Origin of the sequence: Mycobacterium sp. 050128, from assembly GCF_036409155.1 — a bacterium.
Lineage (GTDB): Bacteria > Actinomycetota > Actinomycetes > Mycobacteriales > Mycobacteriaceae > Mycobacterium.
The window spans coordinates 56,609-161,868 of the sequence record NZ_JAZGLW010000007.1 but is presented as its reverse complement, the minus strand read 5'-3'; the positions used below and the strand labels follow the sequence as shown (position 1 = coordinate 161,868).

Below are 105,260 nucleotides of genomic sequence, written 5' to 3'. Positions count from 1 at the left end.
TCAACTACCATCGACCACACTCTGCCGCCGACGGCCAACCACCAGCATCACGACTCACCACCGGCGTCACCAACGTGCTGTCCTCCTACAGCTAGCTGGCTCGCGACGACCTCGGTGCCGCGCGCCTTGAAGCTGCGGACTGGGTTCGCGGTTTCGAGCTTGATGCTCACCGTGCACCTGAGGTCGGGTTCCAGCGCCTCGCAGCGGTACAGCGGCGTGTCGAGAAAAATCGGGTCGATCGCCCGACGAGCCGCACGGATCCGGGCGGTGTCGAGGCGCGTCTCCTGCATAAAACAGCAGCGTAGCGGCGCCGGCCTGAGTTCGGCCTAGAGTCTTTCTTGTGCGATTGGACCGCGAGCGTGTCTTCACCGCGGTCGCGAACGAGCGGCGCCAGATCGCGACACTGATCGAGGGCTTAGACGCGGCACAGTTGGCAACGCCCAGCCTGTGTTCAGGCTGGGATGTCAAGACCGTGGCCGCGCATCTCGCCGGCTCTGTGGCCGATGGTTTGTCGGGGGCCATGTCGATGGCTTTGCGTCGCGGCAGCCTGGCCCGCGCGATCGATGAGCTCGCATGCCGTCGTGCGCAGTTGCCGGCCGCCGACATCGTTACCATGCTGCGTCAGCGCGCCAATTACCGCTTAAGTCCGCCGGTGTTCGGGCCGGTGGCCCCCTTCGCCGATATCTTGATCCATGGCGGCGACATCCGGATTCCCCTCAGCCTCCCATTTGCGCCCGACCTCGAACAGGTGGGGATTGCGCTGGATTTCCTGACCGGGCTATGGCCGTTTGGCTTCGTGCCCCTGGGCCGACTGCGGGGCATCTCATTGCGCGGCACCGACATTGATCGGTCCTGGGGTAAGGGGGCAGAAATCCGTGGGCCCGTGTCAGCCTTGATGATGGCCGTTAGCGGCCGCACCGCACTGCTGGACAACCTCGACGGGCCTGGACTGCCTGCGTTGCGCCAACGGCTGCAGTCTGCCTGACCGCTCTCCCCTCGCCCATCATGCGGGAGGAATACGGCGGGATCGAATATGGCGGGTTACCGGTAACCGGCTCACTATTCGTTATTGTGTTGTGCACCAATATATTTCGCGTCCGATCCGTTCGCCGATAACTCGGCGGTACGTACCGCCACCCAACAGCTTCTGGCCGCATCGTTCGGGTACCCGGTACCGGTCGGTAACGCCGCACGCTGGGGCGCGACGCTCCCCGGTCTATCGCGGACCGACAATGGCGCCCGGACCCGGCGCGATGTTGTCCATGGTCGTCCTTAGGGGACGCAGGAGCGTTCATGGCTATAGCCATAGCGACTACCCTCGTAGCCGGGATAGTCAACGCCAGCAATGAGATTGACAACCAGTGAAACTCGAGACCAAACGCACCCTCGCGTTCGCAAGTTGTCGCAACACCCGTCGCCAACACCAAGCAGGTGATTGCGGCGGGCCACTTCTCCCGGCTGGGAATACGGCCGATTCGAATAGGGCGGGTTACCGGCAATCCGCTGCACGAAACTAGGAATTCGCTTCAATATCCTGCCTGGCGTATTTCACGAAGAGATTTATGCTCGCGGTAAGTCTGTCCGTGTACTCAAGTGTAGGTTGGTCCACATCCTTCGAGTTTTTAAGTTTCAAACTTTATGACAAAGCATGGTTGTAGACATTTGTCCCGCCGTTCACTACGTCGATCGAGGCGCTGACTGTCAGCGACGAACCGACTAGCCTGATGGCAGCTAGCTTGGTACGTAAGGTGTTCAACTGGCTTTCAGCAGCTTTCCTCAGTGGCTCCGCGGCATTGTCATCAATTTTTTGATTGACGACACTGAAGGCTATTGCTCCCTGATATTTGAATCCTGCGTCCTGCAAGGCTGAGGCTGCGTTAATGAAATCCACAAACTGAGTCTGCTGCTGATTACGGCGAAATTCCTTTGCTGATTGGATGCTCGCATTGGTCTGCCCGTTGAATGCGACGACGAGCGTCGTTACGTTGGCTGCAGCCGCTACGCCGACCGCCACGACTAATCCAGCAATAGAAGTCCATCGATGCGGCTGTTTTTCGGTCTCGGCGCGCTCGGCTTCGGCCTGCTGCCGTGCCGCTTCGTGCGCTTCGTCGTCCAAATCGACCGCCTCACCGCGCGTGCTGGAATGTAACCGCAATCGTGCAGTTGAACGAATAGAGCGCTTGGCAGGTGGCTGTGTCATTCGCGGAAGCTATCGCAAGGCTTGTCCAAAGTCATGACGTTCCACCAAGTTGGCTTCTCATGGCCGTTGGTCGACAAGTTGGCGCCCATCGAGAGCCGCTCACGATTGCAACGCAGCAACCCGGTTGTGGGCGTTGAGCGAACGGCTGGGTTCGGCATGGCAGCTTTTCCTTTCGGCTCGAGGCGAACGCGTGATTGAGCTCGCCGCTGCTTAACGTAGAGAAAAGGGGTGCAGGAGAGCCTGCCCGGCGGCACGTTCCAGCATCGCCGCACATCGTTGTTTGACGTACTTCGCTGCCTCGATCGCCATCACGGCCGCGGTCGCCTTCGTCAAAGCGCCCGCAATTTAGCAGGCAGTGACCTATGGTCGGCGTGTGGCGCCAGTCGAGACGCGCGTGGTCGAGGGCTACTACGAGTGCCCGGTCCAGTTCACCGTCGACATCGCGGCTCTCGAGGTGGAGTACTCAGCGGTCGTTGCAGGTGAAGCCTTGATTCTGAGGCTGCCATCCGCCGACGGAGTCAGTCGGTCCCACGATGAGCTGTCGGGGCCCCCGTGGCACTATTCAGAACGCGAGGACTTGCTTAGCAGCCGACCTGAGATGGCGCCGTTCTGGGGTCGCATCGTGAAATGGACGGAAGACTTCAGCACGCCGAAAGCGGCTAACATCCGCCGGATCGGGATCTCACTGGCGGTCGACGGAGACGACGACTCCGTGCGCGACACTGGCCGCAGAATCGCTGAAGCCATGTCTGCATGGTGGGTCGCGGTAAGCGCCTGGGTCGAAGTGCTGCACGGTCAAGATTTGTCCCGACTGGGGCCCGTCGAACCAGGAATAAAATTCAGCGGTACCACGCTGTGGTCGCGGCTCTACACTCTGCATTCCCACCCGGTCCGCGACGGCGCAATCCTTCCGGTCGGGTCAAGTTCCTTCGGCGTGGTGTGGCCGAACTACACATCAATTGACGCCCGACAACTGCAGCTCTGCATCGACCACGCGCAGCTCCACGGACCGCCACCCGCTGAATGGCTGCTCATTCGCGATGCGAATTCCTTGTGTATGGGGCAGGATTACCGGCGGGCAGTGCTCGATGCTGGCTTGGCCGCCGAACTTGCTGTCACTATCCTTATCCGAACCCACCTCGCCGCGGCCAGCCACCCCGATATTGACGGCGAGCTGCGCGCCCATTCGATGCTCGGCCGACTGTGTGGTTACTGGACACGCGAGTGCGGCGGAACCCTACCTCTGGATTATCGGACTCGGCTCATTGAGCGACGAAACGCGGCCACCCATGCAGGTTCTCACTTGCCGGAAGCCGACGTTCGCGACGCGATCACCGTCGCCCGAGAAATTCTCGTCCAAGCAACGCCGCTGCCAGCATAAGGGCCTCGGAAGTCGAATCTCCACCGATATCCCTCGGTCTCGCAGCTTGCTACCACGCCCGAAAGCGTTGCCCTCATGAATAACTGCTTCGGCGGATGCACCGCTGACCGCGTTTGCCACTCATGATGATCCCCCTGACCGCGGCCGCTCAAGCAGTAGGGAATTTCGGTCGCTGGACCGGGTCGCCGTTGACGTAGCGCGGTCAGCTGTTCTCGGGAAATCTTTGAAGAAAAGGAGGCAAGCAAGGCACGAACACCCAACCGACGAAGGTCGATTCGGCTAACGCTGCTCCCTAGCCCACCGGCGGGCACTTTCGGCGGACTTCTGGAAGGCCTCGTCCAGGGTCCTCCCTCTGGCTTTGTGGGGTCCGGTAATAGCATCGTCGTGCAACCGCTCTGACCCGTCACCCTTAGTGCGGTCGTAATAGCGAGTTACGAAAACTTCGAACTGATCACCTCCTGGACCACCGATAGGCGGGTACTCCTCATAGTCGAAGTAAAAGTCGAAGCCATTCTCGCTGACCTCTGCGTTCATCATCGAATCAGTCTATCGAGCCGCCCCTGGCGAGAGTGGTTTGCGACCGCTGTATCACACCGCACAGCAAAAGAGCGGGACACTCAAGTTGGTCGGAATTCCGTATGAAACGAGCCGGTCAGATCTTGTCCCTTGAATCCATCAGCTGCCGCTGGGTCCGTCAAGATCCGAAGCGATGAGACGCCGACGCCGATCCGCCAACTCAAATGAGACTGGCCAGCCCCATCGTGTCTCGATCAGGCCGGCGCTCCCCACCACGCGACCGCCAGATCCTCTGAGACCGGGCAGTGACCCTCACCCGTCGCCGCGATTAGTCTTGGTCAAAATGCCTTGATGCTTGCATCCCACGGGGATACCGCGCACCATTGCGCACCCGGCACAAACCATCGGGGCACAGTCACCGGCCCCCAGCGCGGCGCCGTGCCAGACACACGCAGTGCAATGATGATCTCGTGACCGACCAGGACGGCTCAGAACCCGAACCGGCAACCGCCCCTATCTATCCCGTTGCTGCAGTGATCGACACATGCTTCTTCGGCGCCGGCAACTTCAAGCCCGATCACGTCGAGAAACTCGCCGACCGCCTGGCACGCCGGGACGTGAAGCTGTGGATTCCCCAGCAGGTCATCGACGAGTGGGCCGTCCACGCCTTCGAAGCGTTCAAGGAGCTGCAGGCCGCGTACACGAAACTGGGCGATCTGACCATCGCCGGGGAGCCACCTGCACCCCTGGCAGCCCGTGACGTCGCGGCACACATCGACCAACTGTGCCGCGCAATGCCCAATGTCGAGGTCCTGGACCTCGACGGGCAGTGCGCTGTCGACGCTATCCGCGACCAGGTCCTCGGCGAAGGCGCCGGCGGACGCAGCAAGGATGGCACTCGCACCGGCGCGGTCGACGCGTCGATCGTCCGCGATGCGCTACGCCGCGTCGACAACGATCCCGACCAGATTGTATTTCTCACCAAAAACTACAAAGACTTCCGGCCAGCGGTAAATGCGTTGGGTCACAGTGACTTTCCTTCTGCAAATACCACCCACCAGTTGTTCGGCAAGCTCTCGCCTCCCGTGCACCCGCAGCACTCCGTCGACACCGCTCGCCGACTGATCATTGATGAGCTCCTTGAAAGCATCACCGAGGCCGCTGCGGCAGATGACCGCCACGGCCCGCCGCCAGCCTGGATCGACGTCGACGACATCGCAGTTGACACAGTGGACACCGACGACCGGCGAAAGTTCGACGAGATCATCGACCCCACTTTCGAACTCGAGCCGGCCGCCGCACTCGTCGATGTTGCCGGCGTCTCGCTGCAGGTCATGGACGAGGGCACCGACCTGGTCTCCTACACCGTCGTGCTCCTCGCCGACGTCCGCGCCGAAGGCTACGTGATCAACAACGACGGCAACACCGTCCACGAATGGATGACGCTGTACGACAGCATCGTCACAGTGCCGTTCGACGCCGACATCGTCGACGGCAAACTTCTTCAGCCGCGCCAGTCCGACACCGCCACCGCCCGAGGCGGGCACCAAAGGTTCGCCGATGAATGGGATGCTTACCAGGATGTGTGGGAGACAATCACAGACTGGGCAGGCATCACTGCTACGCCAGCGAATGGCGAAGCCCTGCCGACATCATTCGAACTTCGCGGACCCGATGGCCAACGCATCGACGCAGAGGTCTCCGGAGGATCGATCGCCAGCGAATGGACGCTCGAATTCACCAGTCCCGAAATGGAATTCAGCACCGAGATTTCCAGCGTGTACGACCCCAATAGCCGCGCATGGCTCGGCCGTGAGGACTCGTTTGACGTGTACCCGCCGATCTCATTGGTCTCCGGCGCCCACCGCTCCAGGCCGGGACCGTACCCCGCCCTGGCACTCGTGTGGCAGTACCTCGTCGACAGGAAGAACCAACCCGTCCCGGAGGACAAGGAGACGCGTGAACCGTAGCCGGATCGCATTTTCCTCTTGCGCTGCGATCATCAATGACGCCACCGCAATCCCGCGGCGGACCCCAAGAGGATGGCGTAATTCTCATGGTCTGTCCGGCGCGGCGCAATATGCAGGAGTTGAATATGCAGAGTTGTCAGTAGAGCACTGCATATTTGTGTTGCGGCCCAGTGTATTTGAAGAAGTAGTGGTAGTGCAGTGCTCAGATGGTGCCCCGCTCGAGAACCCATTGGTGTCGAAACGGTAGTACTTCTGCAGCAATCTCAAAGTCGGTGTCATAGTGGATCAGCGTCACGTCATGGGCATCGGCGAGGGTGGCAATCAGGAGGTCGGCCATGCCGACAGCACGGTGGCGGCCAGTGCTTGCCAACTGTCGTTGCGCGCCGAGCGCCGTCTGCCAGTGTTCGTCATTGGTTGGCAGATATTCGTACGCCGCACGGCGGTCTGACCAGAGTTGTTCATAGTCAGCAGGATTGCGGGCACTGTAGAGCGCCTCGGCGTCGAGTTGAGCCGTGGTCGCGACCAATCCGGCCTCAATGAGTGGGGCAAGTCGAGCGGCGACCTCGGGGTGCGTCATCCGTGCTGCTGCACTGGTATCGATGAGGTGCCGAGCGATCAACGCCACACGTCACCACGTTGATCGGGATCAGCCATCTCCCCTAGACCGCCGGCCCGCAACCATGCAACCTGGCGTGCGCGAGCAGAAGATGCTGCCGCTTGCTGCAATGCAATGCGCACCGTGTCCGATACGCCGGACGTCTTAAGCTCTTTCTGAGCGGCAGCCAGTAGGTCGTCGTCCAGATCGATCAGGCGCTTTGTCACCTATCAAGCCTCCACCCGTATATATCGAATGTTGACTCAGTATATACCCACGTTTGAGTGGGTGCGAGAACGGAAGTTGCCATACTGTCAAGTAGCACTTGGTAGTATGGCAAAGCACTACTTGACTGGTTGCGGCGGTCGGAGAATACTGGTCGGTGTGGCAAGCCCCCGCCTCATCGAGCTGATCGACCAGTACAAGAACACGCACGGCGTCAGCGACGCCGAACTGGCCCGGCGTATCGGCATCACGCGCGAAAACCTGCGCCTGTGGCGAGTCAACGGCGTGCGGGGCCTACCTGAGCGTGACAATCTCGCCGCGGTCGCACGCACCATCGGCCAACCCTATCGCCAGGTCCTCTCGGCGGCGCTGTTCGACATCGGTTACCTGACCGCGCCAGAGACGACGGATCCCCGCCCGTACAACGAAGTGCTCTACGACGCCATCGCCGCCTTGACCGAAGCTGCCCATCTGACGAATCAACCTGTGCGCCAAACCAGTTCGGGCCAATGGGAACCCGATCCGAACCCCCGCGCGGCGCTGCCGATCGACTGGGCCGAGTTCGTCACCCACGCCCTAGCGGGCGCCGCGGCGAACATCGGAAGCACAGAGCAGATCCTGGCGGGCCGGCCCGGGTCCTGGGAGGCCGAGAGGGTACGCGAAACACTGCAGTCCACGGTCGGTGGTGACGACGAACACTTGCTGCAACACCGCACCGAACCCGTCAGCATCGACTTCTGGGTGGAAAGCATCCTGCCCTACACCAATGACACCTCTTACGACGACTACCGCGACGCGGAACTGGAACTTGCCTCGCGCGGAGAAGCCATCCCCGAACCCGATGACCTGCCCCCTGGCCCCTTCACCCCCGAGGACCCGCGCATCGCCGCCGTGGACTGGATCAGCGTCGACGACAACGGCTATCTGTGCGTCGAAGCCAAAGCGGGCTGGGGCGACGATCCCGCCGACATCGCGCTACTGACCGAACTAACGACCGAGGCCCAGAACAGCCGACCTCCCACTCCGGGAGAAATCGCTTACGACGAAGCCCACGAAGCCATCGCGGACCTCAGCGACGCGCTCACGGCACAAGAACGCCGCGAGCACAGTGACTACGCCGAACACCTCACGAACGCTGTTAAGGCTCGCCTCGAGGTGCTGAACCTCCCCACGCCGGTCATCGTCAACATCACCGTCGCCCCCGAGGGCGTCCACTCCTCCTACGACTTCGACGACCACGCACCCGCCGCATATCCGCGCAACGCCATCGCGGCGGCGATCGACGACGCGATCGCCCACACCCCTACTCCATCGGCCCTGCCTGGCACTCCCCTAGATCGCCTCGGTGCGGCTCAGCCATAGCGCGGCCATGGGTCACGGGTCTTCGCCCGCCCGGTTCGTCGCCGGCCCGTAATCGACGATCTGATTTCAGCCGTTCAGGATCGGTCAGTCGGTGCGGACGTTTTGCGTGAACCACTCGCCGCGCGCGGAGCGCCAGCTGACTCGCACAGCGAATCCAGGTCGATCGGAATCAACAGATCTGACCTCCGCATTCCGCGTTCCTCGGTGGGCGCCGACCAAGATTTGACGTTTGAGTCGGTCGTCGGCGCAGAGATTCACGTAGCACGGATGTCCCGACGATGACGACAGGCGATTGGTGCTATAGGGCGGAACGCTCTGGGCTGTCCCGATAACTCGGTCCCGCGCCGTCACGCTGACTTCGTAGGCGGTGTCCTCCCCCATGTTGGCGACGTAGGCATGGCGAGGGTCGGTGTCCCACCGACCGACCTGCCAGCTCACCCTCGGCCGACGTGCATTGTCGGTCGAATGAGGTTGCCGTTTAGACCGTCGTTGGTAGACGACGAAGAAGACGAGCAGGACGGCCCACACGGCGGTGATCACCGCTAAGACCAGGAACGGGACCATCATCGGATCCGCCATAAACGAATCGTAATCCGCTAGCCAAGGTTGGGTAACACCCTTACAGACGTCAGACCTTGCTACGAGTCAAGTCGAGGGCGCAGCTTCTGCGCATTGACTATGTGTCGTCAAGCTATGTTCGGCAGATGCGCATCGACCTCATGGCGATCGTTGTCAAGGAGTACGACCCCGCCATCGCATTCTTCGTCGACTTGCTTGGGTTCGAGCTGGTCGAGGACTCACCGGCTTTGACCAATGACGGCCGCCCGAAACGCTGGGTCGTGGTGCGTCCGCCCAGGGCCCAAACTGGCATCCTGCTCGCCCGTGCAGACGGTGATACACAAGCGGCTGCGATCGGGCAGCAATTCGCGGGCCGCGTCGGGCTCTTCCTCCGGGTCGATGATTTTCAGGTCGCATATGACCGGATGGTCTGCGGCGGAGTTGAATTCGTGACCGAGCCCCGCGCAGAGCCGTATGGACGTGTGGCGGTCTTCCTCGACATTGCTGGGAACCGATGGGACCTCCTTGGACCGGAGGGCTCGTAGCCAAACGGTGGCGTCCCGCTACGAGCAGGACTCAATCATGGTCACCAGCAACTTGCTTTTCGGCAAAGCGCACACGTTCAGGTGAACCTGTGCGTAGCGCGGTCGAAATGCGGCTTTATCGCGTGCGAGGATCGGGTGGTGAAGCAGAGGTCCTATGTGTTGCTCTGGTGTCATCCGGGTATGGAGGAGGCCTTGATCGCCTACGAAGATTCGGTGCTGAGGTGGGTGAGCGAACATGGCGGCACGGTCCTGCAGCGGGCACGCAGTGACGGTGCCGAGGGTCGGCCGCTGGAGATTCAGTTGTTCGAGTGGGCATCTCAGTCCGCGATGGACGGCTTTATGGCCGATCCACGCAGAACAGCGCTGGTAGCGGATCGCGATCGCGCTATCGCCCGAACCGAAATTGTTCCCGTGCAGTTCGTTTGATCTATCAGTAGCTATCAGTGCTGATACTGGGGCATTAATTGAGTATTGAGGTACGAGTGCCGCTCCCCCGCCGGGGCACTGATGCCTCAAAGTCTTTCGGGTCGCATGCTGTTCAGTTCGTGGGTAGTGGTTTCTGTCGTTGCCGAGAGGAAATCCGGGCAGCCATCGACGACGCCACATCGACCTAGGTCGAATGCCGCTCTGCGGCGCGATTTGCAATGATGGAGTAGGCGATATCGCTTCCTCGGGGGGAGGTTCACGTGAGTGCGGTACAGAGCCTGCCGAACGCGCCAGTTCTGCTGTACGACGGTGTGTGCGGGGTCTGCAACAGCGCGGTGCGCACCCTTCTTCGCTATGACCGTCATGGAACGCTGCGATTCGCCTCTCTGGGCAGTGACTTCGCTCGCGACATCAGGTCCCGCCACCATCAGCTGGAGGGCGTGGATTCCGCTGTCTACGTCCGCAACGCGGGACAGCCTGACGAGACCGTGGATATCCGGTCTGCAGCGCTGCTGCAGGTCGCTGCCTACCTCGGAGGGTGGTGGAAATTGGCGCTGGCGGCATACGTGATTCCGCCGGCGGTGCGCGATTGGCTTTATGAGCGCTTCGCGGCTTTCCGTTACCGCATCGGCGGCCAGCATCACACCTGTCCGATCCCGACGGCCGAGGCGCGCACTCGTTTCCTCGATGCGACTTACCAGCTGGAAGCGCTGATCAGCACTGGCACAGTTCTCTCTGACTATCGTGGCAAGCTCGGTTAGGTATCTCGATGCGCCTGCCCGCCTTGCCGTTACCGCTGTGGGTCGCGCGCGCCGCCCTGGGTGCTCGACGTCGTGTCTTTGATCTCGCTGATGCCGCGGTGCCCGAAGAATTCGCGCTGTTCTTCGATGTGACGATGGGGCTGCACAAACTGAAGATCGCGGGCGTGCTGGTCTCCTCCGGGCTCGCCGATGCCCTCGGCAAGAGTTCGCGTGATCCCGTCGACCTCGCACACCAACTGGACCTGGACCCTGACGTAACGGTCAGAATCATCAACGCCGCGATCGCCTCCCGGCTGATGCAACTGAACCGTCAGGGACGTGTGCGCCTGACGAAGGTCGGCGCACCGCTGCGCCGAGAACACCCCAAATCCATCGCCTCCTGGGCTGCCTACTTCGCGCACCCTGACACCGCAGCCGCATATGCACACCTCGACGACCAGCTGCGCGAGGGAGCCCAAACCTCCGGATATCAAAAGGCATTCGGCAAGTCGCTGTGGGATTACTTAGACGATCGCCCCGATATGAGAGCCACATTCGCCAACGCAATGCGCCAGCTCTCCGAGTTCGACCTCGCCGGAATCGTGCGGACCTATCCATGGCCAAGACGCGGAACCATCTGCGACATCGGCGGCGGAGTCGGGCACATGCTTGCAGCCATCCTCGACCATCGGCCTGACGCTCGCGGCATCTTGCTCGACTCAGCCGAGATCATCGAACACGCAGACGCATTCCTGCGCGAACGAGGATTGACCGACCGGATCGAGCGCCGCGTCGGCGACCTCTTCGGTCAGCTCGACGCCCACGCTGACGTCTACACGATGAAATGGATCCTGCACGACTGGGACGATGATGCCTGTCGCGAAATCCTCAAGCGCGTCCGCGCCACCATGCCGCCAGGTTCGAGGCTGGTCACGATCGATATGCACCACGGACCAGGCCAGCTGAACACCGTGTCAGCGATGAGCGATCTGCTGATGCTTGTTTCCTGCCAAGGCGGACGGCAACGCTCGCCCCAGCAAGTGCACACCCTGATGGGCGACGTCGGGCTCATACCCGGCCGAGTCCGCCACTACGGGCCGACGATGCTGGTCGAAGCCCTCGCTCCATGACGGATAGCGCCGGCCCGGCGCAGCATCAACGCAGTGGCCGCATGATCTTGGTCGTAGTCCTGCCCGCAGCCATCACAGTGCACCGTCGCGGACTGGTACCGCGCATCAGCGGGATTCTCGTAGCCGCAGCCGTCCCCGTGGATGCGGGAGAGCCCAAAGCGACCGACCTCCCTGACGGCGCAGCCCTCGCGCTTAGCGGCGGTGGTCACGAGCGTACGCAGCCGTCCGGGTGCCACCACGCTTCGCGCGGCGGCGATGCCTTTGTGAGCTGCACGTGGTCGCGGGACGGATGCGGCGGTAAGTTCAGGCAGCAACAAATCATCCAGCACAAGGGTTTTGGCCTGGCTGGCGAGCATGGCGGCGAACCGACGATAGAGATCGTCGCGGGCAGCGATGGCGTGACGCCTCTGGCCGAGGTCTGGACCGCGCCGCAGTTTGAGATCGCGGCGCTGCCAGCGCAGAAGTAGAGCCGCGATCGACTCGGCATCCGCCGGCGGGGCCATCGCCCAAGCCCGAGCCAACGCGTGGAATTTCGCTGCGCCGCGCCAATGTTCGACGGTCGCGGCATCGAGGACACCGCCGGGCGTGCGCGGATCGTCGATCGGCCCGTGTTCGGCCAGCCAGGTCACAAGGGATAGCTGTAGTGCGCGAGTAGCTTGCCCGCGCTGGGCCCGGATTTGATCCGCACGGGCGAACGCATCGTTGAGTGTCGCGGGCACGACGAGTCGACCGGTCCGCGTGGTCTCGGCGACTACGACGGCGCAAAGATCCTCTGGAATGTTCAGTGCCCGAGTCGATCTCCACGTGGCCGCGATGATCCCGTCGGCGCCGCGGCGCCAACCCAGATGCACTGCCACCGCCGGGCCGGTGCGCCGCGTGTCGGGATCGGGCACAGTGGCTGAGACATTGAGAGTGGCGCGCAGCCCGGCCGGCGTGTGGCGGATGGTCAGTCGCGCACCGGTGATGTCGGCGTCAGCGGGCAGTTGGCGATGCTGCTGGACGGGCAGCTCCACCAGCAGCATCGGCCCGTCCGCGCTGCGGCCGTAACGGAACCGGGCGACGACTCGCCCGGCACGCCGTTGTTGGCTCGCTGACATCTGGTTCCACACCTCGGGATCGATCCACGGAAGCTGAAAGTAGTTGTGGTACTTGCCATCCAGGGATGCGACTATCGCTGGGGAGCGTGGCGGGTCGCCGCGGCGGCGAATCAGTTGAACCGCAATCGTTCCCGAGCCGTCAAAGGGGTGGTGGCGTAGTGTGGCGTCGGGTCGGGTGATGCGTTGCTGACGAAGGCGTTTCACCGCACCGGCGTGTTGGGCCACCACATCGTTAAAGGTGCACCAGAACAGCCCCCGCTCCTGGACGTAGGGTCGGTAGAGGGCTCGTTGCGCGGCGTTGAACGCGGCAGTTCGCACCGCGCGTGGGCCTGCGGCTTGGGCGCGAACCTCGGTGATCGCTGCGCGGCGCTGCTGGCGTGCCTCACGAAGTGCCGACATCGCTGAAGTTTCGGCGGGACTGCGCCGGACACCGCGTTCCGACTGCCCCCGTGAGGCTTTCACGCTTTCCGACGCCGCGGTCCACGCCGCCTGGGCGTGTGCGATGCGCTCTTCGGTCGCGGCCACTGCGGGAAAACTAGACCAGATTGCTTGAAGATCGGCCTCGTAGGCCAACCGAATAGCCACCAGCTCTTCGCGCAGCTCATGCGCGAGACGCAATTGCTCGCGGATCGGCTCGGACAGACGCCAGGTGTAGTGCACACTCAAGGTCACACCACTGAACGCCACAAATCGAACTGTAAGCGACGCCAACGGTGGTATGTATAAGAGTCGACGCAAGTACGACGCCCTCGCGCTGGCGTTGCCAAACTCCGCTCAGTATGGCACAGGCCAGCCGCGCTCAGACTGCCACGACGTCGACCAGTTGGCCCAAACCGCCAAAGTCAGCGGCGTTGCGGGTATAAAGGCGCGCGGCGTGAGCATGAGCGGTGGCCGCGATCAGCAAGTCCATCGACCGGGCCCGCGGCTGGCGCCCCGAATCCACCACAGCCGCAGCGATTTGGCCGTAGCTCGCCGCCACGGCGTCGTCCACAGGCAGCGCGTCGAACTTACGCTCAACGACCAGCAACCGCCGCAACCTCTCGGCCCGCACCTGTTGATCTTTGGCGACCAGGACCCCGAAGTGCAGTTCTGCCAACGTGATTGCGCTAACAGCCAACTCTCCGACTAGGGGCTCGACATCGGAGGCGATCACCACGCTGGTATCGAGGATCGCCCTCATTGCTTGGCCCACGGATCATGTATTTCGTGGTCGATGGCCTCACGATCGGCGTCCCAGGCAGGATCGGCGGGCCCGGCGAACAGGTCGGCCACGTCCGTCCACCGCCGCCAGGTACGAGGCGCCGCAGGAACGAGTCGGGCCCCCGGGCGACCCGCCACAGTGATCGTGATCTCCTCGCCCTCCTCGGCCCGGCGGACGAGCTCGGACGCGTTCTGCCGCAGCTCACGCAAGCCAACTACTTCCACACAATCTACTGTAGCACATGTGCTACACCGGTGGCATGTTGGAGACGAGGGCCCGCGATCAGCAGTCACTAGCTCGCACCAGCTCCAAAATCGCTGCAACGGAATCGCTCTCGCGTCGGCTCCCTATCTCCCGTCCAGCTCCGTGAGGGAGCAGTTGGTTGCCAGCGGTGGTGTGAAGATCGTCGTTTCACACTCCTGACACGTATGGGTGCGGTGCATCCCGCAGACGCAGTGAGCGACGCCGACGAGGACCTCGCGCGGGCCGAGGCGCGCGCCGCAGCCCGGACAATCCGATGGGCGAGGCTCCTCCCACCCACGTCGCGTCAGGTGTAAACCCATCCCGGGATGGTACCGCTGCACACCGCTGCCTTAGGGAATTGACCGTGGCGTCGGTGCCCATGGTGGATCGGCACAACGTGCGGGTCCGAGCGCTACCCGCGTCTTGAGATTCCGATCGCGTTCAAGACGGGTTGAAGCGCCTGCGGCGCTACGCAATGGCTTGGCCTGACGGCCCAAGCCCATGTTGGTTTGCCTTCTGGCTTTCGATTGTGGCCGGCGGTCCTCTGCGCGCAAGGCCACGGCCTTCGCTTCGCTTCGGGCACAAGGCTCGTCGAGATAGCGCCGATTGCTCGCCAGCTCGCCGGCGCCATCTCTCCGCCCGGACCTTGCACTCCGCGTCCCTATGCCGGCCCAAATCGTCATTGCCAGAAGGCAAACAGAACAGGCGGCCACGTGCACGCCTCCCTAGAAAGGTTCAGTCATGACCGACACAACCACCAACACCGACAGCGCAGCCACTGCCGCCGACCAGCCCATCGGGACGCTGGAACACCTTGACCCGATGCTGCTCGACATCGGTGACAATGTCCGCGACGACGCAGCGCTGAGTAAGGCGTTCATCGCCAGCATCGCTGAAAATGGAGTTCTGGTGCCGATCACGGGTGTGCGTGACGCCGAGCGGCCGGAAGTCATCCGGGTCCGGAACGGGCAACGGCGCACCCTGGCCGCCTGTGATGCTGGCTTGTCCAGCGTTCCGGTCTACGTGCTGCCGTCCACCGCTGCGGATGCCAGCCAGGAGACCATCGACCGCATCGTGCACCAGATCGTGACGAACGATCAGACGCTCGATCTGACTGACGCACAGCGGGCACGCGGCATTCAGCAGATGATCGACGCGGGGCTGTCGGTGACCAAGGTGGCCAAGCGGTTATCTGTCGGCAAGGATGCCGTGAAAGCCGCTCACACGGCAGCACAGTCGGCCACCGCCATGGACGCCCTGGCCAGCGGCCAACTCAGCTTGACCGAAGCCGCCGCGATCACCGAATTCGAGGACGTGCCCGGCGCGGTGGACCGGCTGATGAGGTCGGCGGGCGGTACTTGGTTCGAGCACACGGTCGCCCAGCTGCGCCAGGAACGCGACACCGCCCAGGCCCGAGCCCACGCCGCCCAGCCTTTCGCCGATAAGGGGTTCACTGTCCTTGAGCAGCGCCCGGATTCGTGGGACCCGACCTGCATACCGCTGCATCACCTGGTGACCGCCGAAGGGGACGAAGCCGACGACACCGCTGTCAGCGACCCCGCCCACTGGGCCGTGTATCTCGTTGACGACACCGCTCTGTGCGACGTGGAAACCGGCGAGGTAGTGGACGAACAGAGCGTGGACTGGGAGACCGAGGACTTGCCAGACGCGACGCCCGCAGAGGGCTTGCGTCACGCGAACACGGTCACCGACAAGGAGGTGTTCACCCCCGATTACTACTGCCTCGATTACCGTTCCGCAGAACTGACCCCGCAGAGCTGGTTCGCCCGGCAGGCCGGACTGGTGGACACCGACACCGGCGAAGTGGTCGACTTGGACGACGAGGCCCGCGAGGCCGCACGCCAGCAGGCCACGCTCGAAAAGGCCGAGACCGAGAAGCGGGAGCGCCGGAAAGTGTTGGCGCTCAACAGACTCGGGGACGCCGCCCTCGGCGTGCGGCGCGAGTTCGTCAAGAAGCTTTTGGCGCGTAAGGCTCCACCTAAGGGTGCCGGTCTCTTCGTGGCGGAGTGCTTGGCTCGCGACAGCGCGTTGCTCACCAACAACAACGCGCTGGACACCACCGCCGAATTGCTCGGAGTCGATAGCGGCCAGGCCGTGGCCAAGCTCGTGGCCGATCTGCCCGCCCACGGCGACGGGCGCGCTCAGGTGATCACGCTGGCCCTGGTGCTCGGCGCCCTCGAATCGCGGACCCCCAAGGACGCCTGGCGCAACAACACGGGCTGGTGGGGACACCATGTCGGCAGCAGCGAGTACCTGGGCTGGCTCGCCGACAACTCCTATCCCCTGGCGCCAGTCGAGGAGGTCGTGACCAAGGCCAAGGACGCCGAGGACGTCTACGAGCAGTATTTGACCGATGCAGTGAAGGAATAGCGACGGTAAAGGGCCGGGGCCGCAAGCCCCGGCCCTCCCCGGGGCAGGCCGCCTATCCCCGTTAGCCGCGATAGGTGCCGTCGCGCTCGGTGGCCCCGCCGGGGGAAACGCCTACGGCGTTGCTGAATATTTATTCTTCACCCTCATCGCTTTCTCATTATGGCCGGTTGCGGTCTTTGCGCAAGGCCGCGGATAAAGGCCCAAAGGCCCGAAACGTTTTCGCAACAAACCCTCGCTTCGCTCGGCGAAAACGTTTCGTCCGGACCATTGCGCTCCGTCCGCACCACCGGCCGCATTAATGATCGCGATGAGGCGCAAGAGAAAAGGGTGCACACCGACAGTAGTCAAGCGTAGAGCCATGGCTAGCAACATGACTGGGTCAGTAGAAAGCGTCACGAGCGAGTCGTGGTGGACCCCATTCCACGCCATAAAACAATTCCATAAAGCCAGAATTAGTGTTGTTGCAAGCCTCTAAATGGCGGTAAAATCAATACAACGAACAGTCCGCGAAAGGACACTCCAACAATGAACACTCTCACCGTTTACACAAAGCCCGGATGCGTGCAATGCAACGCCGTTTTCCGGGCCCTCGACAAGCTCGGAATCGAATACCTCCCGGTCGATATTTCCACCGACCCGGAGGCGCGCGAATACGTCATGGCGCTGGGCTATCTGCAGGCCCCAGTCGTTCATGCCGGACCCGAAGCCCACCACGGCGGATTCAGGCCAGACCGGCTACGCGAACTCGCCGAACGCGCCGCCTAAGCACACCCATCACTACCTCGAGGAGCCCACCATGCACCAGCTCACCATCGACCACGACACCCAGCCCGGCAGCGTCAGCGACCACACAGACTTCACCGACGCTCACCAAGCCCTGCTGAAGTACGTCGTCGGGGCCGACTACTATCTGCGGCCGGTCCAAAACACCGCCGCCCACACGAGCTACGAGCTGCTGCGGCTGGCCGACCTCGACGACCCCGCACCCTCCCGCGAACCACAGGTGGCCGGCGTCGCCACCATCGAGGTGATTTCCGACAACCAACTACCGGTCGCTTCACCCTATTTCGCCGCCTGCGACGCCCAAACCTGGATCAACGACCACGCCAGCAAGTGGTTACACGGATCCAGCACCGACCCCGGCTATCACTACCCCATGTCAGTGCTGACCACGGCTCGCGGCGAAGCCCGCTTCTACCTGCGCGCCGGTGCACTGCTGAACGAAGCCGCGGCGCTGGCCGCAGTGGACAACACCGCCAGGCCCGACCAAACCACCCTGGAAACGCTGCGCCACAACGCCGTACACAACAGCGGCTCCCTGGACAACCCCGCCGCGATCGCCGCCGCCGTCCAGCAGCTCCTGCCCGCCGAAACCACCACCCACCAGACCGCCACGCTCATCTGGTACTACACGCTGCTGCTGTGGGGAGTGAGCGCGCCATGACCACCGCCCACAAGTCGCGCACACCACTGACGGTCGTCACCGATACCACCGATGAGACGGCAGATCTCGACGTCGAATGGCGATCACAGACCGTCATCGACCAGTACAGCCCCGAGCATCAGTTCGTCGGATCGCTGATGTGGCTTACCGCCACGCAAGCCAAGCCATTGCTGGAACTGGTGCCCGACAACGCAATATGGAGTCCCCAGACCCGCTGGGCATATGAACTCATCCGCGCCCTGGTCGACGCCGGCACGGATCCGACGCCGGTATCCGTGTTGGCCGCCGGCCGCCGCCAGCCCGCCCGCGAGGCACTCGAACCCAACGAGCCGCCCAACGCCAACAAGCACAAGCAGCTGGCCCTCTACCTGTTCGACGCCTACTCCCAAGCGATCGCGCCGGCCGCGTCGATCGAAAGCTACGCCCGCGAAGTTCTCGACGAGGCCTACCGGCGTGCCTTCGACACGTTCGGCATCAGGATGCAGCAACTGGCCGCCTGCGGCGCCGACCGCGACGACCTGACCGAGCAGTTCGCGATGATCCGCGACGAACTCGCCGAGCTGTGGCGCCGCACAGAGACCGCGACCAAACCCCAACGGGCCCAACGATGAAAACCGCACAGCCCAGCCCGGATCTTCTCATCGCCGACCGCGCCAGCGCCGCCATCGCTGACTATCCCCAACCGGTGGGACGCGCGGCACGCACCGCGCACGCCTGGTTGGACCTCCTACACAGCCGCGCCCAAATCCGTGCAGAACGCCACAGCCGCAGCGTCAGACAATAGAACAAGCACCAGCGTCGGCCACCGCAGCAGGCGCCCACGAAAGGACCCGCCATGATCAAGCCCGCCCGCCGATGCGGCTCCCTCCCCCGGCGAGGCACGTTAAGTGTCTGGCTGGCAAGCATTCTGGCAGCACTCGCCCTGGCCGCGCTCGCCGTAGGCAGCCCTGCCCGCGCTCATGCGCGCGGTGCCACCATATCCCCCGGTGATGAAATCGACGCCATGCAAGCGCACGGCGTCACACGCTGCACCCTGGGTTACACCTTCGCCGACCCCGGCACCAACATCAACTACGGCATCACCGCCGGCCACTGCAATGAGGGCGACAGCGACTACGTCGTTGACCGCACCACCGGCGCGATCGGACATTTCATCCTCACCGTCGCCACCCCCGGCGACAACCTCCAAGAAGACTACGGGCTAGTCGATTTCGGTTCCAACCACTCGGTCCGCATCATGTACGGCATGCCCATAAGCGGCATCTCAATGCCAGACCCCCACAATGCCGTCTGCCATGACGGAATCCGCACCGGCATCGCCTGCGGATCACTAGACACCCCACTCATCGCCGACCAATACCTCACCACCGGAATGGCGCAAAGCATCCCCGGCGACTCTGGTGGCCCTGTCTGGCAGCTCGCCCGCGACAACGCCGGCACCGCCAACGTCATCGGTATCTGGCTCGGCGAGCACATCGAACCCAACGGCACCCACTACGGACGATTCATCAACCTCACCGACGTTCTGGTCAACATCGCCGCCAAAACCCATATCCTGTAGCCACCGTTGAGGTGAGACCGCGCACCTAGTGGTCACCAAATCCGCAGCCCCTCACCTTCTTTAGCCGTCAGCGGGTGCCAAGCGTGACCGACAGGGCCCCCGTCGCCGTCAACCCACGCCCGGCGGGCTCGCCCGTTCTTCGCTCCCGCCGCCCCAGCGGGCGGCTCCCACTACGCCCGGGCGCCACCGGCGGCATTTGCGGCCCTACCCAGCTCGCTCCCGCTCGCGGCCGCAAATCCGCCTCCTGCTCAACCGCCGGCCTCTTCGGGGTTGACACCGACACCCCGCCGGCCCCCCGCACCCCAGCGCTGACCAGCGCCCTGAAATCACAAACCAGAAACGGAGAACCACTATGACCATCTCGGCGGCCGCCACCCACGTCATCCCGGCAGGCCTGATCACTCACAGCACCGTAGTGATCAAAGGCCAGCACCACGACCACGACATCAGCGTCCATCACGCCCGCACACCCGATGCCCGCATGAGCATCACCCTAGGCGGAATGCACATGGTGATCTACAACTGCCAAGCCGCCCAAGGACTACTCGAGGCATTCATCGCCGCCCGCGGCCACATGCTCCACCTGCCCGCCCAAATCCCCTCTGCTCGAGCGGAGTCCGAAAACGAGGCCGCCGGCCGAGTCATGCTCTCGATCGAATGGACCCGCCGGCCAGTCTATGCCGTCGCCACACAGTCCAGGATCAACCGACTCAAGACCGCCCAGATCCACTGGGTCGAGCTCTACACAGGCCCGCTCACGTGGCAGATCCGCGATCGCGCCGGGCTGCTGTCCCTCATCGAGGTCCTCACCTGCGTCCACCAGACTGCCGTCACAGTGTTCGTCGACGGCGAGCAGTACAAGGGCGACCCCAACGATCCCGACTACCACGCCGCCTAACCGAACAGAAGCGCCTGGGCCCGGCCAGCTCCCAGCATTCGGGGTTGGCCGGGCCCCCCTTTTTTCTTCCGGACTCCGGGTGCCGGCGCGCCCCGCGCGACCGGACTGGCCACCTGCCGGCGGCCACCAAATCCGTAGCCACTCACCTTTAAGCCGTCAGCAGGGTGCTCATGGTAAGCGGGCGGGGGCCCGAGCGCTCAACCCACGCCCACACCGAACTACACAGGCCGAGTGACCTTTTCGGCCCAATGCCAGCTCGCCCCAGGGCGCTGCGCGCCGGCGAGCGCGGGCCGAAAACCCTGCTCCGTGCGGCGCGGCCTCTTCGGGGTTGACCGCCCACCCTCACCCGCTTCCCCGCACCCCAGCGCCGACCGGCGCACTCCATCACCGCAAGAAACGGAGCAACACCCATGACTATCGATATCATTCACAGCGCTGTTGAAGGCACCCTCGTCCACGGCACCACTCGCGGAGACGGCACCAACACCATCCTCAAGGCCGCCGGATTCCGCTGGTTTCCCTCCCTGGGCTTATGGGGCATCGCCGGTAGCCGCGATCGCCAACCCAACCGGTACAAAATCGATCAGGCCGCCGGCGCGCTGCGCGCCGCCGGGCATGACGTCAATGTCGATATCGACGACAGTCACCGCCCCGCCGCCGAGGCCGAGGCCGACAGGGCGCAGCGCCAAGAGCACCGCGCCGAAGCGCTCAACGCCAAAGCGGACCGCAAGGGGGCCGCGGCCGACGCGGCCCGGGAGGCCGAACAACGCGCCGTAGCTGCGCTGCCTCCCGGTGGAGAGCCCATCAAGATCGGGCATCACAGCGAACGCCGGCACCGCAAAGCGATCGCCCGCGCCCACGATGCAACCCGACGCGCCATCGACGCTACCGAGCTCGCGCGCCAGGCCAGCGGACGAGCCGAGGCCGCCGCATCCACCACTGCCCACCGGTACAGCCCGGTGACCGTGAAGAACCGCATCGAGAAGTTAGAAGCCGAGCAACGCGGCGATCAACGCACCCTCGACGGTCACCGCCGTGTCGTTGCACGCAGCGCCACCCACGAATACGTTGACGAATTCGGCCCGGCCACCGGGTCCTACCGCGACCAAGTCATCGCCCGCATGGCCCAGCGCGGCGACGAAATCACCTACTGGACCGCGATTTACGCCGACCTGCAGGCCGCCGGTGTCGCCAGCACCCACAACCGCGACACCATCTCGCCGGGGGACTTCGTACTGCGCCGGGGCCACTGGTACCCGGTTGTTCGGGTCAACGCGAAAAGCGTTTCAGTCCGCATGCACGAGGGAGCCTCCTGGACGAACACGATCGGCTACCACGAGATCTCCGGCCATCGACCAGCGTCAGCCGACGACAGCACGGCGGCTGACGGCTAACCACCAGCGCACCACAGGGCCCGGCCAGCTCCCAGCACTCGGGGTTGGCCGGGCCCCCCTTTTCTTCCAGCCGCGAGGTGGCCGCGATCGGTAGCCCCTCACCTTCTAGCCGTCAGCAAGGGTCGCAGCCTAATCGGCCGGGGGCCCGACCGCGCAACCCACGCCCGCACCGAACTACACAGGCCGAGTGACCTTTTCGGCCCAATGGAAGTCAATCCCCAAGGCGCTACCGCGCCGGTGATTGACCCGGGCCGAAAACCCTGCTCCGTTCGGCGCGGACTCTTCGGGGTTGCGCGCCCACCCTCACCCGATTGACCGCTCCCCAGCGCTGACGAGCGCCGTGAAATCACTCAACCGAAACGGAGAACCGCCATGACTGCACAACTGGACCACTGGGCCACCACCGACCACGACCCCACCAGCCACCTCGAAGCCATCCGGCATCTCACCATCAGCGACACGCGACAGACGTCAGCGGCAACCCCAGACATCGACGAGCTCGCCATCCTCCAGGTGGCCCACGACGGCCAGCGCATGCGACTGCGCGGAGCAGACCGCGACGAAGCGATCCGACGTATGCACGGACGCCTCGACATCGACCTCATCGCCTGGCGCCTCTACACAACCTCGCGGACCGCGCACCGCGTCGCGGCCCGACTGGGCCTAACCACCCACAAGCCCACCCGCACCGACGAAGTCGCCGCTCTCCGTAGCGAAACGACCCCAGCATCGCCGAGGGCACGTGCCATCGCCTAACCGACCGACTCCGGGCCCGGCCAGCTCCCAGCACTCGGGGTTGGCCGGGCCCCGCCTTTTTCTTCCAGCCTCCGGGTGCCGGCGCGCCCCGCGCGACCGGACTGGCCACCTGCCGGCGGCCACCAAAATCCGTAGCCCCTCACCTTCTAGCCGTCAGCAAGGGTCGCAGCCTAATCGGCCGGGGGCCCGACCGCGCAACCCACGCCCGCACCGAACTACACAGGCCGAGTGACCTTTTCGGCCCAATGGAAGTCAATCCCCAAGGCGCTACCGCGCCGGTGATTGACCCGGGCCGAAAACCCTGCTCCGTTCGGCGCGGACTCTTCGGGGTTGCGCGCCCACCCTCACCCGATTGACCGCTCCCCAGCGCTGACCGGCGCACCACTCAGCACACAGAACGGAGCAACACATCATGGACCACGAATTCGAACTCGCCTTCAACCTTCTCGACGAAGCAGCCGGACGAATCCAGCAACAGCAGTACGGAATCACCAGCATCCTGTTCCACAACCACGGCGACATCCAACTCACCACCGTGCACGACTACACCCCCCAAACCGGGCACCACCTCGTACTACTCGCCACCGACGACCACGGACAGATGGTCGCCATCGAAGCCACCGCACCCGACCTCAACGCCGAACCCGACACCCGAATCCTCAAAGTCCGCGCCGGCGACCTCACCTTCCACGCCACCGCCGACACCTGGACCTACCGCGCCCACCGCCGCGGCCACACCTACACCCTGACCGCCGGAATCGCCGACCAACCGGCCTGGACCATCACCGTCGACGCCGGCGCACCACAACACCACGACGACCTCAACACCGCAATCGACACCCTGCTGGATCACCACGTGAGCGTGGCGGCCTAATCACCCGCGGGTTGGCCGGGTCCGCACCCGCACGGGCCCGGCCAGCACCCCCGCCCCTTCTCAGGACTCTCCGGGGATTGCGCACCCACCCTCACCCGCTTCCCCGCACCCCAGCGCCGACCGGCGCACTCCATCACCGCAAGAAACGGAGAAAACATCATGTGCTACAACCGCATCGCGATCCTGGCCGACCTTCGCACCGAACTGGTCACCGGCACCTGCAACCCGACCCGAGGTCTCGCCGAACTCAGCGCTCCCCTCCTACTCGACGACACCTTTAAGACCGTGCTCTACAAAATCGCCGACCGCTGCCCCCTGCGGGCCGCCCTACTGTGGAGCCGCATCGGCGCCCATCTCAGCGGACAAGCCCGCATCGAATCCCTCACCCTCGCCGCCGTATTCGCCCTCAAAGGCGGCAATCCCGGCATCAGCGCCACTCTAATCACCCGCGTCGACGTCGCCGTCCGCCGCGAACACACCGAACCTCCGGAGGCCATCGCCACTCTCAAACTCGACCACCGCATCCGCGAGAACCTTCCCCACACCGTGATCTGAACCCCAATCCGACATCCACAGAGGAGCCATCGTGAGCAACCACACCGAGTGGGGCCACGCCGCGCCCAGCCTCTACACCCTCCACCCACGCCAGAGGGCCATCGAAGAACTGCACCCTGCCGACGAAGACGAACTCACCGCCCCATTTGTCCTGGGCCTGTGGAACGAAAACGGCGACGGGCTTGCGTTGCAAGGAAACCGCCGCGAAATCCTCAGCTACCTCAGCTTCGCCGCCGCCGAAGTCAACGACCACCTCTAACTCGCACTGCGGGCCCGGCCAGTTCCCAGCATTCGGGGTTGGCCGGGCCCCCCTTTTCTTCCGGCCTCCGGGTGCTGGCGCGCCCCGCGCGACCGGACTGGCCACCTGCCGGCGGCCACCAAATCCGTAGCCACTCACCTTTAAGCCGTCAGCAGGGTGCTCATGGTAAGCGGGCGGGGGCCCGAGCGCTCAACCCACGCCCACACCGAACTACGCAGGCCGAGTGACCTTTTCGGCCCTATGCCAGCTCGCCCCAGGGCGCTGCGCGCCGGCGAGCGCGGGCCGAAAACCCTGCTCCGTGCGGCGCGGTCTCTTCGGGGTTGACCGCCCACCCTCACCCGCTTCCCCGCACCCCAGCGCCGACCGGCGCATTCAATCACCATCCGAAACGGAGCAACACATCATGAGCGCGTACGTCGTCGAGGCCGAACACGTCAATGTCCTGCTATGGGCCGGCCGCCACGGATTCCGCCGGCCCTGCGGCAACCTCACCTGGATCTACGACAACCCGACCCGCGTCAACCAGCTCACCGAGGACAACCTCGACCAGGTTGGGCAGATGCTCGTCGACGCCAACACGACCTCGGTCAACTACTGCTACTTCAACAACCCCGTTCACGAGCCCTACGAGTACCGCTACACCCGCCCGCTGCACACCAGCTGGTCGATCGTCGAAGTCCTCAAGGCGTTGCAGTGCTACGAATACCAGTCCTGCGAACCCAAAGACTGGCAGCACACCGAGGCCTACGCGTTCTGCCGTGAGCTGCAAACCATGCTGGGCCAGGCGCTGCCGGGCTACGACCCCGCTCCATGGGGCATCACCCGCATCAGCCTGCCGGCCGCCTACCGGCGCAGCGCCTAACCACCCACCCAGCCCGAAAGGAGCCGTCTCATGATCATCGAAGGCACCGTGAACCGCAGCATCGACAACCGCACGGTCGAGATCCCGTTTTTCATCGATACCCTCACCGGCACCTACGCCCAGTGGGGACACGACACGATGACGCTCGGTGAGAACGTCGAGCTGCTCGAGGCGCTGCGCGACGCCGCCTGCGAGATCACCTAAGCGGCCACATATCTCGGGGCCCGGCCACCTCTCCCACCAACGGAGGGTTGGCCGGGCCCCCCTTTTTCTTCCAGTTGCGTCGGGTGCCGGCGCGCCCCGCGCGCCCGGACTGGCCACCTGCCGGCGGCCGAAATCGGCAACCCCACACCTTTATTAGCCGTCAGCGGGTGCCAAGTGTGACCGACAGGGACCCCGTCGCGCTCAACCCACGCCCGGCGGGCTCGCCCGTTCTGCGCTCCCGCCGGCCTGCCCGGCCGGCTCCCGCTGCGCCCGGGCGCCACCGGCGGCATTTGTCGGCCCTACCAGAGCTCGCCCCCCGGGCGCTACGCGCCGGGCTCGCCGGGCCGAAAATCCGCCTCTTGCTTTCCGCCGGCCTCTTCGGGGTTGACCCCGCCACCCCGCCGGTCCCCCCAACACCCCAGCGCCGACCGGCGCCCCGAAATCACAAATCCGAAACGGAGAACCACCATGACCACAGACTTGCGCTCCCCAGCCGACATCGTCGCCGCGGCCGCCGGCCTCCTCGGCTTCGCCCCCACCAACAGCATCGTGGCCTACATGCTGCGCCGAGACTCCCACGGCGGCTTCCGGATCCGCTGCGCCATCCGCTTCGATATCACCATCACCACCGGGCAAGCCGCCAACCTCCCCGCCACCTGCAATCTGCACTCGGCCGACAACCACGCGGCGATCCTGCTCGCCGTCTGCGACGAACCGCACAATCCACACGCCCTGGCGCTGCTCGACGCCCTGCGCGACGCGCTCACCGACGCCGCAATTCCCGTCCTCAACCGCATCATGACCCACGACGTCACCGCCGAAGGACAGTGGTATGAGCCCGACACCGGGCAACACGGCCCCACCTACCCCTACACCGACTCCCTGATCACCGCCCAGCGCGTCCTCAGCGGTGAACGAGTCAGCCGCCGGCGCAGCGACATTGAAGCCGAATTCGCCCCCATCGCCCCCGCACCCCCAGTGCCCCTCGGCGACCACGGCGAGCTCGTCATCACCACCGCCGAAGAAATCTCCGATGCCCTCAACGGGCATCCGATCAACCGCACCCTGCCCACCCGCGCCGGCCACATCATCACCGCCGACGTGAGCGTGCGCGACGCCATGATCTGGGCGGCCATCCAGCACACCCAATCCGCGGCCGAACTATGGACTCACATCGCGCGGCGTCTGCGCGGACAACCGCGTGCCGAAGCGCTCACCATCGCCGCCGTCGCCTACTGCCTCCTCGGCGACACCATCCGCGCCGGCATCGCAATCGACACCGCACTCGATGAAGCCCAAGCCGCCCACACCCCTGCCCCACGCCTCGCGATGCTGCTCCTGGCCGCGCTACGCGCCGGCCTACCGCCCGAACAGATCCAGCGCGCAATCATCGACAGCACACCCCAACCCGGGCACAACTAACCACACGTCCACCGGGCCCGGCCGGCTCCCAGCACTCGGGGTTGGCCGGGCCCCCCTTTTTCTTCCGGACCGCGTAGCTATTCGTTATCCAACTATCGGACGCGCACCGCGGCTACCACCGCAGCGCGCCCTCAGCGTCGCCCGGGCGCGCCCAGCCGACGTCAATCGCGGGCAACCGCGGCGCATCCCCGGTAACCAGCCAGCGCACCAACTCGCCGCCGACCACATCACCTGTCTGCGTCACCCAGTTCAAAAGCGCGGTTTCCACACCAAATCTCCTTCAACGCATCGCCGCCGGCGTTGCGTTCATTCTCGCTTCCCCGGCCACCATTCGCGGCCCAAGCCACACCTCAATGCGGCAGCCCCGTCGACAGCAACCAATCCACGCTGTGACTGACCAGCAGCCACAACATCAGCGCCACCAGGGCCCCCACCGTGGCCGAACCGACCTTGATTTTCACGTTCCCTGACTCCTTCTCATCATTTGCTAGCTCCGCGGGGCATGCGCATCGCAGACTCTCGCCCGCCGCCGCGCTCAACCTTCACCGCTTCCAGCTCCACCCAACCCACGCTGCGCCCTTTCGATGAGCGCTTCGCGCGTTCTTCCCCCGTCGGCAGAAGCTCCACCATCACAGCCAATCTCCCCCGCACCCCGCAGCCAACCTCCCTCAACCCTAAATCCCCCGCACCCCACCTCCTGGCACCATTCCCACCCCGACCCCTCCCCCAGTTCACAACCCCGCTCGCCCCGCCACGCTCCCTCCAGAGACTTCTGGCACATTGGCACAAGGATGTGCAAGACTGGTTGTGGCCGCGCGCTGCGTGCGGCCACAACCGTTCGTCCCCCAGTCGGGTGCGAGCCGTCGCGGGCGGGAGGTGGTCGCCGGTGTTGACGATTTCTCGGCTCTCCCGCTGGAGCATCGCCTACTACGAGAAGACGGCCAACGAGGCCAAACAGGCCGCGATGGACCGTCAAGCGGCCGGGGGTGGGCTCGGTGAGTACTACTCCGAAGGTGACACTCGGGTGCCGACCTGGGTGGTGGCCGGCGACGCGGTGAAGGTTGCTGAGCTGACCGGGCTCACCGGCGCAGCGCTCGCGAGCGGGTTTGCTGATGGGGATGTGGCCACCACCTGGCTCGACGAGGGAATCGCCCCCAACGGCGCCAGTGGGCGTGCCTTCACCAAAGAGTCGGTGCACGGTTTCGATCTGACGTTCGCCGCACCCAAAAGTGTGTCGCTGGTGCGGGCCCTGACCAGCGAGATCAACGAGAAAGTGATCGCCGAAGCGCACTCGCGGGCGGTCAAGGCCGCAATGGACTACCTGCACACTCACGCCGGCTACACCCGGGTGCACAACCCGGTGACCGGCAAAAAAGACCTGCAGTGCCTGCCAGGGTTGGTGGCGATCGCCTACCAACACGAAACGTCGCGGTGCGGGGACCCGCACATGCACACCCACGTCATCGTGCCCAACCGGCAAGCCCGCGGCGACGGCGTCCTGGTGTCGATCGACTCCAAATCGCTGCACCACGAAGCCAAAGCCGCCGGCGTCATCTACCAAGCGGTGCTGCGCCACGAACTGCACGCCGAGCGCGGCTTTGAGTGGCGCGACGTCGACGAGCGCTCCGGCATGGCCGACATCGCCGGCGTCACCAAGAAATGCCTCAAAGCGTGGTCGCGGCGCTCCACGCGGCTGCGCGAATGGGCGCGCAACAACCTCGTCGTCATCGACGGCGAGCCCAGCGCGCAACAGCTCGCTACCGCGCAAAAAGCCACGCGCCCCGCCAAACCCGAATCCCAGCCGTGGGCCGAACTCAAAGCCGAATGGCGCGCCGATACGCGCGGTCTCGAAATGGACCGCGCCGCGCACGCCGAAGCGCGCTGGGCGCGCCGCGCCGCTCCGCGCACCCTGACCGACCGCACACGGCTGGCGCGCATGGTGGGCGCGATCGACAAGAGCGCGTTCACCCGCGCCGACCTCGTGGAACTAGTCGGTGCGCTGCTGCCCGTCGACGTGCCCGAAGATCCGCGCACCACCATCGAAAAGATCGTCGACACCGTCGCCGTGCGGGTCAGCGCGCCACGCGAGGTGCACCACCGCGAAGGACACGAGCTGTACACGGTGGACGTGGTGATGGCCGAAGAGGAACGCATCTTCGCCATGGTCGACGACCAGGACCCGCGCACGCGCCTCGATGTGCGCCCCGCCGACCTCGGTGACCTCTCGCCTGACCAAGCGCGCGCCATCGCCAACATCGCGCACTCCCCCTACCTGGTGCAGCCCCTGCAGGCGCCGGCCGGCGCCGGCAAAACGCACTCGCTCAAAGCGCTGCGCGGCGCCGCGCACCGCGCCCACAAAGAAGTCCTCGTGCTCGCGCCCACCGGCAAAGCGGTCGACGAGGCGATGCGCGATGGCGCCGGGGACCGCGGCCTAACCGTGGCCAAAGCGCTCAAACTCATCGAAGACAATCAGCTCGATATCGACCGGCGCAGCGTGATCGTGGTCGACGAAGCCTCCATGCTCGGCACCCCCGAGCTCAAGAAACTGCTGGCGTGCGCGGTCGTCGGGCGCGCCAAAATGGTCCTCGTCGGCGACGCCTACCAACTCTCGCCGGTCAAAGCGCGCGGCGGCATGTTCGAGAACCTGTGCGACGAGCTGCCCTGGTCACAGCGCCTCGGCGAAGTGTGGCGAATGCGCGACCCCGCCGAACGTGACATGTCGCTGGCGCTGCGCTCCGCGCACGGCAACCGGCTACGCAAAGCGGTGGGCTGGTATCGCAACAACGGGCGCCTGCACTCCGGTGACCCGATCGCCATGGCCGATGACGCCACCAACGCCTACCTGCAAGCCCGCGCTGACGGGAAAGACGCCGCGATCATCTGCGACCGCTGGGAAATCGCCGACGCCATCAACCGCAAGCTGCACGGCGCGCTCACCGCGGCCGCCGCACACGCCGGTGACGTCGCCCCCGAGCAGGCCAAGGTTTTCACCGACACCGTGCGCGTCGCGCGCGACCAAGACGCGCGCGCCGGCGACATCATCATCAGCCGCAACAACGACGCCAGCCTGACCGTGGAACCCGGCGCCGACCAGCGGGCCGGCGAGCAGATCGACCAAGTCCGCAACGGCAACCGCTGGCACGTCGTCGGCGTCGACGCCCAGCGCGGTCGCATCGCCGCCGAACGGCTCACCGACGGTGCGCGGACCATCTTCGAAGGCGACTACCTCCGCGAACACATCACCTTGGGCTACGCCACCACCTTGCACGCCGCCCAAGGCATCACCGTCGGCAACTCCAACACCCCGGGAGCCTGCTTCACCGTGCTCAGCGACAACGCCTCACGCGCAATGGCCTACGTCGGCATGACCCGAGGAAAAGACGAAAACCACGCCTACATCTACCAACCCATCACCGGCGAAGCCGACCACGAACACAGCCGGGTCGCCTCCGGCGCGGAAATCCACACCCTGCGCCGCGGCAACAAATACGCCGCCGCGCACTTCTTCCGCATGATTCTGGCCAACGATGACCGGCCCCGCACCATGCACGCCGAAGCCGAACGCACCGACCGTGACCTACTCCCCCCAGTTGTCGGGGCACTACTCGACCGCCACGACCAAAGGCGCGCAGATCGCCGCGCCAGCTGGCATGCGCACAGCGCCCAAGCCCGCGCCCGCGAAGCCGCCTACGACCGGCTACGCCACGCCACCCAGCGCAGCAGCGAACGCGGCGAAGAACGCGACCGCGCCGACGGGCTCGAACTGTGACCACATCGCGGTGACGCGGACCGACCGGCCGACGCGATCGATCGCCCGCTGTGAGGTGGCCGATTCGGCGGTCGCGCCCCGCCCTGCGATCGGCGATCCGCGACTACGCCAACGCACTGGTCGCCGCTGGCCGGTGGGATCGATCCGACGACCTCAACATCCTGCCGACGGGCCACAAGCTTCGGGCCGGCGACCTCGTCGGCTACACCCGCGTAATCAAGCCCGGCTGATCCGAACACCACCGCCCTCACCGGCACGGTGATTTGGTTCGACGACATATCGCCCCCTCGTTGTGGGGACCGGGGAACGAAACTAGGCGAAACTGTCGTAACCAAGACATGACGACGACTTCGACGACGGACTCCTCAAGCACTATGCCCGACCCAGGCGGCAGCGACCTCCCACACGATCACGATGATGATCGCTACGACGTGCTGCTTCATCCCGACGACGAGATGGCCGGCCCGGACTGGTACCCGCGACTGGGCAACATGTCGGCGGCGTTCATGTTCCGCGCCGTGATCCGACCGGATACACCGATGCGGCCCGAGTACGTCACCATCCCGATGCGAGCAGCCAACAGTGACGCCAGGCTCACTAAGCAACTTGCCGTCTCGAAATGGAACATGCTTTGGGAAGCTGCCCAGTACCGCCGGCGGTTCTTCACCGAAGACGAGTGCCCACCGGAAATGCTGAAGATCATCGACCAAGGCGACGTCAACGTCGTGTTCGTCCCTCGCACTCGGACTCGTTACTTTGAGTACGCCCCACTGTTTCACCTCCTGCCACGCCGAACCTTGGAACGGTTTGGGTTGCCGCTCTGCCGAGGAGGTCAATGGCCGTTTATCTCTGATGTCTGGCGCCCGGACCGCTATCTCCCCGCCGACTTCGAGCGACGGTTGTCCCAAGCCTGGGCCGCCACGGTGTGGCGGCATCTCATGCCCGGCTCCCCTCTTGTCGGGTTCACCGGCAATGACCCCATCCGTCTGCTGGCCCACGACCTCGACTTCTGGATCCCGCCAGTGACCGAGGTGATGGAAGCCGAGTTGCGCACCTGGCCCGAGGTCGACAACGGCGTCGAGCCACAATTGGCCCCGCTCGACGACGGTTCGGTGCTGAGCACGGCGACCGCAGCGAACCCGCGTATGGGAGGCGACATCTGGACCGGTGAGGACGCCGCCGCGGAGTTCATCCGCGATACCGTCGAAGCCGCGGACAACACCGGGCGGTTGCGCGCCATCCTCGAGACTGTGCGTTGCCACCGAGTCGAAGACGACTTCTCCAACCACTGGACTTACGCCCGTGAGGACTTCGAACGCAAGCTGTACCGCAAGCGCTCTAAGGTTAAAGTCCGGTTCGTCGAACTCACCGACACCATCCCCGTCCAAGGTCCGGAGACCGAGATCGTCGACCGCCTCGTTCTCAGCGACTTTCTCGCTCTTCTCGATCCCCAACAGCGGGAAGTCGTCGTACTCCTGCGCAGCGGGACCACCAACCTCACCGAAATCGCCGACATCATGGGTTACCGCAACCACAGCCCGATCTCTAAGCGCCTGAGGGCAATTCGCGATACTGCTGCCCGCTACTTCGAAGCGGAATAAGTCGCTTGTCGCGTTCGCAGAAAATTCACCGAGAACGTCCTCCTGCAGCGGCGAGTGCGCGTGCCCCTTGGAGCTAACGGTGCCTATCCGGTGGCCGGGCGGGATTCAGCGAGCGCGCGCTGCATATCCTCGACGCTGACCTTTAGTGCAGAAGGGTCTGCCCGTACGAGCTGGTCGAGGTCTTGGGGGTTCGACGCCAGTCTGTGCAGGCGGCGGGCCCGTTCCCGCCGGCAGGCCACCGCCACTTTACGGGCGTAGCGGCCATTGCCGGCGACGTCGAGCATGGTGCCGCTCTCGTAGGGCACGGAACGCAGATGTGTTGCTTCCGCGCGCAGCATGTCCCAGGCGGGGTCCTCGACGACGAGGCGTTCCTTGCCCGCCAGGTGGCGCCCGATCGCCACGATCTCCTCGGGGGTGTAGCTGTTGAACGTGAGGGTGAAATGGAATCGTCCGGCCAGGCCCTTGTTGGCTTTGAGGAAGTCCTGCATCTCCTTGGGATATCCGGCGACGATCACCACCAGTTCGTCGCGGTAGTCCTCCATGTACTTCAGCAGGGTGTTGATCGCGTCAACGCCGAAGGAGTGGCCCTCGGTTTTGGGGACGAGCCGGTAGGCTTCGTCGATGAAAAGCACGCCGCCGCGCGCTTCTTCGCATACCTCTTTCATCTTGGCCGCGGTCTGTGAGACGTAGCCGATCACGATGTCTTCTTCGGTCACCTCTTTGACGTCGGGGCGGGCTATCTTGCCCAGTCCGAAGAGCACTTCACCGACCACCCGGGCGAACGTGGTCTTGGCGGTGCCGGGGGGGCCGAGAAAGACCATGTGGTTTTCGTTGCTCGTGGTGCCGCCGTCGCCCTGCTCGGCGAGCAGCTGGTCGATCTGAATCTCGGTGCGCCACACCGCTATTTGTTCCTTAGCGTCTTCGAGACCGATCAGTTCGTCGACGCGGGTCTGGGCGCGGTTGAGGACTTCTTGGCGCTCGCTCGCTAACGCGGCGGCCGCGCGGGCGTCACGGCTGGTTTCAGTTCGTGGGTCCCATTTGTCGGTTCTGGTGGCGATGGTGTCGGCGTCGGTGGTGACGATCCGAAAATCGGGCTGCTCGAGTGCCACGCGGGCTGGTGGGATCACGACGCCGTCGATAGTGGCGCTGCGGAACGCCTCGTTGGCCGCCTCGAATTCGCCTAGTTCACGCAGGCACCACCCTTTGGTGAGCGCCAAATCCGCTGCAATGTAGGCGTTTTGCGTCGTAACTTCGGCTATTAAGTCCCATGCTGACTGTGCTTGTCCCAGCGAGGCCAACGCCATGGCGCGTAGTGTTTGAGCGCCTGCCAGGACATCGTTGGGAACATAGGTGGCGTTGGCGGGTGGGCACACCTCGGTGGCCGCACATAGATCCGGCCAGCGCTGAGTGGCGTGATACACAGTGGCGGTGAGGAATTGGCGCCACAACGCCGTTTGGCTATCGTCGGCGAGGTCGCGGTCGTTGAGAACCGTCATCGCTTCATCGAACTCGCCCGCGCTAATCAGTACGCTGGCAAAGGCCAGAGCGATCGTGCCTCGTGACCACACTTGCAGCTGCAGATACAGCGGCGCGGACACCACGGCCTGCAGCGCGCCATCTTGTTGGCCAATGCGGCGGGTTTCGCGGTAGAGCGCCCGGGAGTTGAGGTACGCCCCGGCCAGGGCGTCGCGGCTGTGATCGCCGCAGGCCAGCCGGCCCAGCCACGCATCGGTCATCGCCGGGTTTTGGTCGGTGATCGCGGTGAACGCCTGCTGTGCTGACGCGGGGTCGCCAGAGCTGAAGCGGTTGATCGCCTCGTCGAAGGCGCGGCGCTGTTCGGTGGCTGAGGTCGTGGTCATCGGGGCCCCCGATCGGCCTCTTTCGTTGTGCTCACCGCTCCCCCTTCCACCCGTGTCATCGTAAACGCTCGGACGTACTGACCGTCTCCCCTTGCGTTGCTCCGTTAGTGGCCCGAGATCGGGGCGACCGAGGGCTCGTCTTCTGGTGGTGGCGGCCCGGCGGCATCCTCAGGTGGGGGCGCCGGCGGAAGCGGCACATCAGCGGAGGTGTGATCGGCATATGCCGACAGCGGTGGCGGGCTGTCCCATCCTGCGTCTGACGCGGCAGAGGAAGCCGTATTGATGGGCGCGACCTCCCCGGCAGCGCCCGGCTCTGCGGTGGCCGCCCCGTTGGCGTCGAGGACTGCATGCCCGGCGGCGTTCGCCTGGCCGGCGGCCCGGCCACGCGGTTCGCGTCGGGGGCGGCGGCGCGGATCTAACCCCGTGCCCGCCTTGGCGATCAGTTGGTCGATCTCCCCGCCGGCCGTGGCCGCAGCGACGATGGGATGGGCGCCGGCGGACGCCGCCGTCGGCGCTGACGTCGCGGCGCCGGCGGCTGACTGTGCGGAGTCTTCGCCGTCGCTCGGTGCGGCTGCGGGAACTGGGGAGAAGCCTTCTTGAGGCTGGCCCAGCACGTCTTGAGGGTTGCTGGCTGAATGCTCGTCGAGCTGCTCCCAGGGTGTTTTGCCCTTGCCGTGCAGACCTCGCATACCGCCCAACGCCGCCGACCCGGCCCCCCGCAACCCAGCGTGCATGGCCAGCCCCATTGCCACGTCGCCGGCACGGCCAAGCAGTCCGCGACCCGGGTGTTGTCCCTGCAGGTCGGCGCGGATATGGCGGAGCAGATACAGCGCCGCCATCGAACCGCCGCCCATGATCAGCACATGCGCGAACGGGTTGTTGCCGCCCAACTCGGCCGGCAAGGGGCGGGAGATGAGCCGCTCGATCGCTAGCCCCATCACGCTGACGAACGTGACGAACACCATCACTTCTATCGGATGCTTGAAAAATCGCCACACGGTGGCTTTGGCGTGTTCTTGCGCAGCCCCGGAAATGCCGCCGGCGAACACGCTGGGCAACAGCTTGGCGGTCGTGTACATCGCTTTAAGCGACACCTTGAACACCGAGGCGCCCGAGGAGATCATGAACCAGCCAAACAGGGTTGCTGTCATGACCAAGATGGCCCCGTTGAATGTGTTTGTGCCATCCAGGTTTTGGGCGTAGTGCACCGCGGCCAGATCACCGCAGCGGCCCATCGCTTTGATTGGCCCGTCAGAAATGCCTTGCTGTAGCGCGGCGGTGTACTGTGCTGCGCACCCGGGCCTTGTGTCGACGACATGGCCAAAGTTGAAGACTTCCAGTGGCTCTCGCCCGACGTGGGTGATGAGGCTTGATGTGAGGGTGTCGACTTGACCGGTGAAACCGCCGCTGCCGATCGCGCCGTTGTGGGTGACCGCTTCGGCGGTGCTAAATCCCATGCTGCGCCCGAACGCCAGCATCCCATTGGGGCCGTACATCATTCCCGCCGGGTCGGAGAACACGGTGATGGCTAAGGCCGGCATCATGATCGCCAGCAGGATCATCGTCCAGCCGCGGCCGGCTTCTCCTCGACGTATTGCCAGCACGCCGAGGAACACCCCCAGCGGCACGGTGATGGCGACCAAGCCCCACCGGGTGGTGACGGTGATGACCGCAGCGGTGATTGCTTTGGCGATTTCGCCGAACACGGTCAGCCAGTACGTCGAAATGGTCAGTTTCATCACCCACAGCGACAAGGCGATGATGCCGATGAAAGCCCCCGCTTCGGCGGTCAAGATGTTGGAGGCCGCCAAACCTGTCGACACCACTTCCAGGGCGTGCACCATCCACGGCCCCCATGACGAGGGGTCCCATGCCTGCGCGTCGGGCCCGCCCTGGGTGAGCTGATCGGGAACGCTGGCCACCGACAGGTAGAAGTCGCCGATGGGGACGCCGTAGTTATCGTGCAGGCCAGTCCAATTCAGCACCGCGGCATTGGTCGATGCACTCGCTCCCGGAGCCAGTGTGACCGCGATGGTCGCCAGCACCTGCAGGAGTGCATACACCTTGAGTGGCCGCGCCACCCGCGGATGCAGCTGCAGCCAGCAATGTGCTCGCGCTAGCACGCGCTGATCCTTTGGCGTTGTCGCTTGCGTTGTGGGTTGGTGTCATAGAGCTCGGCAAGCTCGCGGGTCGGTGCGCCGAACAACTTGACCTTGCCCCACCCGCCGAATTCGTCGAGAAACCACGCCTCGCCTTCGCGGCCGGGAATGACTTTGCCGTGGCGGCTGTCGATCGTGTCGTCGCCGTGGTTGGGCATCGCCGCGGGGCTGGTGTTGGTGACGTAGTCGCTGCGCAGCTGCGGGTGGCGATCCAGGTCGCGGTTGCACCACAGCAGTGTGTCCTCGGCGATGGCAGTTTCTTTGAAGCCCAAGCAGAGTCGTTGCTCAATGTATTCGTCTTCCAGTACTCCGAAGTCGTTTCTGGGTGACTGGCTGATCCCCATGAACAGCGTCCATGCTTTACGGCCTTGGCGGATCACGTTGTTCGCGCAGCGCTGCCCTCCGGGAGAATGTGTCCACGCCGCGCATTCTTCGACGACCAGGATGTCGGGTTGGGTGTCGCGGGAAAAGAACAGCGATTCCGCGAGGTTGGCGGCCATTCCGTAAAGGGCTTGGGCGGCACGCTGACTCGGGGTGGTTAGGTGGTGTAGGTGTGCCTGGTATTCCTCGGTGACAGTGGGCAATTTGAGGCCGCCGAAGTTCCAGATGACAAGCTGCTTGGACAAGTCCGGCAGCGGCAGGGTGTCGTCGAACATCGGCGCCAGCAGCCGCTCGGCCCGTAGGCCTTCCAACGCGATGAGTAAGTCGTCATCGATGCTGACCCGGTCTGGTCTGCTGCGGTCGGCTAGAAACCCGATCAACTGGTTGAGGCACCCGATGCCGTTGGCGTTTCGTGAGGCCGGGGCGAGCAGCCCCTTAAGCCGTGAAGCCTGAGGACTCACTGGCGGAAATCCTATTTGCGGCAGCAAATGGTCTACGGTGCGCTCTGCGGCATACTCAAACGGAAAAATGCGCAGCCCGTCCAGGCTGAATTGGGGGTTTTTGGGGTCGATGATGACCTTTTTGTTGGCGTCGAATGTGGATAATGCGGTTTGGTGTTCGCGCGCCTCGGTGGGGTCGATGAGATGTACACCGGCACCTAATTCCAGCCATGACCGGACGAGGTTCTTGGCGCACTGCGACTTTCCGCGCCCCGGGGATCCGCCGATGACTAGGTTGCCCGGATTGTCGCGCCCGGGGGCGCCGATGAGGTCGTTGAGGACGATCTCGCGCAGACCGGGGCTGGTGATGGTCTCCCCCAGCGGGACCCCGACGTTGTTGCCGAGGCTGGTGGCCAGCAGTGGCACGAGTTTCGCGAATGCGTTGGTGGTGGAAGGGTTTCGAATCTCATGCAGGCCTGCGGTGGTTTCGGTTCCCGGATTCAGGGCGCGCCACAATGTGGGTTGGCTGCCGCGTCGGCGTTTGAGCTCGAGTCGTTGGGTGCGATAGCGGCGGATCACTTCTGAGATCGCGGTGTCGGCGGCGGCGGCGTCTGCGGCGGCGGCGATCACCACGACCGCTGCGTTGACGCCTCGTTCGGCGCTGCCCTGTTTGAGTGCAGAGGCCAGCTGCCTACCGGAGACGAGTTTGCGTAGTAGCTCGTCGTCGCTGTCGGCGTGGCGGCCACGTTGGCGCGCTTGGTCTTTGATGTTGGTGATGACATTGTGTGCGGTTGCCACGGCCACCTCAGCGGTGTCGAACGTGAAATGAATCGTCCAGTCCAACGTGATGGCCGGTCCGGTCACATCATCGAGCACCTTGAAGATGGTTGAGCGCGGCCAGCGCAGGCCGGCGTCGGGCCATTTTTCCAGTCCCACGATGGCTTGATACGAGTCGGCCACACCGTCGTCCTCGTGTCGATACGTACGCAGGAATATGTCAGCCTCGGTGCGCGCGGCCCGCCATCGCCGTTGACGGAGCGCGGCAGCGGACAGGTCTTTCCAGACCGGTGTGAACGCGGATCCCGGTAGTCGGGCATCAGGGTTATAGGGTTGATTGGGGATGGGCTTCTGCCAGGTGTGGCGGCTGGCGGTGTAGTTCCAATGCCACCAGATCTGTTCGACGCTCACCGGTTTCGCGAACAGCGCCGGGGGCAGCTTGGCGATCATCGTGGCGGCCAGCTGGCGGTAGTGCGCCAGGGCGGCCGCGCTATCTTTGTCGCGGCCGATGATCGAGTCGAGGCGGCGTTGCCATCCTCCTGCCGTGGTCGACCCGGATAGGCCGTAATCCAACGGAAGGCTCAGCCAGTAGATGCGCCGCCGCGAGTTGCGGGCGTGGAGGGCTGGGGCCCAGCGCTGGCAGTGCTGCACCCAGGCTTCGGCATGTTCGGGCATGGCGGTGGCGTCAATGACGTTGTCTGGGTGCAGATCAGGGTGGGCATAGATCATGCGCCGGGTGATGTTGCGGGTTGCCACCGGCGCTGTCAGGCCGCTCAGTAGCGAGCCTGATGGCAGGGTCCGGAGCAGCTCGGCGTGCATGTCGGCGACCAAGTCCTGCGACTCTTTGGGCAAAAAGATAAACGGCAACCCCGATACCAGGTACTCGGCGTAGACCCCGCTGTGGGTGAAGCGCAGGTTGCCGACAGCCTCAATGGGGGCTTCGCTGGGTGTGACAGTCATTGCCGCGGACCGTGTTTCGGCGATCCCGGCTCGTGCGAACACATGACGTGCGGGTGTAGGTCGGCCAGCCAGAACTGCAGTCGAGTACGCAGTGAGGGCCGGCTAGCGGGTAGTTTGGACAGCGCCCAGATCGCGGCGGCGGTCAGCGCCGCGCCAACGGCACCAATGATCAAGGCGTTGCCGCTTTGAAGGTTCAGAGTCATCAGCGAGGCTGTGGCGACAAAGCCCACCAGCAGTGCTGTGGTGTCAGGAAGTCGCCATTTCTCTTTGAACGGCAGGCGGAATCCGTCTCCGGAGTCGCCGAGGTAGATCGGCAGATCGCGCTGGTCCGACCAAACCTTGGCCGGGGTTTCGTCGGCCATTACTGCCCGTACGGGTTGGGTACGTTGACGTGGTTGGTGACACCGTGGCTTTGGAACTCGTGGGTGAACAGTGCTGCGATACCCGCCGACAAGAAGATGGTCACCGATAAACCGATCACCAGGAATTGGTGGGTCATGCCGGCGCCGGCGCCTTCTTTGCCCGCTTTGCCCAACGTGGCGACGGTGCCCACCACGAGCGCGGCCGCGGCGAGCAGCCCTTCGAGCATGTAGGCCAGCGAGGTTCCGGAAGTGAAGAGCCCTGCGGCCAGAAGTTGTGCATGTGTCGCGTTCACGATGATCTCCTTGTCTAGTTAATTGTGTGTTGAGGTGGCCGGCACAGGGTTGCTGTTATTACTGAGCTGCGGTATTGAGTCTATGCTCGTGACCATCCATGTTCCGCCGTTATTTTCGACAGTCAGCGGAAATGTAAAATTGAGTGCGGCAAATTGTGAAGTTTGCGCGACGACGCGCGCTCGGACGTGAACGCGGGTCCCCGGGGCCGGCGCGTCAGGGACTTCGGTGGCGGTGTCGGCGTTCTTGATCACGGCGCTTTGATAGCCGCCGATCGGTTTGATTCACGAGTCGGCCACAACGTAGCGGTCCAGGCCGCTCGTGGCCGTCAGGTACGTGTTGATGAAGCCGCTCACCACGGGATAGACCGGGCTGCTGGGGCTCAACGGGTGGTCGTAGCCCTGTTTCACATCGGCGCCCGGGCCGGGGTTACTCATCGGCACCGGCCAGTCCATTGCGCGCGGTTGGTAGTGCCAAACCGCCACGGGCACACCATAAAACGCGCTCGCTGCTTCCGCCGACGCGTAGGAGCGTTGCTGCACGACCACGACAACCCCATACAGATCGACGTCGCCGACCGAGCCGTTGGGCACCACCGACCACACTTTGGGGGTGTTGATCACCGCTGGCGGCGGCGGAGCCGACTGCGCCGCCGCGAACGCTCTGTCGGACTCGGAAAGCGTGATGAAGCGTTGCAGCGTCGACTGTTTGGAGCTCGGCGTGGTTAACACCGCGGCAACGAAATCAGCGGCGAACTGACCCGCGGCGGCGCGCTGATTGCCGGCACGGTTGGCGATTGCGGCGACGTCGCTGCTATCAGGATGAGATGCACTGAAAAAGACCTTCAGCGAGGCGGCGAACCCGAACACCGCAAAGAGCGTCACGACCGCGATCGCGGCCTGACGAAGAAGACCGCGGCCGCGGCCGATGCGCGACTGCCAGGTCCTCGACATCGTGATGGTGCTCATGAAAGCTGGTCCTTTAGTTAGGCGAGTGGCCGAAGAACTGCAGTTGGCTCATCGCGAAGGTGGCATCGACTGGGGTGCCGGCCGTGGCGCCGCTGGCGGGATCGGCCGGCGGTGGCGACGCCGGGTCAGAACCCGGTGCACCCAGCAGGGAATCCATCAGCCCGTTGGGCGGCTGCTCGCCCGCGCCGGCGCTCGGCGCAGCCGCCGGCGAGCTTGGCAGCGGATTCGCCGGCGGACGATCGGTGTGCAGAATAATCACATCAACACGGGAGACCAGGACTCGTCTGGGCAAGGTCACCGAGACCGGGCCGTGGACGCTGTGTGTGTCGACTGGCAGTGGATCCGTGACGAGTTCATTGCCGTTGAAAAAGTTGAACTGCACGTTGGTCACGACGCGGTGCTGCATCCATTCCTCTTTGCCGCCTTGGGTTTTGGCCACCCAGCCCGGAGTCACCGACAGCGAATTGAGCATGTAGCTGCATGCCGAGTTCGGGCGCGACGGGTCGCACATGAACTGCACGTGCAGCACTTGGCCGTCGAGGCGGCTTTCCTGTGGTCCGCGGCCACACACCCACGCCGAGTCGGTTGCGGTGTCGGTCAGCGCCAGCGTTGAGCGTGCGGCGAGCTGGTCGCCCGCACCTCCGTCTGGGGTGCAACTGGTGCTCCAGGGGGTATACGGCACGGCCTGATCCTGTTGTGGCACGGCGGCACTGGTCGTCGGAGCGGCGGCGACCGCGGCGATGGTGGCGTGGTGCTGTGGCGGTGACACTGGGTCCGGGCCGCCGCCGAATCCGGCGAATGCCACCACGATCAGCACCGCCACCACCGCAGCACCGCAGCCCAGCCAGACGGCCGTTCGTTTTGCCCCGCGATTGACGTCGGGATCGGTGTGCTCGCCCACTTCGGCGGGCTCGTCGAGTTCGTGCGGCAGCGCGGTAGCGGCCTCGGCGGCTGATGCAGGGTTGGTGCCGTCGTGCTGGTCGACCGCGTCGTCCTCGACTCCAGTAGGCCCCTCGCTGTTGGCGCAGTCGGCTTGGGGCTCAACCTGATCGGTGACGGTCAGGACCGGCCCGTCATCTAAGAGCTGCGCGAGCATCCAGTCTTGGGTCGACGTTGTCCCCTCAGCCACCGCGCCTGTCCTCCATGATCACGTCACCGTCGATGACCGGGTGGCGCTGAGGTTGTCCCTGACTGTCCACCCACACGGGGACGAGCACCCAGCCCGCGGGACGGGCTTGTATCGGCTGCGGTGCGGGCGCCGGCCGGGGCACGGCGACACTCCTTGCCGGAAGCAGGGTGGCTGGCGGTGTAGCGGCTTTGCGGGCGTGGCGATCATGCAGCCGCACGGCCACGACAACGCCGAGTGCGACGATGAGTAGCGGCCAGGTCCGGGCTAACACCTCGAAGAGGGCCAGCGCGGTGGCCATCGTGGCCAGAAAACCCATGCAGAGGAACGCGATCAGTATTCTCATGAAACGACCCTAGTTATCGGATGTGACAGAAATCCGGGTCCGGAATCTGGTAGCGGATATGGGGCATTTCGTGCGGTAGGGTGCGGGATATGACCGCCCCAGCCGACGGGATCGACCGGCTCATCCACTTCGTCGAGGCCCGTCTCGCGCAGCTGAACATGTCTAAGCAGGAAGTGGCGGATCGCGGCGGCCCCGGTGTCGATACCCTCGTCAAGGCCCGCCGCCGCAAAGCCCAAAACACCCCGGCTGTCGGCACTTTGCTGCGCCTGGACGCCACCCTCGGGTGGCAACCCGGCTCTGCGGCGGTCGTGCTGCTCGGCGGCCATCCCATGAGCCTCACTCCCCGCCGTAACCGGGCCGGCCTTCGCGAAAAGAAGCACCCACTTCGGCCTGTCAGTGAAGACGAGATCACAGAACGGCTCACGGCTCAGCTCCGCGACGAACTCGACCGGCTCGAAGAGGACCATGCCGCTGTCGAGCGGCGCATCGACCTTATTCGGCGCGTCCTCATCGAACTGAACCCCGATGAGCAGTTGGGCGCCTGGCACGGCTCGACCACTTCGATCGCCGACGCCAACTCTGCGTGAATCGCTGGTCACGGGCGCGTCCTTTCGCCAGGCTCGTGCAGCGGTCGTGTGTCGACCACCCCTGGCCCGGTCATGTCGTAGGCACCCAAAATGGCCGCCGCGTCCTCGGGCGTGATCGGCTTTTTGACCGGGGTCAGCGGCCACCATTGGTCAGATCCTGCGACAGCCAGCCAGCCCTCGGCGATGCCGTAGATGCCCGCCACCGTGGGAATCATGACGAGCTGTAAACACAGCCAGGGCAGTACCGCGATTTGGCCGAATGAGCCTGCCGGGTCGTAGACGAGCTGAGAAATCACCACCGTCAGCGCGGCGAAGGCAGCCCCAGCCCACAACATCGCCGCGACCGGGAAGCCGCGCAGCGTCTGCGGGATCAGGCGGACCAGCATGGCCTTCAACACCCACCCCCCTGCCCACCCGATCGGCGCAATGACGGCTGCCGCCACTACGAAGGCCACCTCCACGCGCGCGGCCCGCGACTTGGCTGCCCGCATCCACAGTGGATCGATTCGGGTGTCGTCGTGTGGATCTGGTACCGCCGAGGTGCGAATGCGCTGCCGTTTGCGCACGATCCGCCCGAGCTGCTCGGCGCGGCAGCGCTGAATCGTCGACCACCATTGGTGGTAGGCGATCCATTCTCGCCGGACGTCATCGAAGCGGTCCGGAGGCAGGTCAACGGCCATACTTTGAGCGTAAAGCGCCCAAAGACGCTCTCCTGCGCTATTTTTTGCCGCCACTGGGCTGCCGCGGGCCCAGGATGACTCCGATCTGGGCTTCGCTGCCTGCTGTTACTGATTCACTGAGGCGGCGCTGCTGTTTAGTGCCCACAGTGTGTGACGTCCGCTGGCGGGAGTGCGCGCGGCCCGCGTGACTTCTCCGCGACAGCACAAGCAGGTTGTGGTACACGCCTCAGCCGGCGGGCCACTTGTCAGCGCCACGCCCGCCAGCCCCCGTGGTCGGAGACGGCGCCAACGCTCACCGCCGCACAGGGCCCTGACATATCGCCAAGCTCTGACCTACGGCAATCCGACCCGTCGCGCGTCGTGTCGTCGGCGACTAGCCTCAAATGCGTGTCGTTTCGGCGGCCTCGGCGGCCGTGTCTTCGTCAAGACTATTCACGTCCAAAGACTCCATTTTTTGAGATGGCAAGTTTCATTGGCACCAAAGTAGCACTGTAACAACGTGTTTAAGATGCTACACGCCGCCGGCGAGCGGCGCGCAGCTCGTCGAGGTATGTGATGAACTCGTCCCAATCGATCAGCTCTACCATCTCGCCTGGCGCGCCCCTGGGGATCAGCCGGGCCTCCCCGATGTTGCGGGGCAGCAACTCCGCTGGCTCCAAGGCATTCCCGAAGTGGCGGCTGGTGCTTTTGTTATCCGAGTTGTGATCGTAGCTTTGGTGGCTGCGTGTTGCTTTGCCTGACCAGAATGCGGCCGATTCCATGATATCGCGCTCGTGGGAGCCGTACATGATCATCGCCGCGGGAGTGACATCTCGGATGGCCTTGCCTTGCAACGGGCCATAAATGGCATCGAGTTGCGAACCGGCCTGCGCCGCAAAGCAAATAGAACATCCGAGCCCACGCGATTCGGCCAAATACTGGGGAAGCCGAGGAATCGGAGTGTTGGTGATCTCGTCGAGGAACAGCCCGATGCGGTGAAATTCCTCCCACTGCGCCACTTTCATACGTTGCCGATTGATCAGCTGATCCATCAACACAATTGCTTGCGCAGCGACCGTTCCATCAGCAGGGGTCAGGAGGAACAGCGTGGCGTCTGCGCCGTCGAAGAACGACAAGTCCAGCGACGGGAACTTGCGGTCGCGTTTGGTTGTAAGCAGCCAGGCGGTGAGAACTTTGGTCACGGTCATTTTCACCGAATCGCGTTGCTTAGGTTCCATTTCCAGCACGGCGCGCACTCGCGCCTCGAACAGCGGGTCAGCCGTCCACGCGGCGGCGCTGGCCCATCCGGGTTTCCATGACGTTTGGTAAGCGTCGTGACGATGGCCGACTTCGACGTTTTCTGAGGCTTCAAGGGTCCACTCCATCCCCTGCCCGGTGCCCTCTGGGCTGGCCGCGTACAGCAGGCACACCAGCGGTGCAAGCGCTAGCTGATCCCACGGCCCAGGATCGGAGCCCTGGCGAAATGCGCTGCCGGACAGGGCAATTGCTGATGTGCTCAGCAGGCTTTGGGCTGTTGCTATAGCGTCGTTGAGGCTGGTGATCAGCGCTGTGGGGTCAAAGCGGTACGAGACATAGTCTTTGGGATAGTAGGGCGCAGTGATCGGGCGCAGGTCCAACAGCGCTGTAGGGCCGTAGCGGCGCGACGCCACCATTTGCATCAGGTCGTCTTTACTGGATGACACAAACGCGGGGCCGGGCCACAGCACCGCGGACTGGGCCAGCCAGCGGCGTGTTTTGCCGGTTCCCGGCGGCGCGAACCCACCGACGTGGGGCGCCGTTTCCAAGGGAACCAGCCGCCCGTGACCGTCTCGCGTCCATCCGGCGAAAGGGGTTACCGGTGGCCGAAATCCGTCAGTGCTGTTCGCAATTGCCATTCATCAACGGTAAGGCCGCCGCAGTGGCGTTGACTGCACAAAATTCGTTGCAAGTGGCGGCCTCGGAATCTTCCGCGCGCCGAAACACGTCTCACACAGACCGTCACTAACATCGGTTCGGCAGCTCGGGCACCGAATCACACACTGCGCGCAGTAATCCTTGCCATCCCAGGCCGCCGGCCCACTGCTGTCAGGCTCTACGACGTTGAGCCAGCCGCGAACTCTCGCATCGGCGACGTCGGTGAGCACAAAGCAACGCGCGCAGGACAGCATTTCGATCGGGTCCCGTTGCGCCTCAGTCTGATTGGTCTCAGACGGAGGGTGTAGATCCTCGGAAATCGTGATGGCCGCGCGGATTTGGTCGAGTGTGTAGAGCCAACCCACTGGTTCAACCCAAGTCCGGGGCACCAGCTGCATGATCACCGGCCCTGGCAGGCCGCAGGCCTGGCTGACTTCTTTGATGGTGAACAGGCCACTCGAATCCGCCGAGTGGTAGCGCCGGGTTCCATCAAGTGCGATCACGGTGTTCTGCGCAGCCATGATTTAAGGTTAAATCCTCGACACCCCGTGGCCGTCCGCTATTTTCACGGGTCTTTAGGCGCTGCCGGTCCACGTTTGTTCTTGACGGAACACCACCATGGATAGGTCGACAGTTCGTGCGGCGGTCGTGATGCGCACGGTCGACTCCGAGGTCTGCTCAAACCTAATATCGGGCACCATGGCGTCGGTTGGGCTGTGGCCCACAGTGATCACTGTTGAGGACAGCCCGGCCTGCGGCGCGATGGTAGCCCGATCGTTGACGATCACCGTTGGTACGAACTCGGCGGCCCGGCGTGCTTCGACCACTGCGATGTTGGTTTGCGATACCGAATACCAGCGCCGCGGCTCGCGAGAGTAGATGGCGACACGTTCGCCCGCCGCGGCGGCCCGGATCAGCAGCTGGCGTACATAGAAATCCGAGGTGTCCATGACAATGCGGGTCGGTTGCGCCGCGTCGGTCAACGGCCACATCACCAAGTCGTCGCGCTGGATCGGCGGCCACGCCGACTTGTCGTCACGAAGCGCCGCTCCGACCAGGATGCCGGTCGGACCGACTGGGACCTGCACCTCGTCGACGGCAGTCAACGGCCGAGCCGGCAAATGCAGCGCGGGTTGGGTTGTCGGCGCGGCTCGCAGTGCAGCGTTGTACTGGCTGCCCGGCAACGTGTTGAGGAACAACGTGGGGGGCTGCTCTGGTGGGCGAGGGTCGTTGGTACGCACCAGCGCCGACACCGTCACCGGGCCGGCGGGGACTTTGCGCAGCATCAGCACATGCACGATGTGGTCGCTCCGCAGTGACCACATCTGGTTGAACGATTCGGTCGTGATGTCTTCGGGCGAAAAGTAATACGAGGTCACATAACCGGGTTTGGCGTTGATGGTTTTCCACCCGACGTCGGCTTTGGGGCGTGTCCGTTGCGCAGCGGTCAGCGGTGCGGACGCGGCACCCGCGGCACGTTGATGGCGGCCGCCCGAGCCGATCAGCTCGAGCTGGTCGGCACCCTCACCGGCCGCGGCGGTATCGAGGTCCTCGACCTCGTCGATGACCGGCGGGCGGGGCGGCGCACAAGCTAGGCCCATGCTGAGGTCCTCGAGCATCGTGTCTTGTTCTTCGGCGTTGAGAACGCGGGCCCGGCAGCCTTGCTGCTCAAGGGCTTTGACGATGCGCTCGGTCGCCGCGGCTGCCGCAGAACCGATCGAGCGGCGGTACATCAGGCCGCGGACCGATTCGTTGATGTCGAGGCGCACGATCAAATGAGTGGTGCGTTGCCCGGCTGCGCCCCGATCCGCCAATAATGTGCCGTAAAGCTGCGGGTACCCGGTGCCCGGGCGGACCCGATACCCTGCGGTCGCGACGTCGATACCCAGGTGCAGACCGCCGGGTTGTTCCATCAGACCGATCACCACGTCGAGCGGCAGCAGATTGTCGGTCAACGCCAGCGTCGAACCCCGCAGGTATGTCGGTGAATACGGTCGGCCGTCGACTTCGATCATCGCGACGGCCTCATTGTCGGCGGTGCGCACTCCGTACACGTTGCCGCCGTGGCTGATGTCCACCGCAGCGCCCACGGCGGTGGTGTGCCGGCGAGCGCGCATCCAGCGTGACCGGTCCAGCACCCAGGCTGCGGCGTTGCGCCGGTGCACCGTGACGACCAGCAGCACCACCGCGGCCAGGGTGATCCCTGTTGCGGGCCACCACCCGAAAAGCCACGTCGGCAGTGCGGCGAACGCGCCGATTCCGATCACCTCGGCGCCGACGACAGCGCCCAAGGCGGGACGGATGGTGACCGGGCGCGCTTTCACGACATTCTCCGTTTGATGGCCATTACACCAAAGAGCGCGCCGGCGGCCAGGACCACGACGCCCAGGCCCAGCAGGGCTACGTTGCGTGGCCGCAGATCGGGGGTCGGCGGCTTGGGTGGCACATGCAGAGCCGTGCTGAGGTGCTCGACAGGCTTGGGGTCACCCGGGGTGATATCGAAGGTCAGGGCGGCCACGGGGTCCACCACCCCGTGCCCGACCTGATTATCGACGGTGTGGGCGGGATTGTGGGCGGTCTCCATGATGCGCCGAATCACCTGGTGTGCACTTAGATCCGGGTATTTGGCGCGCACCAGGGCAGCGACACCGGCCACGTACGCCGCCGAAAAGCTGGTGCCCCACACTCCGTTTCCGGTGCCAGGGTCGGTGCCGGGTGAGGCGTTGACCGCCGCACCGTTGACACTCGAGAGCCCCATGATGCGCGATCCGGGCGCGGCGACCCCCACCCAAGGACCGTTGATGGAATCGGGCATCGGCTGGCCTTCCGGGGTCACCGCTGCCACAGCGAGCACGTAATCGGAGAACCAGGCCGGGCTCACAATGGTGCGCACCCCGGCCCAGTCTCGTGGGTCATCGACGTTGAGCGGGTTAAAAACCGGGTTCTGGCCGCAGTCGTGCTGCATGGGGTCATTGCGGTTGCCGGCCGCGGCCACGATCACCGCGTCCTTGTCCACCGCGGCGTAGCGCACCGCCGCCCCGAGCGCGTCTTGATTGACCGGTGCCGCAGCGTTGGTGCACGACGCCAGCGACACGTTGATCACCCTCGCGCCGCGGTCGGCCGCGGTGCGGATCGCTTTGGCCAATGACAGGACATCACCGGCTTTGCGGTGCAGGTCTTGTTCTTCGGGGGTCGGATGGGCCGGAGAGAACGCGGCGGAGGCTTGCCTGATTGAGATCAGCGTGGCGTCAGGCGCCACACCGACCACCCCGTCAGGTCCCGTCGGCGGGGGTCCAGCCACCAGCGGTTGCCCCGTGTTGGAGCCTCCCGCACCGTCGGCGGGAGCATCGCCTCCCGGCGGGGGTGGCGGCGGTGGGGGCGCGGTCACCGTGACCGTTGAGGGCGGCGGCGCTTTGGGAGTCGGCGGCGGAGGTGCCGGATTGGCAGGCACCGGTGGCGGAGCGGCCGGTGCCCCCGCACCGGCCGGTTTCGACGCGGGCCGACTGGCGGGGTTCGACGGGGCGGCGCCGATGATGCTGGCGACGAAGGAACCGTGGTTGTCGCAGTCGGTCAGTCCACCATTGGGCAATCCCTGCACATAGTCGCCGCCAGCGAACAGCGACGGGAACCGCGGATTGGGGGTGACGCCGGTGTCGACGATGGCGACCGTCACCCCGGCGCCCGTCGAATACTGCCAGGCCTGCGTCACGTTGAGCATCGCGTTACCCGGGGCGGGCTGGGCGACGTTCGGATCGGCAATTACGACGGGCAGGATGCACGCCTCGCTTTGCCGCATCTCTTCGGCCGGGCCCGGTGTTTCCGCCGGCGGCAACGCTCCTGGATCGATCACCGGCGGCGCCACGGCCATCGCGGCCGGCGCAGCGATCACATGGGCGGCCACCAAAGCGGCCGCACCCAATGCGGAGGCCGCGGCCTTGACACGCATCAGTGATACCTCACGAATTGAATGAGATCGATCGTCCACGCGGCGAAGACCACCACCACAGTGGTAGCGAGGTATTCGGCGTACTCGACGACCTCGCGGACCGGCTCAGAAAACATGTGGGTGGGCACGATCGCCCCAGCGAGCAGCGCAGCCAGCGCAATGCCCACCACGGCCGCCGCGCACGCCAACACCGCACCGGTCGCGCCGGCGTTGGCCGCAAATCCGTAATGGGCGGGGATGGCAAACAGCGACAACGCCGCACCGACAACCAGCGTGATGGCGTGGCGGCGGTCCCGAAAGGCGCGCGCCCGCAACACCGCAATCAGCGCAATGCACGCGCTGACCACAACAAAGGTCCACTGCGTTCCCACGCCCGGCTGGACCGCGAACCACGACGCGGCCACCTGTGTCGCCGCCGTGCCCAGTAACAGGCCCATCAACACGCGGTTAGACCGCAAGGCAACCTCGCCCACCTGTTCACCGGTCAACGTAATATCGCGCGGGCTGTCAGCGACCGGGGAAATGGTGTCCTCAGGATCGCTGGGTGAGCGTTCATACATGTCTTTGCCGGTGATTGATTCGAAGCTTTGGCGCGGCACGCGCGCCAAACGGCGCCCGATCCCCGGGGCGGCCAGCGAGACCGTCAATACCCCCACCAACACCACGACAGCAATGCGTTGGCCCGGCACGGCGAAGAACATCCGTGCCGCCGCACTGCCGAGCCCGGCCACCGAGACCGTCACCACGGCGGTCGCGGCCACCCAGTAGCGACCAGTGAGCTTGCCCAAGGCCGCGGCCGCGATCAGCGCGACACCTGCTGCCAGCACGGCGTGGGGCGCGCCGGGATGCGCGCCGGGCGGGGTGGTCGCGCCGGCGGCGACCAGCGCCACGATCACCGCCCAGGTTGTCGCGCCGGCAATGAACCGGTCCGCGCCCATGCGCGTAGCCAGCAGCGCGGCACCGGCCAAGACCAGTGCGGTGGCTCCGAAAATCGTCGGCACCAGCCATCCACCCGCACTCGCCCAGCGCAGCCGCCACACCAGCAGCGCAGCCACACTCAACGCGACCAGGGTCAGCGCAACGGCCACCCGGGCAGCATCCAGCGCGGTCACCGCCGGGAAATGCTGTTTGGCCCACTTCGCGATCGCCGCGCTGACGTTTTCGATGTTGGGTTCGTAGCGCTGGGCTGTCGCCGCGGGCACAAACGCGAGGAGCTCCGCGTCATGGACCCCCTGGGCTGCCAGGGACAGCTTCCCCGACAGCATCGTCATGCCGGCCGCGCGGGCGAACACGAACGCGCCGCCGGGCAGCTCTTTGGCCCCGACCGATTTGAGCCGCCGGTTAATGGTGTCGCGGGTGGGCTCGACGAGCTTGGCCAGCGGCACCGCCGCAGGAAGCAGCAAATCGATCTGGGTGTCCCCCACCAGTAGCGACACCCGGCTCGACGGAGGGATCAGCGTCTCGGCCGCAGTGGCCGCGGACTTATCGGCGGTGGCGGTCATGGATTCCCCTCGGGCCGTCGGTGGTGGCGGCGAAGTGCTCGGCGCACGCCGCGGCCACTTTCAGCAGCGCGCGGTGGGTGCTGCGGTTGATGTCTCCCTTGAGATCGATCACCCCACCCGGGCGCAGGTGCTCGTCGTAGGGCATCTCGATCACCTTGTGGCCCCCCTGGCTGAACCGTTCGACCAGCAGCGCGCGATCACGCTTTGGGGAGTGACCGTCGGAGTCGTTGAGCACCACCACGGTTCGGTTGAGCAGGCTGGTGTAGCCGTCGTTGGCCAGGTACTCCAAGGTCTGCCCGGCCGCGGACGCGCCGTCGTACCACGGCGAGGACACCACGATCAGCGCGTCGAGGTCGTTGAGGACCGCGCGGGTTACCGGGGAATCCAGGGTCGATCCGCAGTCGACGATGGACAACGTGAAATGCCTGTCGAGCTGAAACGTCGCTGCCTGGTAGACCGCCTGGTCAAGGATTCGGCGCCGTGCCGTCGCCGACTCTCCGCCAAGGACATACAAACCTGCTGCGTTGCTGCCCAATCGGCCGCGAATGTCAGCGAAGGTATCCAGGTGTTGGTCGGCGGCTAACTCCCAGTAGGAGCCCGAGGCTGAGGGGTCGATCCGGCTGGCGAGCTTGCCGAAGGCCGTGTCTGCGTCGACGGCGACAACCCGGTCGTCTTTACGCAGCGCGGCGAAAACCGACCCGACACTAGCCGAAACGGTGCTCTTGCCAACCCCGCCCTTGCCGAGCACACCGATTTTGTATTTGCCGCGCAGCAGCGACTGAATCTGTGTTTCCAGCTCGTCTTGCTCACGCTCGTCTCTGGATCGACCGAGATTAATCAGCTTGAAGGTGGCCCGATAGAGAGCTTTGCGCCAGCCTCGCGTCGGCGGGGTGCGTTTGATCGGCACCAACTCACTGCTGCGGATGTTGTCCACATAGTTGTACTTCGTGCCGGATCCCTGAGCCTGCGACCAGGAGTAGGTCTCCTCTGGCGTTTCGGTTTCGCCTTGGCCAGAAGGCGGCTGCCATTGCGGGTGGGGCGCGTTGTCACCCGGGCGGGCCGGCGCCGGCGGCAGTTCACCCTGTGGGCGCGGCGCGCCGTAGGGCTGCAACTGTCCGGACGGGGCCGCGCCGGGTGGCTGCCCATAACGATCGCCGCCGGCCCGCCAATTGTTTGGGCCCGCTGGCGGGGGCGCCGCGGCTGGCCACGCGCCGCGGCGGCGCTGCAGCGCCTCCCACGCGGCAGTCTTCGACAGGTCGACCACCGATGTCACTTCCTCGTCAGGCCGCGGAAAGTCCTGTGCTGCCGGCGACGGCCACATCGGCCTCGGTGCCCCGCCGGCAGGGTCGACACGGTGTGCACCCGGTGGAACCGATGAGGCGCCGCCGGGGTTGGTGGGGTCCTCGGGGTGGCCCACATGGGGGCGGTCCGGCCAATCGAAGCGGGAGTGCGCAGCGGTCTGCGCTGAGGCGCCCAACCCGGCAGGCGGTTCGTCAAGCGCTGGAGCAGGATCGTCGCGATGCGCAGCGCTGTCCGGGTCTTCTGCGGCGCTGCCCGAAGTGTCTGTGGGGGGGTGCGGCCGCGGCGCGTTCTCGTCGATTTCGGGGTCTGGACGCTCGGTCATATTGTTGATCCTATCAGCGGCAATGCACGATATCCGCGCTAGTTGCGTTGGCCTGGATTTTCGTCATCGTTACTGGTCAGGGGGTTTTCGTTGGCAGTGTTTCGGCCCCGGCTACCGGCGCCAGGGTGTCATGCTGAGTGAGGGCGTCGGCGCGCGAGAGCGCCGGGCCCGGCGCCAGGGTGCGTATCAGAACCCAGGGCGCTTGGCGCGCCGAGGCGGTGGCGATGTGTAGTGGTTTGAGGGCCGAGTCGTCGAGCTCGATGCCGTAGCGGACGCCTTGATCAGACACCCACCACAGCGAGTCGCGGCTCACTGACACCGGGTCGGCGTTGGTGGTCATCACCAAATTCGTTGCGTTAGAAGCGATGTAGACCTGATCGGCCTCTGCCACCGCGCCGTTCGAGCGGGAGTCTTTCACCAAATGCACCAGCCGGTCATCGGATTCCGGCGGGGTGGGTAGCCCTTGGCCCGACAGCACGGTTATCTTGGCGGCCTTGTCGGTGGAGCCTTTCGACCACGCCAGGCAGGTGGTGCCGTTGACGTTGGTGTCCACCAGGTGCAGCCGGGTCGGCGGGTAGTAAGACACCGGCAATGACTCGACCACCGGTACGGCTGTGAGTCGGTCAGGCGACACCAGCACCGGGGCCAGGTCGCCGAACGAGTTCGACGAGCGCAGCAGCGACGCCACAAACGGCGAAATATGTTGAATCCCGTTGGGAAGCAACACAAATAACTGATCACCGGACTGCTGAACGTCATGAACCGACAGCACTGAGCCGATCGGCGCGGGCCGCCCAAAATCCCATGGCGACGGTTGCCCCGCGTTAGCGATCGTGGGAACGACCAACGGATCGGTGGCCGGGATCGCGTCGTAGAGCGCCCTCGACATTGGAATCGGTTGTGGTGCTGAGGAATCCACGCCCAGCGCCAACGCCACCGGTTTGTTGGAGACGTCGATCTCAGAGCGGTGCCCGTCCCAGATGACCACGGTTTTGTCGTCGTGGCGGGCCAGCACCGCGTTGGGCATCGTCAGCGGTGCCGAGCGCCGGCCGGCCAGTGGCCCAGCGATCGTCGTCACCACCGGGGCTTGGCCCGCCGACTTGGTTGCCGTGGCCGTCGGGGCGCTGTCGCACACCGCCCACTGCGACTCCAAGCCGGGGCGCACCGGCATTTGCGTTGGCGCACCGACGATTCCAACCATGGGACCTTGGGGATACTTGGCCAGCTCGGCGGCTTTGACGAAAGTCGGGTTGGCGTCCTCCCCCGAAATCAGGCGGGCGCTAATCAAATTCAACGCCGGGTGCAACCGGCCATCGACCATGACGTAGATGGCGCCGGTGTCGCGGTCGGCCAGGATTTGCGACTTGCCCACCTGCCCAGCCGGTTTGATGTAGGCCATCAGGGCGGCCAGCGCGATCATGACGATGGTCAAGGTATACCCGAGCACCAGAGCTGAGATGCGGCGCTGCTCCGGGTCGTAATCCAGGCGTACGCCGTGATGGCTCAATGCGGCCGCGTTGCGCCGATTCCAGAAGTAGTGCGCCGTAACCTGCAGTCGCGACGTGAGATTCAAGGCCATGAGGAAACCTTACCGGCGCTCATTGCACGATATCCGCGCTAATTGGGCGACCCAAGACATACGTCATGGCGACTGTCAGACCAGCTGCGGAGCAGACAGCAGGTTGGCCAGATCGTCGCGCAGACCGGTTGCGGTGGTCGGCCAGATGCTCGTCCATTCCTTGCCGTCCGCACCGGTGGTGGTGGTGAAACTGATCCGCCCATACTCGGTGTCGGCCACGGTCAACACGCGTGAGTGGGGGCGCACGTCGGGGCAGTGGTCGATGACGGCCACCACCGCCATCGCCGACTGATCCAAGTCCGCGGCCGCCTGCACCACCTCGACCTCCCACGGACCCAGGCCCAGCCGGCGCAGCGCCGCCGCCATCGCTTCCGGTTCGCGCCCGGCCGCGTCGATCGCCATTTGCATCATGCCTTTGGGGACGTTGATGCCGTCGATGTCGGCCGGCGGGTGATCACCGAAAGCGGGCAGCAGCATGTGGCACATCAGCTCGACTTGGTGTGTGGGCTCATCGCTTTCGCCCACCCCGCCGATCACCATCTCCTCGCCGTCGCGCGCTGCCATCGCCAAATAGCGGCCGTAACGGCACACCGCCATGACGCGCTCATGCACCGTGGCGCCGCAGTCCTGCGTCGCAGGCTGATCGGGCCGGCGAATAGTGAGGACCACCTCGCGCTCGGCGCGGCCGAGTACCGTCATCCAATCCCGCACCGCGGCGTCGACTCGGCCGTGCTCGTCGATCACGCCCGCCTGCACCAAGCTGTGGTATTGCGCAGTGTTGGCCAGGGGAACCTTGCCCGCGTCCGTCTCGACGATCAGATCGGAGTGCGCCGACGGGATGTAGGGCTTGAGATGCAAGCTGATCGGCATCCGCTCGACACCGAGCAACGCTTGCAGAGCCCACACGCATTCGACCGATGTGTTCAACACAGCTCGCAACCCCCGATCATGATGTGACGCGCAAGAGGGGGGCCCGCCGCAGCTGGCCCCCCTCTATACGGGTTCTGACGGCTAAACCCTGACCTAGATCGACTGAAAGCTTTGGCCAACGGTGCTGTCGGCGGCCTGGAAGGCCTGCGAGGCTCCGTCGATGGTGTCCCCGTGCCGGAAGATGACATCCTTGCCGTCCTGAATGCCCTCGTTGATCAACTGCTGCGCTTGCGCGTAGGCCTCAGCACCGTGCGGCCCCGAGAAGAAGTCGCGTGAGGACGCGAGCAAGTTATGTGCTTCTTGCCCAATCGAATCCAGCTCCTGAGCGAAGCTGTGCATGCCGGCCGTCATATCGGCCAGGCCGGCCGGGTGGTAGATCATTGGTCCTTCTGACATCGTGAATTCCTTTGCTCGTCGTAGCGAAAAATGCTGTGCTGGCAGGGATCAGGTGAAACGTAGGTGGCCCGCCACCGACGCGATGTGCCCTTGGGCCTCGGAGTCGGTGTTGTGGTACTGCGAGGCACCGCTGCGCAGCAGTTCGTTGACCGACTGGAATCGCGACTGGATCTTGTTCTGGGCCTCGTGGATTTCTTCAGCGGTCACCAGGTTGGTCGACCCGGCGCTACCCCGCAGGTACTGCGCGGAATTGCCATGCTGCACCAGGTCCGAATAGCGAGACAAAACGTCTTGCGCGCGATGGGACAATTCGTCCATCTGTCCGGCCAGGCTGACCACTGAACTTTGATCAACGTGAATGGGTTGTGACATCTAAATTCTCCTTGCAACAAATGGTGTGCCGTCGGTGGTGATTCTGAGTCTAGAAGCCCGTTGAGGGGGTCCCAGACGCTTTTTTCTCAGGCTCGTTGCCGCTCCCCCCTACTCGATCCGGGCCGCTCAGTGACCTGCATGGTGCGGCCCGGGCGCTGCTGCTCCCCGCTGGCAGTCTCGCGGCCCGCCGCCCCCGGGGCGCCGTAAAGGCCGCCGCCGCCCACACCGGCCGGGCGCGGCGACGACTCGCCCGCCGTCGTCGAGGAACCCTGCCAACCGCCCGGCAAGGTGGGCGCGGTCGGGGTGCTAAAGCTGCTGGCAGGGCGCACAAAGCTGCTCGATAACGCTGACGACCCGGTCAGCAGTCCACCCCCGCCTCCGCCGGCGGCGCCCATTCCCCCCATCGACGCTCCCGCAGCGGCGGTTTCGGGGCCCAGCCCGCCCGCGGCGGCACTGTTCAGACCATTCATCGACGACAGTGGGCCTAACATCCCGGAAAACAGCTGAGGCGCTTGCCCCAGCATCGACGGCAGCTGCTGGCCCGCCGACGTGACCTGTCCGAAGGCCGAACCCACCTGGCCAAACAGGCCACCGGCCTGACCCGCCATCGACGACATGATCGACGTCGGTTGCGACTGCCCGTCGGCCGCGGTGGTCATCGTTTTGGAGGCGGCCTGAAACGCGCTTTGCCCTCCGGTTTGTCCTACATCCTGGGCAACACCCAGCGCGGGGCCCAGCGGATTCGAGGCCGTTGGCGACAGCGGAAACGGTGCAGAAATCGCGCCCAGCGCCGTCGACACCACCGCGCCGTATTGGGTGCGGCTGGTCGCGTTGGTCACCCAAAAGTCAACATACTGTGCGTCGAGGACATTAATGGCGGGTGTGTTCTGCCCGAACGCATTCGTGGCGACTAAGCCGACTTGGGTGGCGCGGTTGGTCCAGACCACCGGGGCGGGAATCATCTGCTCGACCGCCGCGGTGTGGGCCGCGGCCACCTCAGCAGCTTGAATCTGACCGATACGAATCCACGCCGACGCTGCCGCACAGACCTCCATGAACTCGGCGGCAGACATCTGCATCATTTCCCCGGCCGGGCCTTGCCACCCCACCATGGCGGTGGTCGAGGTGGTCAACCCCATCGCCGTCAGCTCAGCGATCAGCATGTCGGCTACTGATTCGTAGCCCGCCGCCGCCCCCACCAAGCTCGCCCCGAGATCCCCGGCGATCATCAGGGTGTGATTCATGTCCGGCGGGACAGCACCGGCGTCCCCAAACGCGCTCATCGCGTCTTTGCCTCCCCCGGCGCCTGGCTAGATGACTAGCGTCGCCTCGTTCGCCGCGTCCATCGCGGTGTAAGCCACGCCGCTGCTGGCGATGGTCTGCGCGAACAGTGACCGCACCAGGGTCAGCTGTGTGAGCATCGCGTCGGTGGCGGCACCGTGCGCAGCGAAACCGGCGGCCGCGGCCGCTGACGCGTCCTCGCCTCCCGGTGGCAGAACTGCCGTCACCGGGCCGGCAGCACCGGCCATCGTGCCGCCCATCGTCGCTGCACCGCCCTCTTCGGCAGCTGAAGCGCCGGCGAGCACCGGAGCCGCGATCAATAGTGGATTCGTCATAATTCAGCCTCCCCAAATACATCCCGACTGTGGTGTCCAGTTTATGGCCCCGCGGACAACGTCTGACGCTAAATCTTACCGTTCACACGCGACACCCGCGTGTGAACGGTCGTACACCTATACCCACTTTTTCGTCGCACTATCCGCCGGTTAACGGCGTTTGCCCACAAACGGCGGCTCAGACCACCCCACCAGCACATTGTCGATGGCCGTGCGACGAGCCAGCCGACCCTTGCCCTCGCGCTGCGGCTCGGCATACACCCCAGGAACGATCACCCCGTGCTGGCGCAACCCATTCATCACCACCACTGGTGGCGTCATGTTCATCATCTTGCCCAACACGCCCTGCCCTGATTGCGCGTGATAGCTGAATTGCGCGATGTCGGCGGTAGCCACAATGTGTAGCCCTAAATCCTCGGCTTCCGCAACATATTGGGCCAGCGGCATCAATGGACTGCTGGCACCCGGCCACGCGGTGATCCCGTCGATGATCACAAACAATTCGCGGCCCTCCCAGAATCGCTTCGTGGCCAAATCCTCAGGCGTGGCGCCCGGCGGCGGCCGACGCTTTTCCAACAGCGCCGCCAATTCCTTGACGATTTCGGCGATCTGGTTGGGATTCTGCGCGTAGGCCGACAACCATTGCGTAGGCGGTACCACACCGATATTGGCGCGGCGGTGCTCCAACAAAATGATGGTCGCGTCCTCCGGGCGATACGAACGCATGATGCCGAGCATCATCGCGCGCAGCCACGTGCTCAGACCACACTCGGCAAGCCCCGTCGCCACCGCGTGAGGGTGATCGAAAAAGTCAATGGTCGCCGGAACCAGCGGCGCGCCAGGCAGATTCGACTCAGCAAGACCAAACGGCACCACCCGAGCCGGAAGCGGCTCAGTGATCCCGGCGAACACATCGTCGAGGAGAACCTTCTCCGGCAGCCGCGCCACCGCAGCAGCTTTCGCGACCCCGGCCACACGGCGCACCACCGCGCTCAACTCGTCTGCCTCGAGCTGGCGCGCTGCCGTGTCCGGCTCGCCGGACTCAGTGGGTGGATGAGCCAAAGCCGGCCAGCCCACCATCATGTGGTGCCCATCGGGGGTCAGCCCACGGCCCGGCTTGTCGGGGACCTCGCGCGCCGGGTTGCGTTCCGGATCGGCCCGGTCACGTTTGACGGTGGTGTCGTGCTCTTGGACCAGCTTGAGCTCCAGCGTCACCCCGGTCTCGGTCTTAATGCCCGTGGAAATCCCCGACAGGGTGCTGGTGTGGGTGTAGACCACCCGCACCCCGTAGTTCCGCGCCCGCATCAGCGCCGCGACCCGCGGCGCCAGATTCGTATAGGTTTCGGTGAAGTTCTTCCACCCATCGATAATCAACACGACGTCGCCACCGTCGACCGACCGTGCCGCTTGGACATCGGTAACCGGTGTGGCACCGGCATATTGGTCGGCGCCGAATTTCGCAACGCGCACCTGGTCCATGTCAAGGCGCTGTGTCGTGAACGCCCTATCGCGCTCGTTGACGATCGCTTCCACGGTCGCGATGATCCGAGTGACACCCTCGCTGTCGGTGCCCGCCACCACCGCCGCCACATGCGGAAGATCCGAAACCCGTGCCAGCTGAGGGCCGCTGGCCGCGATGCAGTAAAACTGCACCCGCTCCGGGCGATACAGCAGCGCCGTGGACGTCACCATCGTCATCACCGCAGTAGTCGCCCCCCGAGTCGGCGCGCCCACAACGAGGGCGTTGTCGCGAAGCAAATCCATGCAGTACGGCTCCTGGCGGGCCCCGCGCGGATAGTCGGCCAGCGCTACCGGCATGAACAGTCCCGGGTTGTTGCCATAGTCCACATGCCACGGCCGTCCCCGCCAGCGGGCCACCAACTCATCGGCCGGTGTGGGATCCCCCAGTACCGGCAGCCAGATGGGGCGCGGCGGCCGCTCCGGACCGGCCTGCAACGACTCGGCGATCGCCGTCACCATCTTGACCGGCTCCTGCTCTGGAGTCCGCGGTGCCGCCGGCGCGGCGCTCGCCTGATCAACGAGCTCAGGCTCGGGCGCCAGACGGCCGTCAACATCCTCGCTTTCGTCGACCGTGAACACCCGCGGAATGAACTCCGTGGCCGCCCGGCGCGGCGCCGGCGCGGCCTCCGCGCCCTCCTCGGGAGGAACGAAATCAGCCGAGGTGAAGAAGTAGCGAAACTTGCGCGCCTCCCGCAACGCCACCCGCAGATAGGCGGTGCCTTCCTCGCCCCGAGGCGCGATATGAGCGGCCCGGGCATCGCCGATCCCGGCTTTGGATTCCTCCTCCGTGCCGGTGCGCGCCGCAATGTTGTAGCCGAGCAACTTGGTGATGTCGCGCAGATTCTGGGTGTCCTTGGTCTGGCCCACCAACTTCAAAAACACATGCAACGAGCGGCCCACCCGGGCAATCCGCAAATACAGCTTGCGGAACTTCGGCCCCCAGATCGGGTCGGCGAACACCTCGTTGTATTCGTCGGTAATCACCCACAGCACCGGGATCGGAGGCAAAGTCGGATCAACCAGACGACGCCGGTTATAGCTGGTCACATCCGGGCAATCGTCAAGAGCGGCCAACATTTCACCCCGGCGATCCAGCTCACCGTCGAGAGTGTCATAAAGACGCCCCAACAAATGCCGTTCCTCATACAGGTTGCTCACCGCGGCCACCACATGCGGGAACCGGCTAATCGCCCCGGCCGCCGAGCGCAGCTTGAAGTCGGTGAACACGATGTTGAGGACCTCCGGGGAGTGCGTCAAACATGCCGCGGAGATCTCGGTGATCAAACCCTCGGACTTCCCGGCGCCGGTGGTGCCGATGAACAACCCGTGCATCCCCATGCCGCCCTGCGCGCCCTCCCGCAGATCCAGCCACACGGTTTCACCGGTGTCGGTGTAGAGCCCGATCGGGAAACGCATCCAGCCCGGCCCCTGCGCCCGGGTCGCTGCCCACAACCGGTCGGTGTCGAGGTGGCGGGGGTCACGAATCCCCAACACATCCAAGACATCTCGCTGCTCAGCCTCGTCGACGAGGGCCACACTCGCCGAGCCCTTAGCGCGATACCGGGCCAGGGCGCGAGCGAAACGCTCTGCGCCGTCAACGCTCATCTGATCGGCGGTCGCGTAGAACGCTTCCTCGAGCTCGTCGGACTTCGTGTCCGACGTCCCATACATCGTCGCCGCATGCTGCTGTTGCTCGCTGAGCAGCACCTGCTTGCGCAGCACTCCCCCGTCGATGCGGTAGGTCGTCTCCGGCGAAAATCCCACCCACTGCTTGGCGCCGCCGCCCAGCGTGCCGCCCGGGCGCGGTGGGACACGCTCTGCCAATCGGATAAAGCAGGTGCTGGCATATCCGAGCGCGCCGGTCAGTCCCGCCCAGTCCTCCGGGGTCGCGCAGTGATCATCGACAATGACCCGAAGTGGTTGCGCCCCAACGCCAGCCGACATGCCACTAGACGGCGCCGACCACGACTCCCGCGAGCTGTCGGGGTCCTCATCGAAGAACGCCTCCAACTCAGCCGGTGAGGAAAACAGCATCCGACGCTCACCGCAGCCATCGCGCACGCTGGCATGCTGCATGTGAGGAAGCCATTTCGCCCAATCCCATTGCGTCGGTGCAGAACTCACCACGATGATTTCCAGATCACCGGGGCTGTGAAAGGCGGCCAGCTGGCATAACATCGCACGCACCAATGCGCGCCCCTGTTCGAGGTTGCCTACGATCCCGACGCCGGGAAAACGTTGCAACCACACCGCTTTGGGCACACCATCGACGTACTCTTGGGCGTTCAAGAACTTGCGCAACGCATGCCCCGTTGCCGGCTCAAGGTCAGCAGCCTGTGCGATCTCCGGCTTTTCCAGCATCATCGCCAGCTTCACCTTGCCGACACCGACGCGCACCACCGAAAACATGTCCGCGCCCGGCTCGCGATCCCACATCCGCACCGAGCCTGCTACCGCAATCAAATCCTCTGGCGCCCAATGGAAATGGCAGCGATGCTCCCACTGCGCTCGGCGCTGAACATCCACAATGTCGCGCGTGTCGTCTTGCTGCGAGAACCACTTGCGCCGCCGCGCCGTCAGCTCGCCCCACGACATTTTCCGGGACGCCCCCCGGTTACGCACCACCATGCCGATCGCGCTAAAAGCCGCCATCCCACCGAAAAGCCCGAAACCACCGGCTAATTGGCGAGCACCCGAGGCGTACATCACCACGATCAAGCCGACGATCCCAACCAACAGCACGACCGGCAACACGATGCCCCAAATGCTTCGCGGCGGCGGGACCGGCGCCACAATAGGCGGCTCTAACTTGATCTTGCCGCCACCAGTTTTCGGGGGACGGACAGGATCGCCCGGGCGCTCAAATTTGTGAGTGGTCACCTCATCACCCTAACCCGTGTCTGCACCCAAATCCGCGCTAAATCGGCTACCCCAGACATCGTGCAGCGGGTTCATGACGTGCTGCCGAACAGTGCTGGCCCGCTGCGGTTTTCAGACCGTAATGACGGCCGACTGTCCGACCGCTTGAAGCTGAGTCGCGTTGCGATCATCCTCGGCCTGCAGTGTGCTCACCGCCGCCTGCGAAATATCCTGAAGCGCCGGACCCTCGCCGGCAGCCTCGGCCGTCATCGTCGCAGCCTCAGCGCCCATCGTGGCCCCCAAGCCCGCCCAGGCAGCGTCGAACGGAGACCCCGGCACCGGCGTCGGCACCGCGCCCGGCGTCGGTGCGGTTCTTGCCGACGTCGCCGCGACCGTAGCGGCAGCCTCGAGCAGCGTCGGCGGCGTCACCTTAATTACCTGAGCTGGCATCAGCTCTCCCCCATCTCCTCGGCAAAGCCGATCTTCCCCTCGAAGATCATCGCCTCAAGCTGCGCAGCGGTCCGTGCTAACTCCGCCGCCATCTCCCGACTCCGACTTTCCATCTGCTGCGACAACTCGGCGCACACATCATCGAGCATCGGCCCCGCCTTCAGCGGCGGGATCACCGGCATACTCACCGCCGCCCTGCCGGTCAGCGCGGCGATATCGACCAAGGCGCTAAAAATCGGGCCTTCCATCAGCTGCCCTCCCCATGACCCAAAATCTGGCGCGTCAGATACGCGATCTCGGGATACTTAATACCCCGCCCACCCGTCTCATTATCGAGGCTCCACAGCAGCAAAATCTCGATCAACCTCGACAAATCAAAATACGCCAGGACATGCGGTGAGGCGCCATCCCGGTTGATCAATCCCGGGCGCAGGCTCGTACCCATCCCGACCGCCTCGAAATAGGCACCTTCCAGCGCGGTCCAACGCTGCTGCTTCACCGGCACACCGCTGCGCAACGTCCCCAATACCTCCCGAATCACCGGCGCCACCGCCAGATCACGCACCGCACCCGCGCGCCCCAGCGCGGCCTCGGCCGCCTCCTGCGTCATCCGCCACGCCTCGGAAGGATCAGGCAAAGGACCATCACCGAAACCCAGCAGCCGCGCATACAAAGCACGATCCACCACTTCCAACCGATGCATATGACTCTCGTCAAGCGGCATCGGTGGGTCCGTCTCCTTAATCGGGGACAGCTCCACCGGGCAATCCTCAAAGTGCGGGACACTCACGGCCCGCGCAGGCACCGACGAGCCGCCATAACTTGTCGACACCGCCAACGCCCACAACTCCACACCCGGACTGTTCCTCGTCGCGAGCTCGGCATAAGCCAGCATCGTCTCGGCCGGGTTCGCCCAGCTAAACCACCGCTCCCGAAATGCCGGACTCAAACTTGAATCCGCGAACAGCATCCGCGCCGAACGCGGCACAAACACCCCAGCCGGAATGTAGCCCGCGCCATCACTATTCACGACAACGGTCTCAACACCAGACTGCGTGCGAAACACCCCCACACACCAGTCCATAAACAAGTACTTGCTCTTCTGGGAAGCATGCAGCAACTGATAAACCAGCTGTGACGCCGACTCCAACAAAGGATCCGGCCGCGACGAGCGCACTCCCTCAGTCGCAGCCCCCGCGCTGGCTCCCACGCCGGAACCAACCACACCCGGAGGAAGCGGCGCCACCGACGCTGACCCTGACGAGCCCCCACCCGGAGACGATGGAGCCAGCGGCGCACCCGACGCGGGGCTTACCGCCGCCCCAGCCGAAGCGGCCGCCGCTGCACGAGGGACATCTGACCCGAACGGGGGCAACGGCCCGACCGGGCCCGCAGGCACACCACCGCCACCCGCCGGGGCGGGCGTAGCCACCGGTGACGACACCGCCGGCGCACCCCCAGAAGCAGCGACCGGCGCCGGCCCCGGCGAATACGCACCTGCCGGAGCCGCACTCGTCGACATCGGAGACGGCTGCGTCACCGGAGGAGCCAACGGCGCGGGACCAGCACCCAAACCCGCGCCCAACCCACGAGAGAAATCCGTCGGAGAGGCGGCCGGCGAAGCCATCCCCCCAGCTCCCGAAGACAAACCCGTAGGCGTCAAACCCTGCGGCAAACCACCACCGCCCAGACCACCCAGACCGCCCGGAGACTCCGGCAACTTAAAACCACCGCCACCAGGGATTCCGCCACCCATACCGCCGCCACTCGACGGCGACGGGAGACCGCCCCCACTGCCACCACTAAACGGCAAGGGCGGCAGGGGCATGTTGTTGTTATCCCAGCCCCCATGTTGATTACCCGGCTTGGGATTGGGAGAAGAGTCCGGAGTGCCGTTTTTCCCCGTCGGATTGTCAGCAGGGTTTATCTGTCCGCCTGGATCGCCAGGTTGTTGCCCGGGCGGGGCAGCATTGTGAGCGTTGCCTGGCTTTGGGGATGGGGAAGGCGGCGGGTTCTCTGGCGGCGGGTTTCCAAGTACTGGTCCTTTTGGCATGTTGCCTATGCCGCGTCCGCCGCCGGGGCCACTACCGGCCTCCTGCATTTCACGTAGCTTTGGATCGACGGGGTCGTCGCCGTTTCCCGGCGGGCCTCCTGCTGGCGTGGACCCTTGACCGCCGCCCGGGTTGAGCTGTGGGGCCAGTTTTTCCACGGCGGCGGTCGCTGTCGCAGACTTGGCCATCGCCTCCGCACGCGCCTTAGCGATGACCAGGCCAATCTCGGACAGCGCCATCATTCCCATGCCGAGCCGGGCTTGCTCCTCTAGGCGCGCAATCTCCTGGTGCGCCTGTAGATCGATCTGGTCGAGATCTTCGCGCAGACCGTAGCCGAGCCGCCCAACCTCCTCGGAAACCCGGGAGAACGCGAACCAACGGTCGGCATGTCCAACGTACATAGCGGCAATGCGGCCGCAGGCCTGGACAAACCCATCCGCCACATGGCCCGAAAGTTCCGTAGCAACCCGATCAGAGGCCCCACGCACTACGTCCGCTAAATCGAGATTCTTAACGCCTTCGCCATGCTGCGCCTCAGAACACGACTGGCAGCTTTGCGGGTCTGTGTGCGGCCAGGATCCGCCAAGGATCACCGCCGAGTATCGCCGGTGTGGCATACCCGCCGGCGCGCTCATCCCTACCATTTGACTCCCAGAGCCCAGCAGGTGCTCATAGGCCCGTTTTCTGCGCCTAACGCGTCGTTCCATATGGTCTGGTCATACGGCTGCCACGGACCGGCAGCAAGGTCGATTGCCAACGACTTCTCGTCGTCGACGAAGCGTTGGAGCGTCCGCTGGAAGTACGGGTCGACGTCGGGGTGACTGTCGATGATCGGCTGAATGCGCCCCACCCAATCCTTGGTATCGCTAACAAACTTCGGCACCCCTGCAGCCGACGTTGCTGAGTCTGGCGGCCCTAAACTGGTGAAAGCCTTTCCCATTCGATCGCTCTCGCCCATCAGAGGCGCGATCGCACTGCAGAGCGCCCGATTCGCGGCGGCCATGTCGACAGGAGCCGACCGTGCGGGCGGCGACGATGTTCCGGCAGCTGGCGCGGCTGACGTTGTGGGCCGTATCAGGCCGATGATGCCCACCACGAGCGCCGCGGTAGAGATCACGATTGCTGCGCCGACAGCAATGGCCAGCGTCTTGCTTCGTCGCGGAGGTAGCGGTTGCGAGTATGGCCAGTTCGCCCCTGGCGGAGTGGGTAGAGGGGCAGGAGGAGGAGCACCCGGCAGAAACGGGTCCGAGCGCGGCCCTACCTGTGTGCCGGGCCCCCCATGATGCGTCGTCGACATTAATCCAGCTTAAGGCCCGCAAGCGGGACTAGCCACGGAAAACTCATCACGAAAGGTACGCTCGCTGGTCGGCTTAATGAGTTAAGTCGCGGTCGAGACCCTTCGCGTGCCCTGGCAGCCCTCGCTTTCAACTACCACTTGACACCTAAATCCCAGCAAATGCTCAGTGGACCGCCCAGCGCCGACAGGCTGTCGTTCCAGTTTGTCTGGTCGTATGGCTGCCAGGGGCCAGCCTCAAGGTCAGCAATCAGATACCTACGGTCGTCGACGAATCGTTGAAGCGACCGTCGAAAATAGGGGTCCGCGTCCTGATGGCTATCTATCACCGGTTGGATTCGCCGTACCCAATCCCGCGTGTCGCTGATGAATGTTCGCGCACTCGTATTCCACTCGGGGGTATTCGCCGCGCCTAGCCTCGAATATGCTTGCGCCGTTCGATTGCTTTCGGACATCAGTGGTGCGATCTCTGTGCAGAGGGCTCGATCGGCCCCGCTGCTATTCGCCGGCGCAGCGTGGGGGGCTGGCGACGAAGAAGTTCCTGTGGCTGGCGGCGCTGAGGTCGTCGGCCGGGTTAGGTCGATGATGCCGACGATGAGCGCGGCAATCGCGACAACCAGCGCCACCAACGCCGTGCCGATTGCGATGGCTACTGCCTGATTTCGCCGCGGTGGCGCCGGCGGCGTTGGCCAATTCACCGTTCCAGCGTAAAGCCTGCAGGGCACCACGACTGACGCGAAATCTGGTCGATCGTTGGCGCTCGGTGTCCTCGAATCGGCTGCACCGGTCCACGCCAGCTCAGCTGGCGCTGACGGTGATTCGCTTTTGGTGGGTGAAAGATTGTGCACGACTGGCATTTCCGAGGAGCCATCGCTTTTGCTACCAGTTGACAACGACGTTCCAGCATGTAACCAACGGACCGTTGTACGCCGATAAGCTGTCATTCCAGTCAGTTTGGTCGTACGGCTGTGGCTCGCCTTCCTCAAGATCAGCGATGAGATATCTGCGGTCATCGACAAAGCGCTGCAGCGAGCGAAGTAAGTAGGGATCGACATTCGAGTGTCCATCGATGACCGGTTGAATCCTTCCCACCCAGTTTCTGGTGTCGCCCATGAACGTCGATACGCCCGCGCTATATGTTGGGCTGCCTGCCGGGCCCAAGCTTGAGTAGGCCTTTGAGATCCGATCACTCTCCGTCGTCATCGGCGCGATCGCACCACACAATGCGCGGTTCGCGGCAGCAATGTCGCTTGGGTTGGGTTGACGGGCCGGAGTGGAGACTGACGTTTCTGTGGTTGGCGAAGCTGAGGTCGTCGGCCGAGTTAGGTCGATGATGCCGACGATGAGGGCGGCAATCGCGATAACCGTGGCCACCAATGATGTCCCGATTGCGATGGCTACTGCCTTGTTTCGCTGAGGTGGTGCCGGCGGGGTTGGCCAATTCACGGTTCCAGGGTAAAGCCTCCTGGGCACCACGGCTGACGCGATATTTCCTCGATCGTTGGCGTTCGTCGTCCTCGAATCGGCTGCGCTGGTCCACGCCAGTTCGGATGTCGCTGACGGTGATTCGCTTTTGGTGGGCGAAAGATTGTGCATGGCTGGCATTTCCGGGGCGGTAGGGTTGAAGACGCCCCACCACGGTGTGGCGGAAAGAGCTCGGCGAACTCCCACTTCAAGCCGAGCCCTTTCAACTTTGTGTTGCGCGCCAACACGTCTCGCACACATAGCAGTGTGAACCGCTTATCTGTAGTTAACTAGATTACAGAGAGCTAAATATGCGTGTTTATCTGCATATTTATCGTGAAGTACATGTACTCTATGAACGTGTCTAGCAATAGAAATCTCGGCGCTACGCCGGTACGGCGTGTTGCTTGCACTCCCTGTTTTTGTGTGCGAAATTCGCCGTGCGAACCTACAAGAGCGGTTGCGCCGATCGTGCCCCGTGCCGAAGCAGGGTCGTAGAAGATCGCGGTCTTGCCGCCGGGGGAAACGAAGTCGAAAGTGCCGCCTTGGGCCACGGCATCCTCGCCAGTGGTGCAGCCGGTGACCTGTGCTGCAGCGATGGCAAGGGTTGCCATGACGGCGACAGATCGCGTGACGCTACGCATAGATCTCCTTTGGGCGGCAACGCTTTCGGCGGTGAACCGGTGCGCGAGAGGGGCTTCCTGACCCTTAGTCGGCGAGGCCGCTGACCAGGATGACGATGCCCAGGGCAATCAGGACGATCGGGAACAGGATGTGTTCCCAGCGTTCGAGGACTTCGGCGATCGGCCGGCGGGTGGCGACGAATCTGGCGGCGACGACGAGGACCGCGACGAGCGCGAGGAAGACGATGCAGTAAGCCACCACGGCTGCGGGTCCCACGCTGAGGAACACAGGAACACAAGGACGTAGACGCCGATGTTGTCCCCGCCGTTGGCGAAGGTGACTGCAGCGACGGTCCAGACGCGGACGTTCTTGCCTGCCACCTTCGCAGCATCGTCATCGCCGTCGTTGTCACGCCAGGCTTCCCATGCCTCCCACAGCCCCAGCATGAGCGGTATGAGTCCGAAGTACGGGATGACTTCTGGAGGAAGAAACGCTCCCGCACCCACCGTGACGAGCACCGCCGCGCCCAGGATGCCCGCGAATCCCAGGTACTGGCCTGCGGTGATCCGGGTCGTTGTCCCGGGTTGTCCTGCGCCGCGGGCGAAAAACAGTGAGAGCACGATGATGTCGTCGATGTTGGTGACGGTGAACAGCCCGATCGCTGGCAGCACGGACGACGCGATCGTGCACCCGTCCCGGTGTCTGCGGGGGCACTTGCCCGCCAGCTAGCCAGAGCGAGTACGGCTGCGCCTGTGACGACGAAGACGTCAGCGAGATTGAAGGTGGGAAACCAGCCCGTGTGCAGGTAGTCGGTGACCAGCCCATCAGCGGCGCGGTCGATCACATTGGCCGCAGCGCCACCCAGTAGTGCGGCCAGTGCCAGCACGAAGGGCAGCGCAGCGGTGCGAGTGAAGCGGAAGGCGAACACCGCAAGTGCGGCCACGATCACGCCGGTGACGCCGAGCAGGACCGTGGGGCAGGGTGTCGCCGAGGCTGAATGCCACACCAGGGTTGAACGTCAGCCGCAGTTCTAGCGGCCCGAGATCAGTTGTGCTGCCGTCGTTCAGCGCGCGGCCGGCCCACATCTTGACGGCCAGGTCCAGTCCCGCGACCAGGACCGCCGTGGCGGCCAGGGTGATCCGCGCCCGCATCACCGTCGGCTGCCCAGCTGAGGTGGTCGGGGCGTCACGACGTCGCGCCGACCGCCGCCGCGCGGGTCGGGCTGGCGGGCCGTTTCACCGGCGCGGCCAGCGGTTTGGTGCGCCCGGCCCGTACACCGTTGGCGATGACCACGATTTCGGCGAGTTCGTGGACCAGCACGACCGCAGCCAGTCCGAGCACCCCGAACAAGGCCAGCGGCATCAACGCGACGATCAGGCCCAGGGATAGGCCGACGTTTTGCAGCATGATCCGCCGCGCCCGGCGCGCATGCGTGAAGGCCTGCGGCAGGTGGCGTAGGTCTTCGCCCATCAACGCGACGTCGGCGGTTTCGATCGCCACGTCGGTGCCCATCGCGCCCATCGCGATACCCAGGTCGGCGGTGGCCAGGGCAGGGGCGTCGTTGACGCCGTCACCGACCATCGCCGTGGGGCGCTGGGCCCGTAGCTGTTCGATCAGTCGGGCCTTGTCCTCGGGGCGCAGCTCGGCGTGCACGGCCTCGATGCCGACCTCGTGGGCCAACGCGGCGGCGGTGGCGTGGTTGTCGCCGGTGAGCATCGCCACGTGATAGCCGTCGCGGCGCAGTTGGGTGACCACTTCGGCGGCCTCGGGGCGCAACTCGTCGCGCGCGGCGATGGCACCGATCAACTGTCCGTTGTCTTCGACGAGGACGGCGGTGGCGCCTGCCTGCTGCATGCGCGCGACGTCGCCGGCGAGTGGGCCCGGGTCGAGCCAGCCGGGGCGGCCGAGGCGGATGGTGTGCCCGTCGCGATGTCCGGTGAGCCCGGCACCGGTAACGGCCTCGACGTCGGCAGCGGGAATGACGGTGTCTACCGCGTTGAGGATCGCCGCGGCCAGCGGGTGTTCGCTGCGCGCTTCCAGGGCAGCCGCCAGATCCAGCACCTGTTCGCGGGTGGCGCCGTTGGTGGTGGCCACGTCGATGACGGTGGGCCGGTTCGCGGTGAGTGTGCCGGTCTTGTCCAGTGCAACGCCGCGGATCTTGCCCAGCGCTTCCAGTGCGGCCCCGCCCTTGACCAGTGCGCCCAGCTTGCTGGCGGCCCCGATGGCGGCCACGACGGTGACTGGCACGGAGATCGCCAGGGCGCACGGGGAGGCGGCGACCAGCACCACCAGGGCCCGTTCGATCCAGGTGGCCGGGTCACCGAGCAGACTGCCTATCGCCGCGATCAGGGTCGCGGCGATCATGACCCCGGGCACCAGCGGTTTGGCGATGCGGTCGGCCAGGCGTTGGGAGGCGCCTTTGCGGGACTGTTCGGCTTCCACGATGCGCACGATGCGGGCCAGCGAGTTGTCCTCGGCGGTGGTGGTGACCTCCACCTCGAGGACGCCGGTGCCGTTGATCGACCCGGCGAACACCTCATCGCCTGGCCCGCCTTCGACGGGAACTGACTCTCCGGTGATGGCCGAGACGTCGAGCGCGGTGCGGCCTTGCCTGATGATGCCGTCGGTAGCAACACGTTCACCCGGCTTGACCAGCATCCGGTCGCCGATCTGCAATTCTGCTGGTGCGACGACGATTTCGGCGTCGTCACGCAGCACGGTGGCCTCGTCGGGCACCAGCGACAGCAATGCACGCAGTCCGCGGCGGGTGCGGGCCAGCGAGTACTCTTCCAGTCCCTCGCTGATGGAGTACAGGAAGGCCAGCATGGCGGCCTCGCCCACCTCGCCGAGGATCACCGCGCCCACCGCGGCGATGGTCATCAGCGTGCCGACCCCGATCTTGCCGTTGGCCAGCCGCGTGAGGGTGGACGGCACGAAGGTATAGGCACCGGCCGGCAGCGCCACCGCTTGCAGCGTGAGGACGACCGGGGCGGCGGCGTCGAGGAATCCAGCGATCAGCGCTGCCAGCAGGAACACCCCCGAAATAGCGGCGAACTGCAGTTCTTTGATCTGCCAGAGCCGCTCGGGCTCATGCTCTTGCTCGTCGGCGCCGCGGGGTTCGTCGTTGCCGCAGCCGCATGCGTCGCTCATCGCCGGGCCTGCTTCGTGGTGGTCGTCGCGCCCGTGCGGGAGCGGGTTCCGTAGTTGGGGCACAGCGCCACCGCGCTGCCCGTGGCGGCCAGCAGCGTCTCCGCTGAGGCGAGCAGGTCGAGCAGTTCGGGGCGCGTCAGCGAGTAGAACACCTGTCGTCCTTCGGGGCGGCCGGTGACCAGTCCGCAGTCCCGCAGACATGCCACATGCGCCGAGACGGTGGACTGCGCCAACCCCAGCTCACCGATCAGGTCGACCACGCGGGCTTCCCCGTCGGCCAGCCGGCGCACGATCGCCAGCCGGGCGCCATCGGAGAGGCTGTGAAACAGCGCCACCGCGGCATCCAAATTGGAGGAGGTCCCTGAGGTACTGCCGACGAGGCAGGCATCCGATTTATTCATCGCCATATGGCGATGATATCCGACAAGCGGCGATGCTTCGACGTGGGGTTGGGACCCGCCGTCTGCGTCTCGTTGGCGGGCTCGGTGGGGGTGGAGCTGAGTGTGCAGCCACCGCTGCGGGTGAACGGGTAGATCATCTGGTGCAGGTAGCTGCTGGGGTAGTCGGGTTTGGCAGCCATGCCCAGTTGGGTGGAATCGAATCGGCGGGTCCGGTCGTAGGAGAAGGTGCCCATGAGGTGATCCCACGCCAGGGTGAACAGCCCGAAGTTGACGTCGCCGACGCCGGCCCATTTGAGGTGATGAAAGCGGTGCCCCTCGTTGAGGGCCAAGACGTACTTGGCGGGGCCGATGCGGTAGTCGGCGTTGGAGTGTTGCAGCAGCAACTGGATTGCCACCGCCAGCGCCAGCACCGAGGCGACGTCGACGGGGAGGCCGATCAAGATGAGGGGGGCCACGCCGACGGCCATTTCGACGGTTTGGTGCAGGGGGTGTTTCATCAGGCCGTTGAGGCCGTAGAAGCGGGTGATGCTGTGGTGCACGGCGTGGAAGCGCCACAGCACGCCGATCTTGTGGCTGGCCAGGTGTGCGACGGTGATGCCGAGGTCGGCGATCAGGATCGCGGCAAGGACCTGCAGCAGAAATGGCCAGTTGTGCGGCCACAGCTGCGGAGCGGGAACGATCGCGGCCACCAGTGGGATGGCCCCCACACTGGCCAGGATGAGGGCTTCGTTGACCGCGACGTGGAGGCGGTCGCGGGTGGTGTCGGCGCGGTCATGGTTCCAGTCGCGGTCATAGGGGATGATCCGCTCGACCAGAAACGATGTCGCGATCGCGACGCCCAAGATGGGCAGCAGCCACAGTTTCGGTGCGCCCAAGGCGGTCAGGGTGATGGCTGTGCCGTTGAGGCCGATCAGCATGAACGGCACGTAGCCGTAGCGGGCCACCCTGTGGACCGGGATGCTGGCCACGGCTGAAGAAGTAATCGTGCTCATGGCTTGATGGTCGGCGCCCTACCCGAGGCGAGCTTGAATGATTCGGCTAACCGCTGGTGGGAAGGTCCCAGGACACGTGCCGGCTCAGCACCGAAGGCGCCAGGCCGAACATGTCGCGGGTGGTGCGGGTGAGATGCGCGCTGTCGGCGAACCCCGCACCGTGCGCAGCACCGGTCAGGTCGTCACCGGCCTGCACCCGGGTGATCGCGATCTGCAAACGCGACCACAACACGTACCGGCGCAGCGGGATGCCCACCTGTTCGGTGAACAGATGCGTCAGCCGACTCGCCGAGATACCCACCTGCGCAGCGAGTTCCGTACCGCTGACCGGGCCTGCCGCCACAAGGTCGGGCAGCAACTCCAACGCGTCATCGACCGCCCGGTGGCGCGGCGCGACCTCGCCTGCCCCGGCGGACGCCAGGTGCGCGACCACATTGTCAACCACGACAGCAAGCGGTCGTCGCTGGGCGTGGGTGAGGGCGGTGGTGACGGCCCATCCGGAGCGGACCGCACGCAGATGCGCGGATCGGCCCGGCGCGGATTCCGGCTCCAGGAACACCACCGTGCCTTCCTCGGCGCCGACCTCGATCCGGTGCGGTGCATCGGCGGGCACGACCACGCTCGTCCCGCAGTGTCGAGCGCCGTGCTCGTCGAGCACCGCGAAAGCCGTTGTGGCGGTCATGACCTGTACCGCGTGATGGACATGGGTATCGGTGGTGCCGATCGACCCGGTGAAGGCCAGCACCCCCGGACGCAGCAGCGCCGCCCCGCCCCAGCGCGGGTCAACGGTGAGATCACCGCCAGACCTATTAATCGTCATACGACGATGATAGCGTCAAGCATAGATCGCTAACAGGCGATGCCACCGATGTCGTCCGTTGGTGTTGATACCCGTGGCGATTGCCGACTGGGTGGGAAGGGGTTTGCGGTGTTGATGAATCGGACGGAGACGGCCCTGATCAACTCGCCGCCGCGGCGGTGGTTGCAACGCCACACGAGGTGCCGGTACTGCTGCGGTTCGGCGGCCGGCTGCCCCCGGACAGCAGAGCCCTCGAAATCGGGTGCGGATCTGGATACGGATCGCAGCTGATACTGGAGCGATTCGGCGCTGCCACCGTGGAGGCCGTGGACCTCGACCCGGCGATGATCCGACGGGCCGGTCGGCGTCTGACCGCCTACGGCGACCGGGTTCGGTTGGTCCAGGGCAGCGCGACCGACCTGTCCACAGCACTCAATGCCGGCGGCGGCAGTTATGGGGCGGTGTTCGACTTCGGAATCGTCCACCACATTCCCGACTGGCGGAAGGCAGTCGCCGAAGTCGCGCGAGTACTTGCGCCGGGACGGCGGTTCTACTTCGACGAAGTCACCGCCCACGCCCTCGCCCGGCCCACCTACAAGCGGCTGTTCGACCACCCGACCGTAGACCGGTTCAGCGCCGAGCAATTCCTCGATGAACTCGCCCACCACGGGCTCGTCGTCCTGGGTTCACTGACCCGCATCCAGGGCGACTACCTACTCGGCGTGGCCGCCAAGCCGCTACCCACCGGCGGTGAGCAATGATGGCCGTCGCGGTCCTGGTCCTGTTTGCTTCGATGATGGTGGTGATCGGCGCGGGTCGCCGGCGCATCCAACTGCACCAAACCGGCGACAGTGGCAACCGACGCACCTGGCGTCCCGACGGAACTCTGGAGTGGTGGGCTCTGGTCCTCGCCGACGTGGGGTATCTGCTGGTCGGGATCGCCGCCCCGGCGGCGGCCCTGGCCGGTCTGCCGGCACTGGATATCGTCGACCGGCCGTGGGTGCAGGTGGTCGGGATGGTAGTGGCGGTCGCCGGGATCACCCTGACTCTGTTCGCGCAACTCGGGTTGGGGGCGTCGTGGCGGATCGGGGTCGACGAGACCGAGACCACCGCCCTGGTCACCGGTGGCCCGTTCGCGATAGTGCGTAACCCGATCTTTACCGCGCTGCTGCTCACCTTGACCGGGCTGGCCCTGATGGTCCCCAACCCCGTTGCGGTCGTCGGCCTCCTGGTCGCGGTGGCGGGGATCGAGCTGCAGGTGCGCCGGGCCGAGGAGCCTTACCTGCGCCGCGTCCACGGCCGCGCCTACACCGATTACACCGCCACGGTGGGCCGCTTCCTGCCGCATCTGGGCCGCACCCGCTCCAACTCACGACGTGAGGCCAATGATGCTGCCCGACACGACAACTGACTTCGACACCGTGGAGGTGACGGTGGCGTTCGTCGACCTGGCCGGCTAGAGCGTGCTCACCGAGGCCTGCGGGGACCGCGAGGCCGCCCAGTTGGCCGCGCGACTGGCCGAACTCGCCCACAGCGCCCTACAACCGGGCACCAGGCTGGTGAAGACGATCGGGGACGCGGCCATGCTGGCCGCCGACACTCCCACCCAGATGATGGCCACGATCACCGAGCTGGCCGACCGGGTGGCTAGTGAAGACGGATTTCTGCCGATACGGGCCGGCATCCATCACGGCCCCGCGATTGCCCGCGACGGGGATTTATTCGGGCATGCGGTCAACATCGCCGCCCGGATCACCGCCCTGGCCGGCGCCGGGCAGGCGGTACTGACCGACCAGATCATCGACGCCGCCGGCGAGTTCGGGCTACCCACCACTGCCATGGGCGCACCGCGGTTGCGCAATATCACCACCCCGATCCCACTGCACACGATCGCACTGGCCGCCGCACACTATCCGCGCGACCCGGTCTGCGGCATGCGCATCGACCCGGCCACCGCCGCGGCCCACCACCACCGCAATGGCCGGGATTGGTGGTTCTGCTCGACCGACTGCGCCCACCGATTCACCACCACCCCAAGCATTTCCACACTGCAGCAACCCCCGATCGCCGCCAGCGAAAGGCACCACCGATGAGCCGTCACTGGAGCCGCAACCGGCTCAAATTCGCTCTCGCCGGGCCTGTGTTCGAAGCCGGCAACCGGTTCATCCCCGGCCGGCCGCATGACCGGCTGGCCCGCCTGGTCGCCGACCAACATCCCCAGCGGGTGCTCGAACTGTGCGGCGGCACCGGCTATGCCGCCCGCCTGCTAGCCAAACGCCTGCCCACTGCCACCATCGATTCTCTCGACCTCTCCCCGGAAATGCTGGCCGTCGGCCGGTCCCGACTGCACCGCGCCGGGATCACCAATGTGGCGCTGCGTGAAGGTGATGCTGCGGCCCTGCCGTTCCAGGACGGTACGTTCGACGTGGCGATGAGCGTGTTCGGCTGGCACGAACTCCCCACCGATACCCGCCACCGGGCGGTCGAGGAAACCCTGCGCGTGCTGCGCGCTGGTGGGCAGGTCATCGCCATCGACCTCGATCCACCACCGGCCGCGCGGTGGGTCTACGGCATCTACCTGCGGCTGGCTGAACGGCCCTATGCCCGCGACGTCGTGGGCAGCGGGCTCGCCGACACCTTCACCGCGCACGGCCTGACCATCACCGCCCACCAGCCCGCGCGCAGCTGGGCCGCGCCGTTCCAGATCATCCACGCCCAGAAAAGAGGTGCCTAAGCTCACCGCGGTTGTCATTGCCGCGTTGGCGATCGGTGTGCTGGTCTACCTGTCGGTGCGCGATCGCGGGGCTACCACCCAAGCGCGGCCGGAAGGCAGCGAGGTGGGCCGGGTGGTGCGCGAGAACAGTCACCGGCTGAATTCGGCACCCGGCAGTGACGTGACCTTCGTGGAGTTTCTCGACTTCGAATGCGAAGGCTGCGGTGCCCTGTATCCCGTGATCGAACAGCTGAGGGCCGAATACGGGGACCGGGTGATTTCGTCATCCGCTACTTCCAGCTGCAAGCGCACTACAACTCTGAGCGGGCCGCACGTGCCGTGGAAGCGGCCGCCCAGCAGGGGCAATTGGAGGCGATGTACCGCAAGGGTACCCCGACCTTTTTCCTCAACGGCACCCGGTTCCAGCCCAGAAGCTACGAGGACGTGACCACAGCGCTCGACAAGGCACTCAGAGATTAGGCAGCCAGCTGCCGGGCCTTCCTCGTCGGCAACGTGCAACACCCGATAGTCAGCCACATCTGCACTCCGACAGTAGGATTCACCCCGATGCCCAGTGCCGCGCCACCGGCATCACCGCGATGACCCAACCCGCTCGCCATGGCCGCATAGACGGTGGTGCTGGCCGCGATCGAAGCCGAGGTCCGCGTGGTCGAGGAGCCCGACCTGAACGACACCCACGGCCAGGCCTGCGCGACTACTGTGAGACTGTCGGCCGGTTGGTTGCCCACATCGGACGCACCGCAACGTCTGACCGGCGACGCGAGGTGAACTCATGGCCACATCAAATGACCGCAGCGCCCGCTGGAACCGGTATTGGGACAAAAAATCCCGCAACTATGACCGTGAGATCGGGTTCTTCGACCGCCACCTGTTCGGCGATTCCCGCCAGTGGGTCTGCAGCCAAGCCACCGGCGAAGTCCTAGAGGTCGCCATCGGGACCGGCCTCAACCTGCCCTTCTACCCAGAGACTGTCAGGCTGACCGGCATCGACTGGAGCGAACAGATGCTTGAACTCGCCCGCGGCCGCGCCGCCGACCTCGGCCATACCGCCATCCTGCAACGGGCCGACGCCCACCGATTGCCGTTCGACGACGCCAGCTTCGACACCGTCGTGTGCACGTTCGGGCTGTGCGCCATTCCCGACCACACCCGGGCGCTCACCGAGATGGCCCGGGTGCTGCGCCCCGGCGGACGGCTCATCCTGGTCGATCACGTCCGCAGCACCGCTGCCGCGGTGCGGGCGGTACAGCGGTTGCTAGAACTGTTCACCGTGCCGCTGGGCGGCGAACACTTCCTGCGCCGACCCCTCAATCATCTGCGCGCCGCCGACAACCTCGATATCGACCGCGTCGAGCGGTTCGCCCTCGGGCTCGTCGAACGCGTCGTCGCCCGCAAAACCGCCACGACCTGACCTGCCCGGCGGCGGTGATTCCGAGCAGGACACCATCATGAAAGAAGCCGCACATGACCGAAATACCCAGACGCACCGCACTCGCCGTCCTCAGTGCGGCCGGCGCCGTGGCCGCACTGGCATACCTTCTGCGCACCACCACTATTCGGATGCCCGCCGGCCGAGCCGACGGTCCCGGGATGATGGGTGGTATCTCGGGCACCGATATGAGCCGCTATATGACCATGTTCGCCCGCCACACCGAACTGCGTCGTACCGTCGAGAACATTCCCGGCGGGATCCGCACCACCACCGAATCCGACGCGCCCGATCTCGTCGCGCAACTGCATGCCCACGTGTCCTCGATGTATGACCACCTCAACCAGGGCGCAGAAGTGACCTGCATGAGCGACAGCCTGCCCACCCTATTCCGCCGAGCATCCGACTACCAACGCCGAATCACCCTGACCCCCAACGGTGTTGCCGTAACCGAAACCGCCACTGATCCCGCCCTCACCGACGCCATCCGCGCCCACGCACAAGAAGTCACCGGCTTTGTCACCGACGGCATGCCCGCCATGATGGGCCCCATGATGGGCGGCGGAATGATGGGCGGCGGAATGATGCGTCCCTAACACCCGACCGACTGAGCAACATTGCCTACGGCGATCCGCGCAAACTCCACACCACGAACTAACGTCAGCCAGCACCGTGAAACTCTCAAATGCACGCGGATCGGGCAGCGGGCGCGGTGCACCCGAATATCGTCAAGTACAGCTCTACAGATAGACTGGTCCCTCACGGTGTGCACCGCACCAATACCCACCGTCAGCGACAGTCAAGTACACCCCTAATCGATCTACAGATAAACAGGTTGCGGACGGTTGATAGCCGCGGCTAGAGATGCAGGCAGTCAGGTGCTCTGCGGTTAGAGGATTTCGCCGCGCATCTCGTCGACACCCTTGTTTCCCGCAGCGAAAAGGCCGTTGAGTTTCTTCTCCAGCTGCAGATTCGTCATCACGTTGCCGATCGCGTCAGCGATCCGCACCTCGAGCAGGCGCCCATCGAAACCCAGAGTGAGCGACACCAGGCCCTCGGGGTCATCGATGCCGGCGCGTAAGCCGTCGAGCTCGTTAAGTAGCTTATCGAGCCGTGACAGCGTTGCGGCGGTTTCGTTTTGGCTGAATTTAACTTTCTCGGCATCACCGAGGTTGTTGAACTCGTCGTCGGCGCTGATCGTCACGACGGCTCCTTGGGCGGGCGGGTCACCAGGCGGCGCACGACCGGGGTCCCCGCATCGGGCGGGTCATCATCGTCGGGCGGCTCAGGGTTACGGTCGCGCTGAGTAGCCGCCGCGGCCACCGATAAACGGTTCGTATCGACTCGCCCCGTGACGTCCTCGGTGTGCGGGATATCGCGCACAGTCACTTTACGTTCCCGGTCGCGCTCGCCCTTACCGGCGCCGGCCCCGCCCGGCGCCCCGCCCAATCCCCCTATGCCGCCCATCGGCATGCCCATCGGCCCGCCACCCCCCGAACCTGCGCCGCCAGGCGACGATCCTTCTGCGGCTCCTACCGGCGTAACCGCCGGGGTGGGCGGGGCACCGGTTGACGGGGCAACGCTGAGCTCCCCCGCACCGCTGGCAGGCGTGGTCGGTGCAGGATCGCCACCCCCGCCGGCCGGATCCCCACCCCCGGGCATCGACGGCTCATTACCCATCTCCGGGGGATCCATTTTCGATTGCCCCAGACCCGACAAGCCCTGAGTCGCCGCCTGGATCGCCTGCTGGCCTGCTTGCAGCGCGGCCTCAGGCCCCTTCGTCACCGCGCCCAGCGCGCCGCCGATCATCCCGCCAGCGGCCCCGAGCAGTGTGGGCAGCAGTTGCGGTATCAAGCCCGCCGCGCCGCCGCTCTGCTCCGGTGCGAGATCTGAGGCCGGATCCGTGCCGCCGAGGCCTTCCCCATCGTCGGTGCCGCTGGTCGTCGGATCGCCCGGAGTCTTTGGAGTCGTAGGATCTTGGCCCGTGGGATCGGCGGTGTGCTGCTCGGTCGGCGGGGTGCCGGGATCTTCACCATCGGTGCTGGCCACCGTGCGCACGTGATAGGGCGGGTAATGGGTCACCGCTTGGTCGTCGAGCTGGTTTTTGACCGCGACCGCTTGCGCCAGCTGCGCCGCGTGTTTACCCCCTGAGGCCGCATTCGCGAAAGCGATAGTCTGCACCCGGTTTTCAGCGCTCGTGAATTGCTGCGGTGTCGGGACAGCCTGGCGGACTTCAAATTGGTTGTCCGCGTGGTGATTTGCCTGCCTGACCAAAGTCTGAGCACGCTGACCGTAGGTCTCAAGACCCGTCGCGAACGACATCAGGTGCTGGCTCACCGCCGGGGTGGACACCGGCCCATCCAAGACGTCGGGGAGCTGCTGGACCGCGGACCGGATCATTTGGGAGGCATCGTGTGTCGCGCGGGCGACCTGCGACCACGCGTTGATAAACGGTTCCCCGCCGCTGGGAGACCCAGAGTGCACGGCCACCGAAATGGCCTCGGGCGGCATCGGTGGCGGTGGCCCGATCGGTACTCGCACATCGGGGGGCACGGGCGGAGCAGGCGGGGCCGAACCCGCAACCCCCGCCGCGGCGGCCCCACCCGTGTTCAAGGCGGCGATGGCCGCCGCATTGTTGGCGTCGGTCTCGACGAACGTGATCGCCGTGCCCGTCAGATGCTCGATAGATGCGACCAGGGCTGTGATGTGGGCGGTCAGCGCCGCCGTGAGCTCCGCACCGGCGGTGGTCAACCGGGTTGCCGCGCCAATCGACGCGGGGTCCGCGGCCAGCGGCGCGTGCGGCACACCGCTACCGCCAAGGGCTTCGACCGCGGCGAGCAGCCGCTGCGCGGCGGCGACCAGCCCGGGTGCGTCGACCTTCATCCCAAATGTCCCTACAGATTTCTGAGCCGGGTGTGGGCCTGGTCGAGGTCTTCGTGCGTAGCCATCCAGGCGATTGCGTCGGCGGGGGTGCCGCGTTGTTCGAAGTCGGCGCGCAGCGCCACTTGCCCCTTCAGGTAGGCGACGTCGGCGCAGGCCTGGATGCGCTCGGCGATCTCGTGGCCGCGCAGATCCATCACGGGCGGCTCCAGTTGGACGCCCAGCACCTGACCCGACCCGGCCACCCGCACCCACACGGTTTCATCGGGGGTGTTGGCGGTGTATTCCCGGTCGGCGGCGTCGGTTGTCATGGGTCTGTTATAGCTGGCGGAGGTGCTGGGAGTTCTGGTCGTCGACGTCAGTGTAAATGTGGGCCCCTCGCTGCAGGTCCTCGCTGGCGCTGCGGTGCCGGCTGGCGTGCTCGGCCAGCGCGTTGTCGCGGTCGATCAACACATCGCTGACTGCGGCTTTGACCTCGTGCATGATCGGGCCGAGGGTTTCCACGGCGGCTTGGATGTCGCCGCCGCGCTCTCGTGCGGCTTCGACGACGCGCACGACCTCGTCATGGTTGCCGGCCACCTCGCGGAGCACCTCGGGATCAATACGGATCGGCTCGGACATGGCTGAGTGTTCCTTTCTGTGTTTTTCAAGTGTCCACGGTGGTGGCTACTTGTGGGTGGCGTTTGGCCGCTACCCGCCGATCGGCACAGGCGCGCCCGCCGCTGCAGGCGGTGCTGAGACGGCCGGCGGGGCCGAGGGGACCGGAGGTATCGCGGGCTGGGGAGGAGCCGGCGCCGGTGGCCCACCGTGGGGCGTGGCGCTGCCGGCCGCGGCCGTGGGGTCGATCCAACCCAAAAAGTCCGGGCTTGAGGACACCGATTCCAGAGGAACCACCTGGCCGTTGACGAAGGCCTTGACCGAGCTCAGGACAGGCACGTAGTGATCTTTGAACATGGCCAAGTCCCCGCATGTGAGACGGCTTGGGTCCACCGGATTGGTCACCGGTGTGCCCGGCGGTGGCAGCTGGATGTTGTTTTGGCGGTAGGCCGCGTCGACGGTTTTACCCGCAAGATAGTCGCGAATGGCCTGCGCCGCCTGCGGGCTGCGGGCCGTCGCCATCGATCCGTCGGGCAGCTTGACCGTCGGCGATGCCGCCGCCGGCGGCGTGGCGGGGTTGGGGGGATCCCCCGGTGTGGAGTTACCCGCGTTTTGGGCCTGCGGCCCCGGCTGCCCAGCTGCACCGTCTGGCGGTGTCGTGGTGTCCGTCTTGCCGTCCTTGGCTTCCTTGCCTTTGGGATGATCGGGCCCGTCGTCGGTCTTTTCCGCGGTGTCGGAGGGCCGCTCGTGGTTGGCCTGATCACCTAGACCTGATGCCAAGCCCGCCAAAGGGCTTGCCGCGCCGGCCAACCCACCCAATGAATCCAGCGGGCTTCCCCCAGCTCCGCCCAGATTGCCCAACGCGGGCAACATCGAAGCTAACGACGATAACGGGTCGGCGCCTAACGGGTTGGCGCCGAGCATGTTTGACAACCCGGGGTCGGACATATCTGGTGCTGCAACTGGCCCAAGATCGGCTGCGGCGGGAGCCGGATCGGCGCCGGCAGGCGAACTGGGTCCCGGCGGCGCAGAGGATTGCCCCGCGGCGGGATCAGCAGGGTTCGGCGAAGTATTGGCGTTTCCCGCGCCGCTGTCGGCCGCATACAACGCGGCCAGCGCCTGGGCGGCCTTGGTCTGATCCTCAGCGCTCAGACCCCCCTCGGCAAGCAAGTCGTTGGTCGCACCGACCTGGTTGCGCAACAACGTCAGAAACGCCCGTTCACCGGCCGGTGTGTCCATCGCCATGGTCGGGTTGTTGACCGCATCGACGATCTTCTTTTGAATGTCGTTGAGCTTCTGCTGACCCGCGCTGGTCGTGGCGTGCGCGTTGAGCAGCACCTCCGACAGTTTCTCCTCCGCGTCACTGATTTTGGTGTAGCGATTCTTCAGCTCCTGCTGCAGCTTCTTGACCGCGTCAGCGGCCTTGCCTGACTGCTGCTCATCGGTGGCTAGCCCGCCGTCGCCGGGACGGGTCCCCGGATCACGCGGCTTATTGGCGTTGTTGAACTGCTCCTCACTAATCGGTGCACCGTTCTTGTCGAAGAGCGACTTCTTGCCGTCCGGGCCCAGCGTGTAGTAATCGCCGTTGAGGTTTTTCGGCGTCAACAACCCGCTCTTGGGATCGTTATAAAAACCGTTGTCGCTACTGGGAACACCGCCCAACTGCGGCCCGATCTGCTGACCGGTCGCGTTCACCGGCGCATAGTGGTCACCCAACTTCCGGTAGCCCGCCGGCGGAATCGGCGGACCCTGCCTACCGTCCGGGTCGACCAAAGACACTGTGCCGTCGTCATTTTGGGCCCAGTTCTGCTTGCTTGCCCCATCGTGATAGACGATCACGCCGTTGTCGGGCAGCCTCGTGCCGTCACCGAACACCAGATGGCGTTCATCGCCCACATTGTCAGTGCTGTAGTGAATAGTGGGGTCGCCGTAGGCTTGTCGCGCATGATCTAACACCCGGCCCCAGTACGGGTCATGCTTGCTGATGTAGCGAGCGTGATCCGACGGCATCGCCCAACCCGGCTCAGACCACCCCTCGCTGCCGCCCTGGCGATTCCAAACGCCCCACGAAGTGTTGTCGCCGAAGTGCTTGGTGCCCATCAATTCCCCCCGTCCCCGGTGTCAGAAGTGGCCAAGGCCAAGATCGTCTTCAAGATCACGGCGAGGCGCGAACGCCGGCGGCTCAGCAGGGAGCACGTCGCCGCCAAAAACGCGCTGCGCGTGAGAAACAACTCCCAACACCTGCTGGGCCTCTTGCTCTAAACGTGAATTCACCGCCGGTCCTTTCGTGGAGGTGATTCGAGCCTAACCGCGCCCGGTGACCCCTTCCTGCACAATTTTCTGCCTTCAACCCGCCAGCGCGCGGACTGGTCGGCGAGCGATATAGCGGCCAGGCAGCGAGGCGATCCTGACCACGTCACCGGGGGTAGGAGCATGCACGACCTGGTGATCTGAAATCGCCAACTGCACATGTCCAGGTCCGCCACGACCGCCCTCACCGAAAGCGTCGAGCGGAAAAATCAGATCCCCGGCCCGCACCTGCCCCGGCGGCACCGCCACACCCTCCTTGATTTGGGAATACGTGTCATTACCCAACTGCACACCAGCCTGGCGCCACGCCCATTGCGTCAATCCGGAACAATCAAAACTATTGGGGCCCTTAGCTCCCCACACGTAAGGCCGGCCCAATTTACTCAGCGCTGCCTGCGCCGCGCCGGCACCCGGCTCCCCCGGAACGCTACTGGCCCCACGCAAGGAATCAACGAGGCTGGCATGCGGGCCGCGAGATCCGTGCCCGCCGAACCCACCCAACCCCGACAGACCAGACAGCGCCGGCATACCGCCCCCACCGCCGCCGAAACCACCGCCGCCGAACGGCATTCCGCCCATCGGCATCCCGCCACCCCCACTACCGCGGCGACGCGAGTACAGCATCGAGCGGACCATAGAAGCCAGCTGCGCGTCCCGAGCCTTATGCGCGTTGACGATCTGCTGTTGTTGGGCGAGGCGGGCGCGCAGGGTGGCGATCAGGGCGCGTTGGCCGGCCGGGGTGCCCGAGACCGGGGCCAAGGTGGTGGTGTCTGCGGCAGCGCCTTTGACCACCGAACCCGAGTTGGCCCCGCCGGTCCAATCCACTTGCACCGCATCGTGTATCTGGGTGCCCAGCCGGTTATCGGCGGTAGAGACCCTGCCTAAGCCCGGGGCGGCATCGGTCGCGAACGTGGTGTAGGTCGCCGGCAGCACCCCGGACAACCCGGACATGCGCTGCTGGCTGTGACGCACCAGCTCGGCAGCACCGGCCAGTGCCGCATCGCTGCGCCCCGCGGCCACGTCCCCACCCGTGCCGGGCTGGCCGAACAACGCATGCCCACGATTGAGCACCTGGCCCACGTGCTGCACCAGCGCATCTATCGACACACCTCAAGTATCAACGCACCCACACCCCACCCCACACACATTTTTGGCTAGCTTCCCGAACTCGCTGTTGCTCCGCCTGCGCTATTGCTGTGTCTGCAGCTAAGCACCGCGACGGTTTAGTCGGAAGCGGCCGGACACATTCTCGGAGTATCGGACGCGGGCTCCAAAGTTCGTTCAGGGCACGCATTCCGAAACATGTGTCGCACGCGCGCTGTGTCGCAGTATTTCGATACGCGCTATCGGCGGGTCTCGCGGTCGGGCAACCGCGCCTAGCCTTGGTGCTCACTTTCATCCTGGCTTCATGTGCCGACGCTAGCGTCGCTTTCGATACCAGGGTTTATGACGAGGAGGGATGGGTCGATGAGAATTCGAACGAGGATCGGTATCGGTGTGGCCGGTGCCGCCGTCCTGGGGGGCGTTGGCCTCGGCGTCTTCGTCGCCGTCGCCGACGACGGCGAGGTCACTGGCCCGGCAGCAGATCAGGCCCGCGCCGCGGCGGTGCAAGCCGTACCGGGCAAAGCTGGGAAGGTCGAAAAGGAATCCAACGAGGGCGCCGCCTACTACGGGGTCCTCGTAACCAAGACCGACGGCAGTCGAGTAGAAGTACACCTGGACCAGGGCTTCCGATTCGTGGGCACAGAAGCTCCGGACAACGACTGACCCCGGGATCTCGGTTGGAATCGCCGCAGCTTCACAGTCGGGGAAAGATCATTCGGCGTGAGTGAGTCCGATCCGCAGCCACCGGCCGACGAGCATCACCCATCAGCCGAAGCTGACCCCGAACCAGTCGCCTTCGGCCGCATCCTCACCTACTTCCTCAAGCTGGGCGCGATCGGCTTTGGTGGACCGATCGCCACGGTCGGTTACATGCAACGAGATTTGGTCGAACAGCGTCGGTGGATGGATCGGCGAGACTTCCTCGACGGCGTGGCCCTCGGACAGACCATGCCGGGCCCGTTGGCGGCCCAGGTCGCGATGTGGGTCGGTTACCTGCGCCACGGCGCCCTAGGCGCGGCTGCGGTCGCGGGCGCCTTCGTCGCACCGTCGTTCGTCATCGTCGTGGCCGTGGGCGCCGTTTATTCGCACTACTCCGGCTCGAGTGTTGTGCAGGCGCTGTTCTACGGCATCGCCCCGGCCGTGATGGCAATCATCACGATCGCCGCGATCAGGCTGATCAAACTGACCGACCGCCGCGACTGGCGGCTCTGGGGCATCAGCGCCGCAGTGTTCGCGCTCACCGCGCTCACCGGTTCCGAACCGGTGCTGGTCATCGTCGGCGCGGGTCTGCTGATGATCCTGCTCGACGCCCGCCCGCGCATTCGGCGACGCCGCCGAAAATCCCCAGACGACGTCACCGGGACCGATGACAGCCCCAAATCCGTCCCGCTGCTGGTCGGGCTTGGCACCTTGGCCGGTGCGGGGACGCTGGCGTCGCTTGGGTTGTTCTTCCTGAAAACCGGGGCGATCGTGTTCGGGTCAGGGTTGGCGATCGTGCCGTTCATGCGCGCCGGGGTGGTCGACCAGCACCACTGGCTAAGCGACAGCCAGTTTCTCGATTCCGTAGCGATCGGCCTGATCACCCCTGGACCGGTTGTGATCAGCGCCGGATTCATCGGCTACCTAGTCGCCGGACTGCCGGGTGCGATCATCTCGGCCATCGCCATCTTCACTCCGATCTATCTGGGCGTCGTCGTGCCCGGCCGCTGGTTTTTGCGACACCGCGACAACGCCCAGCTACGCGCCTTCGTTTCGGGCGCCACCGCCGCCGCGGCGGGGGCACTCTGCGGTGCCGTCGTGGTGCTCACCCGCGAAGCTGTGACCGACTGGATCACCGCCGCCATCGCCGTGGCCACCCTCGGTCTGCTATGGCGGTTCAAGATCAAAGAACCCTATGTAGTCTTCGCGACTGGCGTGCTCGGCCTCGTCGTGTACTGAAATCGGCTATGCCGGTTGCAGGTTGGTGGCGTCCAGCGCCGGGCGCAGCCCTTTGGCAAGAGTTACTGCGTCGTCGACGGCCCAGTAGTGCATATAAAACAGCCGGGGTTGTTCGGTGAGGCCATGGTTGTGCAATTCGACGATTTGGATGTTGCCGGCGCGCAATGCCTGGATGACCTTCTGGACCTCGGGGGCGGTGAGGATGAAGTCGCCGTTGATCGCGGCCCGGCCGCCGCCGGTGGGTTGGAAGTTGATCACGGTCGTCAGGTTCAGCGACACCGCGGGCAGCACGTACCCGTCCTCGACGATGGTGTCCTTGCGGGGGATGCCGTATTTGAACAACCCGTTGTCCGAAGTTCCCTTGCGGCCCAACGTCTGCTCAACCCCGGCGGTGTCGATGCCGAGAGGCGGCTGCTGCGCCGGCGGCGGGGTCGCCGGTCCGATCGAGGTCGCGTCCAGGGCGGCTCTGAGCGCCTGGGCCAGCTGGACGGCGTCACCCATGCCATGCACGTGGGTCCACCACACCGGCGGGACTTGCTGCAGCAGATGCTTGTGCAGCGCGGTCTGGGCGAGGCCGTGGGCCTGTAGTGCGTCGATGACTTTGGCCAGCTCGGTTTCTGTTACCACCAGGTCGCCCATCAACAGCGTCTGATTGTCGTCATAGCGCACGAAGGCCGCGTACCCGCCCAGCGACAATCCCGGTTTGATCGCCACACCGTCGGTGGTGACCTGAAGATCGTTGCGCACCACGGCCATTCGGAAGGCAGTGTTGTTATCGCCGAGCTTGCCGACACGTCCCAGCGCATCGGCCACCGGCTTCCAATCGGCATCTGTTGTCCGCACGGCCGAATGGGGATTGCCGACTTGGTCTTTGTCGTTACCCGCGCCCGTCTTTGAACCCGCGCTACAGCCCGACAGCACCACCGCCACCGTGGCGGCGATCACCACGGTTCGCGCAACCGCGTGCCTGACCCCACCCATGAGCCCTCCCAATGTTCGAAGAAATCCACGCCGTCTGGATGGCCGCTCGGCTAGCCCATGGTCTATCGCGTCTTCATGAAGTCACGATGAAGCTGTCGGCCATCGTCCTCATCGTGGCTTCATGAATGCCGAATACAACTGCGTTACCTCGCCTAAAGGTGATGATGGAGTCGGGCACAACGCCAAGTACACAAAGGGCCTAGTAAAGACAGGACGGTGCGACGGTGCGTGTGCTGGTCGTCGAAGACGAGCCCAAGATGGCCGACCTGCTGCGCCGGGGCCTGGTCGAAGACGGCTATGCCGTTGACGTCGCCGCCGACGGCCTCAGCGGCTTCCAGGCCGCCATGGCCTGCGACTACGACGCGATCGTGCTGGACGCTATGTTGCCGGGCCTTTCCGGCTTCGATATCTGCCGAAGATGGCGCGACCGGCAGAAGTGGGTACCGGTGCTGATGCTCACCGCCCGTGGCGCCGTCGCTGACCGCGTCGCCGGGCTCGACGGTGGCGCCGATGACTACCTCACCAAGCCGTTTCACCTCGATGAGCTTTTCGCCCGGCTGCGATCGCTGATCCGCCGCGGACCGACTCCGCGACCCACAGTGTTGACCGTCGGTGCGCTGCGCGCCGATCCCGCCAGCCGTAGATGCTGGCGCGGCGAGGTCGAATTCTCCTTGACCACTAAGGAATTCGGGCTGCTCGAGCTGCTGATGCGCCGACCCGGAACCGTGCTGACCCGGGAGTTGTTGATGGAACACTGCTGGGATTTCGCCTACGAATCACGTTCGAATGTCGTGGACGTCCATATACGCGCGCTGCGTGACAAGATCGACCGACCCTTTGGGGTGCGCTCGATTGAAACTGTTCGCGGTATCGGTTATCGGCTACGCACCGATGGCGGCGTGCCCGAGAAAACAGCCAGATGATTCGGCGCTGGCCGCTCCGGATCAGGCTCACCGCTGCCTTCACCGCCGTGATAGCGCTGGTCTTACTGGCCGTTGGGACTCTCACCGTCACCCACACAAAAGAATCGCTGGACGAGGCGATCACCGAGTCCCTGTCCTATCGGTTGGACAACTTGCGCCCGGTCGCAGCCGCGACCGATCCCGTCCTCGCTGACACTGATCCCGACGCGGCCCAACAGATCATCGCCCCCGACGGTCGGGTGTTGGCCGCGACCTCGAATCTCGCTGGGCAGAGCGCGCTGTCACCGTCCGAGCTTGACACCGCCCGACGCGGGCAGCTGGTCGCCGATCACTCCCGGCTCGGCAATCTGCAAAGCCCGGTGCGGGTGGCAGCGAGCCCTGCACCCGGTGGGCGCCTTGTGCTGGCGGCCCAGAGCCTGGCCGACCGCGACGCCGCGGTGGCGGACCTGCGCGACGAACTGGCCACCGGTTTCCCGATCGTATTGTTGGCCGCCGCCATTGGCGCGTACCTGTTAGCAGCCGCCGCCCTTCGACCGGTCGAACGCATGCGCGCTCGCGCCGCGGGGATCAGCGCCACCGACGCGCACGCCCGCCTGCCCGTCCCACCCGCTCGCGATGAAATCTGGTATCTCGGAACAACATTTAATGAGCTCCTGCAACGGCTGCAAGACGCGCTAGAGCGAGAACGACAGTTCGTCAGCGACGCGGGCCACGAACTTCGCACTCCGCTGAGTCTGTTGACGACTGAACTCGAACTCGCCCTGCGGCGCCCACGAAGCAACCCCGAACTGGTCACCGCGATGTGCTCAGCCCTGGACGAAACCACCCGGCTGTCCCGCCTGGCTCGCGACCTGCTCACCGTCGCAGACACCAGCAACTCGGCTGAGCCGCCGCCAACCATCGACCTTCGCACCCGCTTGCAAACGATCGGCGAACGCTACCGTCACAGCCTGGACGGCCAACTCGACATCGACTGCCCCGCAGGCCAATACGCCCGAATCGACCCTAATGACCTGGACCGGATCATCAGCAACCTCATCGACAACGCCACCCAGCACGGCGCCCCGCCGATCACCATCCGCGTCCAGCCGGCCACCGACGACGGCGTCGAGATCCGCGTCGGCGACAACGGCGCCGGATTCCCTCCCGGATTCCTCCCGCACGCCTTCGACCGATTCACCCGCGCCGACCCCGCACGCACGAGGGGCGGCACCGGACTCGGCCTGGCCATCGTCGACACCCTCGCGCGACGCAACTACGGCACCGTCACCGCACACAACCGCCCCGCTGGCGGCGCCGAAATCACCATCCAGCTTCCTGCCGCCTCTGTGTGCTGAGCCGGACCACGAGCATCCTGTCGAAAACAAGCCGCCCCGAGCACGATCTTGGTGACGCCGAAGTCTGCGCCGAACTATCCCTGCGACGACCGCGACGGAATTTCGAGACCCTCATATCTCGTCTATTTCGACACGACAGCTTTCACGGCTTCGTCAGCTACGGTTGCGTTCACACAGGCGCTCGCCAGATGGCGGCGAGTCCTAGCGCGCAGCCTGGTCCGCTCCCATCGATGCCAGCATTCCGAGCACACTGAGAGCGTCGAGTGTTTCGGCTGCATGCGGGGTGGCCTGCGGGTCTGCAATCCATTGCAACATCAGGCCGTCGCAAACCGCCATCAGCACCGATGCGATCGGGGCCAGGTTCTGTGGCGCCGCCATACCCACATCGGCCATGTGCTGGGTGCCCAACCGAACAGCGGATTCACGCACTCCCGCGTATCCAGCCGCGAGTCTCTCCCGCAACTCCTGCGACCGCAGCGCCGGCGCATAGGACTCGACGCATGCGTGCACCGACGACCGCAGATCGGCGAACGAATCGATTGCCGCACGCAGGATGGCGCCCAGTTGGTCACGGGGGGCCAGGCCTGCGGCCGCCTCGAATGCCTGCTCGACGCGCTGATTCCACATCCCAAAGCACTGGCTCAATGCCGCGTTGACGACGAGGCCGTCGACGCCGTGTTCGCACACATGGCACTGTGTATGGCCCTGTCGACCAAGGAAATCCACGCCATCGTCAACGAGGTTCGGCGGGTCCTGCGGCCAGGCGGAACGTTCATCTACACCGTTCGGCACACCGGCGACGCCCACTACGGTGCCGGAAACCCGCACGGTGACGACATCTTCGAACACGGCGGATTCGCGGTCCACTTCTTTTCCCGAGAACTTGTCGATGCGCTGGCAGACGGCTGGAAACTCAACGACGTGTACGCATTCGAAGAAGGCGACCTGCCCCGACGGCTATGGCAAGTGACCCTCACCAAACCCGACTCGGCGGCACCACCATTCACCCATAGCGCGCCCACGACATAGGCCATCACCACAGCAGAAAGGGCACCATGAAGCGCTATCTCACACTCGGATACGGCGGGGCAAGTTATCTAATTTTCCTGGCCGCCTTCCTGTATTCCATCGGCTTCGTCGGCAACCTCGTCGTGCCACGCAGCATCGACCACGGCGTGACGGCACCCGTCGGAGAGGCAGTCGTGGTGAATATGCTGCTGCTCGGGCTATTCGCAGTGCAGCACAGCGTGATGGCGCGACCGGCATTCAAGCGTTGGTGGACACGGCTGGTGCCCAACAGCATTGAGCGCAGCACCTATGTTCTGTTGTCGAGTCTGGTTCTGTTGCTTATGTTCTGGCAATGGCGGACGATGCCAACAGTCATTTGGAACGTCGCGTGGCCGTTGGGGCGGATCGGACTGCAGGTGCTGTTCTGGCTCGCTGGGCTATGGCCCTCGCGTCGACCTTCATGATCAGTCACTTTGATCTGTTTGGACTCCGCCAGGTGTACCTGGCGTGGCGCGCAGAACCCTACACCGACACCGGATTTCGGACCCCCCTGCTCTACCGAATTGTGCGGCACCCTCTCATGCTGGGCTTCATCATCGCGTTTTGGGCCGCGCCGACAATGACGACCGGGCACTTGCTCTTCGCGCTAGTAACAACCGGCTACATCGTGATCGCGCTGCAGCTCGAAGAGCATGATCTGAACGCGGCGCTCGGCGATCAATATCGCCAGTACCGCCGCCGGGTCCCACAACTTATCCCCCGGATTCACCGGCCGGGCCGCCGTACGGGCGCCAGTTGAGGCAGTGCAAGCGGTGCCCTCGACACCTTCAGTTCCGGCCCTTTCTGGACACTGAGCTGTAGCTGAATAGATCGGTAAGTGTAGACTTACCGTTCGTGGCGACTTACCATGGCACCGTCGATGCCTGGGCCGCTCTCGCCGACGGCACCCGGCGAGCGATCTTCAAGCGTCTTGCCGGTGGGCCGATGGCGGTCGGCGAGCTTGCTCATGGCTTGCCGGTGAGCAGGCCGGCCGTGTCGCAGCACCTCAAGGTGCTCAAATGCGCTGGACTTGTTGCGGATCGCGCAGTCGGAACGCGGCGCGTCTATCAGTTGGACCCGAAAGGCATTCAGGCACTGAGGTCGGAGTTAGACGTGTTCTGGGGCAAGGCGCTGGACGCCTACACACTGATCGCCGATGAAGAGGGGCAACAGGGATGAGCTCATCAAAGGTCGAGCCGATACGCAAGAGCGTCGCGGTCAACACGGGTATCGAGCGTGCGTTCACGCTGTTCATCAGCAAGTTCGATGCCATCAAGCCGCGCGAGCACAATCTGCTGTCGGTCCCGATTGCCGAAACCGTCTTCGAGCCGCGAGTGGGCGGGCACATCTACGACGTGGGGACCGACGGTAGCCGGTGCGAATGGGCGCGTGTCCTCGTCTACGAGGCGCCGTTCCGCGTCGTCTTTTCCTGGGACATCAGCCCCACCTGGCAACTGGAAGCCGATCCCGCGAAGACGAGTGAGGTTGAGGTGCGCTTCATTGCCGAGTCCGAGGACCGCACTCGCGTGGAGTTAGAACACCGACACTTGGAACGGCATGGCACGGGCTGGCAAGCCGTAGCCGATGGTGTTGACGGCGATGCGGGTTGGCCGCTGTACCTCAGCCACTACGTCGAGATCGCGAAGAGGGAGGAGTCGCTGTGAGCATCGATCAAAAGTCTCTGATGGACCTCGCCTATGACGAGCGGGCCGACCTGGCCGCATTCCTTGCAACGCTGAGCCCACACGAGTGGCAGGCACCGAGCTTGTGTGACCGATGGTCGGTGAAGGACGTCGTTGCGCATGTCGTGAGTTACGAAGAGTTGAGCCCACTCGGATTGATGAAGCGTTTCGCGAAGGGACGGTTCGTCCATGCCAATGAGGTCGGCGTTCAAGAGCTTTCGCCTCTGTCCCCGCAGGAGTTGAGGCACTTCCTTGGAAGACATCTTCGACCACGCGGGCTGACCGCTGGCTTCGGCGGCATGATTGCCCTCATCGACGGCACCATCCATCATCAGGACATTCGCCGCGCACTCGGACATCGGCGCGCTGTGCCCGCGGATCGCCTGGAACGGATCCTGCCCTTGGTGCCTGGAAATCCGCGCCTGGGCGCAGGGCGTCGCATCAAAGGACTCCGACTACGAGCGACCGACATCGACTGGCAGCACGGCGAGGGCTTGGAAGTCAGCGGCACCGGAGAAGCACTCCTGATGGCAATGGCCGGTCGGCACTCAGTGGTCACCGAACTCGACGGACCCGGACAGGCCACGCTGGCCGCGCGCGTTACCGCGTAGTCGGTTGCGGCCGAACCACACAGACGGCGCCGCCGAGGCGACAGGAATTCCAATTGCGGCCCGCCGAGGTTCTGGTTGGGGATGTCGGTGATCGGCAGGTTGGGCATCGGCTTAGGTGACGGTGTGTTCGGCAGTGTCGGTATCTTCGCGGCCGGGATGTCGGTGATGACGTTGACCGGCGGGCCGTTGTCGCGGTCACCGTAACTGCTGCCCGGCGCGCGGCCCGCGCATCGCGCTGACTGTCACCAGGCGGTAGCCGTTGGCCTTCAGCACCGGAATGAACTGGTAGACAAGGTCAACCGTGCTCGAGTAGGTGTCATGGAACAGCACTACCGACCCGGGCTTGATTTGGGTCATCAGCATGTACCTTGTCGCTGCCGTATTGGCGTCGTCGATCCAATCGAAAGAGATCACGTCCCAACGGATTTCGGCCAATCCCAGCCGGGCGGCGGCGTGCACCGCCCCGTTGGGCAGTCCACCAGGAGCGCGGTCGAGCGTCGGGGTGCGCCCCGTCGCCGCGTTATTGTCGCCGTGAACTGATCCCTTTCGGCTTTCGCGCAATCCATATGCGGGTACCCCTGGCGGCCGCGGGTCAGGTGGTGCGCAGCAATGCCATAAATCCGTAGTCCATATGGATCTGTTGGTGGCAGTGCAGCAGTGATAGACCGGGCTGGTCGGCGATGAAATCGACCTCCATGCTCTGGTAGCCGCCCAGCATTGCGACATCCTTGCGCACCCCGGTGGTGGGGGTGCCGGCGATGTGGGTGAGTTCGAAGGTGTGCCGATGCAAATGCAGTGGGTGTAAGTCATCCGTGGCGTTGCGAAACCGTAGCCGGTATCGCTTGTTTTGTTGTAGGTCGAGCACGGGTTTATTGGTGTCCATCGAAAACGGTGTGCCGTTGATCGTCCAAAGGTTGAAGCCGTTGTCGGCAGCGTTGCGCTTCTCGATCAGCATGTCGATCGTGTGATCGGGCGGCGCCGCGGCACTGGGGTTGGGTGCGGCGAATCGGCGGTAGTCCCATTTGAAGGGCGGGGGCGGCGCCCATTGCGGATCCCCGCTGCGCCCGGCGTATTCCACCACGATGCCCATGCCGTGTCCGCGGTCGTCGTCGGAAAGATCGCCCAGCACCCAGATCCCTGGGTTAGTCATATTGACGATCGCGGAGATCCGTTCGGCTGCGCCCAGCCAGAGCACCGGAACCGGGGCGGGGTTAGGTACTCGATTGCCGTCCAGCGCGATCACGGTGAAGCTGTGTCCGGGCAGTGCGAGGCTGCGGGTTTCGGTGGCGCTGCCGTTGAGGACATGCAGCAGTACCCGCTGACCGGTCTGCACCCGGAGAGGATCGCCGTGGCCGAGCATGCGCCCATTGATCGCGAATGTCGTGTAGCTGACCTCATAGCCATGGGGATTGCCCTGGGCCAGTGAGGCATCCATCGCCGATTCGCCTTTGTGCTTCAGATCGGGGTCGGCCTCGCCGGCGAGGAAATCGGCGGCCATGTCGCCGCCGCGGCTGAAGGTAGGCTCAAATTCCTTGAGCGTCAAGAAGATCTCTTGGTCGTATGCGCCGGGGTTCTGCTTGGGTTCGATGTAGACCGGGCCCACCAGGCCGGTGTACTGACCGCGGGACAGATCGGCGCGCGGCACCACGTGGGTGTGATAGAACCGGAACCCGGCCGGGCCGGGCACAAAGGAGATGCGCCGCATGCCGTGCGAGGGGATGTAGGGCGTGCCCTCCTCAGCGGCGCCGTCGACATCAACGCCCACGTGCTGGCCGTGCCAATGCAGCTGCTCGGGGGTGTCGGTGTCGTTGTAGATGTCCACCGACGTCCGTTGGCCCTCTTTTAAGCGCACCAGCGGACCGGGGAACTGGCCGTTGTAGACGGTGGTCGACACGATCTGGTCTGGGGCCAAGTCGACGGTGCCGGTGCCGATCCGCAGCGTGTAGTCAGGCTTGCCGGTGGGCGGGGTGGGTGCCGTCTGCGAGCACCCAGCAGTTACTCCGACACCAACGCCGCCGGCGGCGGCCATGACCGCCAAGCCGCCCCATGTAAGGAAATCGCGTCGATCCAGTACCACGTGGGCCCCCGTGTGGTCTAGCGGTTGGCGGGTTGGAATAGCTCGATGAGAGTGCTGGCAGGGTGTCCACCAGGGCCACGGGTGATGCCGTTGCGGAAACCCAGCCCAGCCGCGCGCAGCCGCTCTATATCGTCGACCAGGCAACAGGTGCCGGCCTGTTGCTTCGATGCGATCGACATACTTACCCTTCCGTGGCGTGCGCCAAAACAGGCAGCAGAAATCCGATGCGGGTGTCGAGCTCGGCTGCCACTCTCCGGAATTGTCGATAGCCCGCCGGGCCGGCTGACGGATCGGGCAGGCTCCAATGCATCGCGGCAGCCGAACCGTGCTCATAGGGAAACTCGCGAACTTTGTCGCACAACGTAATTACGTAATCGAAGCGTCGTTCGGCAACTGCAGTCAGCGATTTCGGCCGCCGGCGGCCGATGTCTATGCCATACGCCTCACGCATTACCCGCACCGCGTTGGGATGTAGACGCGGCTTGGGGTGGCTGCCAGCGCTGGTAACACGGACACGGCCAGTGCCGCGAAGCCGCAGTAGCCCTTCGGCCATCGGCGAGCGCGCGCTGTTGCCCGTGCACACGAATAACACCGACTTGCCCGCCGCTGCCCTCGCGGCGACGGCAGGGGCCAATGCAGGATGCAGAGCGGTTGCGGCGTCACCGAACGCCGCCGCGCACCGCGCAAGTTCGAGGTGGTAGTAGCTGTCGCGGCCGTCAAAGCTGCTGCGACGAGTAGCTACCAGCCCGGCCACGCGCAGCAATCGCAGATGGTAGGAGACAAGGTTCTGCGGGGCATCCACGGCGACAACCAATTCCCGGACTCGGCGATCGCTCGACGCCAACTCGGTCAACAGCGCCCAGCGCAGCGGATGCGAGGCCATCTGCATCAGCAGCGGAACCGGCATGCGATCAGTCGTCGCCATGGCGGCCACATTACATCAAAATGATTTGATCGAGTTTGGACGTGCAGCACCTCCTGCATCGCCTCGGAACACGGTCAGCGGCGCTGTGGGCGCAGGGACTTCCCACTGGTTAGGTGGGCGTCGAGAGAGCAGCTGCCGGCACCGACGATAAGCAGAAACACGCTGCCGCACAGCTGCGCGAGGTCGACACGGGATTCGTGGATGAAGTCCCACCAGCCATGCTCCGTGCCGAAGAGTGGGGCATGGCCCCAGACGATCGGCAATTTGGTGATAAGCAACGCGCTGAGCATGTCGACGATCATTGGCACAGTGGCCAGCCGAGTCAGCAGCCCGACCAGAATGAGTGCGCCGCAGCCGATCTCGAAGACGCCGTCCAGTGCGCTGAAGAACGCCGGCGCTGGGATGCCGGCTTTGTCGAACCGACCGGTGCCCAGCGAATCAGGCCATAAAAACTTCAGCACCCCTTCGCATGCGAAAACCAGCCCCACATAGAGGCGAATCAGCACAACCGCCGCGGGTGCATGTGTCGAGGCTAGCGCGAGGACCTTGCTCGCAAAGACAGTCATTTCGTTGTCTCCTTCTCGCATAGCGCCTTTGACCTCACCAGATACTCAACCCACCCTATGCCCGAGCAGGCACGCACCGGCCATACATATCAAACTAGATTGATGTAATGTCGCTCGGTGTCCAGAGCCCGGGGAACTTGATGACCCATCGAGTAATCCAGGCGCGCAAATCGGCTTCTGTCATGCACCGATGAGTGACCCCGACGCCGACGCGCAGGTGCCGCCGCGGCCGAGCCTGGCCATCGTGCTGCGCGAGTGGGGACGGATCGGGTGTATAGGGTTTGGTGGTCCGCCCACACACATCAAGCTGCTGCGCGAGCTGTGCGTCGAGCGCCGGCGTTGGTTGACGCCGGTTGAGTTCGAAGACGCCGTCGCTGCCTGCAACCTGTTGCCCGGGCCCGCCTCCACTCAGCTGGCGATCTTTTGCGCCTGGCGGGTCCGTGGCTGGGGCGGCGCGCTGCTAGGCGGGGCCGCGTTCATCGTCCCCGGACTAATCCTCATCCTCGCCCTGGCGGTGCTGTTCTTAGGCGACGCACCGCCGCGCGCGGTCCTAGCCGCAGGTGCCGGCGCCGGATCAGCGGTAGCAGCCGTCGCGGTGCACGCCGCAGCCGGCCTGCTGCCTACCAGCTGGCACGGCGCCCACCCCGCCGGGCGTGCCAGTCGGCTCCGGTGGATTTCCTTTGTTGCTGCCGGTCTGCTCGCAGCGGCGACCATCGGCCCCTGGCTGGTACTAGCGCTGCTGGCCTGCGGCGTGATCGAGATCGCCAGCCGTATCCGCCGCGAGCCCACTGGCCCGACCGCCATTGCGCCCACACCCCTGCTGGCACTCGGAACGCTGAGCCTTGGCACACTCGGTTCCTTGATCTGGGTAGCGTTCAAGGTCGGCGCGCTGTCCTACGGCGGCGGATTCGTCATCATCCCGCTGATGCAAAACGACGCTGTCGATCACTACCACTGGATGACCGGCCCCCAGTTCCTTAACGCAGTCGCCCTCGGCCAGATCACACCGGGACCAGTCGTGCAGACCGTCGCCGTAGTCGGCTACGCCGCCGCCGGGCTGCTCGGCGCTGTCCTTGCGTGCCTCGTTGTATTCAGCCCGTCCTTCACGTTCGTGCTTCTCGGCGCCCGGCACTTCGACCAGCTGCGCACCAACGCCATCGCCCGCGCATTTCTCGACGGCGCCGGACCAGCCGCGATCGGCGCCATCTTCGGCTCCGCGATTAGCCTCGCCAGAGCCCTAACCCAGCCGTGGCAGTACGCAGTCCTCGCCGCCGCCGCAGTCTTACTCCTCCTACTACGCCGCGGCGTCGTGCTCACCCTCCTCGCCGCCGCAGGCGCCGGCATCGTCTTGATCAGCTCAGGGCTTGCACTCCCGCACTAAGGCCCAACCACTAAGCAATTAGGGCCCACGACAACAGCATTGCGGGTCGCAGCGACACCGCAACCAGATATGGGACCCGACCCGTTCGGGCGACAGCAACGTCACAACCCCAGAAGGCGGGCCCCCACCAGATACCCGCACACGACGTCCCACCCAACCCACGAACACCCAGCAAACCGGAACTAACTTTCCAGACTCTCGAATGTGGTCTATTTCGCGACGATGTTCAGTTCCGCTCGGGCCTGGTCGATTTGGTCGTTCGCGTAGGTCGCGATGGCGGCGGTGGCCATCGTCTCACCCGTGCGGGCGAGCGATTCGTAGGTCTGGTCGCCGAGGACATCGCGGAGGTGCGTGATCGCGGTGGTGATCTCCGGGGTCGCCGCTGTCGCGAAGGGACTGAATGCGAACCCGGCGATGGTGGCCGCCGGTTCGTGGCGGCCGAGCCGGTCGAAAAGGGCGACGAGGACGGCCAGCGCGCCGCGGATCGTCGTAGTGTTGCCCGAATCGTGGTAGTTGCGGATTGCCAGAGTGAGGTGATCGAACGCGGACGCGGTCTCGCCCTGTTCGGCCTCGAGTAGGGCCAGAGCGTGTGCCAGGACTGACGCGTTGGCGCGGTCGCCGCTGTCTTGAGCGATCACCAGACCCCGGCCGACGGCGTTAAGCGCCCCGACGGGATCCGCGTCACGGAAAGCGAGACCGTAGGCACCGAGCGCGAACGCGAGCACGGACCGGTTGCCTGTTGCCTCCGCAGCCTCGATGAGGCCATCCGCGGAATCCATCGCCTCCCCACCCGAACCGGCCAATGCAAGGGCGACAACCAGATATGCCCGGATGTAGACGTGGGTGTCGCGGCGGCGTGCGAGCTGGGCGCGGCACAACTCGACACATCGTTCGGGCCGCCCGATGACTAGGTATACAGATCCAAGCATGGCTTCGATGCCGTACGGCGGCGCCTCGCGGCTCCTGCCGAGAACGATCTGGCCGGCGTCGCAATAGCGGATAGCCGCCTCGATCCGTCCGGTCGTGTAGCACAGCGACGCAATCACGTACAGGAACGCCAGCCGCGGGTGATCGACGGCGCGGGCAGCCTCGATCAGCTCTTCAGCCCAGGCTATCGGCTCATAGGTTTGGACGATATTGCCGAGCCACCCCACATAGGTGGCGATGGCGGCGGCGGTGTCGAGGTCGCCTTGGTCGGCGGCCCACCGAAACGCGGTGCGCAGGTTGGGCAGCTCGAGAGTGAACCAGTCGTAGGCCTGTCGCTGTCGGGGGCTGTCCCACAGGGCAAGAGTGTCGACTTCACGTCCGGCGAAGTACCGCGCGTGAGCAGCCCGAATCTCGGATGCCTCGCCGCGGGCGACGAGTTGCTCCTCGGCGAACTGGCGGATCGTCTCCAGCATCGCAAACCGGGTCCGCCCCGCCGACCGGTCGGCGACCAGCAGCGACTTGCGCACCAGCGCGTCCAGCAGATTGAGCATGGCGAACTCGTCATGAGAATCCGCGACTGCGCAAACACTTTCGAGACCGAATCCACCGGCGAACACCGAACACCGCTCGAGCACAACCTTCTCCGCATCCTCGAGCAAGTCATAAGACCACGCCACCGCCTGACGCAACGTCTGGTGGCGTTCCACTCCGCGCCGCGACCCGACCAGCAGCCGGAATCGATGATCGAGGCGATCCCGTACCTCGCTCGGCGTCATCGACGCTATCCGTGAGGCCGCTAATTCGATGGCCAACGGGATCCCGTCGAGGCGAGCACAGATCTCCACCACCGCGGCTGCCTCATCAGCGTTGGGGACCGAGAAGCCCGGCAAAACAGCTTGTGCGCGTTGGACAAACAGTTCTACCGCTGGAGAGTCGATGCCTGCGCCGACATCTAGCGAGGGCACCGGCCATAAGCGTTCGTCGGCGACTCCCAATCCTTCGCGGCTGGTGGCCACAATCGTCACCGTCGCCGAGAACGCAAGCACGGCCTCGATCAAATCGGCTGCGGCATCGAGCACGTGCTCGCAGTTGTCGAACACCAACAACCGGACTCTGCCCTCCAACGCGGCGGCCACTGACTCGCACACGCTCTTCCCGGGCTGCTGGATGACGCCCAGCACCGCCGCCACCGCGTCCGACACGGCCGCCGGGTCGGTGACCGCAGCCAGCTCGAAAATCCAAACACCGTCAGGGAATTCGTCAGCCAGCCGCGCCGCGACCTCCAACACCAGGCGGGTCTTGCCCACCCCGCCCACCCCGGTCAACGTCACCAACCGATGAGCTTGTACCGCGGCTCGCAGCCCGGCGACCGTGGACTCGCGGCCAACGAAGCTTGTGGTCGGCGCCCGCAGATTGCCGGGACTAGGGTCCAGCGCCTGCAACGCCGGAAAGGCGGTGCGCAGTCCCTCCGCTTGGACCTGGAACATCCCGATCGGAATCGGTACATCCCGTAGCCGCCGCGGCCCCAGATCCAATAAATCAACCCCAATGAGCAGCACCGCCGTCGACTCGGCCACCAGGATCTGACCACCGTGCCCGGCAGCCATCACCCTGGCTGCTCGGTTAAGCACGATGCCGAAGTAGTCACCGCCGCGAAGTTCGGCTTCGCCGGTCGCGATGCCCATCCGCACCGGCAATTCCAACTCGCGCTGTGCGGCGATGGCGGCATCTACCGCTGCCCCTGGTGACGCGAATGCCGCGCACACCCCATCGCCGGTGTGCTTGAACAACCAGCCCCCGTGCGCCTCGACCGCCGAGCGCAACACCTCGTCATGTACGGCCAGGGCGTTCCGCATGCCCCCGGCGTCTGCTTCCCACCGACGGGTCGACCCCTCAACATCGGTGAACAGAAACGTCACAACCCCCGACGGCGGCACCCGGGCGGACACCCGCACAGAATGTCACACCAATCCGCTTCCGCGCAGCAACCACGACCGACTTCCGAGACGCTCGTAGTCGTCTGTTTCTGCTGTTTAGGACTTCGGTAAGTCTACGTCGAGTAATTCATGTAGGAATTGCTCAGGCGCATCGAGAAAGTCCCGCGTGATTCGAAAGTGTTCGGTGTCCTGATACGCGACTTGGCTGATGCCGGCGTCTGTGCAGGCGTAGATGGTCGCGCCAGGATAGGCCATAAGGATCGGCGAATGCGTCGCTATCAGGAACTGTGAACCTTGGCGAACGAGGTCGTGGATCCGTGCCAAGGCGGCCAACTGGCTCGTGGGCGATAACGCTGCTTCGGGTTCATCAAGCAGGTAGAGGCCGTTGTTGGTGAACCTTTCGACCATCAGTGTCAAAAACGATTCGCCATGCGATTGTTCGTGCAAAGAACGGCCACCGTAGGCGCCGGCGATGATGTCGGAGCCAAGTTGATCGACTTCTGTCGCGACATTAAAGAAGCTTTCCGCGCGCAGAAAATACCCCGAGCGGGGTTTGCGCGTACCGCGGGCAATGTCGAGATAAGCGTGCAGGTTCGAGTGGGAGGCTCGAGTTGTGAAGTTGAAGTGACGGCTTCCTCCCTCAGCATTGAAGCCTAGCGCCACGGCGATTGCCTCGAGCAGAGTTGACTTGCCCGCCCCGTTGGCGCCTACGAAAAATGTCACCTGCGAATCAAACTCCACCGTGTCCAGAGAACTGACGAGCGGCAGCGAAAATGGGTATATGTTGAAGTCTTCGACCGCGCTTCGCGCTAATCGAATGCGTTTCAAATAATTCGACACCACGCTCCTTTCAAACTTTGCGCCAACTTGTTATCGCCTTTTACTCGCGAGCCCCAGGTGTTCGAGGTATGTTGGCGGGCCGCTTGACTCGGTGTACGTAAATGTCTGGGTCTTCCACTTCACACATGGTTTGTGTCTTCGAGTCCCATTCGTAGGCGCCCGCATCATGAAAGGCCTGGAAGAGGTCAACGACGTGATCTGGATTATAGAGCTCAAGTTGGTCGGCTGCTCTGTATACAGAGCTGGTCAATGTCCCGCCATTGTATAACTGAATTTGAAAAAGAGTCCGAAAGAGCCTGTCGCGGACTTCGGCTTGTGCATCGGTGTCAGCCGCGCTGATGACTGCTCGGTAATTCCAGACGGGCTGATCGAACATGACTATCCTTTCTTAGTCTGCGACGTCACGTCGCTTTTAAGCTTTGTCGACAATGAACGAGCCCGCCACTCCGCCTGGCCCGGCGAGGTGGCACTCCCACTGCTGCCAGGGATACAGAACTCTGCGGAACGTAATCCAGGCCTCACATTCATTCAGTGAGTTGAATAACTTGTAAGCCGTCGACGGGTCCCATAGGTCGCCAGGGCCGTCGGTGGGCAACGGACCGTGCTGGCCGTACCCGAGGCTTGCCCCGGGCGCGCTCTTTGGGTATCTGAGTGCACGGATCTGAGTGGCCGCGGCACCACCTTGTTGCTGAGTGGTTTGGACAACCTCGGAGGCCTGCTGGAGCTGGCCGCGCAATGCAGTCAGGATGGCACGCTGCGCTGCGGCGGTGCGCGCGACTGCGGCCGCCTGCGCGATGACGCGGGTCTGGGCGGCGATCGCATCAAGACGGTCAGCGCCGGCTCTGGTGGCCGCGGCAGCGGCCGCCAATTGGGTGGTCAGGCCCGCATCGCTAGTCGACGCGGTCATTAGTGGTGGGATCGAGCGATCCACCATGTCGCGGTAGGAGGGCATTCCCAATCCGCCAGCCATGTCGACCGTGCGGTCACGCGCCGCGGTGGTGATCTGCACCGCCTCGGCGATCAGCGTGGAGGAGTTGTCGGAAATGCCACCGTTGATCGCCGAACCAAACAACGAGCGGGCCCGCGCGATCGCGGCCTGCACAGCAACACAAGCCTGCACAACCGACATAGACCAATTATCCGGCCTCTCGACGCCGGCGCCCGCCAAAATTTGGGAATCTAGGCGGCTCAGACCATAACGGCGCCGCCGCCGACGATGTCGTGGTACATCGATATCGCCCTGTGATGTTGGCGCTGAATCTCCGAGAGGTAGGCCTGCCGGCCATAGGCGTAGGCCGCCGCCGCTGAGGGTTCGCCGGGACGCTGTTGGAGCCAGAAGATCGATTTCCAGATATCCGGTGATCCTGGGCCGCCGTGGTGGTCGAGCCGGTTGAAGAACTCCGAGATCGCCAAATTCGGGTTACGCCGCCCCGAATACGATGCGTCTTGCTGAAAGATACTCTCCCACAGCCTATTCGGGCTTTTGGCCCGCGGATTCAAATTGCTCTCCTGCATGGCGTCGGCCAGGATCGCGGTCGTCTGGTACGGCGAATACCCGCGGCGCCATGCTTCATGGATGATGGCCGACGCCACCTCCCGTGGACTCGAGTCAAGCGTCAGCGCACCAAGTGGGGTCCCGACCGCCGGTCCCGCTGGCTGCAGCCCGGCGGTCGACCCGGACCGAGAACCCGAACCGCGGCCGAGTGCCGCCAGCGGGCTGATCAGTCCACTCAGACCACTCAACCCTCCGCCGCCGCCGGTGCCGCCACCTGGGCCCCCTCCCCCGCCGCCGAACGGCATTCCGCCCATCGGCATCCCGCCACCCCCACTACCGCGGCGACGCGAGTACAGCATCGAGCGGACCATAGAAGCCAGCTGCGCGTCCCGAGCCTTATGCGCGTTGACGATCTGCTGTTGTTGGGCGAGGCGGGCGCGCAGGGTGGCGATCAGGGCGCGTTGGCCGGCCGGGGTGCCCGAGACCGGGGCCAAGGTGGTGGTGTCTGCGGCAGCGCCTTTGACCACCGAACCCGAGTTGGCCCCGCCGGTCCAATCCACTTGCACCGCATCGTGTATCTGGGTGCCCAGCCGGTTATCGGCGGTAGAGACCCTGCCTAAGCCCGGGGCGGCATCGGTCGCGAACGTGGTGTAGGTCGCCGGCAGCACCCCGGACAACCCGGACATGCGCTGCTGGCTGTGACGCACCAGCTCGGCAGCACCGGCCAGTGCCGCATCGCTGCGCCCCGCGGCCACGTCCCCACCCGTGCCGGGCTGGCCGAACAACGCATGCCCACGATTGAGCACCTGGCCCACGTGCTGCACCAGCGCATCTATCGACACACCTCAAGTATCAACGCACCCACACCCCACCCCACACACATTTTTGGCCCCCCGATCGGTGGGCCCGCCGCCGGTGCACGCGCATTGTAGGCCCATCCACACCACGCGGCTGCACAATTTAGCGCACGGCAATGCCTATGCGCCCCAATACGATCCAACCATGCGAGTGCACCACAGCCCTAACGTCACCGTCTCCGCGCAGGACAGCGCGCAGGCAAATGCATCGACGACCTCGCCGCGCTGCTACAGGCGTCCTACCAGATCGCCGGCACCCCAATCAACAGCGGGATCGGGTCACTGGCCCGCGTGCGCGCGTCGTTGCCAGAGCCGCTCGTGGCCGAGCTCGTCGAAGTCCTGCGCAGCGCGCGCAGGATCGCCGACCAGCAGTGACTTCTCCGACGGCTGAAGCCGTCGGCTTCTTTTACGCTGCGGTTGCGGCGTGTAGGGCCAGTCCGGCCCTGAGTATGTTGCGTGCAGCGTGTTCATCGGCTAGTGCGGTGTGGCCGCAGTGTTGGCAGATGAATTCGGCTTGGTTGACGCGATTTTCGGGTGCGGCGTGACCGCAGCATTCACACCCATCCGAGGTGTGCCGGGGGTTGACCTCGATCCATGTGCGCCCAGCGTCTTCCGCTTTGGCGCGCAGTATCGAGACGAACTGACCCCAGCCAGCGTCACTGATTGATCGGTTGAGCCCGGACTTCGCCCGGGCACCATTCGGGAGGAACTGTCCCGGGTTGTCCGGATCAGGTTTGGGCTTGGCGCGGCGAACCATGTTCGCGATCGTGAGGTCCTCGGCCACCAGCAGGTCGTAGCGGGCCACGAGTTCGCGGGCCTGTTTGTGGTGAAAGTCCTTGCGCCGGTGGGCGATCTTACGGTGCCGCGCCGCCACCGTCTCCCGGCGCGCGGCCCGGTTACGGGAGCCACGTTTGGCGCGCTGTAGTCGCCGCTGGGCCATCTGCAACCGGGTGGCCTCCTGACGTGCCCACCGCGGATTAGCGACCGCGCTGCCATCAGACAGCGTCGCATACGTCATGACCCCGACGTCGATACCGACCTGGCCACCGGTGGCCGGCAACGGTCTTGTCGGCACGTCATCGCAGGACAACACCAGCATCCAACGCCGGCCCGCCCGTTTGACCTGGATTGTCTTCACACGGCCCTCGACCCGCCGATGCAGATGCACCTTCACCTGGCCGATCCCTTGCAGATACACCCGCTTGGCCTCGGGCAGCCAGCGGGCCCCGTCACCGTCTTTGGGCCACTGCACGCTGTCGAAGCGGGCCGTGCCCTTGAACCGCGGATACCCGGGAGTCTCGCCGCGTTTCACCCGGCGGAAGAACCCGTCGAACGCCTTATTCAACCGCCGCAGCGTGGCCTGCTGGCTAGAAAACGACCACAGCGCCTGATCCGGTCGCAGACTGCGGATCTCGCTCAGCTGCCCAGACTGATCACCGTAAGAAATCCGAGTCTTGCTGTGCACCCACGCATCCCGACGCTCCTGCAAAGCAGCGTTATACAACTCGCGGTGAGCGTCCACACACGCGGCCAACCCCACATGCTGGCGTGCGGTCGGCCGCAAACGAAACACATACGCCCGTCTCACGCCGACACCCCATCACCGGGACACCGCCAGCCAAACATGACCGCACCCTACGCAACGACCCTGACAAAACCCGCCACCCCACGCTGTTCACCAGCCCCGATCCCCCCGACGGCTAAAGCCGCCGGCGAGCTGCCCTGCCCCCGGAGACCACGGTGTGCGACTTCAACAACGAGGCAAACGTGCACACTATTCACGCGCTCTTTGACAGCGCGATCGCCGCACTGGAACACGGTGCTGCTGCGACACACGTCGCCTAACCTCAGCCCCGTGTGCGGCGTTGCTCAGCGCCGTCAATTGATGTCGCAATAATATTTGAAATCGATTGCCCCACTGCGGGTGTCACGGACGTCTTCATAGATTCGCGGCAGGCAACCGCACGCAACTCGCCAAAATATCTTCGGGGTGTCAGGCCATCTACGATTCGGCGCTGAGCTCGGCGATGAGCTTCTCGATGCGGCGCTGATCCTCCTCGGTGACCGGCTGTTCGGATTCAGCGGCCTCCACCACATCGGGGGC

At 64.9% G+C, this 105,260-nt stretch carries 97 protein-coding genes and 8 pseudogenes (1 of these 105 cut by a window edge); 44 read left to right on the top strand and 61 right to left on the bottom strand.

Annotation, left to right across the window (positions count from 1 at the left end):
- Nucleotides 1-140: 140 nt before the first annotated feature.
- Nucleotides 141-290: pseudogene (locus tag SKC41_RS31960) on the bottom strand (hypothetical protein); the annotation flags it as partial.
- Between the two features lie 56 nt (nucleotides 291-346).
- Here SKC41_RS31960 and SKC41_RS29435 point away from each other — a divergent pair.
- Complete coding sequence (locus SKC41_RS29435) at nucleotides 347-985, top strand: maleylpyruvate isomerase family mycothiol-dependent enzyme (RefSeq protein WP_330981230.1); 639 nt, start codon at nucleotides 347-349, stop codon at nucleotides 983-985.
- A gap of 651 nt (nucleotides 986-1,636) precedes the next feature.
- Here SKC41_RS29435 and SKC41_RS29430 read toward each other — a convergent pair.
- A complete protein-coding gene (locus SKC41_RS29430) occupies nucleotides 1,637-2,200 on the bottom strand; it encodes a hypothetical protein (protein WP_330981224.1) in 564 nt (187 codons plus the stop codon).
- A 373-nt stretch (nucleotides 2,201-2,573) separates the two neighbouring features.
- Between SKC41_RS29430 and SKC41_RS29425 the strand changes: the two genes are divergently transcribed.
- Complete coding sequence (locus SKC41_RS29425; protein ID WP_330981223.1) at nucleotides 2,574-3,581, top strand: hypothetical protein; 1,008 nt, start codon at nucleotides 2,574-2,576, stop codon at nucleotides 3,579-3,581.
- Between the two features lie 986 nt (nucleotides 3,582-4,567).
- Nucleotides 4,568-6,067: a hypothetical protein gene (locus SKC41_RS29420; protein ID WP_330981222.1), complete on the top strand. Its 1,500-nt coding sequence runs from the start codon at nucleotides 4,568-4,570 to the stop codon at nucleotides 6,065-6,067.
- 202 nt (nucleotides 6,068-6,269) lie between these two features.
- Here SKC41_RS29420 and SKC41_RS29415 read toward each other — a convergent pair whose 3' ends face one another.
- The gene (locus SKC41_RS29415; RefSeq protein WP_330981221.1) at nucleotides 6,270-6,692 is read right to left on the bottom strand and encodes a PIN domain-containing protein; all 423 of its coding nucleotides are present in this window, start codon (nucleotides 6,690-6,692) and stop codon (nucleotides 6,270-6,272) included.
- The gene (locus SKC41_RS29410) at nucleotides 6,683-6,889 is read right to left on the bottom strand and encodes a DUF2191 domain-containing protein (RefSeq protein WP_330981220.1); all 207 of its coding nucleotides are present in this window, start codon (nucleotides 6,887-6,889) and stop codon (nucleotides 6,683-6,685) included. The genes SKC41_RS29415 and SKC41_RS29410 overlap by 10 nt, the downstream gene beginning before the upstream one ends.
- Before the next feature lie 157 nt (nucleotides 6,890-7,046).
- Between SKC41_RS29410 and SKC41_RS29405 the strand changes: the two genes are divergently transcribed.
- Nucleotides 7,047-8,249 (top strand): XRE family transcriptional regulator, encoded by a 1,203-nt coding sequence (locus SKC41_RS29405; RefSeq protein ID WP_330981219.1) that lies wholly within the window; start codon nucleotides 7,047-7,049, stop codon nucleotides 8,247-8,249.
- A gap of 84 nt (nucleotides 8,250-8,333) precedes the next feature.
- Here SKC41_RS29405 and SKC41_RS29400 read toward each other — a convergent pair whose 3' ends face one another.
- The gene (locus SKC41_RS29400; protein ID WP_330981218.1) at nucleotides 8,334-8,828 is read right to left on the bottom strand and encodes a hypothetical protein; all 495 of its coding nucleotides are present in this window, start codon (nucleotides 8,826-8,828) and stop codon (nucleotides 8,334-8,336) included.
- A 125-nt stretch (nucleotides 8,829-8,953) separates the two neighbouring features.
- On the opposite strand from SKC41_RS29400, the gene SKC41_RS29395 reads away from it, so the two are divergent.
- The 4 genes and pseudogenes from SKC41_RS29395 (at nucleotide 8,954) to SKC41_RS29380 (ending at nucleotide 11,648) form a co-directional block, all read left to right on the top strand.
- Nucleotides 8,954-9,352, top strand: coding sequence for a VOC family protein (locus SKC41_RS29395; RefSeq protein ID WP_330981217.1), 399 nt, complete (start codon nucleotides 8,954-8,956; stop codon nucleotides 9,350-9,352).
- A gap of 138 nt (nucleotides 9,353-9,490) precedes the next feature.
- On the top strand, nucleotides 9,491-9,778 hold the full coding sequence (locus tag SKC41_RS29390; protein ID WP_330981216.1) for a hypothetical protein: 288 nt from the start codon (nucleotides 9,491-9,493) through the stop codon (nucleotides 9,776-9,778).
- A 278-nt stretch (nucleotides 9,779-10,056) separates the two neighbouring features.
- Nucleotides 10,057-10,464 (top strand): annotated as a pseudogene (locus SKC41_RS29385) (thiol-disulfide oxidoreductase DCC family protein); the annotation flags it as partial.
- A gap of 83 nt (nucleotides 10,465-10,547) precedes the next feature.
- Nucleotides 10,548-11,648, top strand: a complete 1,101-nt coding sequence (locus tag SKC41_RS29380) for a methyltransferase (protein ID WP_330981215.1) — start codon at nucleotides 10,548-10,550, stop codon at nucleotides 11,646-11,648.
- On the opposite strand, the gene SKC41_RS29375 is transcribed toward SKC41_RS29380, so the two are convergent.
- The 3 genes from SKC41_RS29375 to SKC41_RS29365 all read right to left on the bottom strand — a co-directional run bounded on the left by SKC41_RS29375 (nucleotide 11,609) and on the right by SKC41_RS29365 (nucleotide 14,170).
- Nucleotides 11,609-13,432 carry a hypothetical protein gene (locus SKC41_RS29375; protein WP_330981214.1) on the bottom strand — a complete coding sequence of 608 codons (1,824 nt, stop codon included), beginning with the start codon at nucleotides 13,430-13,432 and terminating at the stop codon, nucleotides 11,609-11,611. The two genes, SKC41_RS29380 and SKC41_RS29375, sit on opposite strands and share 40 nt — an antisense overlap.
- A gap of 112 nt (nucleotides 13,433-13,544) precedes the next feature.
- Entirely contained in the window at nucleotides 13,545-13,925 is a 381-nt protein-coding gene (locus tag SKC41_RS29370) for a type II toxin-antitoxin system VapC family toxin (protein ID WP_061559522.1), read from the bottom strand.
- Nucleotides 13,922-14,170, bottom strand: coding sequence for a type II toxin-antitoxin system Phd/YefM family antitoxin (locus SKC41_RS29365; protein WP_330981213.1), 249 nt, complete (start codon nucleotides 14,168-14,170; stop codon nucleotides 13,922-13,924). Before SKC41_RS29365 ends, SKC41_RS29370 begins: the two co-directional genes overlap by 4 nt.
- 760 nt (nucleotides 14,171-14,930) lie before the next feature.
- Between SKC41_RS29365 and SKC41_RS29360 the strand changes: the two genes are divergently transcribed.
- From SKC41_RS29360 to SKC41_RS29295, 14 genes are all read left to right on the top strand, one after another.
- Nucleotides 14,931-16,580, top strand: coding sequence for a ParB/RepB/Spo0J family partition protein (locus tag SKC41_RS29360; RefSeq protein ID WP_330981212.1), 1,650 nt, complete (start codon nucleotides 14,931-14,933; stop codon nucleotides 16,578-16,580).
- Between the two features lie 525 nt (nucleotides 16,581-17,105).
- Nucleotides 17,106-17,345 carry a glutaredoxin-like protein NrdH gene (nrdH, locus tag SKC41_RS29355; RefSeq protein ID WP_330981211.1) on the top strand — a complete coding sequence of 80 codons (240 nt, stop codon included), beginning with the start codon at nucleotides 17,106-17,108 and terminating at the stop codon, nucleotides 17,343-17,345.
- 31 nt (nucleotides 17,346-17,376) lie between these two features.
- Nucleotides 17,377-18,024, top strand: a complete 648-nt coding sequence (locus tag SKC41_RS29350) for a hypothetical protein (protein ID WP_330981210.1) — start codon at nucleotides 17,377-17,379, stop codon at nucleotides 18,022-18,024.
- Nucleotides 18,021-18,635 (top strand): hypothetical protein, encoded by a 615-nt coding sequence (locus tag SKC41_RS29345; protein WP_330981209.1) that lies wholly within the window; start codon nucleotides 18,021-18,023, stop codon nucleotides 18,633-18,635. The genes SKC41_RS29350 and SKC41_RS29345 overlap by 4 nt, the downstream gene beginning before the upstream one ends.
- A gap of 224 nt (nucleotides 18,636-18,859) precedes the next feature.
- The gene (locus SKC41_RS29340; protein WP_330981208.1) at nucleotides 18,860-19,585 is read left to right on the top strand and encodes a hypothetical protein; all 726 of its coding nucleotides are present in this window, start codon (nucleotides 18,860-18,862) and stop codon (nucleotides 19,583-19,585) included.
- A 352-nt stretch (nucleotides 19,586-19,937) separates the two neighbouring features.
- Nucleotides 19,938-20,483, top strand: coding sequence for a hypothetical protein (locus SKC41_RS29335; RefSeq protein WP_330981207.1), 546 nt, complete (start codon nucleotides 19,938-19,940; stop codon nucleotides 20,481-20,483).
- 410 nt (nucleotides 20,484-20,893) lie between these two features.
- The gene (locus SKC41_RS29330) at nucleotides 20,894-21,877 is read left to right on the top strand and encodes a DUF3560 domain-containing protein (RefSeq protein WP_330981206.1); all 984 of its coding nucleotides are present in this window, start codon (nucleotides 20,894-20,896) and stop codon (nucleotides 21,875-21,877) included.
- A gap of 372 nt (nucleotides 21,878-22,249) precedes the next feature.
- Nucleotides 22,250-22,633: a hypothetical protein gene (locus SKC41_RS29325; protein ID WP_330981205.1), complete on the top strand. Its 384-nt coding sequence runs from the start codon at nucleotides 22,250-22,252 to the stop codon at nucleotides 22,631-22,633.
- 412 nt (nucleotides 22,634-23,045) lie between these two features.
- The gene (locus SKC41_RS29320) at nucleotides 23,046-23,507 is read left to right on the top strand and encodes a hypothetical protein (RefSeq protein ID WP_330981204.1); all 462 of its coding nucleotides are present in this window, start codon (nucleotides 23,046-23,048) and stop codon (nucleotides 23,505-23,507) included.
- A 159-nt stretch (nucleotides 23,508-23,666) separates the two neighbouring features.
- On the top strand, nucleotides 23,667-24,062 hold the full coding sequence (locus SKC41_RS29315) for a hypothetical protein (RefSeq protein WP_330981203.1): 396 nt from the start codon (nucleotides 23,667-23,669) through the stop codon (nucleotides 24,060-24,062).
- A 31-nt stretch (nucleotides 24,063-24,093) separates the two neighbouring features.
- Nucleotides 24,094-24,321 (top strand): hypothetical protein, encoded by a 228-nt coding sequence (locus SKC41_RS29310; RefSeq protein ID WP_330981202.1) that lies wholly within the window; start codon nucleotides 24,094-24,096, stop codon nucleotides 24,319-24,321.
- Between the two features lie 403 nt (nucleotides 24,322-24,724).
- Nucleotides 24,725-25,183: a hypothetical protein gene (locus SKC41_RS29305; protein WP_330981201.1), complete on the top strand. Its 459-nt coding sequence runs from the start codon at nucleotides 24,725-24,727 to the stop codon at nucleotides 25,181-25,183.
- 30 nt (nucleotides 25,184-25,213) lie between these two features.
- Nucleotides 25,214-25,387 (top strand): hypothetical protein, encoded by a 174-nt coding sequence (locus tag SKC41_RS29300; RefSeq protein WP_330981200.1) that lies wholly within the window; start codon nucleotides 25,214-25,216, stop codon nucleotides 25,385-25,387.
- Nucleotides 25,388-25,855: 468 nt separating this feature from the next.
- The gene (locus SKC41_RS29295) at nucleotides 25,856-26,809 is read left to right on the top strand and encodes a DUF4192 domain-containing protein (protein WP_330981199.1); all 954 of its coding nucleotides are present in this window, start codon (nucleotides 25,856-25,858) and stop codon (nucleotides 26,807-26,809) included.
- Between the two features lie 112 nt (nucleotides 26,810-26,921).
- On the opposite strand, the gene SKC41_RS29290 is transcribed toward SKC41_RS29295, so the two are convergent.
- Nucleotides 26,922-27,077 (bottom strand): hypothetical protein, encoded by a 156-nt coding sequence (locus tag SKC41_RS29290; protein ID WP_330981198.1) that lies wholly within the window; start codon nucleotides 27,075-27,077, stop codon nucleotides 26,922-26,924.
- A 618-nt stretch (nucleotides 27,078-27,695) separates the two neighbouring features.
- Here SKC41_RS29290 and mobF point away from each other — a divergent pair.
- The 3 genes from mobF to SKC41_RS29275 all read left to right on the top strand — a co-directional run bounded on the left by mobF (nucleotide 27,696) and on the right by SKC41_RS29275 (nucleotide 32,179).
- Nucleotides 27,696-30,578 (top strand): MobF family relaxase, encoded by a 2,883-nt coding sequence (gene mobF / locus SKC41_RS29285; protein WP_330981197.1) that lies wholly within the window; start codon nucleotides 27,696-27,698, stop codon nucleotides 30,576-30,578.
- A 50-nt stretch (nucleotides 30,579-30,628) separates the two neighbouring features.
- Nucleotides 30,629-30,808 (top strand): hypothetical protein, encoded by a 180-nt coding sequence (locus SKC41_RS29280; RefSeq protein WP_330981196.1) that lies wholly within the window; start codon nucleotides 30,629-30,631, stop codon nucleotides 30,806-30,808.
- Nucleotides 30,809-30,952: 144 nt separating this feature from the next.
- A complete protein-coding gene (locus SKC41_RS29275; RefSeq protein ID WP_330981195.1) occupies nucleotides 30,953-32,179 on the top strand; it encodes a sigma-70 family RNA polymerase sigma factor in 1,227 nt (408 codons plus the stop codon).
- A gap of 83 nt (nucleotides 32,180-32,262) precedes the next feature.
- Here SKC41_RS29275 and SKC41_RS29270 read toward each other — a convergent pair whose 3' ends face one another.
- The 8 genes from SKC41_RS29270 to SKC41_RS29235 form a co-directional block, all read right to left on the bottom strand.
- The gene (locus SKC41_RS29270; RefSeq protein ID WP_330981194.1) at nucleotides 32,263-34,038 is read right to left on the bottom strand and encodes an AAA family ATPase; all 1,776 of its coding nucleotides are present in this window, start codon (nucleotides 34,036-34,038) and stop codon (nucleotides 32,263-32,265) included.
- A gap of 104 nt (nucleotides 34,039-34,142) precedes the next feature.
- The gene (locus tag SKC41_RS29265) at nucleotides 34,143-36,161 is read right to left on the bottom strand and encodes a hypothetical protein (protein WP_330981193.1); all 2,019 of its coding nucleotides are present in this window, start codon (nucleotides 36,159-36,161) and stop codon (nucleotides 34,143-34,145) included.
- Entirely contained in the window at nucleotides 36,155-38,755 is a 2,601-nt protein-coding gene (locus tag SKC41_RS29260; protein ID WP_330981192.1) for an ATP-binding protein, read from the bottom strand. The genes SKC41_RS29265 and SKC41_RS29260 overlap by 7 nt, the downstream gene beginning before the upstream one ends.
- A complete protein-coding gene (locus SKC41_RS29255) occupies nucleotides 38,752-39,117 on the bottom strand; it encodes a hypothetical protein (RefSeq protein ID WP_330981191.1) in 366 nt (121 codons plus the stop codon). The genes SKC41_RS29260 and SKC41_RS29255 overlap by 4 nt, the downstream gene beginning before the upstream one ends.
- Nucleotides 39,117-39,410 (bottom strand): hypothetical protein, encoded by a 294-nt coding sequence (locus SKC41_RS29250; RefSeq protein ID WP_330981190.1) that lies wholly within the window; start codon nucleotides 39,408-39,410, stop codon nucleotides 39,117-39,119. Before SKC41_RS29250 ends, SKC41_RS29255 begins: the two co-directional genes overlap by 1 nt.
- A 282-nt stretch (nucleotides 39,411-39,692) precedes the next feature.
- On the bottom strand, nucleotides 39,693-40,376 hold the full coding sequence (locus SKC41_RS29245; RefSeq protein ID WP_330981189.1) for a conjugal transfer protein: 684 nt from the start codon (nucleotides 40,374-40,376) through the stop codon (nucleotides 39,693-39,695).
- A gap of 13 nt (nucleotides 40,377-40,389) precedes the next feature.
- Nucleotides 40,390-41,505, bottom strand: coding sequence for a hypothetical protein (locus SKC41_RS29240; protein WP_330981188.1), 1,116 nt, complete (start codon nucleotides 41,503-41,505; stop codon nucleotides 40,390-40,392).
- Nucleotides 41,498-41,848, bottom strand: coding sequence for a hypothetical protein (locus SKC41_RS29235; protein ID WP_330981187.1), 351 nt, complete (start codon nucleotides 41,846-41,848; stop codon nucleotides 41,498-41,500). The genes SKC41_RS29240 and SKC41_RS29235 overlap by 8 nt, the downstream gene beginning before the upstream one ends.
- An 89-nt stretch (nucleotides 41,849-41,937) precedes the next feature.
- Between SKC41_RS29235 and SKC41_RS29230 the strand changes: the two genes are divergently transcribed.
- Nucleotides 41,938-42,435 (top strand): hypothetical protein, encoded by a 498-nt coding sequence (locus SKC41_RS29230; protein WP_330981186.1) that lies wholly within the window; start codon nucleotides 41,938-41,940, stop codon nucleotides 42,433-42,435.
- Between the two features lie 8 nt (nucleotides 42,436-42,443).
- Here SKC41_RS29230 and SKC41_RS29225 read toward each other — a convergent pair whose 3' ends face one another.
- From SKC41_RS29225 to SKC41_RS29105, 25 genes and pseudogenes are all read right to left on the bottom strand, one after another.
- Nucleotides 42,444-43,115 carry a hypothetical protein gene (locus SKC41_RS29225; protein ID WP_330981185.1) on the bottom strand — a complete coding sequence of 224 codons (672 nt, stop codon included), beginning with the start codon at nucleotides 43,113-43,115 and terminating at the stop codon, nucleotides 42,444-42,446.
- A gap of 503 nt (nucleotides 43,116-43,618) precedes the next feature.
- Nucleotides 43,619-44,989, bottom strand: coding sequence for a type IV secretory system conjugative DNA transfer family protein (locus SKC41_RS29220; RefSeq protein WP_330981184.1), 1,371 nt, complete (start codon nucleotides 44,987-44,989; stop codon nucleotides 43,619-43,621).
- Between the two features lie 594 nt (nucleotides 44,990-45,583).
- A complete protein-coding gene (gene eccE / locus SKC41_RS29215) occupies nucleotides 45,584-47,332 on the bottom strand; it encodes a type VII secretion protein EccE (protein ID WP_330981183.1) in 1,749 nt (582 codons plus the stop codon).
- Entirely contained in the window at nucleotides 47,329-48,954 is a 1,626-nt protein-coding gene (gene mycP / locus SKC41_RS29210; protein WP_330981182.1) for a type VII secretion-associated serine protease mycosin, read from the bottom strand. Before mycP ends, eccE begins: the two co-directional genes overlap by 4 nt.
- Nucleotides 48,954-50,456 (bottom strand): type VII secretion integral membrane protein EccD, encoded by a 1,503-nt coding sequence (gene eccD / locus SKC41_RS29205; RefSeq protein WP_330981181.1) that lies wholly within the window; start codon nucleotides 50,454-50,456, stop codon nucleotides 48,954-48,956. The genes mycP and eccD overlap by 1 nt, the downstream gene beginning before the upstream one ends.
- Nucleotides 50,437-52,080, bottom strand: a complete 1,644-nt coding sequence (locus tag SKC41_RS29200) for a MinD/ParA family ATP-binding protein (protein WP_330981180.1) — start codon at nucleotides 52,078-52,080, stop codon at nucleotides 50,437-50,439. Before SKC41_RS29200 ends, eccD begins: the two co-directional genes overlap by 20 nt.
- A gap of 76 nt (nucleotides 52,081-52,156) precedes the next feature.
- Nucleotides 52,157-53,659 (bottom strand): type VII secretion protein EccB, encoded by a 1,503-nt coding sequence (gene eccB / locus SKC41_RS29195; protein WP_330981179.1) that lies wholly within the window; start codon nucleotides 53,657-53,659, stop codon nucleotides 52,157-52,159.
- Nucleotides 53,660-53,734: 75 nt separating this feature from the next.
- The gene (locus SKC41_RS29190; RefSeq protein ID WP_330981178.1) at nucleotides 53,735-54,589 is read right to left on the bottom strand and encodes an ESX secretion-associated protein EspG; all 855 of its coding nucleotides are present in this window, start codon (nucleotides 54,587-54,589) and stop codon (nucleotides 53,735-53,737) included.
- A gap of 93 nt (nucleotides 54,590-54,682) precedes the next feature.
- Nucleotides 54,683-54,985 (bottom strand): WXG100 family type VII secretion target, encoded by a 303-nt coding sequence (locus SKC41_RS29185; RefSeq protein WP_330981177.1) that lies wholly within the window; start codon nucleotides 54,983-54,985, stop codon nucleotides 54,683-54,685.
- Between the two features lie 48 nt (nucleotides 54,986-55,033).
- Complete coding sequence (locus tag SKC41_RS29180) at nucleotides 55,034-55,357, bottom strand: type VII secretion target (RefSeq protein WP_330981176.1); 324 nt, start codon at nucleotides 55,355-55,357, stop codon at nucleotides 55,034-55,036.
- Between the two features lie 86 nt (nucleotides 55,358-55,443).
- Entirely contained in the window at nucleotides 55,444-56,640 is a 1,197-nt protein-coding gene (locus SKC41_RS29175; RefSeq protein ID WP_330981175.1) for a PPE domain-containing protein, read from the bottom strand.
- A gap of 27 nt (nucleotides 56,641-56,667) precedes the next feature.
- Entirely contained in the window at nucleotides 56,668-56,973 is a 306-nt protein-coding gene (locus tag SKC41_RS29170; RefSeq protein WP_330981174.1) for a PE domain-containing protein, read from the bottom strand.
- A 150-nt stretch (nucleotides 56,974-57,123) separates the two neighbouring features.
- Complete coding sequence (gene eccCa, locus SKC41_RS29165) at nucleotides 57,124-61,374, bottom strand: type VII secretion protein EccCa (protein WP_330981173.1); 4,251 nt, start codon at nucleotides 61,372-61,374, stop codon at nucleotides 57,124-57,126.
- Between the two features lie 111 nt (nucleotides 61,375-61,485).
- Nucleotides 61,486-61,803, bottom strand: coding sequence for a hypothetical protein (locus SKC41_RS29160; protein ID WP_330981172.1), 318 nt, complete (start codon nucleotides 61,801-61,803; stop codon nucleotides 61,486-61,488).
- Nucleotides 61,803-62,051 (bottom strand): hypothetical protein, encoded by a 249-nt coding sequence (locus SKC41_RS29155; protein WP_330981171.1) that lies wholly within the window; start codon nucleotides 62,049-62,051, stop codon nucleotides 61,803-61,805. Before SKC41_RS29155 ends, SKC41_RS29160 begins: the two co-directional genes overlap by 1 nt.
- Nucleotides 62,051-62,953 (bottom strand): hypothetical protein, encoded by a 903-nt coding sequence (locus SKC41_RS29150; RefSeq protein WP_330981170.1) that lies wholly within the window; start codon nucleotides 62,951-62,953, stop codon nucleotides 62,051-62,053. The genes SKC41_RS29155 and SKC41_RS29150 overlap by 1 nt, the downstream gene beginning before the upstream one ends.
- 1,538 nt (nucleotides 62,954-64,491) lie before the next feature.
- Nucleotides 64,492-64,737 carry a hypothetical protein gene (locus SKC41_RS29145; protein ID WP_330981169.1) on the bottom strand — a complete coding sequence of 82 codons (246 nt, stop codon included), beginning with the start codon at nucleotides 64,735-64,737 and terminating at the stop codon, nucleotides 64,492-64,494.
- 1,290 nt (nucleotides 64,738-66,027) lie between these two features.
- Complete coding sequence (locus SKC41_RS29140) at nucleotides 66,028-66,594, bottom strand: hypothetical protein (RefSeq protein ID WP_330981168.1); 567 nt, start codon at nucleotides 66,592-66,594, stop codon at nucleotides 66,028-66,030.
- A gap of 482 nt (nucleotides 66,595-67,076) precedes the next feature.
- Nucleotides 67,077-67,256, bottom strand: a pseudogene (locus tag SKC41_RS29135) (TlpA family protein disulfide reductase); the annotation flags it as partial.
- 64 nt (nucleotides 67,257-67,320) lie between these two features.
- Nucleotides 67,321-67,919 (bottom strand): annotated as a pseudogene (locus tag SKC41_RS29130) (cadmium resistance transporter).
- Between the two features lie 14 nt (nucleotides 67,920-67,933).
- Nucleotides 67,934-68,387, bottom strand: a pseudogene (gene lspA, locus SKC41_RS29125) (signal peptidase II); the annotation flags it as partial.
- A 34-nt stretch (nucleotides 68,388-68,421) separates the two neighbouring features.
- Nucleotides 68,422-70,386 (bottom strand): heavy metal translocating P-type ATPase, encoded by a 1,965-nt coding sequence (locus tag SKC41_RS29120; protein WP_330981167.1) that lies wholly within the window; start codon nucleotides 70,384-70,386, stop codon nucleotides 68,422-68,424.
- Complete coding sequence (locus SKC41_RS29115) at nucleotides 70,383-70,793, bottom strand: ArsR/SmtB family transcription factor (protein ID WP_330981166.1); 411 nt, start codon at nucleotides 70,791-70,793, stop codon at nucleotides 70,383-70,385. The genes SKC41_RS29120 and SKC41_RS29115 overlap by 4 nt, the downstream gene beginning before the upstream one ends.
- Nucleotides 70,784-71,779 carry a sterol desaturase family protein gene (locus SKC41_RS29110; protein ID WP_330981165.1) on the bottom strand — a complete coding sequence of 332 codons (996 nt, stop codon included), beginning with the start codon at nucleotides 71,777-71,779 and terminating at the stop codon, nucleotides 70,784-70,786. Before SKC41_RS29110 ends, SKC41_RS29115 begins: the two co-directional genes overlap by 10 nt.
- 46 nt (nucleotides 71,780-71,825) lie before the next feature.
- Nucleotides 71,826-72,599, bottom strand: coding sequence for a helix-turn-helix domain-containing protein (locus SKC41_RS29105; protein ID WP_330981164.1), 774 nt, complete (start codon nucleotides 72,597-72,599; stop codon nucleotides 71,826-71,828).
- Nucleotides 72,600-72,757: 158 nt separating this feature from the next.
- Between SKC41_RS29105 and SKC41_RS29100 the strand changes: the two genes are divergently transcribed.
- The 7 genes and pseudogenes from SKC41_RS29100 to SKC41_RS29070 all read left to right on the top strand — a co-directional run bounded on the left by SKC41_RS29100 (nucleotide 72,758) and on the right by SKC41_RS29070 (nucleotide 77,337).
- On the top strand, nucleotides 72,758-73,339 hold the full coding sequence (locus SKC41_RS29100; RefSeq protein WP_330981163.1) for a class I SAM-dependent methyltransferase: 582 nt from the start codon (nucleotides 72,758-72,760) through the stop codon (nucleotides 73,337-73,339).
- Complete coding sequence (locus tag SKC41_RS29095; protein WP_330981162.1) at nucleotides 73,339-73,989, top strand: methyltransferase family protein; 651 nt, start codon at nucleotides 73,339-73,341, stop codon at nucleotides 73,987-73,989. Before SKC41_RS29100 ends, SKC41_RS29095 begins: the two co-directional genes overlap by 1 nt.
- A 52-nt stretch (nucleotides 73,990-74,041) precedes the next feature.
- Nucleotides 74,042-74,671, top strand: a complete 630-nt coding sequence (locus SKC41_RS29090; protein ID WP_330981161.1) for a YHS domain-containing protein — start codon at nucleotides 74,042-74,044, stop codon at nucleotides 74,669-74,671.
- Nucleotides 74,668-75,312, top strand: coding sequence for a class I SAM-dependent methyltransferase (locus SKC41_RS29085; protein WP_330981160.1), 645 nt, complete (start codon nucleotides 74,668-74,670; stop codon nucleotides 75,310-75,312). Before SKC41_RS29090 ends, SKC41_RS29085 begins: the two co-directional genes overlap by 4 nt.
- Nucleotides 75,305-75,771: pseudogene (locus SKC41_RS29080) on the top strand (DsbA family protein). Before SKC41_RS29085 ends, SKC41_RS29080 begins: the two are co-directional and overlap by 8 nt.
- A gap of 313 nt (nucleotides 75,772-76,084) precedes the next feature.
- Complete coding sequence (locus tag SKC41_RS29075) at nucleotides 76,085-76,723, top strand: class I SAM-dependent methyltransferase (RefSeq protein ID WP_330981159.1); 639 nt, start codon at nucleotides 76,085-76,087, stop codon at nucleotides 76,721-76,723.
- A gap of 53 nt (nucleotides 76,724-76,776) precedes the next feature.
- On the top strand, nucleotides 76,777-77,337 hold the full coding sequence (locus SKC41_RS29070) for a hypothetical protein (RefSeq protein WP_330981158.1): 561 nt from the start codon (nucleotides 76,777-76,779) through the stop codon (nucleotides 77,335-77,337).
- Nucleotides 77,338-77,630: 293 nt separating this feature from the next.
- Here SKC41_RS29070 and SKC41_RS29065 read toward each other — a convergent pair whose 3' ends face one another.
- From SKC41_RS29065 to SKC41_RS29045, 5 genes are all read right to left on the bottom strand, one after another.
- Nucleotides 77,631-77,945, bottom strand: a complete 315-nt coding sequence (locus SKC41_RS29065; RefSeq protein WP_330981157.1) for a hypothetical protein — start codon at nucleotides 77,943-77,945, stop codon at nucleotides 77,631-77,633.
- On the bottom strand, nucleotides 77,942-79,624 hold the full coding sequence (locus tag SKC41_RS29060) for a PPE domain-containing protein (RefSeq protein WP_330981156.1): 1,683 nt from the start codon (nucleotides 79,622-79,624) through the stop codon (nucleotides 77,942-77,944). Before SKC41_RS29060 ends, SKC41_RS29065 begins: the two co-directional genes overlap by 4 nt.
- 11 nt (nucleotides 79,625-79,635) lie before the next feature.
- Nucleotides 79,636-79,932: a DUF2694 family protein gene (locus tag SKC41_RS29055; protein WP_330981155.1), complete on the bottom strand. Its 297-nt coding sequence runs from the start codon at nucleotides 79,930-79,932 to the stop codon at nucleotides 79,636-79,638.
- Nucleotides 79,933-79,939: 7 nt separating this feature from the next.
- The gene (locus SKC41_RS29050; RefSeq protein WP_330981154.1) at nucleotides 79,940-80,242 is read right to left on the bottom strand and encodes a type VII secretion target; all 303 of its coding nucleotides are present in this window, start codon (nucleotides 80,240-80,242) and stop codon (nucleotides 79,940-79,942) included.
- Nucleotides 80,243-80,311: 69 nt separating this feature from the next.
- Nucleotides 80,312-82,318, bottom strand: a complete 2,007-nt coding sequence (locus SKC41_RS29045) for a DUF4226 domain-containing protein (protein ID WP_330981153.1) — start codon at nucleotides 82,316-82,318, stop codon at nucleotides 80,312-80,314.
- Between the two features lie 27 nt (nucleotides 82,319-82,345).
- Here SKC41_RS29045 and SKC41_RS29040 point away from each other — a divergent pair, with 27 nt between their 5' ends.
- A complete protein-coding gene (locus tag SKC41_RS29040) occupies nucleotides 82,346-82,480 on the top strand; it encodes a hypothetical protein (protein WP_330981152.1) in 135 nt (44 codons plus the stop codon).
- A gap of 84 nt (nucleotides 82,481-82,564) precedes the next feature.
- Here SKC41_RS29040 and SKC41_RS29035 read toward each other — a convergent pair whose 3' ends face one another.
- Nucleotides 82,565-83,635 (bottom strand): C40 family peptidase, encoded by a 1,071-nt coding sequence (locus tag SKC41_RS29035; protein ID WP_442931859.1) that lies wholly within the window; start codon nucleotides 83,633-83,635, stop codon nucleotides 82,565-82,567.
- Between the two features lie 360 nt (nucleotides 83,636-83,995).
- Between SKC41_RS29035 and SKC41_RS29030 the strand changes: the two genes are divergently transcribed.
- Together SKC41_RS29030 and chrA (SKC41_RS29025) are read left to right on the top strand one after the other, a co-directional pair.
- The gene (locus SKC41_RS29030; RefSeq protein ID WP_330981151.1) at nucleotides 83,996-84,295 is read left to right on the top strand and encodes a PepSY domain-containing protein; all 300 of its coding nucleotides are present in this window, start codon (nucleotides 83,996-83,998) and stop codon (nucleotides 84,293-84,295) included.
- Nucleotides 84,296-84,352: 57 nt separating this feature from the next.
- Nucleotides 84,353-85,570: a chromate efflux transporter gene (gene chrA / locus SKC41_RS29025; protein WP_330981150.1), complete on the top strand. Its 1,218-nt coding sequence runs from the start codon at nucleotides 84,353-84,355 to the stop codon at nucleotides 85,568-85,570.
- 6 nt (nucleotides 85,571-85,576) lie between these two features.
- Here the strand turns inward: chrA (SKC41_RS29025) and SKC41_RS29020 are convergent, their stop codons facing one another.
- Entirely contained in the window at nucleotides 85,577-86,551 is a 975-nt protein-coding gene (locus SKC41_RS29020; protein ID WP_330981149.1) for a DUF1259 domain-containing protein, read from the bottom strand.
- 224 nt (nucleotides 86,552-86,775) lie between these two features.
- Here SKC41_RS29020 and SKC41_RS29015 point away from each other — a divergent pair, with 224 nt between their 5' ends.
- The gene (locus tag SKC41_RS29015) at nucleotides 86,776-87,474 is read left to right on the top strand and encodes a response regulator transcription factor (RefSeq protein ID WP_330981148.1); all 699 of its coding nucleotides are present in this window, start codon (nucleotides 86,776-86,778) and stop codon (nucleotides 87,472-87,474) included.
- Nucleotides 87,471-88,811, top strand: a complete 1,341-nt coding sequence (locus SKC41_RS29010) for a HAMP domain-containing sensor histidine kinase (RefSeq protein WP_330981147.1) — start codon at nucleotides 87,471-87,473, stop codon at nucleotides 88,809-88,811. The genes SKC41_RS29015 and SKC41_RS29010 overlap by 4 nt, the downstream gene beginning before the upstream one ends.
- A gap of 201 nt (nucleotides 88,812-89,012) precedes the next feature.
- Here SKC41_RS29010 and SKC41_RS29005 read toward each other — a convergent pair whose 3' ends face one another.
- Nucleotides 89,013-89,498 (bottom strand): TetR family transcriptional regulator C-terminal domain-containing protein, encoded by a 486-nt coding sequence (locus SKC41_RS29005; protein ID WP_330981146.1) that lies wholly within the window; start codon nucleotides 89,496-89,498, stop codon nucleotides 89,013-89,015.
- Nucleotides 89,499-89,510: 12 nt separating this feature from the next.
- On the opposite strand from SKC41_RS29005, the gene SKC41_RS29000 reads away from it, so the two are divergent.
- The 5 genes and pseudogenes from SKC41_RS29000 (at nucleotide 89,511) to SKC41_RS28980 (ending at nucleotide 92,151) form a co-directional block, all read left to right on the top strand.
- Nucleotides 89,511-89,840: a hypothetical protein gene (locus SKC41_RS29000; RefSeq protein WP_330981145.1), complete on the top strand. Its 330-nt coding sequence runs from the start codon at nucleotides 89,511-89,513 to the stop codon at nucleotides 89,838-89,840.
- 26 nt (nucleotides 89,841-89,866) lie between these two features.
- A pseudogene (mddA, locus tag SKC41_RS28995) lies at nucleotides 89,867-90,618 on the top strand (methanethiol S-methyltransferase).
- Nucleotides 90,619-90,713: 95 nt separating this feature from the next.
- Nucleotides 90,714-91,037, top strand: coding sequence for an ArsR/SmtB family transcription factor (locus tag SKC41_RS28990; protein WP_330981144.1), 324 nt, complete (start codon nucleotides 90,714-90,716; stop codon nucleotides 91,035-91,037).
- Entirely contained in the window at nucleotides 91,034-91,522 is a 489-nt protein-coding gene (locus SKC41_RS28985; RefSeq protein WP_330981143.1) for an SRPBCC family protein, read from the top strand. The genes SKC41_RS28990 and SKC41_RS28985 overlap by 4 nt, the downstream gene beginning before the upstream one ends.
- A gap of 20 nt (nucleotides 91,523-91,542) precedes the next feature.
- Nucleotides 91,543-92,151, top strand: coding sequence for a maleylpyruvate isomerase family mycothiol-dependent enzyme (locus SKC41_RS28980; RefSeq protein WP_330981228.1), 609 nt, complete (start codon nucleotides 91,543-91,545; stop codon nucleotides 92,149-92,151).
- 56 nt (nucleotides 92,152-92,207) lie between these two features.
- Here SKC41_RS28980 and SKC41_RS28975 read toward each other — a convergent pair.
- From SKC41_RS28975 to SKC41_RS28955, 5 genes and pseudogenes are all read right to left on the bottom strand, one after another.
- Nucleotides 92,208-92,670 (bottom strand): annotated as a pseudogene (locus tag SKC41_RS28975) (polysaccharide deacetylase family protein); the annotation flags it as partial.
- Nucleotides 92,671-92,743: 73 nt separating this feature from the next.
- Nucleotides 92,744-94,180, bottom strand: a complete 1,437-nt coding sequence (locus SKC41_RS28970) for a multicopper oxidase family protein (protein WP_330981227.1) — start codon at nucleotides 94,178-94,180, stop codon at nucleotides 92,744-92,746.
- A 65-nt stretch (nucleotides 94,181-94,245) separates the two neighbouring features.
- Nucleotides 94,246-94,407 (bottom strand): hypothetical protein, encoded by a 162-nt coding sequence (locus SKC41_RS28965; protein ID WP_330981142.1) that lies wholly within the window; start codon nucleotides 94,405-94,407, stop codon nucleotides 94,246-94,248.
- A gap of 2 nt (nucleotides 94,408-94,409) precedes the next feature.
- Nucleotides 94,410-95,153: an arsenate reductase/protein-tyrosine-phosphatase family protein gene (locus SKC41_RS28960; protein ID WP_330981141.1), complete on the bottom strand. Its 744-nt coding sequence runs from the start codon at nucleotides 95,151-95,153 to the stop codon at nucleotides 94,410-94,412.
- A gap of 74 nt (nucleotides 95,154-95,227) precedes the next feature.
- Nucleotides 95,228-95,719 (bottom strand): DoxX family protein, encoded by a 492-nt coding sequence (locus SKC41_RS28955; RefSeq protein ID WP_330981140.1) that lies wholly within the window; start codon nucleotides 95,717-95,719, stop codon nucleotides 95,228-95,230.
- 190 nt (nucleotides 95,720-95,909) lie between these two features.
- Between SKC41_RS28955 and chrA (SKC41_RS28950) the strand changes: the two genes are divergently transcribed.
- Nucleotides 95,910-97,100, top strand: a complete 1,191-nt coding sequence (gene chrA / locus SKC41_RS28950) for a chromate efflux transporter (protein WP_330981139.1) — start codon at nucleotides 95,910-95,912, stop codon at nucleotides 97,098-97,100.
- Between the two features lie 209 nt (nucleotides 97,101-97,309).
- On the opposite strand, the gene SKC41_RS28945 is transcribed toward chrA (SKC41_RS28950), so the two are convergent.
- From SKC41_RS28945 to SKC41_RS28920, 6 genes are all read right to left on the bottom strand, one after another.
- A complete protein-coding gene (locus tag SKC41_RS28945; protein WP_330981138.1) occupies nucleotides 97,310-99,982 on the bottom strand; it encodes an ATP-binding protein in 2,673 nt (890 codons plus the stop codon).
- Nucleotides 99,983-100,060: 78 nt separating this feature from the next.
- Entirely contained in the window at nucleotides 100,061-100,804 is a 744-nt protein-coding gene (locus SKC41_RS28940) for an AAA family ATPase (protein WP_330981137.1), read from the bottom strand.
- Nucleotides 100,805-101,216: 412 nt separating this feature from the next.
- Entirely contained in the window at nucleotides 101,217-101,933 is a 717-nt protein-coding gene (locus tag SKC41_RS28935; RefSeq protein WP_330981136.1) for a DUF4226 domain-containing protein, read from the bottom strand.
- 59 nt (nucleotides 101,934-101,992) lie between these two features.
- A complete protein-coding gene (locus tag SKC41_RS28930; RefSeq protein WP_330981135.1) occupies nucleotides 101,993-103,141 on the bottom strand; it encodes a hypothetical protein in 1,149 nt (382 codons plus the stop codon).
- A gap of 421 nt (nucleotides 103,142-103,562) precedes the next feature.
- Nucleotides 103,563-104,729: an RNA-guided endonuclease InsQ/TnpB family protein gene (locus tag SKC41_RS28925; protein ID WP_330981226.1), complete on the bottom strand. Its 1,167-nt coding sequence runs from the start codon at nucleotides 104,727-104,729 to the stop codon at nucleotides 103,563-103,565.
- 429 nt (nucleotides 104,730-105,158) lie between these two features.
- A protein-coding gene (locus SKC41_RS28920; protein ID WP_330981134.1) for an XRE family transcriptional regulator crosses the window boundary here: on the bottom strand, nucleotides 105,159-105,260 show its end. Its footprint extends 618 nt past the window's final position; only the last 102 of its 720 coding nucleotides appear in the window; its start codon lies beyond the right edge, outside the window; it ends in the stop codon at nucleotides 105,159-105,161.

Coding starts and splice junctions, on each gene's coding strand:
- SKC41_RS29430 (WP_330981224.1), bottom strand. CDS start 2,200: ATGACACAGCCACCTGCCAAGCGCTCTATTCGTTCAACTGCACGATTG.
- SKC41_RS29400 (WP_330981218.1), bottom strand. CDS start 8,828: ATGGCGGATCCGATGATGGTCCCGTTCCTGGTCTTAGCGGTGATCACC.
- SKC41_RS29395 (WP_330981217.1), top strand. CDS start 8,954: ATGCGCATCGACCTCATGGCGATCGTTGTCAAGGAGTACGACCCCGCC.
- SKC41_RS29380 (WP_330981215.1), top strand. CDS start 10,548: ATGCGCCTGCCCGCCTTGCCGTTACCGCTGTGGGTCGCGCGCGCCGCC.
- SKC41_RS29370 (WP_061559522.1), bottom strand. CDS start 13,925: ATGAGGGCGATCCTCGATACCAGCGTGGTGATCGCCTCCGATGTCGAG.
- SKC41_RS29360 (WP_330981212.1), top strand. CDS start 14,931: ATGACCGACACAACCACCAACACCGACAGCGCAGCCACTGCCGCCGAC.
- nrdH (WP_330981211.1), top strand. CDS start 17,106: ATGAACACTCTCACCGTTTACACAAAGCCCGGATGCGTGCAATGCAAC.
- SKC41_RS29350 (WP_330981210.1), top strand. CDS start 17,377: ATGCACCAGCTCACCATCGACCACGACACCCAGCCCGGCAGCGTCAGC.
- SKC41_RS29345 (WP_330981209.1), top strand. CDS start 18,021: ATGACCACCGCCCACAAGTCGCGCACACCACTGACGGTCGTCACCGAT.
- SKC41_RS29340 (WP_330981208.1), top strand. CDS start 18,860: ATGATCAAGCCCGCCCGCCGATGCGGCTCCCTCCCCCGGCGAGGCACG.
- SKC41_RS29335 (WP_330981207.1), top strand. CDS start 19,938: ATGACCATCTCGGCGGCCGCCACCCACGTCATCCCGGCAGGCCTGATC.
- SKC41_RS29330 (WP_330981206.1), top strand. CDS start 20,894: ATGACTATCGATATCATTCACAGCGCTGTTGAAGGCACCCTCGTCCAC.
- SKC41_RS29325 (WP_330981205.1), top strand. CDS start 22,250: ATGACTGCACAACTGGACCACTGGGCCACCACCGACCACGACCCCACC.
- SKC41_RS29320 (WP_330981204.1), top strand. CDS start 23,046: ATGGACCACGAATTCGAACTCGCCTTCAACCTTCTCGACGAAGCAGCC.
- SKC41_RS29315 (WP_330981203.1), top strand. CDS start 23,667: ATGTGCTACAACCGCATCGCGATCCTGGCCGACCTTCGCACCGAACTG.
- SKC41_RS29305 (WP_330981201.1), top strand. CDS start 24,725: ATGAGCGCGTACGTCGTCGAGGCCGAACACGTCAATGTCCTGCTATGG.
- SKC41_RS29300 (WP_330981200.1), top strand. CDS start 25,214: ATGATCATCGAAGGCACCGTGAACCGCAGCATCGACAACCGCACGGTC.
- SKC41_RS29295 (WP_330981199.1), top strand. CDS start 25,856: ATGACCACAGACTTGCGCTCCCCAGCCGACATCGTCGCCGCGGCCGCC.
- SKC41_RS29275 (WP_330981195.1), top strand. CDS start 30,953: ATGCCCGACCCAGGCGGCAGCGACCTCCCACACGATCACGATGATGAT.
- SKC41_RS29270 (WP_330981194.1), bottom strand. CDS start 34,038: ATGACCACGACCTCAGCCACCGAACAGCGCCGCGCCTTCGACGAGGCG.
- SKC41_RS29260 (WP_330981192.1), bottom strand. CDS start 38,755: ATGACTGTCACACCCAGCGAAGCCCCCATTGAGGCTGTCGGCAACCTG.
- SKC41_RS29255 (WP_330981191.1), bottom strand. CDS start 39,117: ATGGCCGACGAAACCCCGGCCAAGGTTTGGTCGGACCAGCGCGATCTG.
- SKC41_RS29245 (WP_330981189.1), bottom strand. CDS start 40,376: ATGAGCACCATCACGATGTCGAGGACCTGGCAGTCGCGCATCGGCCGC.
- SKC41_RS29235 (WP_330981187.1), bottom strand. CDS start 41,848: ATGAGAATACTGATCGCGTTCCTCTGCATGGGTTTTCTGGCCACGATG.
- SKC41_RS29230 (WP_330981186.1), top strand. CDS start 41,938: ATGACCGCCCCAGCCGACGGGATCGACCGGCTCATCCACTTCGTCGAG.
- SKC41_RS29225 (WP_330981185.1), bottom strand. CDS start 43,115: ATGGCCGTTGACCTGCCTCCGGACCGCTTCGATGACGTCCGGCGAGAA.
- SKC41_RS29220 (WP_330981184.1), bottom strand. CDS start 44,989: ATGGCAATTGCGAACAGCACTGACGGATTTCGGCCACCGGTAACCCCT.
- mycP (WP_330981182.1), bottom strand. CDS start 48,954: ATGCGTGTCAAGGCCGCGGCCTCCGCATTGGGTGCGGCCGCTTTGGTG.
- eccD (WP_330981181.1), bottom strand. CDS start 50,456: ATGACCGCCACCGCCGATAAGTCCGCGGCCACTGCGGCCGAGACGCTG.
- SKC41_RS29200 (WP_330981180.1), bottom strand. CDS start 52,080: ATGACCGAGCGTCCAGACCCCGAAATCGACGAGAACGCGCCGCGGCCG.
- eccB (WP_330981179.1), bottom strand. CDS start 53,659: ATGGCCTTGAATCTCACGTCGCGACTGCAGGTTACGGCGCACTACTTC.
- SKC41_RS29185 (WP_330981177.1), bottom strand. CDS start 54,985: ATGTCAGAAGGACCAATGATCTACCACCCGGCCGGCCTGGCCGATATG.
- SKC41_RS29180 (WP_330981176.1), bottom strand. CDS start 55,357: ATGTCACAACCCATTCACGTTGATCAAAGTTCAGTGGTCAGCCTGGCC.
- SKC41_RS29175 (WP_330981175.1), bottom strand. CDS start 56,640: ATGAGCGCGTTTGGGGACGCCGGTGCTGTCCCGCCGGACATGAATCAC.
- SKC41_RS29170 (WP_330981174.1), bottom strand. CDS start 56,973: ATGACGAATCCACTATTGATCGCGGCTCCGGTGCTCGCCGGCGCTTCA.
- SKC41_RS29160 (WP_330981172.1), bottom strand. CDS start 61,803: ATGCCAGCTCAGGTAATTAAGGTGACGCCGCCGACGCTGCTCGAGGCT.
- SKC41_RS29155 (WP_330981171.1), bottom strand. CDS start 62,051: ATGGAAGGCCCGATTTTTAGCGCCTTGGTCGATATCGCCGCGCTGACC.
- SKC41_RS29120 (WP_330981167.1), bottom strand. CDS start 70,386: ATGAGCGACGCATGCGGCTGCGGCAACGACGAACCCCGCGGCGCCGAC.
- SKC41_RS29115 (WP_330981166.1), bottom strand. CDS start 70,793: ATGGCGATGAATAAATCGGATGCCTGCCTCGTCGGCAGTACCTCAGGG.
- SKC41_RS29110 (WP_330981165.1), bottom strand. CDS start 71,779: ATGAGCACGATTACTTCTTCAGCCGTGGCCAGCATCCCGGTCCACAGG.
- SKC41_RS29105 (WP_330981164.1), bottom strand. CDS start 72,599: ATGACGATTAATAGGTCTGGCGGTGATCTCACCGTTGACCCGCGCTGG.
- SKC41_RS29095 (WP_330981162.1), top strand. CDS start 73,339: ATGGCCGTCGCGGTCCTGGTCCTGTTTGCTTCGATGATGGTGGTGATC.
- SKC41_RS29085 (WP_330981160.1), top strand. CDS start 74,668: ATGAGCCGTCACTGGAGCCGCAACCGGCTCAAATTCGCTCTCGCCGGG.
- SKC41_RS29075 (WP_330981159.1), top strand. CDS start 76,085: ATGGCCACATCAAATGACCGCAGCGCCCGCTGGAACCGGTATTGGGAC.
- SKC41_RS29070 (WP_330981158.1), top strand. CDS start 76,777: ATGACCGAAATACCCAGACGCACCGCACTCGCCGTCCTCAGTGCGGCC.
- SKC41_RS29060 (WP_330981156.1), bottom strand. CDS start 79,624: ATGAAGGTCGACGCACCCGGGCTGGTCGCCGCCGCGCAGCGGCTGCTC.
- SKC41_RS29055 (WP_330981155.1), bottom strand. CDS start 79,932: ATGACAACCGACGCCGCCGACCGGGAATACACCGCCAACACCCCCGAT.
- SKC41_RS29050 (WP_330981154.1), bottom strand. CDS start 80,242: ATGTCCGAGCCGATCCGTATTGATCCCGAGGTGCTCCGCGAGGTGGCC.
- SKC41_RS29045 (WP_330981153.1), bottom strand. CDS start 82,318: ATGGGCACCAAGCACTTCGGCGACAACACTTCGTGGGGCGTTTGGAAT.
- SKC41_RS29030 (WP_330981151.1), top strand. CDS start 83,996: ATGAGAATTCGAACGAGGATCGGTATCGGTGTGGCCGGTGCCGCCGTC.
- SKC41_RS29020 (WP_330981149.1), bottom strand. CDS start 86,551: ATGGGTGGGGTCAGGCACGCGGTTGCGCGAACCGTGGTGATCGCCGCC.
- SKC41_RS29010 (WP_330981147.1), top strand. CDS start 87,471: ATGATTCGGCGCTGGCCGCTCCGGATCAGGCTCACCGCTGCCTTCACC.
- SKC41_RS29000 (WP_330981145.1), top strand. CDS start 89,511: ATGGCCCTGTCGACCAAGGAAATCCACGCCATCGTCAACGAGGTTCGG.
- SKC41_RS28985 (WP_330981143.1), top strand. CDS start 91,034: ATGAGCTCATCAAAGGTCGAGCCGATACGCAAGAGCGTCGCGGTCAAC.
- SKC41_RS28980 (WP_330981228.1), top strand. CDS start 91,543: ATGGACCTCGCCTATGACGAGCGGGCCGACCTGGCCGCATTCCTTGCA.
- SKC41_RS28970 (WP_330981227.1), bottom strand. CDS start 94,180: ATGGCCGCCGCCGGCGGCGTTGGTGTCGGAGTAACTGCTGGGTGCTCG.
- SKC41_RS28965 (WP_330981142.1), bottom strand. CDS start 94,407: ATGTCGATCGCATCGAAGCAACAGGCCGGCACCTGTTGCCTGGTCGAC.
- SKC41_RS28960 (WP_330981141.1), bottom strand. CDS start 95,153: ATGGCGACGACTGATCGCATGCCGGTTCCGCTGCTGATGCAGATGGCC.
- SKC41_RS28955 (WP_330981140.1), bottom strand. CDS start 95,719: ATGACTGTCTTTGCGAGCAAGGTCCTCGCGCTAGCCTCGACACATGCA.
- chrA (WP_330981139.1), top strand. CDS start 95,910: ATGAGTGACCCCGACGCCGACGCGCAGGTGCCGCCGCGGCCGAGCCTG.
- SKC41_RS28935 (WP_330981136.1), bottom strand. CDS start 101,933: ATGTCGGTTGTGCAGGCTTGTGTTGCTGTGCAGGCCGCGATCGCGCGG.